The organism is Francisella sp. LA112445 (assembly GCF_012224145.1).
In the GTDB taxonomy this organism is placed as follows: Bacteria; Pseudomonadota; Gammaproteobacteria; order Francisellales; family Francisellaceae; genus Francisella.
In genome coordinates this window covers 1,268,089-1,383,431 of sequence record NZ_CP041030.1, presented here as the reverse complement: position 1 = coordinate 1,383,431, position 115,343 = coordinate 1,268,089, and the positions used below count along the sequence as shown (strand labels likewise).

Genomic DNA, 115,343 nt, shown 5'->3' with positions numbered 1-115,343 from the left:
ATTGTTGTGGGAGTAATTTTGCTTCGATAAAATATGCCTTTGAGAAATTAGGGCAACAAATAGTCCTAACACATGATGCTGAAGTAATCAAAAAATCAGCTTGCGTAATTTTACCTGGTGTGGGACATGCTAAATCAGCTATGGATAGTTTAAGAAAAAATAATTTAGATAAGCTTATTCCAAAGCTAACACAACCAGTATTAGGAATCTGCTTAGGAATGCAAATTATGTATAGTTTTTCTGAAGAGGGAAGTACAGCTTGTTTGGGTATTTTTCCTGAAAAAGTAAAAGCTTTTAAGAAAACTCAAGGCTTTAGTATTCCACACATGGGTTGGAATAGTTTACAAAATGTAAATAAAGATCATTTTTTGTTTAAAGATATTGCAGGAGATGATTATGTATATTTTGTGCATAGTTTTTATGCTGAGCTTAATCAATTTAGTATAACTACTAATGACTATATAAATGATTTCACTGCGATGGTAAATAAAGATAATTTTTATGGCATTCAATTTCATCCTGAGAAATCTGGTAGGGTTGGCATGAAGATTTTAGAGAATTTTATACAAGGAGTTTTATAAATGAATATATTTCCAGCGATAGATCTTATAAATGGCAAATGTGTTCGTTTAGAAAAAGGTGATTTTAATAAAACTACTACTTATGAGCTTGAACCAAAAGATGTTGCAAAGGCATATCAACAAGCTGGTGCAGAGTTTATCCATGTTGTAGATTTAGACGGTGCTAAAAAAGGCCAAACTTGTCAGTTTGAAACTATCCAGCAGATTAGAGAAAATTGTGATATGGCTCTACAAGTTGGTGGTGGTGTCAAAGATTTTGAAACTATTGAAAAGCTTCTGGAAATCGGAGTTGATAGAGTAGTTGTCGGTAGTTTAGCTGTCAAAGATATAGCATTAACAAAGAAGTTTTTTGAGAAATATGGTGCTGAGAAGATAGTTTTAGCTTTAGATGTATTTATCAAAGATGGTATTCCTTATATAGCAACGCATGGCTGGCAAGAGTCTAGTACAACAACTTTAGATGAAATACTACAGACTTATCTTGGTGATGGCCTTGAGTATGTTTTATGTACGGATATCTATCGAGATGGTATGTTACAAGGTCCAAATTTTGAGCTATATAGAATCTATTCATCTATATATCCAGATATTCAGTTTATGGCTTCTGGTGGGGTTGGAGCTTTAGAGGATTTACAAGTATTAAAAGAACAAAATACTTATGGTGTCATCATTGGTAAAGCATTATATGAAAATAAATTTACACTGCAAGAGGCTTTAGAATGTTAACAAAAAGAATAATTCCATGTCTTGATGTCAAAGATGGCGTAGTTGTCAAAGGTGTAAAATTTAGAAATCATAGAATAATTGGCGATATTATTGAGCTAGCACAGAAATACTCAGATGCAGGTGCTGATGAGCTGGTATTTTATGATATTGGCGCTAGTCCAGATAATAAGCTGCTTTCTATCAAGTGGATACAAGAAATAGCTAAAAAGATAAATATCCCATTTTGTGTAGCTGGTGGAATTAAATCCGTAGAGAATGCTCGAGCTATACTAAATGAAGGGGCTGATAAAATATCTGTCAACTCTGCAGCACTAGCAAGACCTGATTTGATAGATGAGCTAGTCTATGAGTTTGGTACTCAATGTGTAGTAGTTGGTGTAGATAGTAAATTTATCGATGGTGAATTTAAAGTTTGCCAATATACGGGTAGTGCTGATAAGACTGTACAGACATTATTAGATCCAGTTAGCTGGGCAAAAGAAGTAGAGTCTCGTGGTGCTGGTGAGATAGTTCTTAATTGTATGAATCATGATGGTGTTAAAGGTGGTTATGATCTAGAACATCTTAGAGAAGTTCAATCAAATGTCTCAATACCTGTTATTGCCTCTGGTGGAGCTGGTCAGATTCAGCATTTTATCGATGTATTTAAGTATACAGATATAGATGGTGCTTTGGCAGCAAGTGTATTTCACGATGACATTATTGCGATACCTGAGTTAAAACAAGAACTTTTTAAAAACAATATACCTACAAGAATAGTAAAATAGGATACAAAATGGATAACAAAATTATAGAGTCTATAGCTTGGCAAAAAATGGATAATTTAGTTCCAGCTATTATTCAATCAGCAATTGATAATAGTGTCTTAATGCTAGGCTATATGAGTAAGGAATCTTTAGAAAAAACTTTAGAAATCGGCAAAGTAACTTTCTATAGCCGTAGTAAAAAACGTCTATGGACTAAGGGAGAAGAAAGTAGTAATTTCCTTGAGTTAAAAGATATAGTAGTTGATTGTGATAATGATTCTATACTTATCAAAGCTATACCATACGGACCAACTTGTCATACTGGTAGTAAATCATGCTTTACTAAAAATGAAGAAAATAGCTCTCTGTATATAATTAATAAGTTAGAAAAATTAATAGCTGAAAGAAAAGACTATTTACCTGAGAATAGTTATTTGACTAGTTTATTTAAAGAAGGTTTACCAAGAATAGCTCAAAAAGTTGGCGAAGAGGGAGTAGAAGTTGTGATTGCTGCAATGAAGCAGGATTCAGATGATGAGTTGATTTCTGAGACAGCAGATTTATTATTCCATCTATTAGTTTTGCTTAGGGAGAAAGAAGTTTCATTAGAGCAAGTTTGTCAAAAGTTGGTTTATAGGAATACTACAAAGTGATTGTATAACTTGATTTTTCGTTATTTGATACCATATGTATTTATATTAGTGTTCTCTCTTTTATTATATGTCGATATCTTTAATTTTTAACCAAAAATATAAATCTATAAAGTCTCTCAATGATATTGGACTCCCTGATTTATCTATTATCACAGGTAAAAATGGTTGTGGTAAGTCACACTTATTAGAGGCGATTGAGAAAGGTAGTATTAAAGCTAACGACTATAGTGTAGGTGAGATTATTAGATATGACTATCTGAATTTTAATATCGGTAAACAAAATCAAATTTATAAGATAACTCTAGATGAATATCAAATAAAATTTATAGATCAAGTAAAAAGCTTAAGAGATAGACCAAACTTTAAATTAGTCAGAGGAGAATTTGATAATCCAACAGTAAACGTTTTCAAGGGATATCGTTTACTAGATCAAGATACTGATGCATTAAGCCTCTTCATCAGTAAGCTTAATCATAGAAATATCTTTGATCTAGATAATAGAGAGATTCAAGAGTTATTAGATTATTGTTTTAGTGTTGGAAATTTACTCAAAAATAATCTTAGTTCATTGTTTTTAGATTATGCGGAAAAGCTAAAAAAAGATAATCGATCATTGAGTGCAGGAGGCAAAGGAATATCTGAAAGTAAATTTAACAAGATATGGGATAATGATTCTCCATGGGCAATGCTTAATAAAATGTTTAATGAATATGGCTTAAAGCATAAAATAATTGCGCCATATAAAGATACTGATAACTATACATATCAAGCAGAGATAGAAGTTGATGGTGAAAAAATAAATTTTGATGACTTATCAAGTGGTGAAAAAATATTCTGTCAGCTTATTTTAATAACATATCGCGGGAATTTAAAACTTCCTAAGTTATTACTACTAGATGAAATCGATGCTTCGTTACATCCTAGCATGATACAAAAGATTTTTAATGTAATTAATGAAGTTTTTATAAAGAATGGTACAAAAGTAATATTAGTGACACACTCTCCAACAACAGTCGCCTTAGCTGATGAAAGTAGTTTATTTTGCTTAGCAAATAATGAGTTGAAAAGTATCTCACAAGAGGAAGCTATTGATATTTTGACTGAAGGATTCATGTCTTTTGATAAAGCTTTGAAAATAGTTAATAAATCAAGATCTAAAGATTTAGTGATTCTAACAGAGGGCAAAACAGATGTTATTCATTTTGAAAAAGCACTAAAGTATTTAAACTTATTTGATGATTTATCTTATGAAATTGTAAGCTGTGATTCAGCTGATAACTTAAAACAATTTTTAGTAGGTATACCTAAAGAGTTGACTCAAAATACAATTTTTATAGGCGTCTTTGATTATGATGATAAAGGTAATAAATGTTATGGACAGTTTGGTAAAGAAAAGATCATAAACAATTTTTCTTTCAGACAGCCTAAAGAAGGAGCAGGCAATAAGAAAGTTTATGCTGTACAAATAGAGCCACATATTGAGAATTGTAAGAAACAAAATTATTACCCAGTTGAATATATGTATTCAGAAAATATTTTAAAAGATCATGATGTATTAGAATTAAGAACACTTCAAGAGTTAACGGTAAATCTAAATGACGAAGATATTAAAACATATAGTTCTAGACATAATAGTGACAATATGGATGTAAGTTTTTATAAAGTAAAAAATGACATTAAAAAGTCTTTTGCTAATGGTGTTCAATTAGATAATGAAAGTAGAGAAAGGTTTAGATTATTGTTCCAAAGAGTCTTGGATGTTTATAGGTCGGAAAAAAATTAATTTTTAATATAATCTCTTTGTCAAAACTAATCATTTCCATTTAACCATAGCAGTTGAATTAGTCTATATATAATGTAAAACTAGTCTTTAAGAATTTAGAATAAGTAACGATAGATAAACCGAGTATTAAGGGATTTATATAAGTTATGGATATAAAGAAAATTTTAGAAGATACAAATATATCTAGTGCTTGTTTAAAACAGGCTAATATTAGTGAAAAAAAGTTATCAGAAATTATAAGTGATTACCTAAGTAGAATTGATGATTTTAAAAGTACTGCAAGTTATTTAGCAAATACCTTACAACAATGCGATAATGTTCACTCTGTTAGATGGCGTGTAAAAGACGCATCTCATCTCTTAAAAAAGATAGTAAGAAAGAAAAAAGAGGGAAATAAAAAGTATGCAGATATATCTGTAAAAAATTATCTAAAAATAATTACAGATTTAATAGGAATAAGAGCATTACACTTATTTAAAAATGAATGGGAAGATATTTATCACTATGTCAATCAAAAGTATGAAACTCATGAAAAGATTGTTTATATAAGAAAAGGTGATAATGAAGTAGCTGAACATAAAGATTGTGAGGTGAAGGAACATCCTATTGGGTATCGCTCAACTCATTATGTAATTAAAGCGAAACCTCTCAAAGAAGAAATATTCTGTGAAATACAAGTAAGAACAATATTTGAAGAGGGTTGGAGTGAGATCGATCATAGAGTAAGGTACCCTGATTTTTCAGATGATAAATCAATACTGCATTTCTTAACGGTATTTAACAGATTTGCTGGTAGTGCTGATGAGATGGCTAGCTTTCTAAATAACTTAGTAACGACCCTAAAGGAAGAGAGAGTTAAGCAAAAAGCTATAAACAATAGTAATGAAACTAAAATAAATAACTTAAATTATGAGATTGAACATCTAAAAATGCAGCTTGAAGAAATGAGCTCTGATAAGAAAACATCTTCAGGTAAAGAGGTTGCAAATCAAAACTTTGATAATTTATTTTCTAGAATTACAAATATCCAAAATTCTATAAAAACGTTAAATAGTAATGATGTATCAAAGACAATTAATGAGCTAGGTTTACCTGTTATAAATGCTGATATTTTGGCAAATGCATTAGAAGATACAGATGTTTTATATAATGCATCTAAAATCCTTGAAGAGTTATGTCCGGAGATAAATATGGATGAAGTAGTAAAGAGTATTGAGTCTAGTGATACAGATGATCAAAATGAAAATAAGAATTAATCTTTGGCTTATTAGTATTTTACTTCTAATAACTACATCAGTATATGCTATACCAGCTTCAGGTACTTTTACAGCGACATCATCTTGCCAAGCCTATATATCTAAAAATAAGCAAACCAATCCTGATAATACTCACGTAATAGTTGGACGGACTTATACGATTAGAGAAAAAAATAAATACACTGATGCAAATTGGTTTAGAATTTTTATCCCAAAAGCTGATAAAAATCAGTTACGCTGGGTTAGTAAAAACTGTGGCATAGTTAAGTTAAAAAATGATTTGAGTAGGCAGTGTATAAATAAACCAGGCTATGCAGATAGTTATGTGCTAGCTTTGAGCTGGGAGCCTGCTTTTTGTGAGACTTATGGCTATGGTACAAATAAACAAGAATGCAAAAATCTATCATTAAATAATACAGCAGCTAAGAGTTTTTCATTACATGGTTTTTGGCCCAATCAAAATGCCTGTGGTATTAATTATGGTTTTTGTAATACTAAAGAACAAATAAACTTTTGTAGCTATGCACCTTTAAAATTAAATGCTAAAACACAGAAGTTGTTACATAGTGTAATGCCTGGTTATAACTCCACTTCATGTTTACAAAGACATGAATGGTATAAGCATGGAACTTGTCAGCTTCAAGATAAAAATCAATATTTTACTCAAGCAGCTAACTTTGTAAAACAAATAAATAGTTCAAAACTTGAGCAGTTATTTAGTCAAAATGTTGGTAAAGATATCACTATTGGACAGTTTAATAATGCATTTAATAGCAGCTTTGGAGCAAATTCTAGTAAGAAAGTATATTTAAATTGTAAAGAGGGTATGTTAGTAGATATATACATATCTTTACCTAAGAGTGCTGATGATCCAACTCAGAGAGATTTGGCAGCCTTATTATCTAAAGCGCCTGATGCTAAACAGAGTACTTGTCCAAATATTTTTAGAATTTCTAATTTTTCTAGTAGTGTGAATTAGTTTTATGGACTACTAGCCGCTGATGTCCTGTAATTGTACATAGTTAATCAATTTGAAACTCGATCTTATGATAAATATTTATTTTATTGAGATCCTGAAACTAGCTCAGGGTGTATTATTATACGTAGCTAGCTATATTTGTAGGGTTAGATATATCTAATAAATCTCTATCCATCAAGTGACTAGGTAATACATTTGAAAGTGAATTTAGAATATTACTTGGTACTTTTGGATTCTCGTGAGCTAAATCTTGGATAAGCTTTTTAACTTTCTTTCTTTTAAGATTTTCTTGAGAGCCACATAAATTACATGGAATTATCGGAAAGCTTTCTTCTTTAGCAAATTCTATCAAGTCACGCTCTTGAACTAATACCATTGGACGGATTACAGTATTTTCACCATCTTTAGTAATAAACTTAGGTGGCATAGATTTGATTTGCCCTTGATATAGTATAGACATTAACAAAGATTCAATTAAATCATCACGATGATGACCTAGAATGATCTTGTCCATTTTATGTTCTTTTGCATATCTATAGATGTTGCCACGGCGAAGTCTTGAACATAAAGAACAATAAGTTTTACCCTCTGGAACTTTATCTATCACCACACCATAAGTATTTTTTGTCTCAATCTCATAAGATACACCTAAATCATCAAGATATTTTCTAAGTTTGCTATCATCCCAACCAGGCTGAGATTGATCTAACGTATATACATGAAGATCTATATCATAAGTTCCATCTTTGATAAGACCATGTAGAACTTTTAGAAGTCCAAAAGAGTCTTTGCCACCAGATAGGCAAAGCATAACTTTATCTCCTTTATTGAGAAGCTTATAATCAGCAATAGCTTTAGTGATATAGTGACGTAATTTTTTTTCAGTCTTGCTTACTTTTATATCAGTCATTTTATCTATGCGCCTTTTTAAAGATTCTATCTTTCTCGCGTGCCCAATCTTTATCTTTTTGAGCTTGGCGCTTATCATGTGTTTTTTTACCTTGAGCTAGAGCTATTTCAACTTTTACGCGAGGACCTTTCCAATACATGGCTAGTGGTACGCATGTTAGACCTTTTTGCTCAACTCTACCCATGATCTTATCTATCTCACGACGATTAAGTAGTAGCTTACGTGTAGCTGAAGCATCAGGTATTACATGAGTAGATGCAGATAGTAGCGGCGTAATTAGGCAGTTAAATAACCATGCCTCACCACGTTTGATATGCACATGACTATCTATCATCTGTACTTTACCAGCTCTGATACTTTTTACTTCCCATCCTTGTAGTACTATTCCAGCTTCAAACTTCTCTAAAATAGTATAATCATGGAAGGCTCTTTTATTTCTAGCAATGGTTGCTGGAGAAACCTTATGTTTACTCATAACTTTATTATTTTTTGTAAAAGATATACAATGTAGAGCTATATATTATCAGCAAAACACAAAAGATTAAATAAATGAATAAAGTTAAAAAATCTGCAATTGTAAATTATAGTGCTGCACAGATGTATAATCTTGTAAATGATATTAAAAGTTACCCTGAATTTTTACCAATGTGTTATGACATTGAGATTTTTGAGCATACAGAAACAGAAGCAAAAGCATCTTTAAAAATTAAGTCTGGCTTTGTGAAGCTAGACTTTGCTACACACAACACAATGGTGAAAAATGAGCATATCCATTTAAATCTTATGAATGGACCTTTTAAAAGCTTAATTGGTGACTGGAGATTTGAGCCTCAAGATGAAAGCTCGTGCAAAGTATCATTAGATATGGAATTTACTTTTGAGAATAAATTTGTAGAAATGGCTCTTGGACCAGTATTTCGTGGTTTAGCAGATAAGATGTTAGGAGCTTTTTGTAAACGTGCAGAAGAGGTTTATAAATAGTGAAAGTAGAAGTTATTTATGCTTTACCTAATGAACAGAAGTCTTTTTTTGTTGAGTCTGAAGGATCTATGACAGTTAGACAAGTTATTGAGCAATCAAAAATAGTCCATAAATATCCAGAGCTAGAAAATTTAGAAGAGCTAAAAGTCGGTATTTATAGTGAAGTTGTTGATTTAGATCATCCTGTAAAAGATAAAGATAGAGTTGAGATATATAGAAATCTAACTATCGATCCAAAGCAAGCTCGCATGCTAAGAGCTGAACAAAAGCGTAAAAGAGAAGGCATAAGAGGCTTTGGAGCATAAAAGAGCTTTTAAATGCAAAAATCATCGTCTAGAAAATTTTGATTATTCACAAAATGGCTATTACTATGTGACTATTTGCACCAAAGATAGAGTTAGTTATTTTGGTGAAATATCAGCTGATGGTAAGATGGCTTTAAATGATTTTGGAAAGATAGTTTATGATCAATGGATGTGGTTAAGTTATCAATACGAATATGTCTTTCTAGATGAATTTGTTGTAATGCCAAATCATTTTCATGGAATATTAATTATTAATAATCCAAATGTGTGCGTAGAGGCTGGTCGTGACCAGCCAAATAAAAGGACAAGTCACGACATGTCCCTACAAAAAAATAGAAAAATTAAATCTTTATCTCAATTAATTGGTGCATTTAAGACAACATCATCTAAACAAATCAGAAATAATCTTGGGTTATCAAGCTTTCAATGGCAGAGATCTTTTTATGATCATATAATAAGGGACGAGCAATCCTTATTAAAGATCAGAGAATATATAAATAATAATCCAGCCAAATGGCATTTAGACAAATATAACTGTGAGAATCAAAATGTGTACTAAGAAAGTGGCTATTATAGGAGCTGGGTTAGCAGGGTGTTCATTAGCTTATGAGCTAAGTAAATTAAATAATCTTGATATAACTATATTTGATAAAAATTCTGAGGTAGCTAGTGAAGCATCAGGTAATTTTGCAGGTATTTTAGAACCATATTTAACTTCAGATAATAATTTCTCAGATCAGTTTCATACTTTAGGCTACAGCTTATTATTAGATTTTATAAATCAATATAAAGATCAAGTAGAGGTTTGTAACCAAGGAGTGTTACAGATATTAAGTGACGAGAAAGATCTAAAAAGATATCAAAAGATATTTGCTAAAAGAGATATTGATCCTAATTTAGCTCAACTCTTATCAGGTCAAGAATTAGAAAAGTTTATTAATAAAGATATATCAAAACAAGCAATTTATTATCCTAATGCTTTATCTGTAGTGCCTAAAAGTATTTGCCAGCTATGGCTCAAATTATCAAATGCAAAGTTAGAGTTAGGAGTTGAGTTATTAGAGATTCAAAAAACTGAAGATAATCTTTGGGATCTTAGCTTTAAAGAGGCTAGTCAAGATAGTGAGATTTTAAATCATCAATTTGATATAGTGATTTTTGCAGGAGGATATCACTTATTTAAAGATATTTCTTATTTACAAAAAATACCTGTATATCCCTCGTATGGACAGCTTACAGTTATACAAAAATATTTTGATATAGATAAAACTATAGTTGATAAGGGTTATATTATTCCAGGCTATAAAAACAATCTTCAAGTTATTGGGGCAACATTTAGAGATAACGCAGATATTAGTGGTGAGCTTCGAGATGCTGATGATGAGTTTAATATCTCTCAAATAAGACAGATATCATTAAACAACTATAATACTAGCTTAAATATTGTTGACTCAAGAGTTGCTATGAGATGTGTAACGTCTGATCATCTACCTATCATTGGACAGTTAACTGATTACGAGAAGTTTGAACAAGATTTTTATAAACCTTTATCAAAAGGATATCCCAAATCCAAGATGCCAAAAGTTGACTATGAGACTGGACTATATGTATCATCTGGATTTGGCTCTAAAGGGATGTGCTCTTCTTTGATTGCTGCAAAAATTATTTCTTCAAAAATATTAGATCAAAAAAGTATCGTATCTGATAAGTTATTAGAAGCTTTATTGCCACAAAGATTTTGGGTTAGAAACTTTAAGAAAAGTTTAAAAATTTAGTTTGGTCTTTATATTTAGCAATAATCATCTATAATTGCTTACTTCAAAAGATTAGTACGGATAAGTTTATTTTATTATGAAAAGAAAAATAAGTTTAATGTTGTTGTGGGGTGTCTTAGCTACGACCCTTGCAAGCTGCTCTTTTAAATGGGAAGTTCCTATTAATAAAAGAGATCCTTATGAAAAATATAACAGAAAAATATATAAATTTAATGATAAGGTTTATAAATTTTTAACCCCAGCTGCTAAAGCTTATGCGTTTGTAGTGCCTAATTTTGTCCAAAATGGTATCTTTAATGTTTTTCAAAATCTTTTTGAGCCTAGTAGGGTAGCAAATGATATATTCCAAGATCAGTGGGGCTATGCCGGTGATGATAGTATGCGATTTGTAGCCAATACAACTCTTGGAGTAGCTGGGATATTTGATGTAGCTAATAGTTGGTTTGATTTGCCAATGAGATATCATCAGAATTTTGCGACAACATTACATAAATGGGGTGTATATAAGAAAGGTTATGCCTCACCATATATAGTTTGGCCTATTTTTGGTCCTGGAACAGTAGAGAGCTTATCTAACGGTGTCGATGCAGCATTTAACCCTCTTACATATATATTTCTTGTACCTGGTATTGATACTTTTACATCATATCTTATTAACTATAGTGTGTATGGAGTATATTATGTCAATAAAGGTGTGTCATATTTACCAGCATACACTAATCTTCAGCAATCGACGTTAGATCCATATGTGGCTCTAAGAAATGCATATATACAAAATTATGACTATAGTATGGCAAAAATATTGAAGCAAAAGCCACCTCAAGCAGAGTCAGCACAGCAAAATGACCAAGCAGTATTAAATATATTAGGAATCAATAGTGGAAGTACTAGTTCAGAAGTTGCTTCAAGTGGCGAAAGTTTTATAACAAACTCTCAGAATATACCTGTACTTAAGAGTAGCTTATCTACTGTGAATGATGCTGCTAAAGTTTAAAAGATTTTTTAAAGTAAAAAATATTCACAAGAGTTTCTTTAATCAAAAAGTTTTTGCTATAGTAAATATATCTATTAATTGAATTATGTGCTTTCAATGAAAAAATTATTCGTAGCTTTTATGTCTATGGTAATGCTATTACCAAGTTTATCAACTATTGCAGCTCCTGTATCTAGTGGGTATGATTTTATCCCTATTCAAGAGGAAATGCAAATTGCTCAACCAGTTGTACAAAAACACGGAATGGTTTCATCACAAGAAGCTCTAGCTAGTGTAGTAGGGTTACAAATACTCAAACAGGGTGGTAATGCTGTAGATGCGGCTGTAGCTGTTGGGTTTGCCTTAGCAGTTACCTTACCACGAGCAGGAAACCTTGGTGGTGGAGGCTTTATGCTAATATACCTAAAAGATAAGCATAAAACTATAGCTATAAACTATCGTGAAAAAGCTCCTTCTAAGGCTACTAAAGATATGTTCCTTAATAAAAAAGGAGAGGTTGATTATAGTAAAGTTTCTGGTTCTTATAGTGCTTCAGGAGTTCCTGGAACTGTAGCAGGCCTAATTGATGCACAGCAAAAGTACGGTAAATTAACACTTGCTCAGGTAATTGCTCCAGCTATCAAACTAGCAAAATATGGTATTCCAGTGAGCTATGATTTACACCAATCATTAGTAACTGCTAAACCATGGTTAAAAAAATCTCCTGATGCGATGAGGATTTTTTATAAAAAAGATGGCTCAGCATATAAGGTTGGAGAGACATTAAAGCAGCCAGAGCTTGCTAATAGCCTAGAGCTAATCGCAAAACATGGTAAAAAAGCTTTTTATGAAGGTGAAATAGCTCATAAGATAGCCCAAAGCATGGCTAAAAATGGTGGACTAATTACTTTAAATGATCTTAAGAATTATAATGTAGAAGAAATGAAGCCAGTTAAAGACACCTATAGAGGTTATACTATCTATTCTATGCCACCGCCAAGTTCTGGTGGGGTGGTTTTAATTGAGCTTCTAAATATTTTAGAAAACTTCCCATTAGCGGATTATGGTAATAATAGTGCCAAAACTATCAATCTTATGAGCAATGCTATGAGCTATGCTTATAATGATCGTAATGCAGATCTTGGTGACCCTGATTTTGTGAAGATGGATTTAGCTAAATTTTTATCTAAAAAATATGCTAAGCAGATAGCTAAGAAAATAGATACAGATAAACATATTCCTAGTAAAGATATTAGTACAGTTGATCCTGATGATCATGAAAAACTACAAACTACACAATTTAGCGTTATAGATAAAGATGGTAATATGGTCTCAAATACATATACCCTAAATTACTCTTATGGTAGTGGTATTATTGCACCAGGTACAGGGATATTTTTAAATAATGAAATGGATGATTTTGCTGCTAAAGTTGGTGTAGCTAACGTATTTGGATTAGTTCAAGGTGAGGCTAATACTGTAGCACCAAATAAGCGACCATTAAGCTCAATGACACCAACTATAGTGCTAGATAAAAAGGGCAATCCATTCTTAGCTACAGGTTCACCAGGTGGTAGTCGTATTATTACAACTACTCTACAAGTTATTTTGAATTTAATTGATTACAATATGAATTTACAATCAGCAGTTAATAATCCTCGTGTACATAGTCAATTGTGGCCAGAAGAGTTAGGTGTAGAGCAGGGAATATCTGTAGATACAATTAACTTACTTAAGAAAATGGGCAATAATGTCATACCATACGCAGCTATGGGGGCTGCAGAATCGGTAGGCTCTGATGGTGAGTATGTCTATGGTGCGGCAGACCCGCGTAGAGCTAGTGCTTTAGCAGTAGGGTATTAGATAATAATTATCTTTTGATGTAACACTTAAAGACTATTGGCCAAGTTATGGTATTAATAGTTGATGGTTCTCCCCAAGATTTTCTAAATTTATCATAAAATCCAAGCTCTATAAGAGGACATTTTCTATGGTTCTTAATATATTCGGCATAAGCAGATATTGATTTTAGATATTCGATAAAGTTATCAAAGTCCATTTGTTTTGTTTGTTCAAACTTAGGAGCATTTAACATAGGTAAGTTTAGATTAATACTTTGATAAATTTCAACAAGCCCGTTACCTTCTGGGAAAAATGAATCTATCGCATTTAAAAACTCTTGATAAATAACTTCTGTTTTACCATTTATTTGAATGTCTCGATAGTATGTCCAAATTGCTATGATGCCATTAGGTTTAAGTATACGTAAGCATTCTTTTTCAAATTTAGATATATCAAACCAATGAGCAGCTTGAGAAGCTGTTACCAAATCGACACTTTCATCATTAAACATACTACTAGTTTCATTAGACTCAAAGTATTTAATATTCTTATGTTTAAAAGCTTTAGATATCTGATCCTTACTAATATCCGTAGCATGAATTTTATCAATAAACTCTGCTAATTTAATAGCTGTTTGACCATTACCTGTACCACAGTCCCAAGCTTTTTTATAAGAAGGAATGTTATTCTTTAGATAATCAATAATTTCAGCAGGAGTAGAAGGCCTTGCTTTTTGATAAGATTCTGAGTTAAAGCTAGGTTTTTTATTTATCATATTAAGCTTTTAGAATAAATTTTTAATTTGATTATATATATTTCTTATAACTAGTAATTAAGTTTCTAGCATTAATTCTATGACTAGCTTTCATCATAGAATTAATGCTTAGTTTTATATTTGAAATTTAGATAGAAAGAAAGTTTAGAATTAAAGAGCCCCACGAGCTGCTTTTTTACGATCAGATTCTGTTAGATGTTTTTTTCTTAATCTAATAGATTCTGGTGTAATTTCAACTAACTCATCATCTTCGATAAACTCAAGAGCATACTCAAGAGTAAGCTTGATTGGAGTAACTAAAGTAAGAGCATCATCTTTACCAGAGGCACGAACGTTAGTTAGCTGTTTACCTTTACAAGGATTTACTGCTAAATCATTATCTCTACTATGAATTCCTATAATCATTCCTTCATAAACATCTGTACCATGAGAAATAAACATTTTACCTCTCTCTTGCAGGTTCCAAAGAGCAAAAGCTACTGCTTTACCCGCTAACATAGAAACTAAAGTACCATTTTGGCGAGTTTCAAGAGCTTGTTTTTTCATAGGTCCATAATGATCAAATACTTTATTTAAAATACCTGAGCCAGATGTGATAGTTAAAAACTCTGTATAAAAACCAATTAGACCACGAGATGGTATTATAAACTCAAGTTTTACACGACCTTTTCCATCTGGTTCCATATTTTTAAGCTCACCTTGACGCAAGCCCATTCTTTCCATTACAGTACCTTGATGCTCTTCTTCGATATCTATAATTGCTTGCTCATATGGCTCATGTTTCTCACCATCAACATCTTTAAAGATTACATGTGGACGAGATACTGCGATTTCATAACCTTCACGACGCATATTTTCTAATAAGATTGAAAGATGAAGTTCACCACGTCCAGAAACTTTAAACTTATCAGGATCATCAAGCTGTTCAACTCTTAAAGCTACATTTGTAAGTAGTTCTTTATCTAGACGATCTTTGATCTGACGAGAAGTTACAAACTTACCTTCTTTACCAGCAAAAGGAGAGTTATTAACTTGGAATGTCATGCTAATAGTTGGCTCATCTACAGAAAGTTCAGGTAATGCTTCTACTTTATCAGGGCTACATAATGTATCTGATATGTTCAAACCTTCCATGCCTGTTACACAAACAATATCACCAGCTTGTGCTTCAGGAACTTCTACTCTTTCAAGCCCCATATAACCTAATATTTGTAAGATTCTACCATTACGAGTTTTACCATCTTTGCCAATAATAGTTACAGGAGTATTTGTTTTAACTTTACCTCTTTGGATACGACCAATACCAATAGTTCCTGTGAAGTTTGAATAATCTAAGGAAGATATTTGCATTTGGAATGGACCATCCTCATCAACAGCAGGATGCTCAACATTTTCAACAATAGCTTTGAAAAGATCAGTCATATCTTCTTTCTGTTCGCCAAGCTCATTTGTAGCCCAACCATTAATAGCAGAAGCATAGATTATAGGGAAATCTAGTTGCTCATCTGTAGCACCAAGTCTATCAAAAAGGTCAAATACTTGATCAACAACCCAATCAGGTCTTGCACCATCTCTATCAATCTTGTTGATAACTACGATAGGTTTTAAACCTTTAGCAAAAGCTTTTTCTGTTACAAATCTTGTCTGAGGCATAGGGCCATCAACAGCATCAACTAGAAGTAATACTGAGTCAACCATAGATAGTACACGTTCAACTTCACCGCCGAAGTCAGCATGACCTGGAGTGTCTACGATATTAATTCTATAATTATTCCATTTTAGGGCAGTGTTTTTTGCAAGGATTGTAATCCCTCTTTCTTTTTCAATATCATTTGAGTCCATGACTCTTTCAACTTCTGGACCACGAGTATTTAGGGTACCAGATTGTTGTAATAACTTATCAACCAAAGTAGTTTTACCATGGTCAACGTGTGCGATAATCGCAATATTTCTTAAATTTTCAATCATTAAATTTTACCTATTTTTATAAAATCACCAACAATTATAGACTAATAATAACCAAAAGTACCTAAAAACTTGGCTACTTTGAATCTTTGAGTAGTTTTTTGTTTTTGTTATAACCGTAAAGAAAAGTAATAAAACATAAAATATTAAAAGTTGTTGTCATTATCAGGTAATATGCAGAGGGAAAAAATCCAAAACTAATACTAAAGTATAAATTTATACAAGCTATTTGAAGCGAACAAACAGCACTTATTAGAAGTCCTAAGATATAGCCAAAAGCTAACAAAACACTACCTATGAATGCTAAAAATCCAAAGAAATAAGTGATAACTATAATTATGCTATAAGACAGATGTGTATTTAGGTTTATATAGCTATAAAAGATCATAAATATCGTTGATAGTATTATTATAGCACTAGCTTGTAAGATATTGTTTTTTGTGATTCTTTGAGGAATTATCTTGGTTTTATAAGCTATAAGTATTGCTAGTAGAGGTAAACCTAAATCATTTAAAAATGGAGTTAGACTTTTAATAAAATAAGAAATACTAGATTCGCTAAAATTATAAAAGCTAATAAAGTTTACAAATGTTGCTAGAAAATAAAAATACCATGCATCTTTTTTGAAAGAGGAAATTCTAATAGCGAATATTAATGTAAATATTTGAACAGTCAATAAAAGAAAATATGTCTGCATAACTTCATCTTAAATTCACTTATTTTTATAAGATAATTATAGACCGGCAATTATCAAAAGTACCTATAATTTAGCCACTTTAATTTTTGATAGCTTTTCTATACTTGATGTAGGCGTATGTGAATATAAGTAGATTTAGTATATTAAAAGCATTACTTATAAGAAACATTGTAATACTTTGAGGATATATTATTTGGTAATATATGCTCATTACTATCATTTGCACACAATAGATAGAATTTATAAGCAAGCCTGCAATATATCCAAATATTAAAAGAGCAGAACCAACAAATACTATGATTCCAAATAAATCTGAAATGAACATACTAACACTAAAAAATGGTGACATAGGCAAGGTTAAGTGGTTAAATATAATCATAAATAGTGTTGTCAGTATAATAATAACAGTAGCAGGCACAATATTGTTTCTAGTTAATATTTGCGGTTTAAAGCTATATTTCTTGAGAATAATTATTGCTAATAGTGATAATCCTAAGTCATGGCTAAAAGGTGCTAAGCTTTTTATAAAGTCAAGAATACTAAATTCATTAAAATTATAAAAACTAATAAATCCAAGTAAAGTTCCAAAGAAGTAAAAATACCAAGCCTCTTTCTTAAAAGAAGCAATTTTGACTGCAAATAATACCCCAAATATTGACACTAGTATTTGCATAAAATAGAAACTAATACTCATAAGTACATTATATCTTTATATATCGTTGTTAATAAATATACTGTTAATAAAGTTATTTTTGAAGTATTTATACTATAAAGTTAGCTACTTTTTTAAATACATTTTTATTGATTAGAGATAATTTTGCTTGAAGCTTGTAAATCTTGTTTGTTAGAATAGTTATGAAAATACTGGTAAAATAGTGAGGCAATGATATATATATTTAGAAAACTAAAGGCAAAGTTAAAAAAAAGAAATTCATATAATAACTCGTATGCAAGTGAGTTAATATCATCAATTCATAGAGCTGATATTAAGGCTACTATACTTTCAATAATATGGGCAGCAGGTCCTGTAACAATTATAGCTATCACACTAGGTTATTACTTAAGTCATGGCTCTAGAGTGCCTCTAGTTACAGTTGCATATTTTTCTTTATATGTTTTTTTCGTTGGTTTAGTTGGTTTTGTTAGTAAAATAATCTTTGATTCGATAAAACATCGCGAACAAGAAAAAATGCAAGATAGATTTTTGAGCGTAATGGAGGAGTCATACCAAAATCTCTACTTATCAAAGAAAATGAGTTTAGCTAATCTAACTGATCAAGTTAGAGATAATCGAGTGGCTTATGAAATCCTTGCAAAATCACATCCTACAAGTAAAGAGATATTTTATATTTTTAATCTTCATTTTAGTAAAGAAATGGCAGAGTTTGCTGAGATTATATATTTACATCAGGAGAATGGTTTCCCTATTGATAATCATGATAATAAACGTAAGTTAAGAAAATTTTATAAACAAATATCTAATTGCCAAAAAATTCCAAATGATTTAAAACTGAAATTTTTAAAAGCACTAATAGGGGAGTACTCAGACTTAAAGCAGGGACTTGAGAGAAAAGCAGGTTTCTTAACAAAGATCTATAATAGTGCAGGTCAATATAATCTTTTTGATTTAGATGATGCAAGTAATGCTATTACTCTTTTTATAGAGCTACTTTCTGGTCGAAAGATCTACTACTTTAAAACGATCTCTAAATTTGAAGATGTTAAAAAAGATTATTTATTTACATCAATAGAAAACCTAAGAAGTAAAATAACTCAAAAATATAATCATATTTTAGGAATTTATAAGCAATGTTATCTAGTTATGTCTGAAGTAGCTCCAAATTTAGAACTTAGAGATATTATAAATATAACAGAAGATGTTGAGGATAATATTTCTCAGTTAGAAAGCTCAATAATTCAGCTTCATACAAAAAAGTTACCAAAAGATATTAAAAGGCAAATCCAGCAAAATAGAAATAGATTTAATCAAAATATTCGCATAATTAGAACTTTACTTAAGAGATTAACTGTCTTATTAAATCAATGGCGATCACTAGATTTTGATAAAGATGAAAAATTGAGTAAAAATGTTGAGCATGAGTTGGCATATGTATATCTTGAAGAGAAGATAAGAATGTCTATCGCTTATGAAATGTTTGAGTATATTAACCATGAGCATGATTTTGCTACAAAAACAGAACAAATAAAGGCATATGCAAGACAGATCGTTAAAGTTTTACAGGAGCCTCTATGTTTGGAAGAAGCACCTGTTTTAACAGCTATAGAAATGTCTAATAGAGCGAATTTGAGTAGTATAAAATTAACTAATTCAACTGCACAAAAGCTTAATACAACATATAATCTATGTAGATCTGTGAAGACAAATATAGTTGAAATAAGACGTAGAATAAATAGAGTCTTAGTAGCACAGTATTTATAACGATTTTTCTAAGAGCCTTTTATACCTGTTTATCATAGTGATATTTCCAGATGTGCCACCACAGTGAATATATATGATTGGCTTAGGTAAGTTATTATAATTTTTTAAAAGTACGCGCCAAGCTATTGGATCATAGAGCAGATCAAACTCTATAGAGGTTTGTTGTTTTAGTTCTTTGTGGATATTATAGTTTTTTATATCTAATTGTCCGAAGTTTGTTTGAAAATGAGGTTCTAGAATTTGAGGGTGTTTAAGATTTTTATCAATATAGTCAAATTGTCGTTTTAAATATTTTGAGTCTCCAACACAAGGAACTGTAAAAACTCTTTGATTTAAATATTTTTCTAAATATAAAGCTGTTGTTCCGGTTCCTGAAGCAACTACTACACTATAATCTTCGATTTTATTTTCATTACAGAAGTTTTTGATTTCTAATGCGCAACTAGCAATACCTTCTTCAGCAGAAGGATTTCTACCTCCTTGGTCAAAAAAGTAAAAATCTTTGGTATCTTCGTATTTAGCTTTTATATTTTCTAATTCTAATGATCCGCTAGTTTCAAAAAGTTGCATACCATTATCTAAAGCGAGTTTTAAGTTACCAGTTTTGTTTTGCTTAAGAAATTTTGGCAAGGGCTTTATCCAGTAATGAAAATTCCAACCTTTAATTTTAGCAAGTTGGGATAATGCCAGCATAAAATTAGACTGGTTGCCACCAAAAGAAACAATGGTTTTAATCTGTGTGTAGTTATCAGGATTGTCTAAGATATAAGCTAGTTTTCTAGCTTTATTACCTGAAAAGATAGGATGGTTAAGGTCATCTCTCATTACTATGAAATCTTTATTTTCAAAAGAGATCTTTTGAAATAGAGATGATGACATTTTGACTATTATTCTTCTAAAAGTTCAAATTCGTCTTTACCAACACCACAGTCAGGACATTCCCAATCTTCAGGAACATCTTCCCATTTTGTACCTGGTTCAATACCATCTTCTGGCCAGCCTTCAGCCTCATCATAAATTAATCCACAAACGATACAAATATATTTTCTATATTCCATAATCTTATAAAGAGTTAAGTATAAAAGTTGAGCTATTTTATCATTATAAAAGAGGGATATCTAGACTCGCTACACAGAGTTTTTGAAATACTATATTTTTGAGTCATCAACCCCAATTTTTCTTGATTTATTTGAAAAGTATACAATGTTTTGATCGATAAAATTATCGGCAATTTCTCTTGGAATATCTTTATCTAAATGCCTTCTTATTAGGCGATAAAAAGCATCTTTATTTGTTTCATTAAAGTGTTTCTTAAAGGATCTGTTAACTACACTGTCATAGCAAGCTAGAAATTTTTTGATGCGTATTTTAGGATCTGTATTACTTGTTCCAGTATCACATTGTGTTGGAGCTGTTGTAGCTATATTGAATCCTTTACGGGTATAGTAAGAGGCGATGCCTTTAAATATCCGATCATTACTATATATTGTAATACTAAGATAAGTACGAAAATCTCGATATCTTTCAACGTATTCTCCAACTTTTGCACAAATATAGCCATCCATGTTATCTTTGTTACCTTCACCATAAATTATTGGCACAAGTTCAAAGTTTTTATAGATCTCAGTTTTTTTGAAGTTTGACTCTAATTCTTGGCTATTAGTAAAGACTATAACTCTATCAAAGTTATTTTCAGAGATACGTGAAAAGTTATTATAGTTTTCTGAATCAACTATTGCTAATTTAAGATATTCCATGATTTTACCATTTATGTATCTTTATATTAATTTTACCCTAAAAGCTATGTAAATTGTGATATTTTGTTAAAATGATACTAAAATAGTAAAGTATTTATTAATATGCTAAATTTTAAATATACATACCCTAAGTTATCTGAGGAGTTTTATTCAGTACAACCTGTATATAAGTATCGAAATGCAAAGTTGTTACTTTTAAATGATAATCTAGCTAATGATTTAGGATTAGATTTTTCTAAATATTCTCAAGAGAAATTATTAAGCTTATTGTTAGGTTATAGCAGTGAAAAACCTATCGCCCAAGCTTATGCTGGTCATCAGTTTGGTAATTTTACAATGCTTGGTGATGGTAGGGCTATACTAATAGGAGAATATGAAAGTCCAAATGGAGATTTGTTTGATTTTCACCTTAAGGGAGCAGGTTTAACTAAATTCTCAAGAGGCGGTGATGGCAAAGCTGCTTTAGGACCTATGCTTAGAGAGTATATAGTTAGTGAAGCAATGTATAATTTGGGTATACCAACTAGTCGTATCTTAGCTGTGATAAGTACAGGTGAAAATATTCAAAGAAATAATCTTGAGCAAGGCGCAATTGCTGTAAGAGTTGCAAGTAGCCACATTAGGGTTGGAACATTTCAATATGCTGCAATGCTAGGGGAGACATATTCGCAAGAGTTGCTGAATTATACTATTGATAGGCATAAGATTCCTTATAATGATAATAAAGCTTTGAGCTTGCTTGATTACGTTATAGATAAACAAACTAGTTTAATTACCGAGTGGGAAAGAGTAGGTTTTATCCATGGTGTTATGAATACAGATAATATGACTATTTCAGGCGAGACTATTGATTATGGTCCTTGTGCTTTTATGGATATTTATGATCCTGAAACGGTCTTTAGCTCTATTGATAGAAATGGCCGTTACGCATTTGCAAATCAAGCATCTATAGCTGGGTGGAATATAGCAAGACTTGCAGAGAGTTTGTTAAAATTAATTTCCTCAAATGAGGAAGAAGCTATTAAACTAGCTCAAGAAAAACTACAAGATTATTCAGGAATCTATAAAACTAAATGGAAAAAAATGTTTCTTAATAAATTAGGCTTGGATAATCAGCCTGATAATTACGATGAAATTATTTCAAATTTACTTGTAAGTATGTTTAAAAATAATCTTGATTATACAAATACATTTTATGATTTAACGTATAGTAATGTTGAGAACTTAAAAGCAAAAGGATTAGGCTATTGGCTAGAGTCATTGAGAAACCTAAATTTAGATTCTTCAAAAATGCAAAAGTCTAATCCAGTTATTATCCCAAGAAATCACCAAGTTGAAAAAGCTATAAAATCAGTTGAAGGAGGTAGTTTTGGAAATGTTTATGGCTTATTAGATGCTACAAGAAGTCCGTATGAATTCAGTGAGATAAAGGCTAAATATATGGCTGAGCCAAGAGATGAGGAAAAAGTTAGATTTACTTTTTGTGGGACCTAATACACAAGGCTTTCATTAGCCTCCAATCGAATTTCTATTTCTAGTAGGTCCACTATCGCCAGAGCTACTATCACCAGAGCTACTGCTACCGCTATCTGTAGAACTGCTGTTACTGTTTATAGATCCACAAATGCTTGGAATTTGTGACTGTGTTAGAATAGATCCTGAAGCGTTACCACAAGTCCATATGATAGCACCACTAGTAATAGTAGGAGATATCATAAGTGCTGATTGTGATTGTTCCACAGCAGGTGTGCTTTCTGCAGAAATACCATTAAAAGTATCATTTCCAACATTTACTATAATACTTCCATTAGATTCTACTCCAACATTTAAAGGAGTTTCAGATGGGGGTGTAATGTCTGAGATAGTATCTCCAGAGTTTAAATTACTTAGTGATATCTGCTCAGCAATATCTGCTTTGACTCCACCAATTTTACTAACTTCAGATGCGATTTTTGCTCTAGTTGTATAGTTTGCATACATTGGTACAGCAACAGCACTTAATATGGCTATTATAGCTATCACGACCATTAACTCAACTAAGCTAAAACCTTTTTGGTTATATTGTTTTCTCATATATTTTGTAAAATGTAGTTTTTTATTTAGCTAAATTATAAATATTTTTTCTAAAGAATCTATAGCTTAGGAGTTGTTTTATCAACGATAATCGCTGTAGTCATAGTTCCATGAATATTTAGAGGTGTTCTAAAACTATCAATAATTGCATCAACCCCAATAATCAATGCGATCATCTGCCAAGGTAATCCAAAGTAAGAAAAGACTACTCCAGCAGCAACAAAAGCTGTGCCAGGAATCCCTGAAACTCCTAATGAGGCAAGCATACAAATAACAGAAATTAGTAGAACTGTTGAAAAAGTTATATCCATACCTGTAGCATTCATTGCCATAATAGCTAATACCGCAGGGAATACGCCAGCACAACCGTTCATTCCTAGTGTAGTTCCCATAGTAGGAGCAAATGTTGCAATACTACTAGAAGTACCATATTTATTTAGCCCATCAATAGATAATGGTAGTGTTCCCATACTTGATCTAGAAGTTGCTGCAACAACCATAGCTTTCCAAATACTTTTATAAAATCTAACTATATTTGTTCTAAATAAAACTAATAGGATAATATGCATTACTAGGACTATCGCTAAAGCTATATAGCAAGTTAAGATAAAATATAACACTGTTGAAATGCTGTTTTTATCAAGCTCAACAGTCATCTGAATCATTAAACCTAATACGCCATAAGGTGTGATAGCTATAATCATTCTTGCTAGTTTTTTAATCACAAAAAATGCTGAATCTATAAAGTTGATAAAAGGAGCTGCTAGCTTACTATCTTCACGATGGGCAATTAACATTGAAAACCCAAGTAATATAGCAAATATAACAACCGCCATAACATTATTATTATTCATTTGTTTGAAGATATTATCTGGTAAGAATCCTAAAATAGTCTGAGATATTGTTGATGTTTGCATATCTTTGTCGACATTACCTGTAATAGATGCAATATCTATACCTTGACCTAAATGCATTGTAATTGCTACGACAGCACCAATTGCAGCACTTATACCTGTTAGAATTAGTAATATAGCGATTGTTTTGTAGGCAAACTTTATTACATATGATCCTTCATAGTTCTTTAGATTTATTATTGAATGGACTATAGATGTTAGAACTATTGGTATAATTAACATTTTAAGTAAAGAAATATATCCATCACCTAGAATATCACTAAGTTGTATAAAACTGTTGCTATGTTGATTAATAACATTATAAAGTATCCCGATTATAATACCTGCGACAAGAGCTAGTATTGTTCGAAAGTTAAAGCTGAATTTCTTTACTTGAAGGAGTATTAAGACAAGTAAAGAAATTATAAGTATAAAAGCCATATAAACCTCTAAGCTGAGAGTTAATAAACCTAAAATATTAACATACTTTACTAATTTAGTATATTGTAAATATGGCGTCTTAATTAGAATTGCTCGAAATTAAAATGTATTTTTTAAAAAATGAATACTATAATGAAAATATTGAAATTTTTTATATATAAGAAATATGTCACAAACACTTATGTATCAAGAAACTAGTAGTAGTTTTGAGAAGGTCGAAAATCAGCTTAAATTAAATAAAACTATAGTCGAAGATATTGCTAAGAGATTAAAAGAAAAAGGGATTAAAAGAGTAATTACTGTAGCTAGAGGTAGTTCAGATTGTGTTGCTAATTTTGCAAAATATTTATTTGAAACTCAACTAGGCTTTAGTGTTTCTTCTTTACCACCATCTGTCACAACAATCTATGGTAAAAATATCGGTGATGAGAAGACATTAGCTATAGGTATTTCACAATCTGGAGGTTCTCCGGATCTTAGACTAGCTTTAGAGGGGTGCAAGAAGGCTGGATGTACAACTTTAGCTATTGTAAATAAAGAAGAGTCGCCTTTAGCAGAAAGTGCAGATTTAGTTTTGCCTGTTAGAGCAGATGCGGAAAATGCTGTAGCAGCAACTAAAAGCGTCATAACATCTTTAGTGGCTTTAGTAAGTATTGTTGCAGAGTATAATCAAGATTCATCTTTGATAGCAAGTTTACAAAAGCTACCTGAAGCTCTTAAAGAGAGTTTAAAGTCGGACTGGTCAGATGCAATACAAGAGTTAAAAACTAGTAAAAATATGTTTGTTATAGGTAGAGGTTTTGGATTTCCCATTGCTCAAGAGATGGCTTTAAAACTTAAGGAAACATGTGGTATACATGCCGAAGCATTTAGCTCAGCAGAAGTTTTACATGGACCTTTTGCATTAATGACTCGGACATTTACTACATTTACTATTTTACAAAGTGATGAAAGTGCAAAAGGCACTCATGAAATAATCAAAAGGATGACAGACCTTGATGTAAAAACAATATGTGCGACTACAGATCCAAAATCAGCAGCAAAATTTCATTTACATGTAGATGTTGAAATTCATCCAATACTTCAGACTATTGTTTTATTACAAGAGTTTTATCTTATGATTAACGAATTAGCAGTATCTTTAGGTCTTAATCCAGATAATCCGGTAAATCTAAAAAAAGTTACTGAAACAGTTTAATTTTTATAAATAAATTTTAAGGCAAGTTTATTATGAGTGGATCTATAAAATTAAAGCTTAAAATAATTACTATAATATTTTTCTCAGCAATGGGTGGAATGCTGTATGGCTATGATATAGGGGTAATTAATAGTGCTTTTCTATTTATAAAAGATGATATCCCAATGAGCGCCTTTGAGACTTCCTTACTGGGTGGATCTGTTTTATTTGGTGGTGCATTTGCTATACTAGTTGCAGGAATAGTAGCTGATATTATTGGTAGGCGAAATACCCTTAAGTTATCGGGCCTTGTTTTTATAATTTCCGTATGGATGATTTATGAATCTAGTAGTTATGAGTTTTTATTAACTTCTAGGTTGGTTCAAGGTATTTCTGTAGGTTTTATTACAGTTACTGTACCACTATATCTTACAGAGACAGTTCCTAGTAACATTAGGGGGGTCGCTGTTACATGTTTTCAACTCTTTTTGACAGCAGGAATTTTAATCTCAAATTATGTTGGGCTATTATTTGAAAGTACTCGAGACTGGAAAGCAATGTTCTTAACATCACTTATTCCTGCGTTAATATTCTTTTTTGGTTGTTTCTTTATCTTAAAATCTCCTAGATGGCTAATACTTAAAAACAAAGATTCAGAAGCAAAAACTGTTTTACAAAATTTCTTTAGTAAAAGTGAAGTAGAATCACAGGTTAAACAGGTTAAAGATACATTAAAAGATAGCGGTCAAAGTTTGCTTCATATTTTTACCAATAAGCATTATGTTGTACCAACTGTAATAGTTATTTCTGTAGCAATTCTAAATCAGTTAACAGGTATTAATAGTATATTGCAGTACTCATCTAGTTTGCTAAAAGAGGCAGGTTTAGGAGGTAATTATGTATCAATTGTTGGTGGGATAACTATTACAGCCATTAATTTTTTGACAACTTTATTAGCTGTTTTTATAGCTGAAAAAATAGAAAGGAAATTCATTGTCACATTTGGGACATTTATGGTAGCTATTACTTTAATATTAACAGGTATAGCATTAGTAGCTTTGCCTCAATCAAGTATTAAAGGGTGGGTTTTGCTTATTGGATTAATATGTTTTGTATTTTTCTTTGCAATAGGCTCTGGATCATATGTATGGGTGATATTATCAGAACTTCTTCCTAACAATATTAGAAGTAAAGCACTTGGTCTTGCTTTATTTTTAAATAGTATGGCTTCTGCAGTATTAGCATCAGTGTTTCTACCTATAACAGTTAGTTTAGGTGATAGTAGCATGTTTTTTATTTGCGGAGCATTTACATTGTTGTTTGGATTTATAGTATTAAAATTTGTACCAAAAACTACAGGACGTTCATTAGAAGATATCGAAAAAGAATTTATGAAATAACTATTTAATTTATTTTTCATTATGTTATAATGTTTACATGTATTTTGATAATTCTTTATCAAAACGTAAGCGTTAACGTTATCCAACGCATAGTTTTTTAATTAAAAGGTAGTCCTTCATGGGGTTGCTGTAACTATGCATAAAAGGATAACTGCAATGATTCAAAGAAAAAATATAATCTCACTTATAATAGCAATCGCCTTTTTTATGGAAATGCTTGACAGCACCATTGTTGTCACAGCTGTATCCAAAATGGCTGATTATTTCGGTATAAACTTTAGTTATATAAATTTGGCTATTACTGCTTATGCTACATCAATAGCTGTTTTTTTACTAATAGCACCATGGGTTAGCAATAGAGTAGGGGATAAAAATACATATGTTTTATCGATAGCTGTTTTTAGTTTTGGCTCTCTATTATGTGGCTTAAGTACTAATATACTAATGTTGGTATTTGCTGAGATTATTCAAGGGGTTGGGGGCGCGCTTATGGTACCTGTTGGTAGAACCATAATATTTAAGCAGACTCCTAAAGATCAATACCTTAAAGCAATTGCGTGGATGGTATGGCCAGCATTAATAGCACCAGTCATTGGTCCAGTTTTAGGCGCATATATCGTAAAATATTCAAGTTGGAGATATATGTTTTTTATAAATATTCCGATAGGTGTTGTGCTATCTGTATTATCTATTTTTCTACTAGATAATACAAAAACTTCAGTGATAGAGAAAAAATCATTTGATTTTAAAGGTTTTGTAATACTAGCAATATTAATTATGTCTGTAATTTTCCTTCTGGAGTCGTGTCTAAAAGATTCAATCTTTAGAAGCTATAGATCTATATTTATAGTTGGTTTGATTGTTACATCACTACTAAGTGTTATACATTATAAAAAATCAAAAAATCACATAGTAAATATTTCTGCTCTTAGAATACATAGTTTTAGAAGCTCTATTATAAACTCTACATTTTTTAGGATAACAACAGGAGCTATGCCTTTTGTGATACCTTTATATTTTCAACAAGCTTTAGGTTTTTCAGCTATAAAAGCTGGGAGTTTATTATTGATAATGTTTATCGGTAACTTAGGGGCTAAAGTATTTGTAAATCGTTTGATTAAAATTTTTGGTAGTGAGTTGGTAATATCTATAGGAAGTATTGTGCAGATGATAAGTGTTGCTATGATACTAACAATAACACAGGCATCTCCTTTATTTTATATTAGTATTATTTTGCTTGTAAATGGCGCTATAAGATCAGTTTTGTTTACAGCTTATATGTCTAGAGTATTCATAGATGTACCAAAACCTAATCTGAATGATGCAAATGCAATTAACAATATATTATTCCAACTAACTTTTGGGATGGCTGTTTCACTTTCTGCGATATTATTAAACTGGTTTTTTAACACTTTTAGTGTAAACACAGCTTTTGATATTACAATTATTATATTTGCTATTCTTGCTTTTATACCAACAATATTAGGTTTTTTATTTAAAAAGAAAATAATTAAGCAGGATTATCTATATCAATAAATTTAGTTTCTAAATTTAAGTTTTTTTCTAGTAATTTTGCTATTGCTTTTGCACCTTCTTTTTCAGTCGCATGGTGTCCAGCTGCTATATAGTTTATACCTAGTTCACGAGCTGTGTGAGTGGTTCTTTCTGAGATTTCACCAGAGATAAAAGTATCGGCTCCAGCATTATAAGCATATTCTATAAAATCTTGAGCACCACCTGTACAGATAGCAACTTTTTTATTTTGATTTTTAGCAGTGATAACAGTCGGCTGTCTATTTAGTTTTTCTTCAATAAGCTTATTAAAGCTATTTAAGTCTAGATCACAGTCTGCTATTACAGAAATATCAGGTTTAGATCCTGTTTCAAAGAATCTTATATTACGTAGATTTAGTTTCTTCGCTAAAAGGATATTGTTACCAATTTCTCTATGTCCATCTAGGGGTAAATGATAGCCAAAAAGGTGTATGCCATTTTTTATAAATTTTGCGATGCGTTCATACTTCATGCCAACTATAGGGTAACTTTCACCTTTCCAAAAATAACCGTGATGAACAACAATAGCATCAGCGTCTTCTTGTATAGCAGAATCAATGAGCTCCTGACAAGCGGTAACTCCAGTTATAACTTTTTTAATGTCTCTGTAACCTTGTATTTGCAGGCCATTAGGAGCATAGTCTTTGTAGTCATTTACTTCAAAATAATCATTTAAGTAATTTTCTAAATCTTTAAAGTACATAGGTCTGAAAAATCAACTTTATAATGGTATAATCTTACATTGTATATTTTCGTATGATTATTTGAAGTATAAATATATTTTTTTGGAATCTTTTATATGAATAAAACAAATGTTGTAAAAGTTGGTAATGTTTTAATTGGTGGAGATAATCCAGTTGTAGTCCAGTCAATGACTGACACATATACCGCAGATATTGAAAAAACAGTTAAGCAAATTTTAGCTCTGCATAAAGCAGGAAGTGAGATAGTTCGAATTACAGTTAATGATGAGCCAGCAGCAGCAGCAGTGCCTGTAATTGTCAAAGAGTTAGCAAAACATGATTGTCACGTACCAATAGTTGGTGATTTTCACTATAACGGCCATACACTTTTAAGCAAGTATCCAGAATGTGCAAAAGCTCTAGCAAAGTATCGTATAAACCCTGGTAATGTTGGTTTTGGTAAGAAAAAAGATACACAATTTGCTGAGATAGTAAAAATAGCTATAGAAAATGATAAACCTGTACGTATAGGTGTAAACTGGGGTAGCTTAGATCAAGCTCTTTTAGCTAGATTGATTGATGAAAATAATGCTCAAGAGCATCCATTGAGTTTACAGCAGATCATGCACAAAGCTTTGATAACATCAGCTCTAGAGAGTGCTAAATATGCTGAAGAACTTGGTCTATCTAAAGATAAAATTATAATTTCTTGTAAGGTTAGTGAAGTTCAAGATTTGGTAGCAGTGTATCAAAAGCTATCAAAACAATGTGACTATGCTTTACATTTAGGTCTTACAGAAGCTGGTATGGGTACTAAAGGTATCGTAGCAAGTGCTGTGAGTTTGGGTATATTATTACAGCAAGGCATAGGCAACACTATACGTGTATCTCTAACTCCAGCACCAAATGCACCTCGTACAGAAGAGGTTAGAGTTTGTCGAGAGATATTACAAAATCTAGGAATGAGAACATTTACACCAAGTGTAACATCATGTCCAGGTTGTGGTAGAACTACTAGTTCATTCTTTAGAGAGCTAACTAGCCAAGTAAAAGAACACTTAGATGAGAAAATGCACCAGTGGAAAGAACAGTACAAAGGTGTTGAGGGTATGAAAGTAGCTGTAATGGGCTGTGTTGTAAATGGACCTGGAGAATCTAAAAATGCTGATATAGGAATAAGTTTACCAGGTAGTGGTGAATCTCCAGTTGCACCAGTGTTTATTGATGGTAAAAAAGCCCATACATTACGTGGAGATAATATCTCTGGAGAATTTATTGAGATTGTTGAGAATTATGTCAAGAATCGTTATGGTTGTGAATAATCTAAAGTAGGTATTAAGAGCATGTCAGTAGTTTTTGTTAATACGCCTTTTACTAGACTTAAACTAGGTTATACCAATAATACACAAGGTTTTAGTAAAGAAAAATATGCTAAGTTAAATCTTTCAGATAATGTTGGAGATAAACATTTAGTAGTAGAAAAAAACCGTAATTTGTTTAAGTCTTATGTAAATGCTGATGTTAAGTGGTTAAGACAGAACCATACGAATATTGTCAAAAATTTTGATGAATATGATGGTGAGTTTTGTGATGCTATATTTACCAGTAGGCCAAAACAGGCATGTGTTGTTTTAACTGCTGATTGCTTACCAATAATTTTATTTGATAAACGCATGACAAAGGTTGCAGCAATACATGCTGGTTGGAAAGGCTTATCAAAAGGAATATTAGAAGAAACATTAAAGGAATTTGTTGGTCTTGATATAGTTGCATGGCTAGGCCCTTGTATTAGTGAGCCTTTTTATGAGATTGGCAAAGATGTCCATGATAAATTTATACAGCAGCATGAGAACTTTGGCCAAGCTTTTAGGCAAAAGAGTGAAGATAAATATCTATTTGATATGAAGTTTATTGCCAAACAAATATTAAATGATAATCATTGCTTTGACATAGTCGATTCTGGTTTGTGCACATATAGTAATAAAAGATTCTACTCATATCGTAAAGAAGGTGTGACAGGTAGACAAGCTACATTTGTATGGTTTGAGTAGTTATTTTAAAGTAAAGGTTTGTTTGAATGGTTATAGAAGAGCTTGAATTATCTAGAAAACAAGTACAAAAAGCTGGAGATATATTTAGGCATATTGACAGTGTAAGTCAAGAAGAATCTAATAGTGCTTTTGATATTTTATCGGAATGGAGAGCTCGACATATAGAACCATTAAATCTGGCTTATAAATTAGTAAAAAGATATACATTAAAATATGATAGTAAAGCTTTTTTTGGACAAAGGTTAAAAAGAGCAATATCTATTATTTATAAACTTGAAAGAATACCTAAGCTAAACTTAGCTAGAATGCAAGATATTGCAGGCTGTAGGGCTATTGTAAAAGATTACAAAACTTTGATTAAGATAGACTCTGGACTACTTAAAAGTAAAGCTATTGATAAGTCAAAAGGTAAAGATTATATTATAGAGCCAAAGCAAGATGGCTATAGAGGTATTCATAGGATATACAGGTATACGGGTAATAAAGTTTATTGTAAAAATTTAATGGTAGAAATTCAGCTAAGAACGGAGTTGCAACATGCTTGGGCAACAGCGGTTGAAATTATTGATACTTTTGAGAAAGAGAGTCTTAAAATAGGTCAGGGTTCTCAAAATTGGAAAGAATTTTTTTATTTAGTTTCTAATGAGTTTGCAAAACTTGAAGAGCTACCGAATATAGATGTTAGTGTTAGTAAGAATGACCTGGTGAACTTAGTAAAAGAATTAAATGTGCTTGATAAGTTACAGAGTTATAGTGTTGTTTCGAAGATTACAGATGATGCGAAAGAAAAAATAAAAGATTTTCTGCTTATCCGTTTAAATAAAAAAGAAAAGCGAGTTTCAGTATCTAGTTATTCAGATGATTCATTAGCAAAGGAAACATATAAAGCCATGGAAAAAGAATACACCAATAATGATGACTATGATGTTGTCTTGGTGCATACACAATCAATAAAGGAACTAAAGAAGTCGTATCCTAACTACTTTGCAGATTCAAGATTATTTATTGAGAAGCTAAAGCAAATACTATAAAAATAGCAAGAGAGGGAAAACATGTCTGAAAAATTACAAGTTTTAAAAGAAATAATGAAACAAAAGGGCTATGATTTTTATCTAGTGCCTTCTACTGATGACCATAATAATGAGTATCTGCCGAAATGTTGGCAGTATCGTGCTTGGATTAGTGAATTTGATGGCTCTGCTGGTGATGTTTTAATAACAATGGATAAGTCATTTTTATCGACTGATGGTAGATACTTTTCTCAAGCAGAAGCTCAATTAGATGATAAGTATTTTGCTTTATTAAAACAGACTGGTTATGAATCAAAAATTGAAGAGTGGTTAAAAGAGAATTTTAATGGTAAAACATTAGCAGTAGATCCTAAAAAAATAGGTATTACTGGCGCTGAAAAGCTACTATCTATAGCAAAAGCAAATGGTGGAAAAGTTGTTTTTGATAGTGAAAACTTAGTTGCGAAAGCTCAACAAAAGCTAAATCAAGAGACTCCTATTCCTGCTCAAGAAGTTTTTGTTCATGAAATCCAATATGCTGGACAATCTGTTGACTCAAAATTAAAAAATATTAGAAGTTATTTAAAGTCTATAAATGCAGAATGCTTGATTGAGACAAGTTTAGATTCAATTATGTGGGCATTAAATATAAGAGGAAGAGATATAAAAAATACGCCTTTAGCTATTTGCTATATGGCTGTCACTGTTGAAAATACTTTTCTATATATCAATAGTGTCAAGGTTACACAAGAAGTGAGAGATCATCTTGAGCAGAATAATGTCGTAATAATGAATTATGAGGAGTTTTTCAATGATTTGAAGAAATTTGCTGCAAAATTTGTGATTGATAATAATGTTGCTAGTTACGCTGTTAAGTTAGCTGTAAATGAAAATGAACATAGCCAGCTAATAGAAGGTAATAACCCTATTGTCATTAGTAAAGCGCTAAAAAATTCTATAGAAATAAATGGCGCTAAAGATGCTCATAAAAAAGATGCTGTAGCATTTATCAAATGGTGGCACTGGATGGAAAATAATTTCCAAGGTACTACTGAGTTAGATGCTATAGCTAAATTAGCAGAGTATCGTGCAGAACAGAAGAACTATTTAGAAGATAGTTTTGATTATATTGCTGGATATGCTGAGCATGGAGCATTACCACATTATAGTGCTATAGCGGAGTCAAACAAAGAAATTAAAGATGATGCACCATTTTTATGCGACTCTGGAGGACAGTATAAAGAAGGTACTACAGATGTTACAAGAGTCTTACATTTTGGTAGACCATCAAAAAAGCATAGAAGATATTACACATTAGTATTAAAAGGGCATTTAGGTCTTGGTAGAGCTGTTTTCCCTAAAGGAACAACAGGATCTCACCTTGATGTGTTAGCTCGTGAACATCTGTGGCATTTTTGTTCAGACTATAGTCATGGTACTGGTCATGGCGTTGGTAGCTTCCTAGGGGTGCATGAAGGCCCTCAAAGAATAAACTCATCATCAAAAGTAGAGCTGATGCCTGGTATGATTCTAAGTAATGAGCCAGGAGCATATTTCCCTGGTGAATTTGGTATTAGAATTGAGAACTTATGCTATGTAAAACAACGTAATCAGGAATCTCCTACAGGACATGGTCAATTTTACTGTTTTGAAGATTTAACTTTGATTCCTTATGAGTTTAAAATGATTGAAACTTGGATGTTGACATATACTGAAAAGAAAACAATCAATAATTATTACAGTAGAATTAGAAAAGAAGTTTTACCTTTGATTGAAGAGCAAGAGGTTAGAGATTTCTTACTGTTTAAAACAAGACATATTAAATAATACAATACATTAAACTCAAAGATACTATGATTTAATCACGGTGTAACACAAGTATTAGAAATGACAAAGAAAACAACAGATAAAAAAGATAGTTCTAAAGGTAGTAAGAGTTCAGCCTTTAGGATTATAAAAATACTTATCTTCCTAGGCTTAGCTATTGCTGGTGGTTTTTCAGGAACCTTTTTTGATAAATATGATCTAAAGCAGAAGTTTATTAGTTTTAGGCATAATATCTATAATTACTTCTCAAGTGAGCCTGTAAAAAGTAACTATACTGCAAAAGATAATGAAAATATTGTAGCTAAGTTTTTTTCACAAAGTGATGATGCTAAAAAACAACAAGCGAATCAATTCAATGATTTGAAGCAATATCCACCTCAAAGAACTTTACCTGCGGTAACTAATTATTGTCATGATTTCTTAACTTATGGTAATCCTAGTTTTAATGTAACAAGTGGTCTAGGACAGGTAAATCTTTATCTATGTAGAGATGGCTATGTAGTTGGTTATAACTATAAGACTAAAGAGGCAAGCTGGGTTGCATTTAAGCTAACAAAAGCAAAAGTAGCTAATAAGCTTAAAAGAGATGATAAGTTTAAAGAAGATGATGATGTACCTTTTGTTTATAGAGCAACTTTAGATGATTATTCGCATTCTGGTTATGATCGAGGGCATTTAGCATCTTATGCATCTATGGACTTTAGTAAGAAATCTGCCGAGGAATCATTTTTATTATCTAATATGTCACCACAAAAAGCTGGACTTAATAGACAAGGTTGGGAAAGGCTTGAAACAGATGAACGTATTTGGGCAAATATGTATGACAGTATATATGTTTATACTGGCCCAATATATAAAAAACAGAAAATCCATAAAACTATAGGAGATAATAAAATAGCAGTACCAGATTATTTCTTTAAGATAATCTATGTACCATCGAAAAATAAAGCCATAGCTTTTGTGATGCCAAATGCAAGAGTTGATAAAACAAAGATTGCTAACTACAGAACTTCTATAAAAGACATTGAACAACGTACAGGATTACATTTCTTAAGTAATATTCCAGATAGAAGCATGGTTGTTGATAATGTTTCATCGATGTGGCGGACTTCTTATTTTTAATTACAGGCTTTATGCTTTAAATTTTATATAGTACGATTAAGATAGTATATCTAAAGTTATAGCTGTTTAATGTCTCAAGAAATCATATCTGTAATTAAATATTTTTTTGAAAATATTTCTAACTTTTTATTTCTTATTTTAATCTTCATTTTCCTATATTTTATGACTAAAGATATCCTTAAATCATTCTTTTATTTTGTAAAAAGGTTAATATTTAAGTTAATAAAATGTTGCTGTAACCGAAGGTTAAATACTAGAAAAATACCTACAGGTGTTGATATTATACTAGGTGATTGGGGTAGTGGTAAAACTCATTATTTTGAAAATGTTTATAAACAAAAATATAACTCTTTTAGGTTAGAGAAGTTAAGTTGCTTCTCATATAGTAGAGAAGAGTTTATAAAACAGCTAATAACTATAAAGTTTTGGAATAGATGGCTATCACTAAATGGCTTATTAGCAGGATATATCTTACATAGTTGGCATAAAATGTTACCTAAAAATATGCTGATATTTATCGATGATTTAGAAAGGTTACCATGTAATAAATATATGGCTAATGATTTTATAGGGATTATTGAAGAGTTAAAAAAGGATAATCGAGTTGTCATAGCTTGTAGCCCACAAGATATAAAGCAGGATATTATAAGTAGATATTTAGAAAAATTAGTAGATTACCTTCCTCATCAGATTACTTTAGAAAAGCAGGTAAAAACCAAAGCCATTATTGGAACAATTAACTCAACCATTAAAGATATAGATAATAAGAAATCTTTAAAAGACGAACTGGAGAAACTTATTAACTTACTTTCAGATGAGCTAGAAAGTGGTTTATATAATTATCATAAAAATTTCACTCAGTTATTTTCTAAAAATTCATCTGATGCTATAAATTTAAGAAATATTAAAAAAGTTTTTAGTCAGATATATAAGCAAGGCAACGCCGATAAAATTATAAAAATTATAGTTGATATAGTTTCTCAAGATATATCCAAAGATATAACTTTTGATAATATAAAGAGTTATTATAGGTATCTAAAAATAAAAGAGAAAATAGAACTTTATTTAGTAGCTTATGAGTTATTATTTACTTATCCAAATTTTTCGACTCTAGTACAGAACTGTAAAGGTGATAATATAGATCATAAAAGAAAAATGGAAAGAGGATACTTTTCTAAGAAGCTTCAAAGTTCAGTTAAAGACTATAGTGAATCTAGCGCTTTAGAGGAATATGAAAAAGAATTAAAAGAAAAAATAAAATCAAAAGATATCTCAAAAGTAGTATTTTTATTTGAAAAAATGCAGATAAAGAAATTAGAGGAGTTAAGTTTTGCAGCTATAGGCGAGTTTTTAGAAGAAATTGATAGTCTATCTACTATAAACGATAATGATTTACTTAGAGATTTAGTGTTGGGTAATAGTATAGAAATAGAAAAGCATTTTACTTGTGAAGACTCAAGTAGTGAAGTTTATGATTTTTGCAAAAGGGTTTCTTTATATGTGATTGGGAAAGAAATCTTAGATAAAGAAATAAGTTTCCCATTTACTTTAGATCATTATTTATCATCAAAAATTAAGAATAGTTTTATATATCTACAGAGAATTAAAGATTTTTGGATAAAAATTGGAGATTACTTTATTAAAAAAGAAGACTCTTTTGAGCAAATGATAGAAGAGCTTTGTAATTTGGTGGATTGGGACAGTCATTCTTCAAGCAACTATAATGAGGTTTTATATAGTGTTTTAAGAATACTATCTTTAGTTGAGTTTTATTCAGAGTATTATGATAAATCGATATCTGAATTCTTGAAATGCAAAAGTTTAGATAAATGGAAAAATATTTTCGATCAAAATATAAAAGAAAGAAGTCAATTCAAAGAGTATTTTGAATATAGAGGTAGTGAAATTTATCTTTTTGAGCTTAATTCAGAATTTGATGATTTAATTAAAAAAAAGATAAACGAGTGTATACTTCCTAATATTGAGGAAGCATACAAGGATTTTTGCAATAGGGAGAATAAAAGTAAAAATCATGATTCGTGGGTAGATTTTGAACAAAGTGATAGTAGCTATACGAATTTAAGAGACAATCTTATTGAAGCTTTTGAGTCTCTCTTTCCTAAGGAGATAAAGAGTTATAAGAAGAGCTTTATCTATTTAAAGTCAGCGCCGTAAGGAGTATAGTTAAAATAAGATTTATGATTTTCTTGAGCAGTTTTAAGTTTAGAAAATGTATCACTATATGTAAGATGAGAGTTTCTTTTGTGGTATTTATCCCATAAATCTTTATTATGAAACTCATCTTCAGTAGATGCACAGCTTGATAATGTAGAGGCAATAAATAATATAAATATAATTCTTTTAAACATACTTTTATGTATAATGACTTATATAGTTTGAATATTTGTAATTATTTTATCAGATTAGAGAGATAATATAATTATTATCGATCTTTTATTTTTCTAATATATTTATTGTATAGATGTAAATCTACTTATCACTTTTTGAGTAGTGCTATCAATTTTCCCCATGTGTTTTAAAAAAGTATATTGCTATTCTAATAAGTCATTATTTAGCGTGGGGATATATAAACAATTATGGATACAAAAGAGGGTGTTTCTTTCGTTGAATTAATAACAATAATAGCAATATCTAGTATTTTAATTACTATAGCAGCACCTATGTATGCAAACCATAGAATAAGAAGTAGACTACTTTTAGAATTAGAAAAGTTAAAATCTATTTCGCAATATATATCAAATGAATCAGGGGTAATTAGCTACTCTTTTGAGAGCTTTGAGGAAATACCAAGAAACTTCCATATAAAGCCTAGTGGAGCTATTGCTCTAAATACAGATGATATAGTTACAGGTTCTTCAATATCTTTAGTACCAACATTAACATCTGGAGCTATCATTTGGAATTGTGTAAGTAAAGGTTTAACTAAATTTCAAATACCGTCTTGCAAAGGAAATGCAATATCTCAAAAAAAACTAGTTAAGTCACTATATGATCCTACAAAAGATTCAGATACTTTCACGATTATTCAGGATGGACAAAAAGGATTAACCGTTAATTGTACTATTTATAAATGTACCATCGCAGAAATTAGTGGTAAAAGATGGTTAGCTCAATATATCGACCAGCTTAATATCATCCAGCTGTATAAAGAAGATTCTGATTATTTAATAAACTTACATGAAGATAGTTTAAGCATAGACCCTTCTATAGTTAATTCAGAGCTATTACAGCAGTTTATTGATGAATCTATTAGGTTATTTAATAGTTAAATTAAGGTATTAAAGTTAGATGAGGTTAAGATGAAAAATAAAGGTTTTTCAATAGTAGAGTTAATGGTAGTTATAGCTATAATAGCAATTATAGCTGCGATAGCTATACCTATGTACTCAAACTATCAGGTTAGAGCAAAATTATCAAACGCAGATACTACCGCTCGAACTTATATTAATGAGATTGCTGATCATACACATCAAACAGGAGAGTTTCCCGCTGAAGATTCTGAGTTATGGAGTTGTGAGAATATAAATAGAAGTTATGTTGTACAAGTTTGTAAGGAACGAACTGATTCTCAAAATGCGGTTATCAAAGTTTATGTAGATCAAAACTTAGTGCCGAATGTTGAAGATCCTTATTATCAGTATGATTTGGCTTTAGTTGAGTAATAGGAGTATATTTAATGAGTGTTAAAAAATTAATAATTATTATTTGGAGTGTTTTTTTTAGTTTAGTATTTTTAAATGCAAAAACCCTTGTAATAAATAAATCAGCTGGGAATATGCCTAGTAGTTTAGTTCCTGGAGGATCAGAGTCAGGATCAGAGTCAGGATCAGAGTCAGGATCAGAGTCAGGATCAGAGTCAGGATCAGAGTCAGGATCAGAGTCAGGTACTAGTACAGGAGTAGGGGGCTCATATGCTACATCCACATATGTTTCTGATGGTGAAATGGGGCCACCTGAGTGCGCTGCCGATAGCGGAAATAGTTGTGTTTTATTAGAAAGTGATGATTTTAATGGTATATGGGCTCCAGATGAAGCATTTGACTATTTGAGTCTTTATGCTAATCCAGGAACAGATGATGAGTTAACGATTAGCGGGGGGTATACTGCTAATGCAGCAAATTTACCTGATACAATTGTAGCAATGGATCCTGAGGGAGGGCCTCCTACTGCTGTTATTCAAGACTATGATACTTACCAACTTTTGACTAATAGCGATCCTGTGCTTAAGAAGAGTGTTCAAACTTTTATACAAATGGCAACAGAAGATGGTGGATGTGATGGAGGTTCCCAAGTTTGGTATTGTACTAATATCGAAAACCTATAAAGTATATTTCTCTATTTGCTTTAGATACCATTTATCCATAGATATTATACAGTTACCATATTTAACTGACTCATAAGTCCCGCCTTTATAAGTAGAACTAATATCAGAGCATATCTTATTACGATATTCTTTAAAGTCTTTAATATCATGGTTTTGTACCTTATTTAACTTATTGTCATACTTTTGCATTTGTGATTTTAAACATTTATTTATTTGGTAAGTATTCCCATCGCATAAAGTATCCGCAAATATAAATATCGGAGAGGTTATAAAAGCAGTAAGCATCAGTTTTTTCATTATTCTGAGTTCCTATAATCTTTATATTTCTAAAATATGACTATCTAAATCAATAAAATCATCTATTTTGTTTTTCTCTGTAGTGGTGATAAAAACCTGAGATTTTAGCTTTTTTAGATAGTTAAATAGTGTTTGAGTATGAGTAGCATCTAATTCTGAGGTTATATCATCTATAAGATAAATACATTTATTTTCATTTTCAATGTTATGTATCTCACCTTGAGCTAATTTAATAGCACAGATAAGAAGCTTCTGTTGACCTCTTGAGAATATATCTTGAATAGGTTTGTTATTGACTGTCAGAACTATGTCTGCTTTATGAGGACCATGATTAGTAACCTTATATCTATTATCATAATCAAATGATTCTTCAAGTACTTGCGAGAGTTCTTTGTGCGAGTTCCAACCACGAGAGTATTCAATTTCTAGTTTTAAATCTGGATTAAATTGCGAAAGGATTTCATAAACTTTAGGCTTTAGCTTTGTAAAGTAATCTTGTCTTTTTGTATCTAATATATTGGCAAATTCACAGAGTTTCCTATCTATACTAGTTATATAAGCATAAGGATAGTTTTGCTTAAGAGCAGAGTTTCTTTGTTTTACTAGAAATTTAGTTTGTTGCCATATTTTTAAGAAAGTTTTATCAAGGTAAAAAGCTCCCCAATCGAGTACCTTACAGCGTTGTTGCGCTCCTGAGTTTATAATATTAAAACTTTCTGGATTCATTAGTTGTATTGGTAGAGTTCGGGTTATTTCAGCGTGATTTTTTTGGATTTCACTGTTTAGCTTTGAAATATTGTTACTATTTTTTTTACGTGATATAGAAATAGTTATCTCATCTGGATTATACGATTTTGTATAGATTATAAACTCATCAGCCTCGTGATTTATAATTCTATTTAGTTGAGAGCTACGAAATGATCTACTGTGAGATAAAAAGTAAATTGCTTCAAGAATTGAAGTTTTGCCAGAGCCATTTTTACCAACTATAAAATTTATATTATCTTTAAAATCAAAACTTTTAAAAGGTATATTCCTAAAATTTTGCAGACGTAAGTTGGATATATACATTTTAGATAAATTCTAAGCTGGTATTATAAATTTGTTGTTTTAGTATATCAGGATTTACAGCATAAATATTGCTTAAGAGTTCAAAAATTTTAGGTATATTTTCAGGAGTATTAATATTTTCATTACTGTTATAAAGTGGCATATCAGGAGAATCTGTTTCTAGAACAATATTTTTAGGGTCAATTTTACTTAGGGTATCTTTAAGTTTTGTTTTGGGATGTGAAAGTATGCCTCCAACACCTAGTTTAAAACCAAGATCTATATATTTTTTAGCAATATCATAGTTAGCATTAAATGCATGAACAATTCCACCATGCTTAAACTTAAGATCTTTAAGGATTTTAAGAACTTCATTGTGCGATTTAACCACGTGGATAATAATCTTTTTATTGAGATTATTTGCAATACTGACTTGCGCTGAAAATAATTCTAATTGCTTGTTAAAATTATTAAATCTTTTATCAAGACCAATCTCACCAATTAATTTTGTTGATGTTTTTTGTGTATATACTTCTAAATTATTTAAATCAGAGTCAGAGTGTTTATCTATAAAAATAGGATGTAATCCAAAGCATATATGTATATTACTAAATTCTTTATTTAAAGATATTAGATTATTCCATGAAGCTCTTTGAGTCGCTGGATTTATAAAGTGTTTGATCTCTAAATCACCACACCTATTTATTAAATCTTTACGATTTATATCAAAAACCTCAAAATCTAAGTGGCAATGAGTATCAATAAACATATATGATTATTAGTTAAATTCTTTAGGTTATTAAGTTATAATACACGAAGTTGCAACTTATCCAATAGACTAAAATGTCATGCTGAATTTATTTCAGCATCTCACAAATGCTACAAATTATATTGAGATCCTGAAACAAGTTCAGGATGACTTATTGGTTTTGTTGTTATTTTAGATATTAAAATAAACATTTATTTATAAGGTTTGTAAATGAGCAAAGTTACAAAAGATTTTTTATTTGAACTAGGTACAGAAGAGTTACCTCCAAAAGCACTTAAAAAGTTATCTCAATCATTATTAGCAAGTGTTGAAAGTCAACTTAAAGAAGCAAAAATAGATTTTGCTACAACAAAGTGGTTCGCATCACCAAGAAGGTTATCTTTTATAATTAAAGATTTAGCATCATCTCAAGATGACATAGTGGTTGAAAAGCAAGGGCCTTTAGTAAGCATCGCATATAAAGATGGTGAGCCAACTAAAGTTGGTTTAGGATTTGCTAAATCTTGTGGTGTAGAGTTAGATCAGTTAGATACAATAGAAACTCCAAAGGGCGATAAATTATTTTATAAAACGACTCAAACTGGTCAAGCTACAGTAAAATTACTTCAAGATATTATTACAAAAGCTTTAAAACAATTACCAATTCCAAAAATGATGCGTTGGGGTGACTCACCAGTTGAGTTTGTAAGACCTGTACATTGGGTTTTAGCTCTATATGGTAAAGATGTTGTTGATATGCAAATACTAGGACATAAAGCATCTAATGTAACTTATGGACATAGATTCCATCATCCAGAAGCTATAACTATTCAAAATATAGCTGATTATGCTGATTTATTAGCTAATGCTATGGTGTTGGTAGATTGGGATCAACGCAAGCAAAAATTAGTTGAGCAAGCAAAAGCTATTGCTAAGCAAAATAATTATCAAGTTGTCTTAGATGAAGACTTAGTTGAAGAGGTTTGCGCTATTATTGAATATCCGAATGCGATGTTATGTAGCTTTAATAAAGACTTTTTGAGAGTTCCACAAGAGGCTTTAATATCTTCGATGGAAGAGCATCAAAAATGTTTTGCTCTTTTAGATAGTAATGGAGACTTAGTTGCACACTTTATTACAATTTCAAATATCCAAAGTAAAAAACCAGAACTAGTAACAACAGGTAACCAAAAGGTTATGAATGCTAGATTAGCAGATGCTGCTTTTTTCTATGATACCGATCTAAAGCATTCATTAGATAGTCTATTGCCAAAGTTAGAGAATGTAACATTCCAAAATAAACTTGGTAATATGTATCAAAAAGCTCAAAGAATAGCTGATATATCACAAAACTTAGCCGAGTTAAGTAATGTTGATACACAACAGGCTTACAGAGCAGGTTTATTAGCTAAAGCAGATTTGATATCTGATATGGTTTTTGAGTTTACTGACCTTCAAGGAATCATTGGTAAATATTATGCAAAAGCACATGGTGAGTCTGAAGTTGTAGCAGATGCTATAGAGCAGCAATATTGGCCTAAATATTCAGGTGCGGAACTTCCAAGAACTGATGTGGCAGCATGTGTTGCTTTAGCCGAAAAATTAGATACTTTAGTCGGTATATTTGGTATTGGTCAAAAACCAACTGGTAATAAAGATCCATTTGCACTAAGAAGGTCAGCTATTGGTATATTACGTATACTAAGAGATACGAATATTGATATTTCTTTAGAAAAAGTTATTGATGTTGCTATAGCTAGCTATAAAAAGGTTAATAATTTAGAGTTTAACACTGATGTGAAAGCTGAGATTATATCTTTTTGTATAGATAGGTTGAAAAACTTATATAAAGATGAAGGTGTTTCTATAAATACTTTCGAAGCTATTTATAATACTAGCTATGATTCGATAAAAGATTTTGCAGCTAGAGTAAAAGCTGTTAGTAGTTTTAATAGTTTAGATAAAGCTCAAAGCCTTATAGCCTCTAATAAACGTGTAGCTAATATCTTAGCTAAGAATGCTCAAGAAGAAGCAGATGTTTATGATATAGAATTAGCAAAAGCTACGGGTAATGAGTATGAGCTAGCATTAGCTTATAGTATAGAGGAAATTACTCCAGATCTTGCAAAATATATAAATAATCGAGATTATAATTATGCTCTAGAATTATTAAGCAGCTTAGATAAAGTAGTTAGTGAATTCTTTGATAATGTTATGGTTATGGATGAGGATATCAAAGTTAGGCAAAATAGAATCACATTACTTGCTAACCTTCATAAGCTTTTTGCTGATGTTGCAGATATATCTAAACTTTAGTTTCTATTAAATAAAATCTTTATTTCATACCTTTCTTGTTCTATTATTGATTTATTACTATGTTTAGTGATGTATCAAGATGTCAATTCAAAAAAATGTTTTAGGAACTGACTTAAGACCTTGTTGCTTATCTCCAATAACAGGTTTTTATCGCGATGGATTTTGTCGTACTGATGAGTATGATCCAGCTCGGCATGTTGTATGTGCAATAATGACTAAAGAGTTTCTAGAATATACAGCATCTCGAGGTAATGATTTATCAACGCCAAATCTGTTATTTGATTTTCCAGGTCTTAAGCCTGGAGATAAGTGGTGCTTATGTGCTTTGCGATGGTTAGAGGCTTATCAAAATAATTGTGCTCCTGAAGTTGTTCTTGAATCAACTCATGAATCAGCACTTGAGATAATCAAAAGAGAATATCTATTAGAAAAGGCTCATTCAAATGTAAATGTTTAGTTTAAAACTATTGGTGCTTTTGACTTAGTCTATAAATTCCATATAAAAGTCCTATTGTTAGTATGCAAAATCCAAGTTGGGCATATGGTGATGCAATTACAAGATCTCTGCCATGGTAAAAGCTGACGATATAACTACCACTAGCAGCAATCATATTTTTTGTGAAGTTTATTATAGAGTTAGCTGTACCAAAACTATGGTCTATTTGATCTATGGCAAATGAGTATATCAAAGTAGAGCCGAAAGATACGCTTGTACATAAAACTAGCATTGTTAGAGTATATATTAGAGCATTATCTAAATTTAGGCTGTTAAATATTATTAGAATGATACAGCTTAGTGTAATTAGAGCGACACTATAATACAAAAATTTTAACTGTTGTACACTACTAGAGTTCTTTTTGATAATCATATTTGCAAAAATAGAGCCAACACAACATACCCCATAGTAAAAACAGTACCAAAACGATCCTGTTGCATAGTCACCAAGGTATATCAAAGCAGATGATGATATGTATATAAATAGTGCTGCAAAAATAGTTCCACTTGCAATCGTAGCCAACATGAATCTAATATTTACTAAGTGTTGAAAATAACCAGGGATTAATTTTATCAGGCTACTTTTTCTATCTTTAGGATCGAGTGTCTCTTCAATTATACAAGCACATATAAGCATAACTACACCATAAAAGGTAAGAAAATGAAAAGTACTTTGCCATGTGTGAGTTAAGTTTGTAAGTATAGTTCCAATAATTGGTGCTACTATAGGAGCTACAAGTAATATCATAATAATTGTAGCAATAAGGTTAGTAAGCTGAGCTCCTTTATAACAGTCTCTAGCTATTGAAAACGCTACAACAGCTCCCACAGAATCTGCTAATCCTTGAATTAATCGCATAGTTTCAAGCATCTGAAAATCATAGCTATATGAGCATGAAATAGTACTGATTATATAGATGATACTGCCTATGATAATGACATTTTTACGACCATATTTATCTGATATAGCACCCCAAAATAGCATACCAAAAGAGAAACCAACAAAATAGGTAGCAAATGTTGTAAGAACAGTGCTGTTACTAACGCCAAAATCATTAGCAATTAAGGGAATAGCAGGAGCATACGTATTTACAGCTAAAGGAGGTAGGGCTGCAAATAGAGCAAGTACTATTGGGAATAGTTTAGAGTTTCGAGTTATATAATTCATAGGAGAAAAGAAGAATATTTATTATTTTATTTAATGATCTCTAGTATATACTCTTTTAATTTTTTACCAACTACTTTGTATCTCCAGCCATTTAATAATTTACCTTTAGAATAATTATTATCAACTCCTAGATTATATGCTAAAGACTTTATATCTTTTCGTGAAGCAATTATGCTACTATCAAAGTTGAAATCTTTAGTCTGAGCGTCAAAGTATGCAACTATTTTATCATTGATCTCAGAAGATATCTTATTACCTATTTGTCTTTTCTCAATCAGATTCTCTTGTACATTATGGGCTGATTTAAGAACATCGATGATTGCTTTTTTTAACCAAGGTTTGAGTTTCTTTATCTCTTGATGTTTAAAGTCATCAATAGATGTTGGTTTTGCGTGGGCTATAAGATATAAGACTTTGTTATTGAACATAAATCTCACAGGAATATTTTTATCTTGAGCAACTTGTTCGCGCCATTGTGCGATTGCTATAGCATTCCTTTGAACTTCTTCATCAAATTTTTGGATATTACCTATTTTTGTATGAATAATCTCAACTGAGTTAAACTCTGTCTTTTGAATATCTATAAGCTCTTGTTCATAGAAATCTTTATAGTCACTGTTATTAAGCTTTGTATTAAGATCATCACGTATTTCTATAAGATGCTCAACATCTTTGATGGCATAATTTATTTGTTTCTCAGATAATGGTCTTTTACGCCAGTCAGAAAACTGAGACTCTTTTTCCATATCTATATCGAGGATCTCTTTCATTAGAGATTTTAGTGATAATTGTGTTTGAAAGCCAAGAAATGTTGCTGCAAGCTGAGTATCAAAGATATTATTAACTTCACAATTAAAAAATCTTTTGATTATAGGAATATCATTTGTTGCAGAATGAATAATCTTTTCGATATTATGATCTTCAAAAACATTTTTAAGAGGTGAAAAATCTATATCTACAAGTGTATCTATCAAAAAAACTTCTTTTTCAGTAGCTATTTGGATTAGACAAAGCTCTGGATAGTATGTACGCATCCAGTAAAACTCAGTATCAACAGCGATTTTATATGTATTTTCTAAAGCAGCTACTAGACTGCTTAATTGTTTATTTGTATTTATTATCATCTTTATAGTTTATTAAGAGGTTTTTTCCATGCTATAGTAGCAATCTGCTTAGCATTCTGTGTGATTAGGTCGCCATGAGCTAGGATAATTTTATCAAAGTCTCATTCTAATATTGTTTGTAAAGATTGGGCAGCTAACTTCTTATCCTTCCATCCAAGCTGGTATTCTGGCGCTGGTTTTGCTTTGTTCCACATTCTAAAAATAAACCACCATATTTTAATACCAAAACCTATATTTTGCGTTTTATTGCCAATATTCTCTATAATATCAACAACAATCAAAGTTTTTGTCTCTTTATGTAGCAATACAACCTCATTCATGATTTTAGAGCCAAGAATAGGTTGTTGTTTAAATTCATTTAGTAAAGCTTTTTCCGTAAGAATACCATCGTATTTTAGATTAGGTTGTTTTTTTTCAATGCCTTCACAGATATATGTTTTAGCATTTGGAAAAGCTTCTTGAGCTGAGCTAATGTATAAATGGTGGAAATTACCTGGTGCATATATATAACTAACTTCACCAAGTTTAAGTATTTCTTGTTTAAGCTTCTCATCAATTTTACAAGGTGAATGAATAAGAATTGAATTATCATCTAACTTTACTAATGTTGTGCGAGAGCTAAATTTAACACCTGAATATTTTATAGGGTATTCAATAATCCATATTTTATTTTCTATAAAAGAAATTATTTCGTACATGCAGTTTATTTTATGTTATGTGGGGTAAATTAAATTGTATATATGGTAACATTTTCACATATATATTAGTTAATAAAAATTAGATGATTTCTGATAATTCTAAAGATTTTGATTTAAAAAGCTTTTTGGCTAACCTAACGGCTCATTCAGGTGTTTATCGTATGATTGATAAACATGGTGAGATAATTTACGTAGGTAAAGCAAAGAATCTTAAAAATCGTGTTAATAGTTATTTTTCAAAAGGTGCTAAAGATAGCAAAACTTTAATGATGGCATCCCAAGTTGCTAGAATTGAAATAACTATCACACCAAGTGATTATGAAGCGTATTTATTAGAGAATAATTTAATTAAGCAACATAGGCCAAAGTATAATATCCTTTTTAAAGATGATAAAAGTTACCCATATCTAGTGATTTCACGTGATAAGTTTCCTAGAGTTTCTTTTTATCGTGGTAAATCAGCGTATAAAAAAGGCCAATGTTTTGGTCCCTATGTTTCAATATCTTCGGTCAAAAATACTTTAAATATTATCCAAAAAATATTTCCTATCCGACAATGTGAAAATTCATATTATAAATCTAGGATTAGACCATGTTTACAATATCAGATTAAGCGCTGCTTAGCTCCGTGTGTGGGATTAGTTTCTCAAGAGCAGTACGATGAGCAATTAGCTATATTAAAGAAGTTTTTGGCAGGTAAGTTTAGTAGCGTTCTAGAAGAAGTATCTGAGAAAATGTATCAAGCTTCGGAAAATATGGAGTATGAAAAAGCTCAGATTTATCGTGATCAGTTAGTAGTACTGCGTAAATTACAGCAGCAACAAATAGTAGATATACAAGCAGATAAAACTTTTGATGTTGTAGGCATATATATACAAGACAGTTATGCAAGTATTGCCTTATTACAAATTCAAAATGGCGATGTTGTTGCAGATAGACATTGGAGCATAGACGCAAAAGGTCAGGATAAGACATCTATAATGCATGCTTTTTTATCACACTTTTATTTAGGTGATGAGATTCGTAATATTTGGCCTAAAAATATAATCTTATCAAAAGTTGATTTTAGTGAGATACAAGATCTTATGACAAGTATTTCTCAGAAAATAGGTCAATCAATAAATTGGATATTAGCACCAGCTGCAGATAATCTTAAATGGTTAAAATTAGCAGAAGTAAATGCTCGCCAAAAGCTAAATATATACACAAGCTCAAAGTCACAATATCAAAAACGTTTAGATTCGCTAAAAGAGTTTCTTGAGCTTGATCAAGATATTAAGCGTATTGAATGTTTTGATATCTCGCATTTTCAAGGTGAGGCGACAGTTGCTTCATGCGTTGTTTACACAGATGAGGGAGAGGATCGTAAATCTCATCGTAGATATAATATCAAAGATGTCAAAGCAGGAGATGATTATGCCGCTATCCATCAAGCTGTATCACGCCGAGTAAGTTCAGGATTAGAAGCTGATAATCTTCCAGATGTGATGATAATAGATGGTGGTAAAGGCCAAATCCATCAAGCAGAAGCTGTTTTTAGAGAGTTTGGGATTCAAGATAAAGTTCAGCTTGTGAGTCTTGGTAAGGGTGTTGAGCGAATTAGTGGTAAAGAAAAAATCTATAAAGGTTTTGATGATACTGAGTATACCTTAGATGAGCATAATCCAGGGTTTTTACTTTTACGTCAAGTTAGAGATTCTGCGCATGATCATGCTATTAAAGGCCAAAGAAAGAAAGTTAGCTCAAATAGACAATCATCAATTATTGAAGAGATTGAAGGAGTAGGACCTAAGCGTCGTAAAGCATTGATAATGTATTTTGGCGGTTGGCAAGAGCTAAGTAGAGCATCCGTTGATGAAATCTCTAAGGTAAAAGGAATTAGTAAAAAACTAGCTCAAGAGATATGGGAGTGTTTTCATTAGGAGACTTCAGATAAAAAATGAGAAAGATACTATTAACAATTATCTTAGCAATCCCAATGATGGGATATTGTGGTTTTATAGATTGGATAACGGGATATCCAGAAGTTAAAGCAAAGATAGAGAAACGACTTGAGCAGAAATATCATGGTGATAAGTTTGAGGTATGGGATGTCACTTGGTCAGATAATTTAGGAGGTTATAACTTTAAATATAAACCAATAAATGCAGAATATGATTATACGTATAAAGGCTCTTATTTATCTAAGCGAGATATTCTTTCAGCAAATAATTATATGACAACTAAAGTTACTCATCAATGGATAGATGTATTTCAACCACTTGTAGACAAAGTAAGTAAAAATAATCTTATCTTTGGTAGTTTAGATCCTCAATCACCATATCAGTGGCGAAAGATGAAGAAAGATCCTATGGATAAAGCTTTGCATGATTTATATAGTAGCAATCCTGTAGATATAAAGAAATGGATAGCTGAAGATCACAATGCAATAGCAGGCTCAATCTCTATATTTATAGCAATGCCAAGAACAGCTGAGGGCGTATATAAAACTCTCAAATTAATTGAGCAAATAAACAATAAACTTCGTTCATATAGTTTCTATAGTTATAAATTAGAAGTAATTACTTATGATGTACCCAAAGGTTTTAATATAGAAAAATATTATTATGAGGTTTTTCCTAGCTTTAAAACCTCTCATGGTTGGTGGTTTGAAGAAGGTGTTCAAAAATATGCATGGGGATACTTACAGATTAAATCATGTATGAAAATATCAGAATTTGAAAAATCTTGTAATAACTATAGAGATAGATCAACAGGAGAGTTTGATTTAGACCTGATCAAAAAATATTCAACAGCAGATAGAATACATAATCTTAATGATATTGTTAATAATTTTTATATAGTAAATGATTTTGGTAAACCTGATAAATGTGATCCAATCCTTGGTTGTTATGGTAGATGGGATACTAGATCAAGATCTAATATTTTACTTAAAAATAGCAAATACTATCAACAATTAGAAAAATTGATAAATAATCAGAAGTAGTAGGAAAATATATGAGCACAGATAATTTTACACAGCAATTAGGGCATAGGCTAAATACAAAAGATAATAGTATAAGAAACCTTGTTTTATTTTTTATAATAGGAATAGTGCTTATAGTTTTTTGCTATTTTTTTGTAGATAGACAAATAGTATGGTTTTTATACGATCATCACTCTAGAAGCTATAAAATATTAGAAATTCTTGCTAATGATATAGTTCTTACTATAAGAAACATAATTCCAGTATTTTATATTTATTTCTTTATTAAACTTGTAGTAAAAAAAACTAATAATTTAGATTATAAAGTTTTACTAATAGCAAATGCTATAGTTATAGGGCAAGTTTTAAAAGACTTTTTGAAAGGAATTTTTGGTAGGTATTGGCCAGCAACTTTTATTAATAATAACCCTTCTTTGATTAAAGATCATATGTATGGTTTTAACTGGTTTCATTCAGGTAGTGCGTATGGTTCATTTCCATCGGGGCATGCAACTTTTATGCTTTCATTCTCAGTAGCTGCATGGATATTATTTCCTAAGTTACGTTGGCTTTGGGCTCTACTAGCAGTTTTAGTTGTAGCTAGTCAGCTACTTATGTATTTTCACTTTGCTAGTGATTTGATTGCTGGATCAATGCTTGGTACATTGGTCGGTTATTATACAGCTAGTTTTTATAGTAAAAAAGTATCAGCTTAGTTTCTTGGAATCATAGCATTTAACAAAAACTATAGTTATAAAATGCTGATATGTTAAAATTATTACAAATATTTAATATTTGAATTTTAAAACTACAAATAATATGGAAAATAAACAAAGAAAAGCAATATCACTAATATCTGGTGGTCTTGATTCAATGCTTGCGACAAAACTTATGTTAGAGCAAGGCATACATGTCGAAGGTATAAATTTTTTTACTGGTTTTTGTGTTGAAGGGCATACTCATGCTATCCGTAAACATGATAAAGAAAAACAAAAAAGAAACAATGCGCTATGGGTTGCTGAGCAATTAGGTATAAAACTACATATCATTGATGTTATAGAAGAATATAAAGATGTACTTCTAAATCCTAAATATGGCTATGGTGCAAATATGAACCCATGTCTTGATTGTAAAATCTTTATGGTGCGTAAAGCAAAAGAATGGGCTATAGAAAATGGTTTTGACTTTATAATTACTGGTGAAGTTATTGGTCAAAGACCAATGTCACAACGTAGAAGTACTATGCCAGTTGTTCAAAAACAATCAGGCATTGATGATCTTTTACTTAGACCTCTTAGTGCAAAAAATTTACCTGAAACAAAACCTGAAAGAGAAGGTTGGGTTGATAGATCTAAGCTAATGGGAATCACAGGTCGTGGTAGAAAAGAACAGATGAAGATGGCTCGTGATTGGGGTATAGAAGACTATGCTTCTCCTGCTGGGGGATGTTGTTTTCTTACAGATAAACAGTATTCTGATAAGCTAGTTGATCTATGGCAAGCACGTAACTCAAAGGAGTATGAATTTGATGATATTATGCTTTTAAAAGTTGGTAGGCATCTTCGTTTCAAACCAGAATATAAATTGATAATTGGTCGTGAAGAAGGTGAAAATAATTATTTAAATGGCTATAAGAATCAGTTTGCCCATGTATATTGCTCATCACATTCAGGACCATTAATTTTGATCGATGGTGATTTTGATAAGGCTGATGAAGAGTTTACAGCGAGTGTCTTAGGTAGATTTACTCAAGGTAAAAATGCTGAGAGTGTAACTATGGTGTTTAATTACACAGATGGAACAAGCAAAGAAGTAGTTGTAAAACCTATGCCAGCAGATGAGATCAAACAGGAGTGGTATATATAATGAAAGAATTAAGTCTTGAAAGATTATTATGCCCTATGCCTGTGATTAAGACACAAAATGCTTTAAGAGGTATGTGCTCAGGCGAACAACTAAAAGTAATATGTACAGATCCTGGAACTATGCATGATATACCAGCATGGTGTAAAGTTAATGATTATATACTTGTCAAAGCAGAGCAAGTAGAAGATAAATATGAATTTGTAATCGAGGTGAAATAGTGGATCATTCAGTTTTAAATGTATTGGTATGTCCAGCTTGTAGATCAAGCTTACATTATGATAAAGAGAATAAGTTATTAATTTGTAAGGCAGATAAGCTAGCTTATCCAATTAGAGAAAATATTCCAGTAATGTTAGTTGAAGAAGCAAAGAAATTAACTCTGGAAGAGGTTAAGAAATATGACTAATATTCATGTTGTAATTCCAGCACGACTTAAATCAACACGTTTACCTGGTAAGATGCTTGCTGATATTGCGGGTAAGCCTATGATTCAGAGAGTATATGAGCAGGTCTCTAAGTCGAAATTTAAAAGCATAATCATTGCTACAGATTCTCAAGAGATTAAAGATGTAGCGGAAAGTTTTGGTGCAAAAGTAATCTTAACAAGAGATGATCATGAGTCTGGTACAGATAGAATAGCTGAAGCTGTAACTAGCTTGGGGTTTGATGATGAAGATGTTGTAGTAAATGTCCAAGGTGATGAACCTTTAATACCAGTAGAAAATATTGAGCAAGCTGCACAGTTACTTATTGATAAGCCAGATGCTGTAGTTTCAACTCTTTGTGAGAGCATCTTAGATGCTGAAGATATCTACAATCCTAATAACGTTAAAGTAGTCTTTGATAAGAATAATTATGCATTGTACTTTAGCAGAGCTTCAATTCCATTTGAAAGGGGATATTCTGAAAATCTTCAAGTTAATGTTTCGGAATTTTTTAGACATATTGGTATTTATACGTATAGAGTTGGCTTTTTAAAACATTACGCAGAACTAACTGTATCACCTATAGAAAAATATGAGGCTCTTGAGCAACTTAGGGTTCTATATAATGGCTATAAGATAGCTGTTGCTCAAGCACTTAAGCCAACTCTTGCAGGTGTTGATACTCAGCAAGATTTAGACAAAATAAGGGGGCTTTTTAATGTTTAAATTAGATTCTCGTTTAGAGGCTGATACTTTTGAAGTTTGTGAATATTTAGACTGTAAAATTCTAGTAATGAATAACTCTACAGTACCATGGTTTATAGTAGTACCTTTTACAGATAGAACAGAGTGGTATCAACTTGATGATTCCGTTCAGTACAATGTAAATAAAATAATAAATAAACTCTCAGAGTTTCTTATTAAAGAATATAAAGTTGATAAGCTGAACGTAGCAACTTTAGGCAATGTAGTTAGTCAAATGCATCTACACGTAGTCGGGCGTTATGAAAATGATCTAGCTTGGCCAGCTCCAGTGTGGGGGAATATTGAATCTAAGCCTTATACAGAACAAGAAAAAAGTAGCTTAGTAGAGAAAGTTAGAGAAATATTTAATTAATAGCGGAATGATTAATGAGTGTCTCTTTATATAGTTGAGAAAAGTAAGTATCTCATGTAGAAAAGTCTATACAAATAGTAATATTTAGAGTTGTTTGAGTTCGTTATAACTAAGTAGTAAAATCATACTTAACATAATACAAATGATATAGTATGAATAATTTTGATCAATCTTATATAAAGCATATTGTTCGTGCAATTGAGAATGATTCTTTTACAGTATTTGTAGGGGCAGGATTCTCTAAGGCAGTTTGTCCTTCAATGCCTAGTTGGGCCGAGTTGATAAATATATTTAAAGAAAGACTAGGTGACTTAATATCTAAAGAAGAAAGTGACTACCTTTTAAAATAGCCCAGTTGTATTATTTAAAATTTGGAGAATATAATTATTATAAAGATATCAAAGAACTGATACTACAGAACTATTCTGTAGAGAACATAGATATTCTTGATTGCTTATTTAAACTTCGACCTAGTAGAATAATTACAACTAATTGGGATAATCTTTTAGAGAAATATATTGAAAATAATGCAGAATCATATGACATAATTTCATCTGATGAAGATTTGTTAAGATCAGATTTATCAAATAAAGTTATCAAAATGCATGGAGATTTTGATAAAAATAATATTGTCTTCAAAGAAGATGATTATTCTTTATATGAAAAAAACTTTCCTATAATCACAAATTACATAAAGAATATATTAACATCTCATACTGTTTTATTTTTAGGTTATAGCTATAGCGACTTTAATGTAAGAAATATTTTTAGTTGGTTACAAGATTTTTCGAAAAATAGACCGCCAATATATATGTTCATGAAAGAGGATAAAGGTTTATATTCTAAGTACTATGATAACTTAGGGGTTAAGCTTATTAATAGCAAGAGATATGCTGATTTGTTCAAGTTCATATCTAAGATTTTGGAACAAAAAAATAATAGAAATGAGTCTATATTTGAAAAGATAAAAAACTCGCTAAAGTTTGAAAGAGCATTAAGTATTAATGAGATTGAGAGTATCACTAAAGGTTACTTTTCAGGGTTTGAAGAAATAACTATATATTCTGATGAGAATATTTATTCAGAATATCAAGATCTTTATAATAAATATATAAAAAATGATTCAAGAGGTCATTACCATCCTGATAAAAAATATATAGATAAATTTTTATTTCAAAATTATATTAAAAGAATAAATGCAGTAAGAACAGTTAAAGACTCTAATAATCAATTTTCAAGAGAAAATATTACCTTAATTGAAAGCAAAGAGAAAAATAAACTTTCTGAAAAACTAAATAGTAATATTTATTTTGAAATAGATAGTAAAAGCTATATAGGGTTATATGAGTCAGGAAAATATGATGAGTTACTAGAGATTTTAGAGAAAGACTATATTTTTTACAAAAAAGAAAAAAACTATTTTATGTTCTTGATAGTTGCATATAACCTTGAGCTTTTTCAAATGATATATAATCAGAGTAAAGAGTTTACTTCTAATAATACTCTTTCTAAGTTTGATAATTGTCTTGATAATTCGTATATATCTCTACCTAAAGCATCACAAATAAAGGCTCATCAAGACTACTTATTTTTAAAAAGTTATTTTGATAAAGAAAAGTCAAAAGTTTATGACTTTTATAAAGTGATTGAAAAAGATGTTAAAAATATAAGCTTAGGAGGAATGGTTTTTAAAAATAACTTATCTAAGGAGCGTATAGAGCATTTTTATTTTTTAAAATTTTTATATGAAAATAATTCTTTGATACCATGTTTTAATGAGTTTTATACAATAAATCAAGAATACCTGGGTATTACTCTTTATAGACAAATTAATCAATCAAGTTTTGAATTTTCTATCTTAGAAGTTTTTGCTTTCATTAACCAAAGAAATAATATGAGGGATAAGTTTGCAGAGTACTTTTTAAAGAAAGAAGGTGATCAAGAATATAGAAATATTGTACTTGGAGAAGTGAAAGTTGAGCAAATTATGACTATTGGAGATAATTTACTTTCACAGTATATAAAACAGTATAATAATAAAGATAATCTATTTGAGATGAGATTAACTAACTATTTTAATCTTATTTCGTATATAGATATAGGAGATGATTATTTTAGTAAGACAATCGAACTTTTTAATAAGTGTTTAGATCTGTCACCTAAGATATTTTCACAACTTTTTACTGCTTTTAATAATTATATTGCTGAGCAATATAATAGATTTAGTAGAGAAATTGATAGTGAAAAATTGGGAACGTTGATGAATAAATACATTGAAAATCATTTTCTTTTAGCTTTGAATACATATTCAACATTAACTAATCTAATTCATGTATGTTTAGAAAGTAAGTTTAAATATGATAAGTATTTCAAAATAGAAGAATGTTTATATACTTTGAAAAGTGAAAATGATGCATGTTTCATCCAGGGAATGCTTCAAATTCTAAATATTTATAATTTACTAGATGAAACATGCCAAGATAGAGTTAAAGATGCTTTAGATACTTTTAATTTCACAAATGAAGAAATTGAAATATATGATAAACCTAGAGTCAGAAAGAATTTTGAGATATTTTTTGAATTATTTTTATATGTTTCTTTTTATAATATTAAAATAGAAAATAAATCTTTCCCTTCAGATATTGCTAAGAAATTTTTAACTTATTTAGAAAGATCAAAACACTGTAGTTCTAGTTATTTAAATTTGTTAGAAAATCTTAAAAATGTTAGGGAAAAGAATCAATCTTTTATTGAAGATGAAGTTTTTAATGAGTTAATAGAACAACTAGAAGTAAAACAAAATAATTATAAAAAGTTCAAAGATGACGGTAAATCTTACCCTATATGATAAAGTTTAAAAAAAATATTCTAGATCTTATGCGTTCCTTGGCAAGCTTTTGAGATATAAAAGTTTGGTCTTATATTGAATTTTGCATAGTAATTTTTCTCAAGGTAATTGCTATACTCTCTAACAATTTTACTTGGTAAAAGATGTATTGTAGAGCCACCAAAACCACCACCAGTCATTCTAGCACCATAAACACCATCAAAATCTTTTGATAAGTCGACTAGGTAGTCTAGCTCATCACAACTAACTTTATAGTCATTTTTTAATGAATTATGTGATTGGTACATTAGTTTACCTAGGCTCTGCCAGTCTTTAGATTGCATTGCCTTAGTAGCATCAATTACTCTTTGATTTTCTGTGAAGACATGTAGCGCTAACTTATAATCTTCTTCAGAGAAATTAGCTTTAGTATGCTCAAGTTTTTGACTATCTAGTTCTCTTAGTGATTTTATATTGTTAAATTTCGCAATATTTTCACAAACCTGTCTACGTTTATTATAGGCAGAGTCTGCTAAATTATGTTTAATATTTGTATCTGCGATCAAAACAGATAGTTCATTAAGCTCAAAAGGAATATTATTATGTTTGTCACTATCACAATCAATCATAGTAGCTGAATTTTCTTGTGAAAATATGCAAGCCATTTGATCCATCAAGCCACATTTAGTACCTATATAGTCATGTTCAACTTTTTGAGCAATTTTTGCAAGGTTAAGCTTAGAGATATTCAACTTGTAGACTTCATTATAAGCATACGCTATTGCTGTGTTTAACGAAGCTGATGAAGATAGTCCCGCACCGAAAGGTAAGTCACTGAATATATAAATATCAGCTCCTTTAATATTTGCTGAGAAATCTTCTTTGATCATGTTGATAGTGCCTTTTATATAGTTTTGCCAAGTGTTAGATATTTCTTGTTTAATTTTTGCTAAATCAAAGGAAGTTGAATCATCTAAGTTTTCACTATATACATTAACTATATTGTCATCTCTTTTTGTAATAGCTATAAATGTCCCTTTATTTATAGCAAATGGCATTACAAAACCATTATTATAGTCAGTATGCTCACCAATTAAGTTAACTCTACCAGGAGAGAAAAACATCTCAGGAGTAGAATTATATAGATTTTTAAAACGACTAACTAAATTATCTTTGATACAATCCATAATTATAACTCTCTTAATACTTGTGCTGCTAATTCAGGTGTAATATCTCTTTGAGATTCACCAAGCATTTCAAAACCTACCATAAACTTTTTAACAGTAGCAGAGCGTAATAATGGTGGGTAAAAATGTGCGTGAAGTTGCCAATAATCAGATTCTTTAGCACCTATTGAACCATGCCATCCCATAGAATATGGGAATGAAGTATCAAAAAGTTTATCGTATTTGACTAATAATGTTTTAAGAGCATTAGCGAGTGATTTCTTTTGTTCTGCAGTTAAAAAGTTTAAATGTGAGCATTTAAATTTTGGTAAAAGTAATGTTTCATAAGGCCATGTTGCCCAAAATGGTACAACAACTAGCCAATCATCATTTTGATAAACTATTCTTTCTTTCTCGCTAATTTCACGATTTACATAGTCTAAAAGCATATTCGATTTATTTTTCTCAAAATATTCTTTTTGAGATGATTGTTCTTTTTGAGCCTCTGTTGGTAAGAAGTCACAAGCCCATATTTGTCCATGAGGATGAGGGTTTGAGCATCCCATAATGGATCCTTTGTTCTCAAAAACTTGAACCCATTGATACTTTTTGCTTAAAGCAGCTACTTCATCTGACCATAAATCAACAACCTTAGTTATGTCACTTTCTTGCATAGATGCCATAGTTAAGTTATGTTTTGCTGAGAAGCAGACAACTTTAGCAACACCTGTTGCACCACTTACTTGGAATAAATCATCATTGATCTCTAGATCTTTTGCTATTTTTTCTTTTGAAAGAGCCGAAAAATCATTTTCAAATATAAATGTCTCTTTAAAGTCAGGGTTTGTCTCGCCATTTGCTCTAGTATTTGTAGGGCATAGGTAGCAGCTTTCATCATACTCTGGACGTGTATCTTTTGTATTTTCTTCAGATTGACCTTGCCATGGTCTATTTAGCCTATGCGGAGATACTAAAATCCACTCATTAGTTAATATGTTTTTTCGACGATGAGAGAGTTTTATTTGAGAAATTTTTTGTGAAATATTCATGTCCATTTCTGTAAAAATAGTTGTTTTGTATTTTATGTATAGTATATCATCAATATTATAAGTGTTAATTAAATTTAATATTCGAAACAGTATAGGAAGACGTAGTATGCAAAATGCAAGTAAAATAAATTTTGTAGTCATTCGCGTGGCTATAATAGCAGCATTAGCTGGGTTATTATTTGGTATGGATATAGGTTATGTAAATGGCTCTCTTAACTTTATATCAAAAACTTTTGGTTTAAGTGTTGCTGAAAGCGGTCATGTTTCTAGTGTATTATTACTTGGAGCAGCTTGTGGAGCTTTAGTTAGTGGGTTTCTATCAAAGCATTATGGTCGTAGAAAAGTATTATTAATTGCAGCAGCTATATTTTCTATATTTACTATTGTGGGAATTTTGGCTCCTAATTATCAAATATTTATTGGTTCAAGGTTTATATTAGGTATAGCAGTAGGTATAGCATCATTTATTGCTCCTTTGTACTTATCTGAAATTGCTCCAAAAGAGTTTAGAGGCGCATTAATTGCTCTTTATCAGCTAATGATAACAATAGGCTTATTCTTAGTTTTCTTAACGAACTCTGCTTTAGAAAGTACTGGTTCTTGGAGAATTATGTTATCAGTATTAGCAATTCCTTCAATAATAATGTTTTTTGGCTGTCTAACTCTTCCGAGAAGCCCAAGATGGTTAGTTTTAAAAGGTAATGATGAAGAAGCGGCTTTAGTTCTTAAAAAAATTAGATCATGTGAAATTGAAGCCTTAGAAGAGCATAAAGAAATCAAACAAACTACGCATAGAGGTGTAAGTGTTTTATCTTTACTTAAGAAGAAGTTTTTTATAAAAGTTGTACTTTTAGGTATTGCTCTTCAAGCATTTCAACAATTTACAGGTATGAATGCTTTTATGTACTATTCAACAGATATATTTAAGCTGGCTGGTTTTACTAATCCATCAACATCTACAATCGTAATTGGTCTGTTAAATATGTTAACAACATTCTTAGCTATTAAATATGTTGATAAATTTGGACGTAAGCCAATTTTATATTTTGGTTTAAGTTTACTTATAATCTCTTGTGTCGTTGTTGGATTTATATTCAAGACACATTTTGTGTATGGTCAGGCTATGGTCTTATCTCAAACTTTACAGTGGACTGCTTTAATATTCTGTTTATTATTTATCTTTGGTTTTGCTATATCTATGGGGCCTGTGATTTGGATTTTATGTTCAGAGATTCAACCTATAGAAGGTAGAGATTTTGGTGTTACAGCATCGACTATGAGCAACTGGATATGTAATGCTATTATAGGCAACTTTGCTCTTACATGGTTAACATTCCATCCAGATAATACTTTCTTTGGTTTTGCAATCTCTTGTATAGTTTGTGTACTATTTGTTAAGTTCTTTGTACCAGAGACAAAAGATGTGTCTTTAGAAGAAATTGAAAATAATTTAAGAGCTGGTAAATCTTTAGCAAAAATTGGGCGTTAATAAATTTTAAAAAAAATAATGGTGGAAGATATATGGAAGCACAAAAGGAATATAAAAGAATAGTATTTTTAATTGCTATAATAGCAGCTTTAGGAGGCTTACTCTTTGGTTTAGATCAAGGCTTTATTGCAAATGCAGGCAAGACACTCGATCATATTTATGATATGGCTCCAGGTAGTATTGCTGAAGGTAAATTTAACGCGATATTAGCTTATGGTGGTATATTAGGAACTATTTGTAGTGGTTTTTTTACTAGATACTTTGGTAGAAAAAATACATTATTAATAGCGGGCTTTTCATTTCTTATAGGAGCTTTAGTATCTTCACTATTACCCCCTTTAAATATACTTACAGCTTGTAGATTTATTTTAGGTTTTGGTGTTGGTCTAGCATCTTTTGCAACGCCTTTATATTTAGCAGAAACAGCTCCTAAAGAAATAAGAGGGGCAATGTCATCATTATTTCAGCTAATGATAACATTTGGTATATTTTTGATATGTTTAGTAAATGTTGTGATTGTTGAGGTATCTGGTCATACTAAAATATCACTAACTTTGATGTTTAGTGTTATTACATTATTTGCTTTTTTAATGTTTGTAGGTTGTTTTTTCTTACCTAAGAGTCCTAGATGGCTTATGATGAAAGATAAAGAAAAAGAAGCTAGAGATGTATTAGCAAGACTTAGAAATAAAGATGAAATTGATAAAGAAATTTTAGAGATGAGTCAAAATGATAAGCAGGAATCTCATTCAGTTAAGCAAGTTTTAAGTAAAGGTTTCTTTTGGAAAATATTAATCGTTGGTGTTGTAATACAAATGTTCCAACAACTAGTTGGTATCAACGCGATGATATATTATGCTCCGAGTTTTTTACAAGGCGCTGGGCTAAATATAATTCTAGCAGGTCTAGCTGTATTTCTTGTTAACTTCCTTTCAACGTTTCCAGCTATTCGTTGGGTTGAAAAATGGGGTAGAAAAAAATTATTAACAGTAGGAGCTTTAACAATGGCTTCTGCTCTTGTAGTTGTTGCTATATGCTTTTATGCTATTGATATTGCAGGTGTTAATTCAGCTTTCCCTAAATATATATTATTGATTGCATGTTTGGTGTATATCTTTGGTTTTGCTTGTTCATGGGGACCTGTTGCCTGGATTATTTGTTCAGAAATATTCCCGCAGAACGTTCGTGAGTTTGGTATGACTATTACAACTATTGTTAACTGGACTTTTGTTTGGATAGTTGTGGCATATTCAAATGTGATAATGGATGCTGGGGTTTGGGGTAAACCAATGATATTTATTAGTTATGCGATATTCTGTGTTATAGCAGTGGTTTTCTTAAAACTATTTGTACCTGAAACTAAAGGTGTAAGTTTAGAGAAAATAGAAGATAACCTAATCTCAGGTAAGAAACTTCGTGATCTTGGTCAATAGGTTAGCTTTTAATTAAGTTGTATATTTGTCTTAAATAATGTATTCTTTCGGTTGTAATTACTAATAGTTAAATCAAAAAATAAGGAACTATAATTATGAAAGCTTCAGCTAGACATTTGCTAGTACAATCAGAATCTGAATGTCAACAAATCAAGAAAGACATAACTGAAGGTAAAATTACATTTGAAGAAGCGGCTAAAAAGCATTCTCTATGCCCATCTGGAGCTAGAGGCGGTGATTTAGGTACTTTTTCTCAAGGACAAATGGTTCCTGAATTTGATAAAGTAGTATTTAATGATGAACTACACAAAGTTCATGGTCCAGTACAAACTCAATTTGGTTACCATCTATTAGAAATTACATCACGCGGATAATTTAAATTTCTCATAATTTTCAAATTATTAATAAGATTTCTCATAATAAAAATTTACGGATAAAAATGAATTCTGAAACTAAAAAAGATTTTAGTCAGCTTGGACTAAGTCAAGATATCGTAGACACTGTTATTAAATTAGGATATGAAAACCCTACACCAATTCAACAGTATGCTATTCCATATATCTTATCGGGTAGAGATGTGCTTGGTCAAGCACAAACGGGTACAGGTAAAACTGCAGCATTTGCATTACCTTTAATAAACAACATGGATCTAGACTCTAGAGATAGAGCTCCTCAAGTTTTAGTACTAGCTCCTACTAGAGAGCTAGCTATACAAGTTGCTGAGCAGTTTGAAGCTTTTGCAAAAAACATACCAAATTTAGATGTTGCTTGTATATATGGTGGTCAAGAGTATGGCTCTCAGATTAGAGCTCTTAAAAAAGGTGTTAAAGTTGTAGTAGGTACTACTGGTCGTGTAATGGATCATATTGAAAAAGGTACATTACAGCTTGATAACTTAAGAGCATTAGTATTAGATGAAGCTGATGAAATGCTTAGAATGGGCTTTATAGACGATGTAAGATTTGTATTAAGCCATGTATCAGATGAGTGTCAAAGATTACTTTTCTCGGCAACGATTCCTACAGATATTGCTGATATTATACAAGAATACTTAAGAAACCCTTGTAAAATACAAGTAAAAGCAAAAACAAAAACAGCTAATACTGTAACTCAAAAATTTATAGTAATTAAAGGTTTTAGAAAGATAGATGCTCTAGATAGACTACTTGAAGTAGAAGAAACTGATGGTGTGATTATCTTTGTTAAAACTAAGACTAGTACAATTGAAGTTGCTGATAATTTAAAAGCTCTTGGTTATAAGGTTGCGGCGATAAATGGTGACATGCAGCAGTCACAAAGAGAATACATTGTTGATCAGTTTAGAAGTTCTAAGTCAGATATATTGGTTGCTACTGATGTAGTTGCTAGAGGTATCGATCTTGAGAGAATTTCTCATGTCATTAACTATGATATGCCTGGCGATACAGATACTTATGTACACAGAATTGGGCGTACAGGTAGAGCTGGACGTGAAGGTACTTCTATTTCTTTAGTTCCTCTAAAAGAAATGAGATTCTTACGTATTCTAGAAAGATTTACAGGATCTCCAATGCAAGAAGTCTTTATGCCAAGTGCAAAAGATTTAGCAGATAGTAGAATAGAGAACTTTAAAGCTAGAATAACTTCAGCGATAGATAAGAATAAATCTTTAGATAAATATAAAGATGTAATTACAAGTATTCGTGATGAGTTAGAGCTTGATTCAGATGAGCTTTTAGCTGTATTGACATTACTTGCTCAAGGTAAGAAATCTTTCTTCCCTAGAGAAATACAAGCTAGAGATGATAAGCCTCGCAGAGATAGAAACCCTCGTGATAATCGTAGAGATAACAGTAGATTTGAGCGTAGAGGTGATCGTGGTGATAGAAATGCTCGCTTTGATAGGCCTGAAAGAAAACCTCGTAGAAGTGTAAATATTGATTTGACTACATATAAGCTAGAAGTTGGACGTGATAATGATGTTCAGCCAAGAAATATAGTAGGTGCTATAGCAAATGAAGGAAATATTGATAGTAAGCATATCTGTAATATTTCTATTCAAAAAGATCATACTTTGGTAGATCTGCCTTCAAATTTACCTCCTAAGGTTGTGAATCATCTTAAAAAAGTATGGGTTGCTGGTAAAAAACTAAATATTACAGCTCAATAATTTTCTAATATTTTCTACTTTCTATAGTCCCTATAAACATTAGTTTTCTTGTATCTTAAAATAAGATTTATAGAGTTTTTCTAGGAACAAATATATAAATTTAGCTATGTTTGTTCTATTTGATTAATGAAACCTGTATAATTCATCGAACTATCTATTCAATTATAATTTTTACAAATGAGTAACTATATTTTTATAGTTTCTGCACCATCAGGTGCTGGTAAAAGTTCTTTATTAAAAGCTTTTTTAGAAACACAAATAGGCAGAGATAACTTTGCGGTAGCTACATCTCATACCACTAGGGATCCTCGAGTTGGAGAGACAGATGGTAAGGAATATCATTTTGTTTCCATTGAGAAGTTTGAGCAGATGCTTAAAGAGGATGGTTTTATCGAGTATGCTAAGGTTTTCAAGAACTATTATGGCACATCAAAGGCTGAGATAGACAGACTACTAGCTGAAGGTAAAAATATAATACTTGAGATTGATTGGCAGGGTGCTCAGCAGACTCGGCTAATATACGGTCCAAAAGCTAAGAGCGTATTTATATTGCCTCCTTCAATGGATGAGTTAAGGAAACGCTTAGAAACAAGAAATACTGATTCAAAAGAAACTATTGATTACAGAATGGATCAAGCTGAGGCAGAGATTTCTCATGCTGATGAGTTTGATTATCAGCTAGTTAATGATGATTTTAGTCAATCATTAGAACAATTGTGTAAATATTTCGAAGAAAATATCCAAGGTTAAAAAAGGAGCATTTGGATGTTAAATCAAGAGTTAATAAAAGATAAAATATCACAAGCTAGACAAAAGTTACCAAGCTTAAAAATTAAAGATATAGAGAAGCAAAAATATATTGATGAAATAAAAGTATTATTAAAACAAAACAATGCTTGTTTAGTAGCTCATTATTATGTAGATGCAGAAATCCAAGAGCTTGCAGAGCAAACAGGAGGATTTGTTGGAGATTCTCTTGCTATGGCTAAATTTGGTTTAGAAAGTGAGTGTGAGACGTTAGTTGTTGCAGGAGTAAGATTTATGGGAGATTCTGCTAAAATCTTAAGCCCTGAGAAAAAAGTTCTAATGCCAACTCTAGAAGCAGAATGCTCATTAGATTTAAGTTGTAATAATGGTGAGTTTAAGAAGTTTATAGAAGAGCATCCTGATAGAGAGGTTGTTGTTTATGTAAATACATCAGCTGAAATAAAGGCTTTAGCTGATTGGACAGTTACTTCTTCAAATGCACTAGAAATCTGTTCTCATTTACATAAACAAGGTAAAAAACTCCTATGGGGTCCAGATAGATTCTTAGGTGATTGGATTGCAAAACAGACAGGTGCCGACATGCTATTATATGATGGTAGTTGTATTGTACATGAAGAGTTTAAGGCACAAGCATTAGATGATTTAATGTTAGAGTATCCAGATGCTGCTGTTTTAGTTCATCCAGAATCTCCAGCAGAGATTGTAAAAAGAGCGGATGCTGTTGGTTCTACCTCACAGTTAATAGCGGCAAGTAAAGAAATGGATAATGATAGATTTATAGTAGCTACTGATACAGGTGTTTTCTATAAAATGAAGCAACTATCTCCACATAAAGAGTTTATTCCAGCTCCTACAGCTGGTCGAGGAGCTACTTGTCAATCATGTGCTAAATGCCCGTGGATGAAGCTAAATCAGTTAAAGAATCTAAGAGATTGTCTAGTTTCACAAGATAATCAAATTTTTGTAGATGAGGATGTACGTAAAAAAGCTCTTATCCCTTTAAATAGAATGATAAATTTTTAGGAAATACTTATGTCTAAAGTAATGCTAAATAATAATCAAATATCTGATGTTCCTAAGCATATTGTTAAAAAACTAGTAAAAGAATCTTTAGCTGAAGATGTTGCAGATGGTGATATCACAGCGCAATTAGCTCAGGATATTAATACTACAGCTTTTTGTATCACACGTGAAGATATGATTCTTTGTGGTCAAAAGTTCGCTAATGAAGTAGTTAACCAAGTTGATGATAGTATTCAAATAACATGGTTTTATAATGACGCTCAAAAGGTATCAGCAGGTCAGAAAATTTTTGAACTAAAAGGAAATGCTCGAAGTATTCTCACCGCTGAAAGAACGATGTTGAATTTTATTCAAATGCTTTCAGCTACAGCTACAGCTACAAATAATCTAGTTAGACTGATATCTGACTATAACACTAAACTGCTTGATACTCGTAAGACTATTCCAGGTTTTCGTTTAGCTCAGAAATACGCAGTTAAGTGTGGTGGTGGGTTTAACCATCGCATAGGTTTATTTGATGGTTATTTGATTAAAGAAAATCATATTCGGTCTGCTGGAGGTATATCTCAAGCTGTAGCAAAAGCTAAAAATTTAGATAGTAATAAGGTTGTAGAGGTTGAAGTCACAAGTTTGGATGAGCTAAGCCAAGCGATAAATGCTGGGGTAGGTATTACTATGCTTGATAACTTCTCAATTGAAGATATTTATAAAGCAGTTGAGCTTGCTAAAGATAAAGTTGCACTAGAGGTCTCTGGTAATATTGATAGTGATACTATCGTAGAAATGGCAAAAACAGGTGTTGATTTTATATCTGTTGGGGCCATTACAAAACATATTAATGCGATAGATTTATCTATGCAGGTTCAAATATAAAATGAACGTTAAAAAATATGATGTAGTCATAGTAGGTGGTGGCTTAGCAGGAGTTACTGCTGCTATAGATTTAGCTGAACATGATTTAAATGTCGCAATTATCTGTGATAAAGCAGTAAATTATTGTGCTAGCTCATATGCTCAAGGTGGAATAGCTGCGATAATATCAAAAGAAGATACTATAAGCTCACATGTGACAGATACATATATCGCAAGTGGAAATATTGCAGATTTAGAAAGTGTAAATCAAGTTGTAAGTAACTCAAATTCTTCAATAAAGTGGCTCGAAAAGCATGGGGTTGAGTTTGATAGAAATAAAGATGGAAACTATAATCTACATTTAGAAGGTGGCCACTCATTAGCAAGAATTCTTCACATCAAAGATTATACCGGAAGAGCAGTTATTTCAAAGCTATATGAGAGACTTCATCATTTTAAAAATATCTCATTATACTCGGAACATAAAGCATTTAGATTAATCAAAGAAGATGAAAAATGCATAGGCTTATATACTTACAATAACAAGTATCAAGTCATCAAGTTTTTTGCTGAAAAGGTGATATTAGCCTCAGGAGGAGCTTCTGGTCTATATAAATATGTAACTAATGCTACTGCTGGTGATGGTAGCACTATGATTATGGCACATGATATAGGTTGTCAGTTAGAAAACTTAGAGTTTACACAGTTTCATCCAACTTGTTTTTTAGGTAAAGCTGGTGAGCCTACTTTAATATCAGAAGCTATTCGTGGTAGTGGTGCTGTATTAGAGACAGAGAAAGGCATAAGAATCATGAAATCTATTCATGAGAGAAGAGATCTTGCTCCTAGAGATATTGTAGCGAGACAAATTTATATAAATATGCAAGCTGGACGAGATATTTATTTAAATGCAACTCATCTAAGTGCGAGTCAGTGGCAAAATGAGTTTCCTTATATCTATGAAAAATTATTAGAAAATGACATAGATCCAACCATAGATAGGATACCTATATCACCAGCAGCTCATTATAGCTGTGGAGGAGTGAAGGTTGATAAGAGCGCTAAAACAAGTATAAAAAACCTATATGCTGTTGGTGAAGTTTCTTGTACTGGCTTGCATGGAGCAAATAGGTTAGCGAGTAACTCGTTATTAGAGTGTATAGTATATGCTTTAGAGGCGAGTAAAGATATACTAAGTAACTTCACAAAAGATACATATCACGATAATGAAAATCTAAAGCTAATTGATTCAAAAAAAGATTATTCACAACAAATAATTCAAATAAGACAGCTAATGTGGGATAAGGTTGGCTTAGTCAGAAAACAATCTGAGTTAGAAGAGGCTTATCAGCAAGTTAGTTTGCTTGAAAGTGCTATAGATAATGATATCGCTTTAGATAGCTTTGATATTAATATAGAAAATTATAGAAAAATCCTAAAAATGTCTAAGCTTACTATACAAAGTGCTATAGCAAGAAAAGAGAGCATAGGAAGTCATTATTTAAGAAGTTAATAAATACAAGGGTATAGTTTAAACTATGAGAGATAAGATATTTTCAATTCCTAAAGTTGTGCTTCATGACCATCTTGACGGTGGGTTAAGAGCTAGTACTATAGTGGATTTAGCTAAGCAATATAATATAGATTTACCTAAAACTTCAGACAAAGAACTGTCGGAGTGGTTTTATGAGCAGTTCTCATCTAAAGATTTTAATAAATGTTTTGATGCATTTAATATAGCATGTGCTGTTATGCAAACACAAGAAGGTATTGAAAGAGTTGCTTTTGAGTTTGCTCAAGATCATGCTTTAGATAATGTAATCTATGCAGAGGCAAGGTTTTGTCCTTATTTTCATACAGAAAAAGGCTTAACATATGATCAGATCATCAAAAGTGTAGCTAGAGGCTTTGATAGAGCGAAACATGAGTATGGTATAGATGCAGGTATTTTAGTATGCGGAATGTATCATCTTGATGATGATACTAATTTAGAGATAGCTAAATTGTGCATTAAACATGATGAGGTTGTTGGCTATGACTTTGCTGGTATGGACATTGATGGAAGTTTATCTCAAACACTACCTAAAACGGTGGCATTTTTACAAGAAAATAATATTGATTTCACTGTACATAGTGGCGAATTCTCAAATATTGAAAATATTAAAGATAGTATTCTAAGTGGGGCAAAGAGAATTGGTCATGCATGTAACCTTTATAAAACTACAGATACTGATACTTTAAGAGAAACTATAGCACTACTTATTGACAGGAGTATACACGTTGAGTCAAATGTAAGTAGTAATCTGGCATTAGGACTAGTAGACAGTTTTGAAAATCATCCATATCAAAGAATGTTTGGTGATGATATTAGTATAGCTTTAAATACTGATGATAGGCTAATGTTGCTAGGTATAACTCTTACTGATGAATATACTTTAGCACATCAGAAAAATAATTTGTCTTTTGCAAATATGGTTATCATGAATCTAAATGCTGCAAAAGCTGCTTTTGCTAAAGATGAAGTTAAAAATAAGATAGTCAAAAAATTAAAGAGTTTTGCTGAAGCAAATATATTGTAATAGCACTTTGAAGATTAATTTTCTATAAAATTTTACCTATAAAATATATGCAAGTTATTTTGTTTATGTTTTTACTTGCTTCAGACTTTTAAATTTTTTTATAAAACATTATAGTATTAAGATCATCTTGAATTTATTAATTTAGTATATGAAAAAATATGCAGTATTTGTTTTAAGCTTCATTTGTTTTTGTTCATCTTTTGCTATGGCACATAATAATGTTGGCAAGCCATCAGTAGAAAGTTATAAAACTAAAATTTTAAATGCAGATCAGCAGATTATTGAACTGATTGCAGAACGTAAAGGTTGGCGAAAGAAGATGCTGAAACTTGAGAAAAAGCAAGGTTTACCAAGCTATGATCCATTTAAGGATAAATCATTGGATAAAACACGAACATCTTTCGCAATACAATATGATGTCTCTCCTAGACTAGTGGATGAGATTTTTAATATATTAAATACGCAGGATTTAAAAACTGCAGATCAAAGTTTTTAATAAAATATATGAGGTAATAAAATAACATGTCTATTTACGATTTTAAGCTTACAGCAGGTGATGGATCAGAATTCTATTTACCAAAAAATAAGGTTTTACTAATAGTGAATGTCGCAAGTAAGTGTGGATTTACAAAACAATACAAAGGTTTGCAACACCTACATGAGATATATCCAGACTTAGAAATAGTAGCATTCCCTTGTAACTCATTTGGCGGACAAGAGCCTGGTAGTGATCAAGAGATAAAAGAGTTTTGTAAGACTAACTTTGGTATTACATTTCCAATTATGAAAAAAACTAAAGTTAATGGTAAAGATTCAGAACCTCTATTTGAGTATTTAAAAGAGCAAGCAAAAGGAATCTTAGGTACTGAAAGAATAAAATGGAATTTTACTAAATTTTTAGTATCAAAAGATGGTCAAACTGTTGTAAGATATGCACCAAAGACAATTCCTGAAGATTTGATTGCTGATATCGATAATTTCTTAAAAGATTAATCTTTCTTAAACCTTTTTTATCAATATTTAAAAAGATCTTATAGATACTTTACTTCTCACAAGAGTTATTTCAATTAAGCTAAGAGCTATAGAAATATTGGCTTTACAGATTGGTTTGAGTAGAATCATAAAGGTTATATGTACACGTGTAACTAACACTTAAGCTTAAAAGGCTTTTTAATTTAATAATAAAACCAGGAGTTAAAAGTGATTTCAACATCTCTTTCTTATATATCATCGCTACTATTAATATGTAGTGTAATAGTACTTATTTCTAGTAAGTCTAAATCAAAAATATTTGAATATTTTCCAGCTATTGTAATCATATATTTTTTGATAGTTATATTATCAATACTTGGTTTGTGGAATACTCATTCTGTAGAAATTAAGCAGACAAAGTCACAACTTGAAGGTTTAATCTTACCTGTGATGTTATTTTTAATGTTGATTCGTTGTGATATTAGACTTGTGATTAAACTTGGACGAAAGCTTTTGATAGCTTTTTTTGGTGCAAGTATTAGTATAATGATAGCTTTCATAATTATGTATCTAACTATTGGTCGATATATATCACCAGATGCTTGGAAAGGCTTCTCTGCACTATCGGCTAGCTGGATGGGTGGTACTGGTAATATGATCGCAGTTAAGCAAGCTTTAAATACTCCAGATAATCAAATGGGATATATACTTCTTACAGATTCGATAAGTTATACGATTTGGTTTGCTCTTTTATTTGCGCTTATTTCTCGTGCTAAAGTTTTTGACAAGTGGACAAAAGCTGGATCACTAGAGGAGCATATTAGCAAGGTTAATATCCAAGATCCATATAATTTAAAAGGAGATATTAATTTTGTAGGCATATTTTTATTAATTGCTATAGCATTTACTGCTACTGATATCGCAGGTATAGTAGCATCATATTTACCTCAAACAGCACTAATTAGCACAAAGACTTGGACTATCCTAATAGTAACATTTCTTGGGTTTATAGGAGCAATGACTCCGATAGCTAAAATAAGAAGTGATAGTATCATTGCTAGTATATTTTTATATTTTCTAGTTGCTTTGATAGCTTCAGGTTCTTCATTTAAAGGATTTTCTGAGGCTCCAATATATATAGCATGTGGCATAATGATTTTAGTTATTCATGCTATAATAATGACAATTATAGCTAAGATATTTAGACTAAATCTTGCAATGTGTTCTATCGCATCATTAGCTAATATTGGTGGTATTGCAGGAGCTCCTATTTTAGCTAGTGCTTATAGTAGAAGTTTAGTTTCTATAGCTGTAGTTATGGCGTTACTTGGATTTTTAGTAGGGACTCAGGGCGGTTTAATTGTAGCTAAAATACTTTCAGGATTTGCTGTATGAGTAAAATAGTTGATATAAAAACATCTATAGTAAAAATAGCTCTTAAAAGAACATTTGTAACAGCTGTACGAAGTACAGATCATATTGATGCTTTAGTAGTTGAGCTAGTTTTAGATAATGGACTAAAAGGCTATGGTGTAGCTCCAGCAACAACAGCTGTCACAGGTGATACTCTTCAAGGAATGAAGTTTATTATAAATGAAATCTTTACACCTGTTATTAAAGGTGCGTATTTGAGTGACTATGAAGAGATTTTACACCAGGCTTTTAATAGAGTTATGTTTAATTCAGCAGCAAAAATGGCTATTGATTTAGCATTTCATGATTTATTAGCTAAACAAAAACATATCTCCGTAGCTAATCTTCTTGGAGCAAAGAATAATACTATTGAAACTGATGTATCTATAAGTTGTGGTACGGTTTCAGAGACTATACAAAATATCCAAAATGGTGTTGAGGCCAATTTTACAGCAATCAAAGTCAAAACGGGTGCTGATTTTAAAAGAGATATAGAACTACTTAAAGCTTTGGATAGTGAGTTTGATAAGAGTACTAAATTTAGATTTGATGCTAATCAAGGCTGGAGTATAACTCAAACAAAACAGTTTATTGAAGAGTTAAATAAATATAGCTTAAACGTTGAGATAATCGAGCAACCAGTTAAGTATTATGATATATCAGCTATGCATGAAATAACTCAGTTTAGTAATATCCCAATAGTTGCAGATGAGTCAGTATTTAACTCTAGTGATGCTAAGCGAGTTATAGATGAGAGAGCTTGTAATATGATAAATATCAAGCTTGCAAAAACAGGTGGTATTTTAGAAGCTAAAAAAATAAAGAAACTAGCTGATGATGCAGGTATACCATGTATGGTAGGTTGTATGATGGAATCACCAGCTGGGATCTTAGCTACAGCAAGTTTTGCACTAGCTGAAAATATTACTATAGCAGATCTTGATCCGCTAGATTGGGTTACAAAAGATATTTATAGTGATTATATAACTTTCAATGAACCAAATATTATTTTAAAAGATAATTTAATCGGATTTGGATATAATCTATAAAAATAAATAAGTGTTTGTTGGTAAATGAAAACAGACAAAAGTTTAATACTCGTTCATGGCTTTATCAAAAATAGTAAAGACATGCGTAGCTTAGAGGGTTTCTTTAGGCAATACTATGATGACATTATATCTATAGATCTGCCTACTACTTTTGTTGGTATTGATGTTGCAGTTGCTAAGTTGTGTCAAGTTATACAAAATATTCCTAAGACAAAATCTATCACATTTTTAGCTCATAGTATGGGTGGTATAATAGTTTGTAAAACTATAGATAAATTGCAACTTGAAAATGTAGATAAATGTGTATTTATAGCTACACCATTTAAAGGATCTAAGATTGCAGATTTTGGTGATAAAATTCCTTTTTATTCTAGAATATTAAAACCCAATAAAGAACTAATGGTGACGGATAAATATTTAGATGTTTGCAATAAGGTCGCCTCAAAGTTTCCAGTTGGTTTAATTGCAGGTAATAAGCATTCTAAACTTAACCTTTTAGCTAAGTTATGTCTTAATAAAGATCATGATGGTTTAGTAGAAGTAGACTCAGCATTTGCTATTAATAGTAGTGATAGAGTTATTCTAAATAAGAACCATAGTGAGATTCATCATGATATTGAAACACTTAATAAAGTAGATCACTTCTTAAAAGAGGGCAAATTTTAAGGTTCTTAAAGTATAATAAAAGAGGTTATTACTAAATAGTGGAAGATATACTATTAATAGTCTAGGTTTAATTTTGCTACAGGAAATGAGTTCTTTGATATTTCATGTGCAAAAGAAGAGTATCCAAAGCTAGTAGAAGATAAAATAATTAATACTGTAATTGAGAGAGATAGGTTTTTCATTTTGATTACCTTTAATAAAGTTTTATGATGACTTATATTAATCCGAATATCTTTTGAAACCATTTCGTCATCCTCTTCGGTCACTGGGCGGAGTCGAAGTGTGACCATAGGATCTACTCATTATGAGTCTTAAATTAGATTCTACGATCAAGTCGTAGAATGACATGTTTCTTTTGGACTAACTATAATTTTTGCGTGTATTATCACACCAATTTAGTTATATGTAAAACTAGTCTTTTTAATATATTATGTAAGCTTAGCTTACTAAATGAGGTATTTAGACTTTTCTTTTAAAAATTCGTCAACAAAGCTTTAATAATAATGTTTTGATATCTATTTTTCTAAAGTATAACATCATGGTTTTTCTTATTTCTCTTTCAAGAATAGTTATAAGAAAAGTATTTATTGTTAGGATATTAGCATGAGAGTTTTTCTTGAGTTATAGATGGACATACTATTTTTAATAAGCCTTATTAAAAATAAATGAATACTAATAATACATTATTAAGGTACAATCTATTTGAATTAAAATTAAATGGAAATAAAAATGAGTGCAAAAAAAGTACTATGTATAGGTTGGGAACCAAATTCTGTAGACTATGCTAAATATCCTGGAATGAATTCAGAAAAACTTCGAAGTGTTCTTGAAGGAGATTTACAAAAGTTAAATGATATTGGTTATGATGCTCATATGGGCTATATCACTAGTGAAGCAACAGCTGTTAAAGAGGTTTGTGATATCCTTTCTAACAACACTTTTGATATTATTTTGATAGGTGCTGGCGTGCGTAAGGATGATAGTTGTTTTATTCTATTTGAAAAGTTAGTAAACGTCGTTCATGAGCATGCAAATTCTGCAAAAATATGTTTTAATACTGGACCAACAGATAGTGTTGAAGCTGTTCAACGTTGGGATATCTAATCAAATAATATTTAATCTACAAAGTTATCTTATATTTATAAAAATATTAAATTATTTTTGCTTTAAGGAAAGATTAGGTGTAAATTATAGCCTATAAACATAAACTACCTTGAGCTTGTTTATGATAGGTCACAAAAGTTTAAGTCTAAAGTTATTTAGTTTAGCAATATTTAGTATTCCATTTGAAGGTATAGCTCATGAACATGATGCTTTTGCTCACCATCAATCAAACCGATATGGATATATGATAAAAGATAAAAATGGTTTAGACATTACAGATGTGGTTTTATCTGAGAGATCGCCGTATTGTAGTAGTTATGTAGGTAACTATTTTGCATCTGCAGATGACTATAACTTAAATCAGAAAAACTCATCATATATGACAATAAAGACTAATACTAAAGATTGTATTATTATTAGTAATGGAATTCCAAATCATACTTATGATGATGCCGAGATGGGAGCTTTTCCAAATAAAGTAGTGCCACAATATCAGATATATGTAGTTTCAAAAAGTCCTAAGCGCTTAGCTAAGCCAATTCCCTTATCTCTAAGAATGGATAATGCAATTATGCTTAATGGAGTTAAAGTTGATCTATTGGCTGCTGGGTGTTATGGAGTTGGCGATGGTAGGATTGGTTGTTTTGATCCTAATGCAAAATGGCGCTATAATCCAGCATATGAGGAGTCTGAGTTTATAATGGATACTCACCATGCCCATTCTCAGCCTGATGGAACTTATCACTATCATGCTTCACCAAATGCACTGTTTAAAGATAACTCATCTGTTGAGTCACCTGTGATAGGTTTTGCAGCGGATGGCTATCCTATTTATGGTAGTTATATTGAAAATAATGGTGAGATTTTTGAAGTTAAGTCTAGTTATCAACTAAAAAAAGGTAATCGTCCAAATACACCAGATAGTCCAGGAGGTAAGTATACTGGTGAGTTTGTTGATGATTTTCAATATGTACCAGGAAGTGGTGACTTAGATGAGTGTAATGGTATGGAGTATGATGGTAGCTATGGGTATTATGTTACTAAAGAGTTTCCTTATATTATTAACTGTTTTAAAGCTGAGCCAAATAAATCTTTTATGAAAAAACCACCAATTCGTAGATCCTAAAAAATATCATATAAAAGTTTATATCTTTAGCTTATTATATTTATATATAGAATAGCTTTTAGGTCTATAGATATGACTTTTCTTACTGAAAAACAAAATCGTGAAATTGAAGAGTATGCTATTTCTCAAGGTTTAAACCTGATTGAGAATGCCTCTGATGAGATAGTTAAGCTAATTTGTGCAAAATTTGATAAACAAAATAAAATTTTAGTAGTCGTTGGTGCTGGTAATAATGGTAGTGATGGTATTGCAGCTGCAATCAAGCTTTTAAATAAAGGTTATAATATTGATGTTTATCGAGTTTTTTCAAAAGGAAATCTAGATAATCAAAGTTATTATCAAGAGTTTTCAAAGTTAAAAAATCCTATCAGCTCCTTAAAACAAAACAAAAATGTCATTCCGGACCCCGATCCGGAATCTCCTAAAAAAAATCAAGTAGCTCTAATATGCGATTATGATGTAGTAATCGATGGAATATTTGGCATAGGGCTAGATAGAGATCTACAAGGAGATGTTTTAGAGCTCACTAAATCCATAAATCAAGATGCAAAATATACCTTAGCAATAGATGTACCAAGTGGTTTAGGTGCTTTTAATGCCAAAGTGTATGGTGAGGCAATCCAAGCTAATGAAACAATTACATTTTTAGCAGATAAACAAGGTTTACATACTGGAGATGGTTTAGATTATGCTGGTAAAGTAACTGTTAAAGAGCTAATTAATTGTGAAAATATCAAAATTAGTAAATCAGAATATCAAATCTATAAAAATCATATCCAAGATATAAATCTCGATAATATCCTTAGGAAAAAGAAAAATACCAACAAAGGCACTTATGGCAATCTAGCTATAGTTGGTGGTAATGTTGGTATGAATGGAGCTTTGCAGTTAGCTGGTAAAAGTTCGCTATATAGTGGCTGTGGCAAGGTATCGATGATATCTTTGGATAAAGATTTTCGTGCAGACATATCTATGCCTGAGCTAATGACAAAATCTTTGCAGAACATCCCTAAAGATCTAAATACTTTCTCAGCTTTAGCAGTTGGAGTTGGCTTTGATATAACTGATGACTCTGAAAAGGTTTTAGAGCTAATAATTGATAATTTAACTCAACCAACAATTTTTGATGCAGATGCTTTAAATATAATCGCAACAAATCAGCAAATTAGAGAAAAATTTATTAAATTAGAAAATAAAATAATAACTCCACATCCAGCAGAAGCAGCAAGATTACTTGGCTGTACAACAAAAGAAATTCAAGAAGATAGATTTGCTGTAGTTAGAGCTTTAGCTAAAAAATATAACTCTACAGTCGTACTAAAAGGAGCTGGAAGCCTAATTTGTAAAGATGATAAGATCTATATAAATGCTACAGGTAATCAAGGTATGGCAGTGGCAGGGCAAGGAGATGTGTTATCTGGGATTATTGGAGCATTTTTATCACAAGGTTTAGATACTCTATCAGCAAGTAGACTAGCCGTGTATATTCATGGTTTAGCTGGTGATAATCTAGCTAAAAAACTAGGTGGCTATATTGGGATATTTCCTAGTAGAGTGGCTGATGAGGTTTGTGAGGTTTTGAACTTTTTAAATTGATTTTGATTTAGAGTGTTGATTTAATGATAGAAGAGTCACTAAGAAAATAATAAAAACTGTCTGTTTTAACGAGGATATTTCATGAATAGCAAAATATTACCAATATCTATAGATCTAGGTGCAAAAAACACAGGGGTTTTCAGTGCATTTTATGAGAAAGGTACAAGGCTTGAAAATCTAAGCAATAAATCAGGTAAAGTTTATGAATTATCAAAAGATTCTTATACTTTGTTAATGAATAGCAGAACAGCTAAAAGACATCAAAGAAGAGGTATAGATAGAAAGCAATTAGTCAAAAGACTTTTTAAATTGATTTGGACTGAAAAGCTGAATTTAGAATGGGATAAAGATACTCAACAAGCTATTAGTTTTTTGCTTAATCGTAGAGGATTTAGTTTTCTAGAGGAAAAGCATGATGCTAGTTACTTTGAGAAGTTTCCTGCTGAAGCTATTGAATTATTACCTAAACAACTAAGATTAGATATAGATTCTAACCAAAGCTATGATCTAAACAGTAAAATTATTGAAACTCTCGAAAATGATACTTTCAAAGATGTGTTTGATGAAATTGAGAATAACATAAAACAAGTAAAAAAGAGTATTGTTAAAGCTAACATTATAAATATAATAAAATCAGCTATTGATGATAGAGTTTCAAAGGGAGGAATTAAGTCAACTAAGCAAAATAAGTTTGATGACTTAAAGAAAGTATCTCTATGGATTATAGAAGATATCTTTGATTCAGAAACATTTACTTATATAGAGAATGTTGATAATTATTCAAAAAATATATTTGACTATTTAAACTCGTTATCAAATGATCAACTAGAGAATCTAAGAAAAAATTTACCTACTATAGATCTTAATGAGTATAAAAATAGTGTTTGGAATTTTAATATTTCTAATTTTAATTTAGATAATGAGAAATTAATTGATAAATTAGAAGCAGGTGATGTTTCAGTTCATTTACATCATTTAGGATATGCTCTTCAGAATATCAAAAAAGAACTTGATGAAGGCTCTAGACACCGTAGTAAATACTTTGAAGAGATTGCAAGTGTACTACTAGAGCAGAACCATAAAGAAGGATATCTCAGAAGCTTTTGTCAAAATCTACACGGTAATAAATATCAAAATCTGAATGTCAAAAAACTAGTCAATCTAATAGGTAATCTAAGTAACTTAGAGTTAAAGCCACTAAGAAAGTATTTCAATGATAAAAATCATATAAAAGGCGACTACTGGGATGAAAAAAGATTTGCTGAAACCTATTGCCGTTGGATACTAGGGGAGTGGCGAGTTGGTAGCAAAGACAAAGATAAAAAAGATGGTGCTAAATATAGCTATAAAGATTTATGTGATGATCTAAAAAATAAAGTTGGCACAACTCAAGATATTAAGAGTAGTATAATAGAATTTTTAGCAGAGCTAGATCCATGTAGAACTATACCACCATATCAAGATAACAATAATCGTAAGCCACCAAAATGCCAAAGTTTGATTTTAAACCCTAAGTTCTTAGATGATAAATATCCAGAGTGGCAATTATGGCTAGGTGAGTTAAGAAGTATAGAAAGTGTCCAAAGATATTTAGAAAATTTTGAAGATGATTTAAAAAAATTAAAAACAAGTAAAGATCAACCATATTTTGTAGAAACTAAAAGCTCAAATAAACAGATTGCAAGTGGTCAAAGAGACAACAAAGATTTAGATGCTAGAGTATTACAGTTTATATTTGATAGAGTAAAAGCTAGCGATGACTTACTACTAAACGAAATTTATTCTCAAGCAAAAAAAGTGAAGCAAAATGCTAGTTCAGAAAAAGATAAACAAAAAGCATTTAATAATCTAAAAGTAGCATTGCTAGATAGTCATTTATCAAATGAGTTAAAGCCTGAAGGACACTTCGACAAGCTTAGTGATCTTGATAGTGATATATTTGAGCAGGGTACTTTTTTACATTTAGTTTGTAAATACTATAAACAAAGACAACGAGCAAAAGACTATAGGCTCTATATCATGCCTGAGTATCGTTATGATAAAAAACTAGATAAGTATAGTAATACTAGCAGATTTGATGATGATAATCAGCTACTAACATATTGCAATCATAAACCAAGACAGAAGAGATATCAGCTTTTAAATGATTTAGCGGGAGTTTTACAAATATCTCCAAATCTTTTGAAAGATAAAATTGGCTCTGATAATGAATTACAAACCATAGAGTGGTTAAAAAATTTCAAAATAGCTAGCTATTGTAAATCTGCAGTTGAAATACAAAAACAACATCGTGGTACTCTAAAAAATACTGTCCAGACAGCTATATTTAAACAAAGATTAGAAGCTATAAGGAAAAATAAAAAAGCAAGTGATGATGAAAAAGCACTTCTAGAAAAATATAAAAATGCAAAAGCACTTACAGCTGATGAGAAAAAAATAGTAAAGCTAGTTGATAACATATATAAAGCAACTCTAAAAATCGGCGAAAATCTGGGATTGGATGATAAGCAAATAGCTAAATTCAACTCAATTTATAGTTTTGCTCAAATTCAGCAAATAGCTTTTACCGAGAGAAAAGGTAATGCTAATACTTGTGCTGTGTGTAGTGCCGATAATGCTCATAGAATGCAAATTATAAGCGCATTGAGCCAGTCGAAATGCGATACTCAAACTAGTAATATTGAGGCTTCGACAAGCTTAGCCATCTTAGATAAAACAAACATATCACATAATAAGGTCACTGAGCTTGTCGAAGTGAAACCAAATAATGCTCTAAATGATTTCGACAAAGCTCAATCATCTTTGGGAGCCAAAGCTCAAAGGCTACCAGCTATACCAACTAGAATAGTTGATGGAGCAGTTAAGAAAATAGCTACAATACTAGCTAGAAATATAGTTGATGATAATTGGGATAATATTAAACAGGCTTTAGAGAATAAACAAAAGCTTCATATACCTATTATCACAGAGTCAAATGCCTTTGAGTTTGAGCCAAGTCTGGCAGAGATAAAAGGCACTAAAAAGAAAGATAGAATATCATCACAAGAGCTATTTGCCAAAAAAGAAAATAGAATCAAAAACTTTTCCAAAGGGATATCAGCATATAGTGATACTATTTTAGCGGATGGTGATTATGACGGCTCAAAAGAAGAGCTTGACCATATAATTCCTCGCTCACATAAAAAATACGGGACTTTAAATGATGAAGCAAATTTAATTTGTGTAACTCGTGATGATAACCAAAAAAGAGGTAATAAAGCTGTATATTTGAGTGATCTAAAACCAAACTATAAGTCCAAGCAATTTTGTACTACTGATAATTCACAAATTGAAAAATATATAGCTGAAAAAATTTGGGATGCTGAAAAGCAAGGTTTCAAATTTGGTAACTATCGTAGCTTTATTAATCTAACACCAGAAGAGCAGATAGCTTTTAGGCATGCACTATTTTTAGCAGATGAAAATCCTATCAAGCAAGCAGTTATCAAGTCGATAGATAATCGCAATCGTACATTTGTAAATGGTACACAACGATATTTTGCTGAAGTACTAGCTAATAATATCTACCTAAGAGCGAAAAAAGAAAATTTAGCTACAGATAAATTATCATTTGACTATTTTGGTGTGCCAACTACAGATAGTAGTGGGCGAGGTATTGCAGATATTCGTAAGCTATATGAGAAAGTCGATGATGATATATCATTCTTTGCAAAAAATAAGGATAAACAACAGGAATCTTATTCACACTTGATAGATGCAATGCTAGCTTTTTGTGTTGCTGCAGATGAGCATAAAAATGATGGTAGTATTGGTTTAGAAATCGATAACCAAAATGGACTATTCCCAACCCCTGATAAGTATGATGAAAATACTGGAGAAATTCTAAGCTGGCAAGATGATGATATATTTAGTCAAATAAAAGTAACTGATAGTGAGTTTAGTGAGAGTAAGTTGGCTAGAAGAAAGGCTACGGATGGGTTTAATACACATAGGCAGATGACTAGAGATGGTATATATGCTGAGAGCTATTTACCAATATTGATTCATAAAGAATTAGATGAAGTTAGAAAAGGCTTTACATGGAAAAATAGTGAAGAATTAAAGATTCATAAAGGTAAAAAATATGACACACAACAGTTAAACAATCTTTTATACTCTTTAAAGTTTATATCTAAACCTATTGTTTTAGATATGCAAATTAATTCATTAGATGAGTTAAGAGAAATTTTAAAAGTAAATAAGGCTCAGTCAACAGCAGAATACTACTGCTTAAATTTAAAAACTCAAAAATTACATGAGTACTACATTAGCAACTATAATACTGCTTTAGGCTATAAAAAATATAGTAATGAAATGAAGTTCTTGAGAGAACTTACATATCGCACAGAGAGAGTAAAAATTAAATCTCTTGATGATGTAAATACTATTCTTGGCAAAGATAGTAATTTTAAAGCGGGGAAAATAGATTTACCTTTTAAAAACGAGTGGCATAAGCTTCAGCGAGCATGGCAAAATACGGCTATTGAAGATGATTATGAATTTTTAAAAACTTATTTTGATGTTAGATCTAATACAAAGCAACATCAAAAAGTAAGAAAAGATTTTTCTTTACCAATAAAAAGTATTCAGGGTAATTATTTATTTAGGAGAAAAGCTTGGGATAACTCATATACTTATCAAATATTAAATAATTCAGACCCTAGAAAAGATGATGTTCAATCTTTCATACCTGTGTATGATATTTCTAGTAGACAACGCAAGAAAGGTATTATTGACGCTTTTGTATCTAAAAATGTATTTATGCTATCTGATGATGAGTTTGTTAAGTCTGATATACCTAATATTATGATCCTTAATAGAACAAATTGGTATACGATTGATATCACAGATGAGTTAAGACAACTTGGAGTTACAGACTTATGCTATAGAGTTGATGATAACAGTAGACCAAGTATTAAAATATCATATAGAGAGATATTACAAGATAATATTAGTCGATTGTGTAGTAATCCCCTTATTAAACCTAATGTACCAAAAGATCTTGCAGATCAGCTAAAGCTAAAATCCAATTGCAAAGATTATATATATAAGGGAGCTAGTTTTTCTAATACTTCAAATATAGCACTAAATACAGCGTTAGCTAGATATTATGAAACATCTAATAATTAGTGAATACGGAATATATTTAGGTTTAGAGGCAGGTAGATTAGTTGTTAAAAACAAAGAAGATAGAAAATATTTTCCATTAAATCGACTAGCTACAGTAGCTATTGCTAAAAGAGGTATTAGTTTCTCTAGTGATTTGATAGAGCAATTTTCTCTAAGAGGGATCAAGCTTTTCTTTTTGGATTTTAGAGGTGTTGCTCATTCTATGCTAGTTGGTGCAAATCAACATGCTGTAGTTCAAGCGCGTATTAATCAATATAGATATATAGAAACAAATGCTTTAGATATATCTATCAGACTAATTTCAGCTAAAATTAAAAATCAACGAGCAACACTTAGTTACTTTAATAAGCATCATAAATCTGCAAATCTACTAAAGGCTATAGAGGAGCTTAAACGAAGTACTCAGATTATCAAAAATGCTAAAACTCTAAATGATGTTTTAGGTTACGAGGGGTATGCTGCAAATATTTACTTCTCTGCTCTAGCACAGGATAAATTCTTATCAGAAAGCTTTGCAAATCGAGAAGGAAGAGGCTCTCAAGAGATAGCAAATAGCATGCTAAATTTTGGTTATGCGATATTATCTAGCTATATTCTAAATGCTATTACAAATGCAGGGCTTGAACCATATTTAGGATTCTTACATCAGAAAAGACCAGGTAAGATGTCTTTAGTATTAGATCTCATGGAAGAATATCGTGCTTGGGTTGTAGATAGAGTTGTTATTAAACTACGAGAGCAATACAAGAATAAAAAACATATGGATACCAAATTGAAGTCTGCTCTTATATCACAAATACAGGCTACTATTGCTAAAAAGTATATCTATAAAGGTAAGAAGTTGAGACTAGAACATATAATCCAAAGACAAGTTTATAGGCTATCAGGAGAGTTTGCAGGCGAGCATAATTATAAACCATATGTTTTTAAGTGGTAGAATATATGTGCATTAAGTCGGTCAAAATTAACAATATGTATATGCTTAGTAATGAATTAACAAATAAGGTGACCGAGTTTGTCGAGGTACTGATAGGGAATATGAACTATGAAAAAAGGATATGTTTATATTTTAAAATGCAGAGATGGTACATTTTATACAGGAAGTACAAATAATATAGATGCTAGAGTATATCAACATAATATTGGTAAAGGGTCTAATTACACCAAGAAAAGGTTGCCAGTTACTTTAGTTTACTTAGAAGAGTTTGAAAGGGTTGATGAAGCATTTTATAGGGAAAAACAAATACAGGGGTGGAGTCATAAAAAGAAACAAGCTCTTATTGATAGTGACTTTGATAGATTAATATCCTTGTGTAAGGGTAATGTCTTCGACAAGATTTAGTCATCTTTATAAGTTCATTGAGCTGGTCGAAATGAACTTATAACAGAGATATTTAACTGTAAAGGTTGATGACTTCGACAGGCTCAGTCATCTTAAGATATAACTATGCAACTAAGAAAAGAATATTTAATAGCCTACGATATAGAAGATAATAAAATTAGAACCACTATATATAAACAACTCCTAGCATATGGTCTAAAAGCTGTACAAAAATCAGTATTTTGGGGTTGTGTAAGTATTGCAGAATTAAATGCTATCAAAAGATTATTTGATAATTCTTTAGATACTTTTGATAAAGTATTTATAGCAAGAGTGAATATGCAAGAGCAAAAGCTAGATTATAGTTTTGGCTATGATGAAAAAGTTTTTAAAGATTGGGACGAATATGGACATATTTGATACTGATTTATCTATACCTATTAATATAATTCGTGAGTGGTGTTTTTGTCCGAGAGTTGTTTATTATAGAGAGCTTTTGAATATAAAAACGCATAAGCCTTTATGGGTAGCACAAGGTGAAGACTTTCACAAAAAAGTTGAACATCTAGAAAAAAGGCGAAGTTTTAAAAGGTATGGTTTAGATAGTGCTACTAGGCATTTTAATGTTAGTTTGAAAAGTAGTAAATATCATATACACGGAGTAGTTGACTGGATTTTAGAAACAGATGAGTTTATATATATCGTTGAATACAAAACTAATCCAAACCCTAATAGCTTGGGACATAAATTACAAATAGTGGCTTATGCTTTACTAGCTCAAGAATCATACCAAAAGACTTGTAGAGTAGCATTTTTAACGTCTAGTAAAAAATCTTATGAAATACAAATAACTGACTATTTAATACAAAAATTACAAGAAATAATTAAAAATATATCTGATACTTTAGATAGTGGTAACAAACCTGACTCTTCAGCCTCTGATCATCAGTGTATACAGTGTCAATACCTTAACTTTTGTAATGACCGCTAGAGATATAAGTCAATTGTACTAGTCGATATGCCCGATGCTGTAAAGTATGATGACTTCGACAGGCTCAGCGATCTTGTTAAAGTTTATTGAACTCAATCGAAATGAATAGAGTTATCCGCAATACCCAACTTGATTGGGTATCTCAAATCGATATTTACACAAACAAAAAAAGCCACTTATGCGGCAAATTTTTTGCTCTAAATTAATCAGACGTGTCTAACAGAGGTCCGTTCAAAATACTTTTAAATGATTACAGAGCATTAAATATTTGGTACATTTGATATTTTAGATACTTTTTCGCAAAATGTCTACTATTTTTGACAAGTAGAGTATTTTCGAAAAAATACCTTTAAGTAATTCTCTTAAAGCCTTATAAACACTAGGTTTGTTTTGGCTCCAACAGTAGTATACCAAATATTCTAGCTACTGAAACATACGCTCATTTGTTATTTTATTTGAATCAATATTACCAACAGTAGTATACCAAATATTCTAGCTACTGAAACTATAAGTAGTCTGTTATTCCAAAACCTCTAATAGCCAACAGTAGTATACCAAATATTCTAGCTACTGAAACTTAGCATCAGGGCTTAGATATGTACTTCCATCGTTCCAACAGTAGTATACCAAATATTCTAGCTACTGAAACAAAAATGAGTTAATGAGAGCCAAGATTATGGAACTACCAACAGTAGTATACCAAATATTCTAGCTACTGAAACATCCTATTTTAATAGATGGTGATAATAATGTTATTGCCAACAGTAGTATACCAAATATTCTAGCTACTGAAACAATCCATTGAATCACAAAATCTTTCAAATTCTTGTCCAACAGTAGTATACCAAATATTCTAGCTACTGAAACGAATCTGCTGACAAAACATTTCAGCTTATGCAAGCACCAACAGTAGTATACCAAATATTCTAGCTACTGAAACGTTTAAGTGGAATATTTGTATAAATAGGTGTACCCCAACAGTAGTATACCAAATATTCTAGCTACTGAAACATGGCGTATTTGTTTGACCAGTAACAGCTATTTGCACCAACAGTAGTATACCAAATATTCTAGCTACTGAAACCAGATGGTATATTTTCATTCGTTGTGCTTGTAGAAGCCAACAGTAGTATACCAAATATTCTAGCTACTGAAACAGAAAAACATCATCTTTGATGTTAAGACTTGTAGAGCCAACAGTAGTATACCAAATATTCTAGCTACTGAAACACATGGGTAATAATTCTACTTCTTGGTTTGATGCTTCCAACAGTAGTATACCAAATATTCTAGCTACTGAAACCCGCAATCTGGGGATTAACTCAGGCAGAGCTTGTCCAACAGTAGTATACCAAATATTCTAGCTACTGAAACAATTAGATGCCTTAGGTGCTAGTAACACTTTTAGGCCAACAGTAGTATACCAAATATTCTAGCTACTGAAACCAATGGTTACATTCATGATTCTCATGATTAGTGTTACCAACAGTAGTATACCAAATATTCTAGCTACTGAAACTCATATCAAACAATATACCGTTAGATAGTTAATACCCAACAGTAGTATACCAAATATTCTAGCTACTGAAACCGCCACTTATATTTATTAGCTAAATGATATAAACACCAACAGTAGTATACCAAATATTCTAGCTACTGAAACTAAAAGCTGGGTTATCTTTCTGACTTCTAATATAACCAACAGTAGTATACCAAATATTCTAGCTACTGAAACAAAAACGTAAAAGCCTGCGAGTAATCAAGATTATTAACCAACAGTAGTATACCAAATATTCTAGCTACTGAAACATAATGCCGTTTCTGCCTTTTGGGCTGACCAAGCTACCCAACAGTAGTATACCAAATATTCTAGCTACTGAAACATATTGCTTTCATGTAATTGTAGTTTTTGTTAGCGCCAACAGTAGTATACCAAATATTCTAGCTACTGAAACATATTTGCACAGAAGTTATTGATTACCTCAATCAACCAACAGTAGTATACCAAATATTCTAGCTACTGAAACTCTTGTGATTGGGCTGGAGTTGTTAAGCCGAGCGCCAACAGTAGTATACCAAATATTCTAGCTACTGAAACGTACAGGTGGCTCAACTGGTGGAGCTAGTACAGGTCCAACAGTAGTATACCAAATATTCTAGCTACTGAAACTTTATTGTCTTGCCATCTCGCAGGTATTACTAGGTATCCAACAGTAGTATACCAAATATTCTAGCTACTGAAACAAGCTGAAATTCAGGAAATGATGAATGAAGAGACTCCAACAGTAGTATACCAAATATTCTAGCTACTGAAACGTAAGAGTCGGCCATAGTATCAAAAGAATTGGAACCAACAGTAGTATACCAAATATTCTAGCTACTGAAACTCTGACCCTTGTAAGATCCGCTAACACCATCCTGAACCAACAGTAGTATACCAAATATTCTAGCTACTGAAACACGTATATTGTTCTACGACCTCACCGTTACAATTACCAACAGTAGTATACCAAATATTCTAGCTACTGAAACATATCACATATTGGATTATACGAAACTCCTAAACCCAACAGTAGTATACCAAATATTCTAGCTACTGAAACCAAATTGCGACCACGTGTATTATTTAAGTTTAAAACCAACAGTAGTATACCAAATATTCTAGCTACTGAAACTCCTCTAACTAAATGGCTACACTTAGTTTAAATTAACCAACAGTAGTATACCAAATATTCTAGCTACTGAAACTCACAATTAACTATTTTCATAACATCTTTAGCATACCCAACAGTAGTATACCAAATATTCTAGCTACTGAAACTAAGTTTCAATCAGTGCCAGGCAAAACTAAAAACCCAACAGTAGTATACCAAATATTCTAGCTACTGAAACTTGTCTATCTTTTAAATCAAGCCCTTTAGTAATTTACCAACAGTAGTATACCAAATATTCTAGCTACTGAAACTACTCACCATCATACGCCTTGTTGATATGAGTCTTCCAACAGTAGTATACCAAATATTCTAGCTACTGAAACATAAAACTTGCATTACTGTGATTTAACGAACTTAATTGCCAACAGTAGTATACCAAATATTCTAGCTACTGAAACTTTATGAGTCGATCAGTCCTGGTAAAGCTTTTAACTCCAACAGTAGTATACCAAATATTCTAGCTACTGAAACAATGTAACACTGGTGACCCGAATGCAGATCTTCCACCAACAGTAGTATACCAAATATTCTAGCTACTGAAACTACTATCTAATGATAATTACATGAATAAGTTGAGATCCAACAGTAGTATACCAAATATTCTAGCTACTGAAACATTTGATTATATGATGAATAGTTTTACAAGAGTGCCAGATTGGCAAGAAGTCAAAAAGAAGTTGGATTTAGTTAATAATTGCTAAGGCGTAACATCATCAACCACATCACCGACAATCTGAAATGGTAGTTTTAATATACAGCTATTTAAACTAATACAACAAACAGCTAATGCAACTACTAAAAATATTTTCTTTAATTTCATTTCTAATAAGATTAGTATTTAAAACTTGTTTATATAATACCTAAGAGGTTTAAGTATTTGTAGATTTTATTTTAGTAATACTCGTTTAAGAGTATATTTGCTATAATTAATATTAATAAATTTAGATTATCTATTTAGGCAAATACTGTGAAACACCAACTTAAATGGATGGCATGGGAAACAACTAGACGTTGTAATCTCAAGTGTGTCCATTGTCGTTCATCTTCAGAATGTGAGGTGCTAGGGCATCCAGATTTCTCTACCGAGGAAGGCTTTAGGATCATTGATAATATAGTCGAGTTTGCAAACCCTGTATTAGTCCTTTCTGGAGGCGAACCACTTTTAAGAGCAGATATCTTTGAGCTAGCAGAATATGGAGCTAGTAAAGGTTTACGTATGGCTTTAGCTACCAATGGTTCATTAGTTACAGATGAGATTTGTGAGAAAATCAAAAACTCAAGCATAAGCATAGTATCTCTAAGTATAGATGGAGCTACAGCTAAAACACATGATGATTTTCGTAGCCAAAAGGGGGCATTTGAAGCAACTGTAAATGCTGCAAAATTATTTAAAAAACATGGTATACCATTTTTGATAAACTCATCATTTACCAAACGTAATCAACATGAGATCAAAGATGTTTATAAGCTTGCAAAATCTCTTGAAGCTACAGCATGGTATCTTTTTATGATAGTACCAACAGGGCGTGGCGAAGAGCTTATGCAAGAGTTGATAGATGTTAATGATTATCAAGATATTCTAAATTGGCATTATGATATGGAGGCTGATGAGCAAGATATGCTTGTGCGTCCAACTTGTGCACCACATTATTATCGTATTCGTTTTGAGCGTAATAAAGAAGATAATGCAAAAGTTCGCTCACGCGCTCTTAGTTTTGGTACTGGTGGAGGTAAAGGTTGCATAGCTGGACAAAGTATATGTCTACTAGATGTTGATGGTAATGTCTATCCATGTAGTTATCTACCTGTTAGTGCGGGTAATGTTAAAGAAAAATCATTTGCAGATATTTGGCAAAATAGTGATGTAATGCAGGATATGCGTGATTTTAGTGCTTATGAAGGCAAATGTGGCTCATGTGAATTTATCAAAATCTGTGGTGGCTGTAGAGCTAGAGCCTATAATATCCATGGTAGTTATCTAGCAGAAGAGCCATTTTGTAATCATATGCCAATTAGGATGCAATAATAACTGAGAATAATTTTATTATAGATATTACTGTCTTTCTAAACCAACTACATCACTCATATTAACAATTTCAATAATTTTTTCTTTTGGGGTAGGCTTAATTATATGCTTGTTTGCTTCTAGAGGCACATCAGTAAAATTCATAGCCTTTAGATCATAACTGATATATCCTTCGTTAATACCTGCTGCATAAACTCCAATAGGGCTATTACCTTGATATGCTGCAATATCTTTATATGAGACTATTAGGTTTTTTAGATCTTTAATAGTAGTCCATAAAGTCATAGAAACCTCATATGGTGGTACAGATACATTATTAATAATTGATGAAGCATGGAAACAAGCTTCTCTATTTGATTGAGGCTCAGGAACTAGTTGTGAGAGAATATAAGCTCTTACAAATCTAGATACACCACTGAAGTCTCCAGGCATACCTATCAATTGAGCAACCTCAGGACGAGAGCTTGAAATAGTATCTTTATAGTTTATTGTTTTATCAGAAAATTGACTATTGCTATCCTCAAATGGTTCTAATAAAGATTTATATTCTTTGATATTCTCTAAATGCCAATCATAAGTAGGTGCGTTAGTTAAAATGTTACCTTTGTTTTCGTATACTTTAACTTCACCATCAACAAACTCTACAACTGTAGTATTACCTTTTGAGTCCCTTAAACTAAAGTGTATAGGGATATTTTTCACAAAAGTTCCAGGCTTGAGTTCTAATGCCCCACCAACTAACTGGTGTTCAGCTATAAGTTTTAAAGCCTCTGGAACATCTTTTGCCATAGATAGCAAAAAATTACCTATATAATAGACAGATAAAACCTTTCTTTTATCTTCTGGGTTAAAAGTAGGATGCTTTGTAACATCTAAATATAAGAAACTAAATGATAAGCCTTGGGTATTTAATCCATCTGTAAGACATTTATCAAAGGCTAATCTACCAAAAAAACCGTAGCGAGTCTTCCAACTAGTTAACTGAGAATCAGGTATTTTATCAGCATCAATAACTATGTCCATAGTATTATCAATACCTACATAACTTATACAATTTTGAAAAGCTATGTTCATTGGGAAATCCATAGATCTAGCTTCTATTTTATACTCATTTTTATTTATAAAAACATTTGTACACACGGCTATCTCCTTTCTTATCTCATTACTAATGCTATACTTATACTATCAATATTACATTATTTTGGAGTGTATAAGAATGACGCAATATTTTAATAAAATAATTTTATACCGCATGGTAACACCTGAGAAAACTTGTCCGTATGGTCTAAAAGCAAAAGCTCTTTTTGAAGAAAAGGGTTGGCAGTTTGAAGATCATATTCTAAAAACTAGAGCAGAAACAGATACTTTTAAACAAAAGTATAACCTAGAAACCACGCCCTTGATCTTTATTGATGGTAAGCAAATAGGTGGTTATAGTGACCTAGTTGAGTTTTTAGGTGAGAAATGAAAGATCAATTAAAGTATTTTGTCTATGAAACAAAAGTTTTACCAGAGCATATAGATCCTAATAATCATCTAAACAATATTGTATATCTACAATGGATGCAAGATATTGCAATTGCCCATGTGAAGGCTAATGGAGTATTTGATATTACAGAGACTAATGGTCTAACATGGTTTGCTAAAAAGCATACTATAGAATATTTAGCTCAAGGGTTCTTAGGTGATGATATTATAGTTGTCACATGGGTGGAGAGTATCACAAAGATCTCAACATTTAGGAAATATCATATTTATAGAAAGTCAGATAAAGCTTTGTTATGTAAAGCTGATACTCTTTGGGTTATGGTAAATGCTCAAAAAGGTAGGCCTGCAAAAATTCCTACAGAGCTAGTTGAAATCTTTGATAAATATAATGGTTTTGAGACTGACGATATCAAAAATCTTTTTTAAATTTTTTCTTAAAATAGAGAATTCGATATAGATTATTGTTACTATAGTCATATAAGCGCGCTGATATATTTAATTGAGTAGAGTTTAGTTTTGTTAAATTTTTCAGAAAAAGAATTAAAGTATTTATTAGAAAACACCCCTGATGGAATTCATATTTTAGATCAAAAGGGTAATCTTATATTTTATAGTGAATCTTTTATGAATAACCTTGGTTATAGTCATGATGAGATGTTAGGTCTAAATGTGGCTGACTGGGATCCTTTTGCTCTTCATGCTCAGCTTAGTTATATAATCAGAGAATTGATCGATAAACCAGAAATATTTATTTCAAAACATTTGAAAAAAGATGGCTCATTAATAGATGTTGAGATAAATGCTAAAGGTGTTGTTATCGATAATAAAAGATATCTTTTTGCATCTCAAAGAACTATTCATACAAGAAATACAACACAAGTAGATTTAGCCAATAAGCTATTAGTTAGGGAAAAAGCCAAATATAAAACCATTTTAGAGTTAGCTTCTGATGGAGTTTTTATTATGGATTTTGAGGGTAGACTTCTTGAATACAGTAAAAAGGCTCAAGAACTTTTAGGATACTCTGATAGTGAGATGGAAGATCTAAGTGTTTATGACTGGGATAAGAATATTACTCAAGAAGAGTACTCACAGATTATTTTAGCACTGATGAAAGGGCCTATTGAAATAGAGAGGATACATACTAGAAAAGACGGCTCTAAATATATAGCTTTCATAACAGCAAATATTATAAATATCAAAGATCAAGAGCTACTTTATGCTTCAGCTCGAGATATAACTGAACAAAAAGAGAACCAGAGAATAATTATCGAACAGAATGAGCAATTAGAAGCTATATTTCAAACTGCTTTAGGTGGAATTAGTCTATTGAGTTTAGAGGGTAAGTATGAGTTTGTTAATAATAAATATTGTGAGATGCTAGAATATTCTAGTAAAGAAATATTAGATAAAAGTACATTTGATTTTACAGATAAAGAATCTCTTGATGAATATAAGGCTATATTTGAAGAGGTAGCCCAAAAATCTATATATGAAGATTTTGAAAGAGTTTGTGTAACCAAATCAGGTAAGTTGAAAAGGTTAAGATCATCTATTGCTCTAATGCCAAATAATAGACAGCTTCTAATGACAACAGTTGATAATACAGATCTTTTTAATGCTATGAATATTATCACAAAACAGACATATACAGATGATTTAACAAAGCTAGATAATAAAAGGTCATACAATAATCATATTAAAGAAAATCTAAGGTTATATGATAAATATGAAATGCCATTTTCTATGATTATTTTTGATATAGATTTTTTTAAAAGAGTAAATGATAACTATGGGCACTTAGTAGGTGATAAAGTACTTAAAGAGCTTGGTAGTTTAGTTATATCTAATATTCGTGGAGTTGATACAGCGTTTAGGATAGGTGGAGAAGAGTTTGCATTAATTTTAAAAAATACTTCATTAAATAATGCAGTCATTGTAGCAGATAAACTTAGAAAAGTAGTTGAGCAAGAGCTCAAGACTATCAAAGATCAAACTATTACTATAAGTTTAGGTGTTACACAAGTTATAAATGGTGATACTACTGATAGTATTTATACAAGAGCTGATACTTGTCTGTATACTGCAAAAAGAAAAGGTAGAAATTGTGTTGTAGCATCTGGTTAGAACTTTATAGTTGATATTAGGGTTTCTCTATAGTGATAACACTATATTCCCTTATATAAATATATAATCTTATAAAGCTTAATTGAGTCTAAATAATAGTTTACATTTAACTACAAAAAATATAACTTTAAGTTATAGTATTCTTATGTTTGAAGAAGTTTGTATGAGCTTAAATATTGCGATACTTGAAAACTCAAACTCAGAATTAAGAGAAAAACTAAATGAGTTTACTCTTAGAGAGTTTTCAAAATCAGATGATGTTTCTAGAGATTTTGAAGAGATTAATGCATTTGTAATTGACTATGATAATAAATCTACTAATTTGAGTACTTTTGATATTATTGAGATTGTAAAAAAAATTAGGTCAAGTGCATATAGCTATCTTACACCAGTGTTTTGTAATAGTGATGAGCTTACAAACTATACAGTAGAAAAATTTACAGATGCAAAAGGGTTGATTGAATCTGTTGAAACTATCAACCAAGAAATAGCCAATATAGAAAAAGTTATTAAAAATATTAATAATGTAGCAAATGATTGGCAAGCACGATTTTTAGTATATCTATGTACGCGAAAATCAGCTAGAGATCTGACTCCATACAAAAACGCTTCAAAAGAAACATGCTATAGTTATCCAGTTTTAGATGTGTTTGTTCAGGATGATGATTTTGATTATAATGAGTGGATAAATGAGCTTAAAAACTTAGGTATTATTAAATACAAAAAGTTAAAAAAATCATTTCTATATTGTTCTAATTGTTCATCATCTCACTTACTATTCTCCAAAAGATGTCCAGAATGTCAGAGTGAAGATATAATCGTTGGTGCTGATACTAAATATCCGGATAGTTACACGTGTAGAATGTGTGAAAGTATATTTGTGAAACCAGATTTTGTTTCTGAATGTACAGAGTGTGGCACAATAGTATCTGTAGAGCAAATGCGTAAGCAGAATATTATTGAATATACACTTACTAGTAATGCTGAACATCATATCAAAATGAACTTGCTAAATTACTCAGTACCCGTATATGATGAAATAAATTATATTATCCCAGAGTTCTTTTATAGTTTTGTTGATTGGGCATATACTATGCAAAATAGAGATCCTTCATATGAATTCTCACTGATACATATTAATATATTTGACTATATAGGAGCTAATGATATTGAAGCTATATCTAAGGCTCTAAGAAATATATTACGAAAAACAGATATGCTGACTAGAATGTCTCAGCATGATATATGGCTATGGCTACCAGGAACATCTCTTGAGGGTGCTGAAGTAGTTGTGAAGATGATTAAAGATGCTCATTTATCAGAAAGGGATAAAATTGAAGATCTAATTGATATAGCAGTTTTTCATTCTAAATCTCTAGAGGATTTCTCTACAGCAGAAAAATTCTTGCAAGGATTATCAGTAAAAGAATAACTATAAGTCATAGTTGAAAAAAATTTAACCTATGTTTAGTAAAAAATATATTGTTTGTTTTATATCTCAAAATTATAATCAAAATAGTTACACTTAAAATCTATCTCAGATAATTTTAAAATTTTCTACAAATATTCTTTTTATAATGTATATGCAAATATACAGGTAGGCTAAATTCTAAATAAGTAGAGCTTAGCTGTAGTGATTTAACCAACATAGAGAGGGTTGTTATGAGTAAATCAATAGTCACAGAGGGAAAGGCAAATATAATAAGCATAGACCTAAAGAAATCAATGAGCAATCTTAAATATAAGCTGGCTACTTTTAAACTTGATAATAGGATTCTTAAAGACTTCTCTGATAAGCTTCTAAAAAAACCAAAGCCACATTTTGATGTTGATGATTTTAAGGACTATTTATCAATTAATGGTATATTATTTGATGATTTATCTAGTGAAGATGTGACTAAATTGATTATTAGCTATCAACAAGAAAATGCTAAAAGCTAATAGTTTGTTCTAGACAGAGAAATTATTTTTTATTTTTTACTACCTCAACAGGACCATGGTCATCACAGTGATCGCCATGTGGATGGTGTAGTCTACCATCTACAATATAATCGACATGATCTCCATGAGGTACAGCTTCATGTCCACAGTCAGGTCCATGAACATGATCACAACATTCATCTTTGATAGGTTTACAACCATCAGGATTTTTTTCTGAAACTTCTAGAGTATGCTCATCATAGTGACCTTCATGCTTGTGATGTAAGTGTCCATCATGCAAATAATCATAATGATCACCATGCTTTATCTTTGTATGGCCGCAGCCATCTTTATGCTCATGATCATGATTTTTATGTGTTTTACATTTGCTCATGATATATCTCCTTTTGTTTATTAAATCATATCTTTACATGTTTATTTTAACAGTTTTTGCCTTAAACCTTCAAATAAATAGATAGTCGCCGCTTGGGCAACATTTAGAGATTCAATATCGCTAAGAGTAGGGATCATAGTTTTTTCACCAACTGAAAAGTCTTGGATACCATTAGCTTCTTCACCTAAAACTAATACACTATCTGTTAACTTAAAGTTTTTATCATAGCAAGATATACCTTCATGAGGAGTAGTTAGCCAAATTTGATGATTCTTAAGCTTTGAAATATTTTTTAGCTCTTTAAGATCATCAATATAATCGAATCTTAAACTAAACTGTGCACCCATACCTGCACGTATTGCTTTAGGATTAAATGGATCCACAGAGCCATTGACAAGAACTATTTCTGTTAGGCCAACAGCTATTGCTGTACGGAGTATTGTACCAATATTTCCAGGATCTTGGATCCTATCTAATACTAGTATAAAATCATCATCAAATTTAAGCTCATTAAAACTTTTTTTATAAGCTAATATTAAAATCCCTTGTGAATTTTGAGTTTGTGAGAGCTCATTAATATCTTTTTCAGAAACCGTGTATTTTTTGTCTATAGGATATAAGTCACTATCTGACTTTTCGGTTACTATTATTGTATGTATATCTGAAGCTGGAAGTCTTTGAATAGCTTCTTGACAGCATCTTAGCCCCTCTATCACATAATAAGGAGATTTTTTTCTACCTTGAGATGTCTGGAGTTTTTTTATTTCTTTATGTAACTTTTGTGTAAGATTTCTCATTAAAATCACTTAATATAAACTATTGTCTATATTCTATGTTTTTTATAATGATCTTTAAATAAGAAAAATATCTATTTTTGATATACGGAAAAAGACATGTTATGTTAAATAGTTACTAGTAATCAGAAAAGTAATATTTTATGCAAAGAGAAAAAGGGGCGTATGCTCCAGTATTTTATCCAGCAATTATTTTAGCTTCCATACTAGCTCTGTTAGGTATTATCTTTCCGAAAGATTTTGCGAACTATATGTCTATTGTTCAAAACTTAATTTTAGAAAAATTTGGCTGGGCATATATCTTAGCGATGAGTGTTTTTGTTTGTCTATGCTTAATCTTAATGCTCAGTAGATTTGGAGATATTAAGCTTGGTCAAGAACATGACTTACCTGAGTATAGCAATATATCTTGGTTTGCGATGCTTTTTGCAGCAGGTATGGGTATTGGTTTGATGTTTTATGGTGTTGCAGAACCTCTAAAACATTTTTTATCACCACCGAATATTTCTAATGATAAATTAGAAGTAGTCAAGCAGGCGATGAATACTACATTTTTTCATTGGGGTATAGAAGCATGGTCTGTATATGTGATAGTTGGTCTATCTTTGGCATATTTTGCCTACAGACATGATTTGCCACTACTACCTCGATCAGTACTTTATCCTATATTAGGTGATAAAATATATGGTACTTTAGGGCATGCTATAGATGTATTTGCAATCTTAGGAACATTGTTTGGAGTTGCTACTTCACTTGGTTTTGGTGCTATGCAAGTAAGCTCAGGGATTAGATTTTTAACAGGTTTTCCTGATACTATAAATATGCAAGTGATATATATTATATTTATTGTTGCTCTAGCAACCTTATCTGTAGCATTAGGACTAGATAAAGGTATTAAATTTCTAAGTAACTTTAATATAGTGCTAGCAGTTTTGCTATTAGCTTTTATATTATTACTTGGTAATACAACAGGGCTAATACAAGATTATGTTCAAAATATAGGATACTATCTAAGTACTTTAGTAAATCAAACTTTTAATCTTTATGCCTATAATAAAGAGAGTCAAGAGTGGTTAAGAAGTTGGACTTTATTTTATTGGGGATGGTGGATAGCATGGTCTCCTTTTGTGGGAATGTTTATAGCAAAAGTTTCTAAAGGAAGGACTATTCGACAGTTTACTATAGGCGTTTTATTTATTCCTACAGGATTTACATTTTTATGGATGACTGTTTTTGGTAATTCAGCTATTAGTCTAGTTATGAATTCTAATGCTCAAAATCTTATAAATGCTGCTAGCACTAATATTCCAGTTGCTCTTTTTGAGTTTTTTCAATACTTTCCTTTTTCTACAGTGCTTTCAATTATAGCTGTATTTTTGATAGTTACATTCTTTGTGACATCTGCAGATAGTGGCGCGTTAGTCATAGATATATTAGCAACTGGAAACGCAAAAAAATCAATAACTATGCATCGTATTGCCTGGTCAGTATTATGTGGACTTTTGGCTATTTCACTTATTTATGCTGGAGGGTTACAGGCTCTACAATCAGCTACGATAATTAGTGCGTTCCCTTTATTATTTATTCTATTTCTAATGTGTATTTCATTAGTTAAATCTTTACGATTAGACTATCTTAGGGTCAAAAGTATCGAAACACATTCAACTGTTGTACAGTATGTAAAAGCAAATACATCTTGGCAAAAAAGACTAGAAGCTATAGCATATAAACCATCAAAAGATCAAGCTATTAGTTTTTTACAAAAAGATGTTACAAATGCTATTATAGAAGTTGCTGATGAAATGGAAAAAAATGGTATAGACACTGAGATTTTAAGAGATCATGATCATGTACAGCTAACAATTTCTATAGAGGATAGTGAAGATTTTGTTTATAGTGTTATGCTAAGAACTTATCAATCTAAAGTAGGAACATATAATAGAGTAGAGGTCCTATTAAGCCATGGTGGACAATATTATGACATTATGGGATATTCAAAGGATCAAGTAATTGCCGATATTGTTAATCAGTATGACAAGCATTTACATTATTTACATCTGACTGTGGCAGATAAGGATATTGTTAATTAATAGCTGCATAACTAAGGTTTAGTATCCAAGCAAAGCTTATCCAGACAAGATAAGGCATAAGTAAATATCCAGCCGTTTTACTAATATTGCTAAATATTTTTATATTCCAAGCTAGAAAAATCCACAATATAGTCATTTCTAGTAATGCTAAATCTAGCTGATGCCAGCAGAAAAAGACAAAACTCCATAAGAAGTTAAGTCCTAACTGGATAGCATAAACAATAAAAACCTTTTCTTTGAGTTGTCCTTTCAAAAATACTAACCATCCTGAGATAGCGATCATAATATATAAAATGCTCCATACTGGCGCAAATACCCAATTAGGTGGAGCAAAAGAAGGACTATTTAGATGAACAAACCAGGTTGGTATATTATGAGCTGTTAGGGCCCCAACTAGCATGCCAACTCCTAGAATTACAATTATAAATATAGCCAATGATATGTAATCTTTTAGCTTTATATTATTGTTCATTTTTTACTCCTATATTTGCTACAAAATATCTACTAATATCATCTAAATATTGTAGATTAGAATATACTTTTTCAAAAGTTTATATAATAATTATTAACAATATTTAATACATAGAGGTGTTAGAGTGTTTAAGACAAAAAGTTTAACTCCAAAAGAGTACGCAATTATAATAAATAAAGATACAGAGCAACCATTTACAGGTAGATATAATGATTTAGATCAAAAGGGTGTATACATCTGCAGAAATTGTGCCACTCCTTTATTTAAAGCTGATAGTAAGTTTATATCAACTTGTGGTTGGCCTAGTTATGATATTCATATAGATAATAATGTCAAAGAGCTTCCTGATGCAGATGGTAGAAGGACAGAAATATTGTGTAATACTTGTGATGGACATTTAGGGCATATTTTCCATGGTGAAGGCTATACAAAGCTAAATACGCGTTATTGTGTAAATTCAGCTTCTGTTGATTTTATAGCGAGTGAAAATTTTGGTGAAACTGAAGAAATAATAGTTGCAGCAGGATGCTTTTGGGGTGTTGAGTACTATATGAAAAAACTTGATGGAGTTTTATTTGCTGAATCAGGTTATTGTGGTGGAGATCAACCGTATCCAAACTATAAACAAGTATGTAATGGTGATACAGGTTATCTAGAAGTTGTTAGGATAATTTTTGATAAGTCAAAACTTACTCTAGACTCTTTATTAAAATATTTCTTTGAAATTCATGATTTTGAGCAAGCTGATGGTCAAGGTCCAGATATCGGTGAGCAATATAAATCAGCAATATTCTATTATGATAATAAGCAAAAACAAATTGCAGAAAATATCAAGGACACTCTAATCCAAAAAGGATATAAAGTGGCTACAGAGGTTAGACAGATGAAGCCTTATTATGTAGCAGAAGATTATCATTTAGATTACTATATGAAGCAAGGGACATTGCCTTACTGTCATACACATAAAAAAATATTTTAATTAAGCCTTTACTGGAAATAATCTATTTTTAATCATCATAAAGATAAGTATAGATAAAATTATAAAGCCTAGTTGTTGTGCAGGAATGTCTACCATCAAATCTGATATTGATAAAAAGCTTAGAAGAAATCCTGCAACTCCTCCTGCAATAAATCTTGTAAGTCTAATAATAGCATTTCCAGCCCCAAAACCTTCTTTTAATATATCGATAGCTTTTGTTGATGTGATTAGGTTTATTAGAGAAATACTAGCTGTTGCAAGAGTATTTAAAATAATAAATAAGTAGATGTTTTCAAAAAACTCTGAAGCTAAAATATTTACAGTTATAATCACAACTGCAGATATATAACTAGCAAATATGAAATATCTTTGATTAGAAGAAGTTACTTTTCTTCTTATATAATAACTAGCGAATAAGATCCCAAGAATATTTAAGGCAAAAAGTATACAATACTGAGTATACCCAAGCTTAAAGTACTCTATGATTAAGTTTGATGATGAGCTAATAAAACTAAAAAATGCTCCAAAACAAAGTCCACCGACTAAACATGCTGCCATAAATGGAATATTTAGTAAGTGTTTAAAATAGACACTAAAGCTAGATAGTATATTTTTAGATCTATTATATGATATAAGTGTCTCAGGGATTATCAAGGTTATTAAAAGTAGTATAATTCCATAAATTGTTAGAAAGTGGAAAATATCTTGCCACCTTCCAGTTGTGAAAATAATTAAACTACCAACAATAGGAGCAACTATTGGAGCGATCATAAATATCATAGCCATTGTAGCCATCATTTTTATAAGTTTTTGCCCTCGGTAACAGTCTTTTAATATTGCTGATGCTGCAACAGCTGCAGGAGAATCTCCTAAACCTTGCAGAAATCTCATAAATACTAGTGTATTAAAATCATGGGTAAATGAGCATAGTATAGTACTTAAAACATATATGAGCATGCCAATGATAAGAATGTTTTTTCGGCCGAATCTATCTGATAGAGCTCCCCAGAAAACCATGCCGACACCAAAGCCAATAAGATAAGTTGAGATTGTAATAGATAGAATACTTACGTTTACTTGAAAGAAGTTGCTAATACTTCCAAATGCAGGAATATAAGTATCAATAGCAAAAGGAGGTAATGCAACAAAGATTACCACAAAGAAAACAAGGTATTTACTACCTTTTCTTAATTGAAACATTTTAGAAATTAAGATTATTAATGAGAGATCATATTATAACAAATAAATTTGCTTTATAGTTCTAATTTATGCTCTTAGAAAATTAAATATTAGATAGTTTTAGAATTATTTAGATTGCGCTGAAGTAGTAGCTTTAGGCGCTGCTATTGCAGGGGCTTTATCGCTAGCTTTAGCTTTGTTTACTGCTTGTTGGATATTAGCAGCGCTTGTATAACCACCTATTACAGTAGTGTTATCAGCATTAGCACCTTTAAGTGGAGCAACTACTAAGAAAGGAGTCCCTTGAATATTAAGGTCTTTAAAGCCCATTTCTAAAGTGGATTTTACATGAGCTGCTATCTTATCATCTTTAATAGCTTTCTTAACAGCATCAATCTTAGCACCAGCTTGTGTAGCTACTTTATTTACAGTTGAATCAGTTAGTTTACCTTCATCTTCACCTGTAGCAAATATACCATTATGATACTTAACATAAGCATCAGCACCATATAATTTGTATATAGCTGTTCCAACTTCTGCAGCATATTCTGATGCAGGAGCTCTTTGACCAAAGATAGGGAACTCACCAAAGACAACTTGAACATCTTTATTATCTTTCATGATTTTCTCAATCTCAGGAGCAACTTTTGAGCAGTACATACACTGATAGTCAAAGAATTCATATATCACAACATTAGGATTCTTAACATCTGATTTAGGTGTTAAGTCTGAGTTATACATAGTATCTTTAACTTTAAGGAAGCTAGCTACTCTTTTTTGGCTCATCTCCGTCATCATTGTTTGACGAAGTGAATCCATATTGTCTTTTATCTCTTGCTCAGAGATTTCGGGCTTCTTAGAGTTCATCGCATCTTCAAATCCAGCAACTACTCTATCTTTGTATATGCCATAGCTTTTTAGATTTGGATCTTGAGCAATACTAGAACCCATACCATAACCAATAGTATAGCTAGCGTTAGATTTAACATTATCACTAGTTGTATCAGTTGTCTTTTGAGTTGCAGCTACTGTAGAACCTGAGTTTGTGCTAGCACTAGTAGTTGAAGAACTATCATCACTACCACTATTAGAACAAGCAACTAAGCTAGTTGTAATAGCTGCTACAGCTAATGCTTTTAAAAGTTTTTTCTTAGTCATTTTTTACTCCTTTAGCTTCAGTCACTTACTTTGAGTTTTTTTGTGCAGCCATAGCTTGTTTTTGAAAATCCATCATGGCAGTTTGCATTTGTTCAGGAGTAAGTTTAGGTTTTTTAGCATTAATACCATCTTTTAGGCCATCAACAACTTGTTGGCTATCAGCAGTTACATTGTTTTGTTGCATTTGAGCTTGTAAAGTTTTACCCATAGTATATCCAACTGAGTAACTTATGTTAGATTTTGTATCTGTTGCTGCAAAACTAGAACTAATTAAAGCTCCAGCTACTAATGGAGCTACAAGTAGAGTCTTAGTTAATTTCATTATTCAAATTCTCCTTTGTTTTTATAAAAGTATTCTCTAGCAATTCTAACAAACAATACATAAATCACAATCATTTATGTTCTTTTTGAGCTAATCTTTGTTGTTTGTTTATCGCCCAGCTAATATGCTCTAATAATAGAGGGTTGTTTCTAAAATCATCTTTTTTAGCTATCAAAGCTTGAATATTTCTCTCATTATATGGTGAATTTCCTATTGCTATGGCTATATTTCTCATCCAAGCATCATAGCCTATCCTACGAATGGCAGATCCTTGAGTATATTTATCAAAATCATCTTTTGTCCATGCAAATAGCTCTAGTAAAGGTTTGTTCACTAAAAAATCTCTTTGTTGAAAATCTTTTTCAGTTGTTGTCGGCGCATCATCATTAAATGGGCAAACTAGTTGACAATCATCACAGCCATATATTCTAGTTCCTATTTTATCTCTAAGCTCTAATGGTATAGCATTTTTATTTTCAATTGTTAAATAGGATACACATTTTCGAGAATCAATCATTTTTCCTGGTTGTATAGCACCTGTAGGGCAAAGCTTGATACATGCTTGGCACTTTCCACATGAGTCAACGTGTTTAGCTTGGTTAGGAAGTTTAGATAGATCTAAATTGCTATATATAACACCAATAAAAAAGAATGATCCTTGAGTTTTGTTCATTAACATCGAGCTTTTACCTTGCCAACCAAGTCCAGCTTTTTCAGCTAGAGGTCTTTCTAATACAGGGGCACTATCTGTAAATACTCTAAATTGATGTCCACCGGTTAGATCATCAATATATTGCCCTAATCTTTGTAACTTCTTCTTCATTACTTTATGATAGTCTCGACCATGAGCATATATTGAAATATCAGCAATATCATCTGTTGTTCTTAGTTTTTTGACTTCAGATTTTATTGATACTGGTCGATTAAGATAGTTTAACGTAGCAACAATAACACTGTTTGTGCCAGGAACTAGTTCATCAGGGATATATCTTTTTGAACCATGCTTAACCATGTAATCAAGATCTGCATGGTATCCCTTTTCTATCCATTGATTATAGTATGGTATATATTCAGAAAGATCACAGTCAGCTCTTGAGATTGATGATAAGTTTAGCTCGTTAAGGGCGTAGTCTTTAACTTTCTGCCACTGTTGTAAAGAAAGCTTAAGCTTCATAATTAGCTGTCAGTACGTTTGATGTCCCAAAGTTTTTCTAATGCATATAGATTTCTAGTTTCTTCAAGCATTATATGAGCTACAATGTCTCCAGTATCCACTAAGATCCAGTCAGATTTATTATCACCTTCGATACCTAAGATAGAGACTTTGTTTTTCTTAAGTTCTTGTTCAAGATTTTTTGATAGAGCCTTAGCATGAGTAGTTGATGAAGCTGTACAAATTACAACTTTGTCCATCATATCTGTTAGATGTTCTACATCGATAGTTTGGATGTCTAATCCTTTTAGATCATCTAGTGCTTCTGTCACAATATGTAATCTTTGGTCTGTAGTCATATTATTTAAATTAGTTTTAAGTTCTATAATTTTGATCTAAGATTATAACACAAGTTATAATAAAATAATGGTATCATTATCTCAACTTAAGATTTTAGGAGTAATGACTATGAAGAAGAAAAGTTTATTTTTATTTTTATTACTAGTAATTTTGACAGCTATTGGAATAGTTTTGTTTTACAGGTTTGCTCAATGGTATGAACAACTACTTGGGTCGATTTTCTCTTATATTGTTATGATTAGTTTAGCTTTATTTATATTTACACCATTTAGATTCATTAAGGATAAAAGGGCAAGTATAAATATATTTAGCTATATTAAATATCTAGGCGTTACAGTATTAGTATTGGTGAAATTTGTTGCTAATGTCCTAAAAGAGATTGTTTTAACGTTTAGTTATATAGTTGCAAGAATCTTTACAAACAAAAGTTTTTCTCAGCCTAAAAAAGAATCTTCCGAAAAAATAGATCAAGAGTTACCGCAAGAATAAATGCAATATACATCTGAACAACAAAAAATTATCAATCATGATATCAATAAGCATGCGTTAGTCTCAGCTGTTGCTGGTAGTGGGAAAACTCAAACTCTTATTGCTAGAATTGAGTACTTAATATCTAAAGGAGTTGCGCCAAATAAAATACTGGTATTGATGTATAATAAATCAGCCCAACTTGACTTTGCCAATAGGCTTAAGAGAGTTCTTAGACCTGAAATATCTAGATTAATCAATGTTCGAACAATGCATTCGTTAGGTAATAGCTTTTTACAAGCTTTTGCAAAAGCAGGCTATCTTAAGATTGAAAAGATTCTTAAAGAGTATGAAGTAGACAGCATTATTCAAAAATTGTTAAAGCTATATCAAAAAGAGTTTAAAATAACCAAAGATATTGATAATGAAAGGGTAGAGAGTTTTAAAGAGTATATTTCACTACTTAAGTCTGACCTTACTTTGAGTAACCAAAGGATAAAAGAGCTAAGTGCAAAAGAGAAAAAACTCCTAGATAAGGTCTTTGTTGAGTTTAATAAAGAATGTGAAAAGCAAAAAGCAATTACATACGATGATATGATATATTTGCCAGCAAAGCTATTTGAAAAAGATAGCTCAAGTGTTGCTCGAGCAAATAACTTATATTCATATATAATTATTGATGAGTATCAAGATATAAATCAAGCACAACAATTTTTTCTAAAATGTTTAGTTGGTGATAATACCTATGTAATGGCTGTTGGAGATGTGGATCAAACTATCTATCAGTGGCTTGGTTCAACACCATACTATATGTTAGAAGGATTTAAAAAAGATTTTAAAAATGTAACACAATATCAATTATCTTATACATTTCGTTATGGGGATTTGGTCTCTCTTATGGCAAACAATATTATTACTAATAATAAGAAGCGCCATAATAATTTATGCATAACATATCCAAAGTTAGAAGATAAAACTACAGATATTAGTATCTTAGATAACAGTGATAAGGTTGTTTTAAAATTAAAGGCTTTGATTGATAGTGGTGTAAAAGCAGATCAGATTGCGATACTAGTCCGTAAGTATAATTCAACCACAGTTTTTGAGCTAAGTTGTTTGTATAATGATTTAGCTTATAATGTTGTTGCTGACAAAAATATTTTCAGTGAGAATCTTTTTAAAGCAATATATGGCTACTTGATGTTGTTTAATAAAGGTTATGGTTTTGAAAAACATACCGAAGAACAGCGTGTTGAGTTTATAAAGTCAATGCTAGATTATCCATCACTATATTTAAAAAAAGATATTAAGCAAAAATTAGCACAAGAAATAGCTAAAGATGTTTCCCAAGCTATGACTTTAATAGCAAATCTCACAGAAACAGTAGATAAGCCTTTTAAAGAAAAAAATATATTAGCAGTTTCAAGTAGTTGGAGAGCTATTTTCAACAATACTAGAATAAAAAAATCTGAGCGTGCGATAAACTTTATTTTAGAAAATTTAGACTTAGAAAAACAAATTTCTAAAGTATCAGGCGAGACTCATTCAAGTAAATCAAAGCTTCAGATCATAGATGGCATAGCTAGTTTTGCAAAGAGTAAAAAAAGTTCACTAGTTGAGTTTATTGAGCTATTGCATAATCTTTACCTTAAATCTAATCAGCAAGACAGTAATGATCCAGATCAAATTCAGATAATGTCAATGCATAGGGCTAAAGGTCTTGAATGGGATTATGTGGTTGTCCATGATGTTACTGAAGGTGGTTTTTTTGGTGATAAGAATACCAAGATTTCTGATGAAGTTATTGAGGAAGAAAGAAGGCTATTTTATGTTGCTATTACTCGGGTGAAAAAACATCTGTTTATAGTTTCAGCTGATGATATAAGTAGATTATCAGCATGGTATCAAATCAAAAAGAATTCCTATCCAAAAGACTTAAAGTGCAAAAATAGTCTAAGATTCCTTTATGAAGGGAACCTGGTAGAAAGTGAAAGTTACTTAGAAAACTTTAGTTCCCTAGAGAATACGGAAATAAAAAATAAGATTATAAAAAAATATCACCAAAAGGTTTCAAATATTTAATTAATTTGAAGGTTGTAGGTTCGCCTCGTAATCATTTGTCGGATCTTCTTGGGGAGGCGATTCAGTCTTTGGCTGTTTAGCATTTGGATCAAAAGGTTGCTCTGATATCTGTAAAGATGGTTTAGATATTAGTTTTCCATCTTTCATTTTACCTATCCAACTACCATCTTTAGCAGTCTCTGGTTGAAAATCTTTAATAATTTCAAGATATTTTTTCCAACATTCAGCTTGGTAAGTGACTTTTTGCCCATTGTCTATAACTTTTTTAGTCCATGTTTTACCATTATCTGTAGATATTTCATATGTCATTAGACAATAGCTTGATGGTTTAGGCATAGCTGCAAGCTCAGTCGCTTTTTTTGCTTCTTCTTGTTTTTTAAGCACTGATTTATGGTAAAAATAATATCCAGTTGAGGTAAATATCAATACTAGTGCAATTAAAGTCACTAAAATAACTACAACCTTATTTTTTTTATTTTTCTTCATCTTAAAATCTTAAAATAACGATATAAACAAGATTATATATGTAATTATAGTTAAATGCGATCAGTAGAGTTTATTTTATTTAGTAAAATAGTTTATAATATTGACTGTTTTATTTGTTTAAATTAAGAAATCTGTAGCAATATCTACTTGAAAGGTAAATCATGATTACTACTAAAGAGTTACGTAATAAATTTATAAATTATTTTAAGTCGAAAGACCATTCACATCAGCTAAGTTCTTCACTGATTCCATTTGGAGATGAAACATTACTTTTTACAAATGCTGGAATGGTTCAATTTAAAGATGTTTTTCTGGGAGCTGAGAAAAAAGATTTTTCCCGTGCTGTGACTGTACAAAAATGTTTAAGAGCAGGTGGTAAACACAACGATTTAGATAATGTTGGCTACACTGCAAGACATCATACATTTTTTGAGATGTTAGGCAATTTTAGCTTTGGAGATTATTTTAAGAAAGAAGCTATTGAGTTTGCTTGGGAGTTTTTGACTAAAGAAATTAAGCTTCCTGTTGATAGATTGTGGGTGACTATATACGCTACCGATGATGAGGCTTTTGATGTTTGGCATAATAATATTGGTTTACCGCAAGAGAGAATTATTCGCATAGATACAGCTGATAATTTTTGGTCAATGGGGGACACTGGTCCATGTGGTCCATGTACTGAGATTTTTTATGATCATGGTGAGGATGTATCTGGGGGGTTGCCAGGAACTCCTGATGAAGATGGTGATAGGTACATTGAGATATGGAATATTGTATTTATGCAATATAATCGTCATGCTGATGGTAGCACTACAGATTTGCCAAGACCTTCAGTAGATACAGGAATGGGGTTAGAGAGAATAGCTGCTGTTTTACAAGATGTGCATAGTAACTACGAGATAGATCTTTTCCAAGCTTTGATTAAAAAGGCTCAGCAAATTACAAATGCTACGGATAATAACTCAGCATCCTTAAAAGTGATTGCAGATCATATTCGTTCTTGTGCATTTTTAATCGCAGATGGTGTTTTACCATCTAATGAAGGTAGAGGATATGTTTTACGTAGAATTATCCGTCGCGCAATTCGTCACGGTAATAAACTAGGTGCAAATGAGGTATTTTTTTATAAGCTTGTTGAAGAGCTAATTAATCAAATGGGACAAGCATATCCTCAACTAGTTGAAAAAAGAGAGCTTATAGAAAAAACTTTAATAAAAGAAGAAGAGCTTTTCTTAAAAACTATTGAAAATGGTATAAAAATATTTGAAGCAGAGATAGAAAACTTAAAAGATAATACAATCTCTGGAGATGTCGCCTTCAAACTATATGATACTTATGGTTTTCCGCTAGATTTGACAGCAGATATGGCAAGAGAAAAAGGTTTGAAAGTTGATGAGACTACTTTTCAGAAGCTAATGCAAGAGCAAAAACAAAGATCAAAAGATGCAGGTAAATTTAATATTGACTATAACAATATGATTAGCTCTGAGGTTAAATCTGAATTTAAAGGATATTCAACCTTAATAGAGGATGCAAAGGTTCTTGAAATTTATCAAGCTGGAGATGCTGTAGATAGTTTAACAGAGCAAGTAGAAGCCGTTATTATTTTAGATAAGACTCCTTTTTATGCTGAATCTGGAGGTCAGGTTGGTGATAAGGGTATTCTTCAAGGAGTAGGTGTAGAGTTTATCGTTGAAGATGTACAAAAGTCAGGTAATGCTATCTTACATATAGGTAAATTATCGAAAGGGACTCTTCGAATAAATGATGAAGTAACTGCAAGAGTAAATGATCAAAAAAGATTAGCTATAGCTGCAAATCATAGTGCTACACATTTATTACATAAAGCCTTAAAGATTGTACTAGGAGATCATGCAGAGCAAAAGGGATCATTAGTTGATGAAAGAAAACTAAGATTTGACTTTACTCATGATAAGGCTATTTCTAGAGAGCAAATCCAACAGGTTGAAACTCTAGTAAATCAACAGATCAGAATAAACTACCCTGTTAATACGATAGAAACTTCTCAAGAAAAAGCCAAAAACATGGGTGCAGAGGCTCTTTTTGGTGAGAAATATGGTGATATTGTTAGAGTAATATCGATGGGTGATTTTTCAATAGAGTTTTGTGGTGGTACTCATGTAAGTCGTACAGGAGATATCGGTTTATTTAAGATAGTCTCAGAAGGAGGTATTGCTTCTGGTATTAGAAGAATTGAGGCTATAACTACACAACAGGCTATTGATTATACTTTTGAAATGGAGAATAAAGTTGTTACTATCAAAGAGTCTTTAAAGGCAAATGATAGTAATATCTTTGATAAATTAAAATCTTTATTAGAGCAAGTAAAAAGCCAAGAAAAACAGATTGCTAAATTAAAGAAAGATTTATTATCTGGATCAAGTAGTGATATCAAAGAACAAAAGTATGGTGATAAAACTGTAGTTGTTGCTAATATAGAAGGTGTAGATGTTAAGACCTTACGTGAAAAGATAGATGATTATAAATCTAAGAATGATAAGATAATCGTTGTTCTAAGCACGGTAAACTCTGACAAAGTTCAGTTTGTAATTGGTGTAAGTAAAACATTAACTTCACTAGTAAAAGCAGGCGATATTGCTAAAGAGTTGAGTTCTCACATAGATGGTAAAGGTGGAGGTCGTCCTGATATGGCTCAGGGTGGAGGTAATAACTCGGCAAATATAGATACTGCTTTGACTGAGGTTGAAAAATTTATTTGTAAAAGTATAAAAGAGTAATATTTTGAAGATAACACGTAGATATTTATCAATATTTTTAGGCATATCTTTTTGTAGTCTTGGCTATGCTAAAGGTATTGTGTCTGATTATACTACGACAATTAAACAGGCCGTAAAAAATTCACCACAATATAAATATATTGGTTATCAATTAGATTCACAGCAAATGAATCCTGCTATTCAGCTAGGCAAGTTATTACCAAGGATAGATCTTGGTGGGCAACTAACAGCAGGTAATATATTACAAGGTCAGAAAAGAGCTGATGGTGATAAAGGTACTGGAAGATTTAATACAATACAGGGGCTAGTGACATTAACTCAACCATTATATGATTATGGTGCTTATAAAGATTTACAGTCAGCAGAAGAAACTGCTCAATTTGCACAACAGGATTATAGAACAAATTATCAGCAGTTTTTATATGATGTTAGTTATGCTTATTTTAATTTAGCAAAAGCTATAAAGAATGTTCAGTATAACTCTTATAACTTAAAATCAAACAAACAAAGTTATAATGAGTTACAAAATAAATATGATTCAGGTGTTGCTGACATTGCTGATTATGAAACAGCAAAAGCTAACTATTATATAGCTCAAGCTGATTATGCAGCAGCAAAGAGAGAGCAAAAAGTAGCTAGGGCTCAATTACAAAAGTTCACAAACAATACTGACGATATAGTTTTATACAGTAATAAATTTAAAATAAAAAATCCATCGCCTAATACAGAAGAGGGATGGGAAGAGCTTGCAATGAGGAGTAACCCTTCGTATCTTGGTTCTATGCATACTAAAGAAAGTAAGTATTATGATTATCAGTCTGTGACGGGTACTTTTATGCCTAAGGTTAACTTTGAAGTTAAATACTCTCCTGGGTTTAACGCTGTAAGTTCATTAGGTAACCCTGTTTATGATGAGTTTTTACCAGCACAAGGTACAGTAAATGCTTTTTATTTTGGGCTTAATCTAACTTGGAATATATTTGCTGGGGGAACTAACTATGCTCAACTTAAAAAGGCTGCGTATGACTATCAATCTTCAGAGTTTGATATGATTCAAACAGGTAGGGTTGCTGAAAATGATGCGATGTATGCATTTAGGTTTGTACAGCTAAAAAGAAAAGAGGTTATGAACCTACGTAAAGGTGTTGTAGCAGCTAAAATAGCTTATGAGAAGTATAAGCAGAGATATGAGCAAGGTACAACAACGATTACACAGTATTTCATACTATTAAATGATTATTATAAAAGATTGATTCAGCTAAATAATGCTGAGTTTGATTATGTTATGGGATTCTTAAGTCTTTATAAGACTGCAGGTATATTAACACCAAGTACAGTACAAGACTTTAATAATTGGTTAATCTTAGATCAAGATGTGGAGTTATAAAAATGCATATATCAACAAAATTAACTTGTTTTACACAAGATAAGAGTGCAAATTCTTTACCTGTTTTTTTAGTTAAAAAAGAGAACTTTGCTAATTGGTTAAAGGAACAAAGTAGCTTTTTACAAAACTTTGTAAAGCAGTTTGATAATAATAAAACAGTTTTAGTGATTCCTAACTTAGAAGGTAATGTCGACAAAGTTATTTGTTTGGTTTCAAAATCTATGTTTAGTATGGCTGAACTTCCTGCACAGCTATCATCTGGACACTATCATATAGAATATTCAGATATTAAAGATTTAAGCTTATATTATATTGCATTTGCACTAGCAAGCTATAAATTTGAAAGATATAAGTCAAAGACATCTGAGACAGAGGTAAAACTGTTTTTACCTCAAGAGTATCAGCATATTCTGATAAGTACAGAGGCAAACTATATTGTCAGAGATATGATAACAACCCCAGCTGAGGATATGGGTCCAGCTGACATTTCGGCAGTTATAAAACAATTAGCTACTCAGTTTAATGCTAAATTCGGTGAGATAGTTGGTGAAGATCTTGCTAATCAAGGATACATGGGAATATATACCGTAGGTAAAGGAAGCCACCGTCCTCCTCGTCTAGTTAGATTGAATTGGGGGAATGAAGAGCATCCTAAGATATCAATTGTTGGAAAGGGTGTAGCTTTCGATACTGGTGGAGTAGATATTAAGCCTGCAGCAGGAATGCTTCTGATGCATAAAGATATGGGTGGATCTGCAAATGCTATAGGTCTGGCATATATGATAATGAAATATAACTTGCCAGTAAATTTAAGCTTAGTAATTCCAACAGTTGAAAATGCGATTGATGCTAAATCATATCGACCTAGCGATATAATTAAGATGAAAAATGGTACTACAGTACAAGTAACTAATACTGATGCAGAAGGTAGACTTATATTAGTAGAGCCTTTACATGAAGAAGCTCAAAAAAAGCCTGATTACTTGATAGATTTTTCAACTTTAACTGGAGCGGCTAGAGTCGCAGTTGGTACTGAGATTTCAGCATTTTTTTGTAATAATGATGAAGTTGCGAATGAAGTTTATAAATACGGGGAATCTATGCAGGATTATGTCTGGAGGCTACCGTTAGCAGATTGTTATAGAAAAAGCCTAAAAACTGAGTTTGCAGATATTTCTCATTGTGATTTATCGCCATTTGCAGGAGCAGTAAAAGCAGCTTTATTTATGGAGCATTTTGTTGGTGAAGATGATGATGCACCTAACTGGATACACTTTGATATGATGGCATGGAATCCTTCTAGTACGCCTGGAAAACCTAAAGGTGGTGAGATGATGGCTGCTAGGGCTATGTTTGAACTACTTAAAAATAAGTATAAGACTAACATCTAAGTAGCATTTGACTTATAAATTTTCTTTGTATTTATCTTAAAAAATAGTGATTATTTATTTACTTAAATATATTTCAAGCGGTATACTTTAATAATTATGACATAAATTTTATTAGAATATGCAACAGTCAGTATTAGAACAGCTCAAGAAAGTTACTATGGTAGTAGCTGATACAGGCGATTTTGAATTAATAAAAAAGTACAAACCAGTTGATGCAACTACAAATCCTAGTCTAATTTTGAAAGCTGTAAAAGATAAAAAATACTCTGATTTGGCTAAACAAACTATCCAAAGCGTTAAAGAAAAAAATCCAAATCTAAATACCAATGAACTAGTTAAAGAGATATTGATAGAAATATTGGTTACATTTGGTATTAAGATACTTGAAGTTATTGATGGTAAAGTATCAAGTGAAGTAGATGCTAGAGTATCTTTTAATGCAGCAGAGACTATTGATTATGCTAGAAAAATCATAGCTAAATATGAAGATAAAGGCATTAGCAAAGATCGAGTATTGATAAAAATAGCCGCTACTTGGGAAGGTATAAAAGCAGCCAAAATTTTACAAAAAGAAGGTATAAATTGTAATTTGACACTAATTTTTGATAAGGCTCAGGCTCAAGCATGTGCAGAGGCTGGGGTTTACTTGATATCTCCATTTGTAGGCAGAATTACTGACTGGCAAATAAAAGAAAATAATCTAGAAGGGTTCCCAGATATCAAAGATGATGATGGTGTTAATTCTGTTAAAACTATCTATAAGTTTTTTAAAACACATGGCTTTAAGACTATTGTTATGGGAGCAAGTTTTAGAAATGCTGAGCAAGTTATAGCTTTAGCAGGTTGTGATGCTTTAACAATTTCCCCAGCGTTACTAGAAGAATTAGAGCAAAGAAAAGAGCCTCTTGAAACTGCATTAACTGATGACTTAGATGTTTCAACACAAGATCCAGAGCTTACAGAGTCAAAATTCCGTTGGTTGCTTAATGAAAGTGCTATGGCAACTTATAAGCTAGCTGAAGGTATTAGACAGTTTGCAAAAGATACGATCGAGCTAGAAAGTATTATTAAAGAAAACTTGTAATAAGGAATTTAGCATGAGAAAAATTTTATTATCATCAATATTGACATCAATTCTTGTTATACCAGCATTTAGTGCAAATCCAATAAACGATTCTAATAATGATGGTCAAATTGATGAAGCAGAACTAGCTCAGACTTCTAGTTTGAAAACAGATTCAAGAAATGATGATACTGAATCACAACGACATATTAACGTAGAGGTAGCAGAGAAGGAAGATCAAGATTTACAAACTCATGCAATGGGAATGCATAGAAAGTACCATAGCAACCATGCAAAAGTAGAAGATCATTCTTATTCAAAATTTGGTAAAGTTAATGATAGCGAAGCCCATCATATAAAAGCTGAAAAAGAAGACTCTGAAGATGACAATCCAAATTTAGCAAACCTTACAACTCCAGAGCAAAATATTAAAGATAATTTATCAGCAAGTGGTGAAGATGCTGCTTTAAGTAGACAAATGATGCTTGATGGTCCTCAAGGAGGTATTCAAAATAATCAACCTCCTGGAATCGGTGGGAATTAGCATTAACTTAGTTGTTAGTCTATCTAAAACATTCTTTGCATAGTTTCTTTAAATATACTAAAATCTACTAGTTAAAATATTCTACTATAGTCAGGTTTTGTTATGATTTTTCAATATGATAATTTTCAAATATTAGAGGTTAAAGGTGTAGATACTAAAAAGTTTCTACAAGGGTTGACTACTGCTGATTTAAATATTCTTTCTGATAAGAATAGTATTTTATTAACAGCTTTTGCAAATTTAAAAGGACGTATTATCTCGCTTTGCTTTGTTAAATATATTGCTGAGGATAGATTATTACTTTCAGTTGAAGAAGGAGTTGCTGAAGGTTTACTGGTATGGTTAAAGAAATATGGCATGTTCTCTAAAGTTACTTTTTCTATAAATGACAATTATTCATTATTTTTTACAAAAGATGGTTTTTTAAACCATGATATTTTAGAAAAAGATAGCCTAGTATCTAATAGTAGTTTTGAGCAAGTGCAGAGAGAAAATATTTTTAATAAACTAGCTGCTATCAATGCTCAAAATTTTGAGCAGTTTTTGCCTGCTGAATTAGAGTTAGATAATGTTGAGAATGTCGTTTGTTATACAAAAGGCTGTTATATGGGACAAGAAGTAATCGCTAGAATGCACTATAAGGCTAAACTTAAAAAAGAGCTTGCTATAGTAAAATCTCAATCTGATATTGTTGAAACTGATTTAAAAGATGAAAACAATAAACCTTTAGCAAATGTTGTAAATAAGGTGTTTATTGATAATGAATGTTATATGCTTGTGGTTTTTCATAAAGAAGCAACAGAACAAGAATATAAGCTAAATAATGATCAAACTATAATTAAATGCTAGACTATCTAAATCCACAGCAACAAGAAGCTGTTAGATATACAAGTACACCATTATTAGTATTAGCAGGTGCTGGTAGTGGTAAGACAAGTGTTATTATTGAGAAAATTTCCTATCTTATTGAAGAGTTATTATATCCTGCAAAAAGTATTTTGGCTGTTACATTTACAAATAAAGCAGCTAAGGAAATGCAAGAAAGAGTTAAATCCCGCTTAGATAAGGAGAAATCAAAAGGTCTTGTTATCTCAACATTTCACTCCCTTGGACTATCTATTTTAAAAAGACATTTTTCAGAGCTTGGATATAAGAAGAATTTTACACTTTTTGATAGCCATGATTCAGCGACATTAATATATGATATTGCGTATGATCAATATCAATTACCTAAACAAAATACAGGTTTTATTCA

At 31.2% G+C, this 115,343-nt stretch carries 109 protein-coding genes, 2 pseudogenes and 1 CRISPR repeat array (2 of these 112 only partly in view); of the genes and pseudogenes, 78 read left to right on the top strand and 33 right to left on the bottom strand.

Annotated elements, in window-relative coordinates; genetic code table 11:
* From hisH to FIP56_RS06715, 7 genes are all read left to right on the top strand, one after another.
* Positions 1-581, top strand: partial view of an imidazole glycerol phosphate synthase subunit HisH gene (hisH, locus tag FIP56_RS06745; RefSeq protein WP_192578178.1) — the 3' portion only. 16 nt of this gene lie to the left of the window's left edge; only the last 581 of its 597 coding nucleotides appear in the window; its start codon lies beyond the left edge, outside the window; its stop codon occupies positions 579-581.
* On the top strand, positions 582-1,307 hold the full coding sequence (gene hisA, locus FIP56_RS06740) for a 1-(5-phosphoribosyl)-5-[(5-phosphoribosylamino)methylideneamino]imidazole-4-carboxamide isomerase (protein WP_192578177.1): 726 nt from the start codon (positions 582-584) through the stop codon (positions 1,305-1,307). It begins immediately after the preceding gene.
* Positions 1,301-2,074 carry an imidazole glycerol phosphate synthase subunit HisF gene (hisF, locus tag FIP56_RS06735; RefSeq protein ID WP_192578176.1) on the top strand — a complete coding sequence of 258 codons (774 nt, stop codon included), beginning with the start codon at positions 1,301-1,303 and terminating at the stop codon, positions 2,072-2,074. The genes hisA and hisF overlap by 7 nt, the downstream gene beginning before the upstream one ends.
* A gap of 8 nt (positions 2,075-2,082) precedes the next feature.
* Positions 2,083-2,706, top strand: a complete 624-nt coding sequence (gene hisIE / locus FIP56_RS06730) for a bifunctional phosphoribosyl-AMP cyclohydrolase/phosphoribosyl-ATP diphosphatase HisIE (protein WP_192578175.1) — start codon at positions 2,083-2,085, stop codon at positions 2,704-2,706.
* Between the two features lie 67 nt (positions 2,707-2,773).
* Positions 2,774-4,489 (top strand): AAA family ATPase, encoded by a 1,716-nt coding sequence (locus tag FIP56_RS06725; protein ID WP_192578174.1) that lies wholly within the window; start codon positions 2,774-2,776, stop codon positions 4,487-4,489.
* A gap of 146 nt (positions 4,490-4,635) precedes the next feature.
* Positions 4,636-5,745 (top strand): RelA/SpoT domain-containing protein, encoded by a 1,110-nt coding sequence (locus FIP56_RS06720; protein ID WP_192578173.1) that lies wholly within the window; start codon positions 4,636-4,638, stop codon positions 5,743-5,745.
* Positions 5,729-6,724 (top strand): ribonuclease I, encoded by a 996-nt coding sequence (locus FIP56_RS06715; protein ID WP_192578172.1) that lies wholly within the window; start codon positions 5,729-5,731, stop codon positions 6,722-6,724. Before FIP56_RS06720 ends, FIP56_RS06715 begins: the two co-directional genes overlap by 17 nt.
* Before the next feature lie 118 nt (positions 6,725-6,842).
* Here the strand turns inward: FIP56_RS06715 and ttcA are convergent, their stop codons facing one another.
* A complete protein-coding gene (ttcA, locus tag FIP56_RS06710; protein ID WP_192578171.1) occupies positions 6,843-7,634 on the bottom strand; it encodes a tRNA 2-thiocytidine(32) synthetase TtcA in 792 nt (263 codons plus the stop codon).
* 1 nt (position 7,635) lies between these two features.
* The gene (smpB, locus tag FIP56_RS06705) at positions 7,636-8,109 is read right to left on the bottom strand and encodes an SsrA-binding protein SmpB (protein ID WP_192578170.1); all 474 of its coding nucleotides are present in this window, start codon (positions 8,107-8,109) and stop codon (positions 7,636-7,638) included.
* A 74-nt stretch (positions 8,110-8,183) separates the two neighbouring features.
* Between smpB and FIP56_RS06700 the strand changes: the two genes are divergently transcribed.
* From FIP56_RS06700 to ggt, 6 genes are all read left to right on the top strand, one after another.
* Positions 8,184-8,615 (top strand): type II toxin-antitoxin system RatA family toxin, encoded by a 432-nt coding sequence (locus tag FIP56_RS06700; protein ID WP_192578169.1) that lies wholly within the window; start codon positions 8,184-8,186, stop codon positions 8,613-8,615.
* On the top strand, positions 8,615-8,920 hold the full coding sequence (locus FIP56_RS06695; RefSeq protein ID WP_192578168.1) for an RnfH family protein: 306 nt from the start codon (positions 8,615-8,617) through the stop codon (positions 8,918-8,920). Before FIP56_RS06700 ends, FIP56_RS06695 begins: the two co-directional genes overlap by 1 nt.
* A complete protein-coding gene (locus tag FIP56_RS06690; RefSeq protein WP_192578167.1) occupies positions 8,910-9,479 on the top strand; it encodes a transposase in 570 nt (189 codons plus the stop codon). The genes FIP56_RS06695 and FIP56_RS06690 overlap by 11 nt, the downstream gene beginning before the upstream one ends.
* Positions 9,469-10,695, top strand: coding sequence for an FAD-dependent 5-carboxymethylaminomethyl-2-thiouridine(34) oxidoreductase MnmC (gene mnmC, locus FIP56_RS06685; RefSeq protein WP_192578166.1), 1,227 nt, complete (start codon positions 9,469-9,471; stop codon positions 10,693-10,695). The genes FIP56_RS06690 and mnmC overlap by 11 nt, the downstream gene beginning before the upstream one ends.
* A 76-nt stretch (positions 10,696-10,771) precedes the next feature.
* A complete protein-coding gene (locus FIP56_RS06680) occupies positions 10,772-11,689 on the top strand; it encodes a VacJ family lipoprotein (RefSeq protein ID WP_192578165.1) in 918 nt (305 codons plus the stop codon).
* A gap of 96 nt (positions 11,690-11,785) precedes the next feature.
* Positions 11,786-13,531, top strand: coding sequence for a gamma-glutamyltransferase (ggt, locus tag FIP56_RS06675; protein WP_192578164.1), 1,746 nt, complete (start codon positions 11,786-11,788; stop codon positions 13,529-13,531).
* Between the two features lie 7 nt (positions 13,532-13,538).
* On the opposite strand, the gene FIP56_RS06670 is transcribed toward ggt, so the two are convergent.
* From FIP56_RS06670 to FIP56_RS06655, 4 genes are all read right to left on the bottom strand, one after another.
* Entirely contained in the window at positions 13,539-14,285 is a 747-nt protein-coding gene (locus FIP56_RS06670; protein ID WP_192578163.1) for a class I SAM-dependent methyltransferase, read from the bottom strand.
* A 150-nt stretch (positions 14,286-14,435) separates the two neighbouring features.
* On the bottom strand, positions 14,436-16,253 hold the full coding sequence (gene typA / locus FIP56_RS06665) for a translational GTPase TypA (protein ID WP_192578162.1): 1,818 nt from the start codon (positions 16,251-16,253) through the stop codon (positions 14,436-14,438).
* Between the two features lie 73 nt (positions 16,254-16,326).
* Positions 16,327-16,947 carry a hypothetical protein gene (locus FIP56_RS06660; RefSeq protein ID WP_192578161.1) on the bottom strand — a complete coding sequence of 207 codons (621 nt, stop codon included), beginning with the start codon at positions 16,945-16,947 and terminating at the stop codon, positions 16,327-16,329.
* A 79-nt stretch (positions 16,948-17,026) separates the two neighbouring features.
* Positions 17,027-17,620: a hypothetical protein gene (locus FIP56_RS06655; RefSeq protein ID WP_192578160.1), complete on the bottom strand. Its 594-nt coding sequence runs from the start codon at positions 17,618-17,620 to the stop codon at positions 17,027-17,029.
* 210 nt (positions 17,621-17,830) lie between these two features.
* On the opposite strand from FIP56_RS06655, the gene FIP56_RS06650 reads away from it, so the two are divergent.
* Positions 17,831-19,387, top strand: coding sequence for a hypothetical protein (locus FIP56_RS06650; RefSeq protein ID WP_192578159.1), 1,557 nt, complete (start codon positions 17,831-17,833; stop codon positions 19,385-19,387).
* Here the strand turns inward: FIP56_RS06650 and FIP56_RS06645 are convergent.
* The 3 genes from FIP56_RS06645 to FIP56_RS06635 all read right to left on the bottom strand — a co-directional run bounded on the left by FIP56_RS06645 (position 19,382) and on the right by FIP56_RS06635 (position 21,144).
* Positions 19,382-20,266, bottom strand: coding sequence for a 1-aminocyclopropane-1-carboxylate deaminase (locus FIP56_RS06645; RefSeq protein WP_192578158.1), 885 nt, complete (start codon positions 20,264-20,266; stop codon positions 19,382-19,384). The genes FIP56_RS06650 and FIP56_RS06645 overlap by 6 nt on opposite strands.
* 8 nt (positions 20,267-20,274) lie before the next feature.
* Positions 20,275-20,445, bottom strand: a complete 171-nt coding sequence (locus FIP56_RS06640) for a rubredoxin (protein WP_013922958.1) — start codon at positions 20,443-20,445, stop codon at positions 20,275-20,277.
* A 90-nt stretch (positions 20,446-20,535) separates the two neighbouring features.
* Entirely contained in the window at positions 20,536-21,144 is a 609-nt protein-coding gene (locus tag FIP56_RS06635; RefSeq protein WP_192578157.1) for a hypothetical protein, read from the bottom strand.
* 102 nt (positions 21,145-21,246) lie between these two features.
* Between FIP56_RS06635 and FIP56_RS06630 the strand changes: the two genes are divergently transcribed.
* Positions 21,247-22,638: a protein adenylyltransferase SelO family protein gene (locus FIP56_RS06630; protein ID WP_192578156.1), complete on the top strand. Its 1,392-nt coding sequence runs from the start codon at positions 21,247-21,249 to the stop codon at positions 22,636-22,638.
* Between the two features lie 117 nt (positions 22,639-22,755).
* Here the strand turns inward: FIP56_RS06630 and FIP56_RS06625 are convergent.
* Positions 22,756-23,217 (bottom strand): annotated as a pseudogene (locus FIP56_RS06625) (pilin); the annotation flags it as partial.
* A 59-nt stretch (positions 23,218-23,276) separates the two neighbouring features.
* Positions 23,277-24,551 (bottom strand): dicarboxylate/amino acid:cation symporter, encoded by a 1,275-nt coding sequence (locus FIP56_RS06620; RefSeq protein ID WP_192578154.1) that lies wholly within the window; start codon positions 24,549-24,551, stop codon positions 23,277-23,279.
* A gap of 166 nt (positions 24,552-24,717) precedes the next feature.
* Here FIP56_RS06620 and FIP56_RS06615 point away from each other — a divergent pair, with 166 nt between their 5' ends.
* From FIP56_RS06615 to FIP56_RS06605, 3 genes are all read left to right on the top strand, one after another.
* Positions 24,718-25,749 (top strand): SIS domain-containing protein, encoded by a 1,032-nt coding sequence (locus tag FIP56_RS06615; RefSeq protein ID WP_192578153.1) that lies wholly within the window; start codon positions 24,718-24,720, stop codon positions 25,747-25,749.
* A 32-nt stretch (positions 25,750-25,781) separates the two neighbouring features.
* Positions 25,782-27,128, top strand: a complete 1,347-nt coding sequence (locus FIP56_RS06610) for a sugar porter family MFS transporter (RefSeq protein ID WP_192578152.1) — start codon at positions 25,782-25,784, stop codon at positions 27,126-27,128.
* 156 nt (positions 27,129-27,284) lie between these two features.
* Complete coding sequence (locus FIP56_RS06605) at positions 27,285-28,664, top strand: MFS transporter (protein ID WP_192578151.1); 1,380 nt, start codon at positions 27,285-27,287, stop codon at positions 28,662-28,664.
* On the opposite strand, the gene FIP56_RS06600 is transcribed toward FIP56_RS06605, so the two are convergent.
* Positions 28,639-29,385 (bottom strand): Nif3-like dinuclear metal center hexameric protein, encoded by a 747-nt coding sequence (locus FIP56_RS06600; RefSeq protein ID WP_192578150.1) that lies wholly within the window; start codon positions 29,383-29,385, stop codon positions 28,639-28,641. The genes FIP56_RS06605 and FIP56_RS06600 overlap by 26 nt on opposite strands.
* 96 nt (positions 29,386-29,481) lie before the next feature.
* On the opposite strand from FIP56_RS06600, the gene ispG reads away from it, so the two are divergent.
* The 6 genes from ispG (at position 29,482) to FIP56_RS06570 (ending at position 37,550) form a co-directional block, all read left to right on the top strand.
* Positions 29,482-30,687, top strand: coding sequence for a flavodoxin-dependent (E)-4-hydroxy-3-methylbut-2-enyl-diphosphate synthase (ispG, locus tag FIP56_RS06595; RefSeq protein WP_192578149.1), 1,206 nt, complete (start codon positions 29,482-29,484; stop codon positions 30,685-30,687).
* A gap of 21 nt (positions 30,688-30,708) precedes the next feature.
* Entirely contained in the window at positions 30,709-31,416 is a 708-nt protein-coding gene (gene pgeF, locus FIP56_RS06590) for a peptidoglycan editing factor PgeF (RefSeq protein WP_192578148.1), read from the top strand.
* Positions 31,417-31,442: 26 nt separating this feature from the next.
* Entirely contained in the window at positions 31,443-32,447 is a 1,005-nt protein-coding gene (locus FIP56_RS06585) for a RelA/SpoT domain-containing protein (RefSeq protein ID WP_192578147.1), read from the top strand.
* Positions 32,448-32,468: 21 nt separating this feature from the next.
* On the top strand, positions 32,469-34,253 hold the full coding sequence (locus FIP56_RS06580; protein WP_192578146.1) for an aminopeptidase P family protein: 1,785 nt from the start codon (positions 32,469-32,471) through the stop codon (positions 34,251-34,253).
* 60 nt (positions 34,254-34,313) lie between these two features.
* Complete coding sequence (locus FIP56_RS06575) at positions 34,314-35,375, top strand: DNA/RNA non-specific endonuclease (RefSeq protein WP_192578145.1); 1,062 nt, start codon at positions 34,314-34,316, stop codon at positions 35,373-35,375.
* A 69-nt stretch (positions 35,376-35,444) separates the two neighbouring features.
* Positions 35,445-37,550 (top strand): hypothetical protein, encoded by a 2,106-nt coding sequence (locus tag FIP56_RS06570; RefSeq protein ID WP_192578144.1) that lies wholly within the window; start codon positions 35,445-35,447, stop codon positions 37,548-37,550.
* Here FIP56_RS06570 and FIP56_RS06565 read toward each other — a convergent pair.
* The gene (locus FIP56_RS06565) at positions 37,529-37,744 is read right to left on the bottom strand and encodes a hypothetical protein (protein ID WP_192578143.1); all 216 of its coding nucleotides are present in this window, start codon (positions 37,742-37,744) and stop codon (positions 37,529-37,531) included. The two genes, FIP56_RS06570 and FIP56_RS06565, sit on opposite strands and share 22 nt — an antisense overlap.
* A 228-nt stretch (positions 37,745-37,972) precedes the next feature.
* Here FIP56_RS06565 and FIP56_RS06560 point away from each other — a divergent pair, with 228 nt between their 5' ends.
* Genes FIP56_RS06560 through FIP56_RS06550 form a run of 3 tightly spaced genes read left to right on the top strand, consistent with a single transcriptional unit; the run spans position 37,973 to position 39,720 of the window.
* The gene (locus FIP56_RS06560; RefSeq protein ID WP_192578142.1) at positions 37,973-38,665 is read left to right on the top strand and encodes a hypothetical protein; all 693 of its coding nucleotides are present in this window, start codon (positions 37,973-37,975) and stop codon (positions 38,663-38,665) included.
* Between the two features lie 30 nt (positions 38,666-38,695).
* Positions 38,696-39,058: a prepilin-type N-terminal cleavage/methylation domain-containing protein gene (locus FIP56_RS06555; RefSeq protein ID WP_192578141.1), complete on the top strand. Its 363-nt coding sequence runs from the start codon at positions 38,696-38,698 to the stop codon at positions 39,056-39,058.
* Positions 39,059-39,072: 14 nt separating this feature from the next.
* Positions 39,073-39,720 carry a hypothetical protein gene (locus FIP56_RS06550; protein WP_192578140.1) on the top strand — a complete coding sequence of 216 codons (648 nt, stop codon included), beginning with the start codon at positions 39,073-39,075 and terminating at the stop codon, positions 39,718-39,720.
* On the opposite strand, the gene FIP56_RS06545 is transcribed toward FIP56_RS06550, so the two are convergent.
* From FIP56_RS06545 to FIP56_RS06535, 3 genes are read right to left on the bottom strand one after another with little or no spacing between them, the layout of a single operon-like run.
* Positions 39,715-40,017: a DUF1311 domain-containing protein gene (locus FIP56_RS06545; RefSeq protein ID WP_192578139.1), complete on the bottom strand. Its 303-nt coding sequence runs from the start codon at positions 40,015-40,017 to the stop codon at positions 39,715-39,717. The genes FIP56_RS06550 and FIP56_RS06545 overlap by 6 nt on opposite strands.
* A gap of 21 nt (positions 40,018-40,038) precedes the next feature.
* Positions 40,039-41,088 carry a DNA replication/repair protein RecF gene (gene recF, locus FIP56_RS06540; protein ID WP_192578138.1) on the bottom strand — a complete coding sequence of 350 codons (1,050 nt, stop codon included), beginning with the start codon at positions 41,086-41,088 and terminating at the stop codon, positions 40,039-40,041.
* 1 nt (position 41,089) lies between these two features.
* A complete protein-coding gene (locus tag FIP56_RS06535) occupies positions 41,090-41,836 on the bottom strand; it encodes a TatD family hydrolase (protein WP_192578137.1) in 747 nt (248 codons plus the stop codon).
* Between the two features lie 210 nt (positions 41,837-42,046).
* On the opposite strand from FIP56_RS06535, the gene glyS reads away from it, so the two are divergent.
* Together glyS and FIP56_RS06525 are read left to right on the top strand one after the other, a co-directional pair.
* Positions 42,047-44,131 (top strand): glycine--tRNA ligase subunit beta, encoded by a 2,085-nt coding sequence (gene glyS, locus FIP56_RS06530; RefSeq protein ID WP_192578136.1) that lies wholly within the window; start codon positions 42,047-42,049, stop codon positions 44,129-44,131.
* 79 nt (positions 44,132-44,210) lie between these two features.
* Entirely contained in the window at positions 44,211-44,588 is a 378-nt protein-coding gene (locus tag FIP56_RS06525) for a DUF2237 domain-containing protein (protein ID WP_192578135.1), read from the top strand.
* 7 nt (positions 44,589-44,595) lie between these two features.
* Here the strand turns inward: FIP56_RS06525 and FIP56_RS06520 are convergent, their stop codons facing one another.
* The 3 genes from FIP56_RS06520 to FIP56_RS06510 form a co-directional block, all read right to left on the bottom strand.
* Positions 44,596-45,795, bottom strand: coding sequence for a Bcr/CflA family efflux MFS transporter (locus FIP56_RS06520; RefSeq protein WP_192578134.1), 1,200 nt, complete (start codon positions 45,793-45,795; stop codon positions 44,596-44,598).
* Positions 45,796-45,821: 26 nt separating this feature from the next.
* Positions 45,822-46,919 carry a ribonuclease D gene (locus FIP56_RS06515; protein ID WP_192578133.1) on the bottom strand — a complete coding sequence of 366 codons (1,098 nt, stop codon included), beginning with the start codon at positions 46,917-46,919 and terminating at the stop codon, positions 45,822-45,824.
* A 101-nt stretch (positions 46,920-47,020) separates the two neighbouring features.
* On the bottom strand, positions 47,021-47,617 hold the full coding sequence (locus FIP56_RS06510) for a DUF4336 domain-containing protein (RefSeq protein ID WP_192578132.1): 597 nt from the start codon (positions 47,615-47,617) through the stop codon (positions 47,021-47,023).
* An 83-nt stretch (positions 47,618-47,700) separates the two neighbouring features.
* Here FIP56_RS06510 and uvrC point away from each other — a divergent pair, with 83 nt between their 5' ends.
* From uvrC to FIP56_RS06460, 10 genes are all read left to right on the top strand, one after another.
* On the top strand, positions 47,701-49,539 hold the full coding sequence (gene uvrC / locus FIP56_RS06505; protein WP_192578131.1) for an excinuclease ABC subunit UvrC: 1,839 nt from the start codon (positions 47,701-47,703) through the stop codon (positions 49,537-49,539).
* 17 nt (positions 49,540-49,556) lie between these two features.
* Positions 49,557-50,603 (top strand): hypothetical protein, encoded by a 1,047-nt coding sequence (locus tag FIP56_RS06500; protein ID WP_192578130.1) that lies wholly within the window; start codon positions 49,557-49,559, stop codon positions 50,601-50,603.
* Positions 50,604-50,614: 11 nt separating this feature from the next.
* Positions 50,615-51,298: a phosphatase PAP2 family protein gene (locus FIP56_RS06495; protein WP_192578129.1), complete on the top strand. Its 684-nt coding sequence runs from the start codon at positions 50,615-50,617 to the stop codon at positions 51,296-51,298.
* Between the two features lie 103 nt (positions 51,299-51,401).
* A complete protein-coding gene (locus tag FIP56_RS06490; protein ID WP_192578128.1) occupies positions 51,402-52,448 on the top strand; it encodes a tRNA (5-methylaminomethyl-2-thiouridylate)-methyltransferase in 1,047 nt (348 codons plus the stop codon).
* Positions 52,448-52,666 carry a sulfurtransferase TusA family protein gene (locus FIP56_RS06485; protein ID WP_192578127.1) on the top strand — a complete coding sequence of 73 codons (219 nt, stop codon included), beginning with the start codon at positions 52,448-52,450 and terminating at the stop codon, positions 52,664-52,666. Before FIP56_RS06490 ends, FIP56_RS06485 begins: the two co-directional genes overlap by 1 nt.
* Positions 52,666-52,854, top strand: coding sequence for a Trm112 family protein (locus FIP56_RS06480; RefSeq protein ID WP_192578126.1), 189 nt, complete (start codon positions 52,666-52,668; stop codon positions 52,852-52,854). Before FIP56_RS06485 ends, FIP56_RS06480 begins: the two co-directional genes overlap by 1 nt.
* Positions 52,847-53,599: a 3-deoxy-manno-octulosonate cytidylyltransferase gene (gene kdsB, locus FIP56_RS06475; RefSeq protein WP_192578125.1), complete on the top strand. Its 753-nt coding sequence runs from the start codon at positions 52,847-52,849 to the stop codon at positions 53,597-53,599. The genes FIP56_RS06480 and kdsB overlap by 8 nt, the downstream gene beginning before the upstream one ends.
* Positions 53,592-53,990 (top strand): HIT family protein, encoded by a 399-nt coding sequence (locus tag FIP56_RS06470; protein WP_192578124.1) that lies wholly within the window; start codon positions 53,592-53,594, stop codon positions 53,988-53,990. The genes kdsB and FIP56_RS06470 overlap by 8 nt, the downstream gene beginning before the upstream one ends.
* A gap of 152 nt (positions 53,991-54,142) precedes the next feature.
* A complete protein-coding gene (locus FIP56_RS06465) occupies positions 54,143-54,340 on the top strand; it encodes a hypothetical protein (protein WP_192578123.1) in 198 nt (65 codons plus the stop codon).
* A gap of 5 nt (positions 54,341-54,345) precedes the next feature.
* Positions 54,346-56,838, top strand: coding sequence for an SIR2 family protein (locus tag FIP56_RS06460; RefSeq protein ID WP_192578122.1), 2,493 nt, complete (start codon positions 54,346-54,348; stop codon positions 56,836-56,838).
* Between the two features lie 20 nt (positions 56,839-56,858).
* On the opposite strand, the gene FIP56_RS06455 is transcribed toward FIP56_RS06460, so the two are convergent.
* Positions 56,859-58,007, bottom strand: coding sequence for a galactokinase (locus FIP56_RS06455; RefSeq protein ID WP_192578863.1), 1,149 nt, complete (start codon positions 58,005-58,007; stop codon positions 56,859-56,861).
* On the bottom strand, positions 58,007-59,032 hold the full coding sequence (locus FIP56_RS06450) for a UDP-glucose--hexose-1-phosphate uridylyltransferase (protein WP_192578862.1): 1,026 nt from the start codon (positions 59,030-59,032) through the stop codon (positions 58,007-58,009). The genes FIP56_RS06455 and FIP56_RS06450 overlap by 1 nt, the downstream gene beginning before the upstream one ends.
* 106 nt (positions 59,033-59,138) lie before the next feature.
* On the opposite strand from FIP56_RS06450, the gene FIP56_RS06445 reads away from it, so the two are divergent.
* From FIP56_RS06445 to FIP56_RS06380, 14 genes are all read left to right on the top strand, one after another.
* Entirely contained in the window at positions 59,139-60,521 is a 1,383-nt protein-coding gene (locus FIP56_RS06445; RefSeq protein WP_192578121.1) for a sugar porter family MFS transporter, read from the top strand.
* Between the two features lie 32 nt (positions 60,522-60,553).
* Positions 60,554-61,954, top strand: coding sequence for a sugar porter family MFS transporter (locus FIP56_RS06440; RefSeq protein ID WP_192578120.1), 1,401 nt, complete (start codon positions 60,554-60,556; stop codon positions 61,952-61,954).
* A 95-nt stretch (positions 61,955-62,049) separates the two neighbouring features.
* The gene (locus FIP56_RS06435; protein WP_192578119.1) at positions 62,050-62,328 is read left to right on the top strand and encodes a peptidylprolyl isomerase; all 279 of its coding nucleotides are present in this window, start codon (positions 62,050-62,052) and stop codon (positions 62,326-62,328) included.
* A 65-nt stretch (positions 62,329-62,393) separates the two neighbouring features.
* Positions 62,394-64,103: a DEAD/DEAH box helicase gene (locus FIP56_RS06430; protein ID WP_192578118.1), complete on the top strand. Its 1,710-nt coding sequence runs from the start codon at positions 62,394-62,396 to the stop codon at positions 64,101-64,103.
* 177 nt (positions 64,104-64,280) lie between these two features.
* Positions 64,281-64,853 carry a guanylate kinase gene (gmk, locus tag FIP56_RS06425; protein WP_192578117.1) on the top strand — a complete coding sequence of 191 codons (573 nt, stop codon included), beginning with the start codon at positions 64,281-64,283 and terminating at the stop codon, positions 64,851-64,853.
* Between the two features lie 15 nt (positions 64,854-64,868).
* Complete coding sequence (nadA, locus tag FIP56_RS06420; RefSeq protein WP_192578116.1) at positions 64,869-65,894, top strand: quinolinate synthase NadA; 1,026 nt, start codon at positions 64,869-64,871, stop codon at positions 65,892-65,894.
* Between the two features lie 9 nt (positions 65,895-65,903).
* Complete coding sequence (gene nadC, locus FIP56_RS06415) at positions 65,904-66,767, top strand: carboxylating nicotinate-nucleotide diphosphorylase (RefSeq protein ID WP_192578115.1); 864 nt, start codon at positions 65,904-65,906, stop codon at positions 66,765-66,767.
* A gap of 1 nt (position 66,768) precedes the next feature.
* Positions 66,769-68,259 carry an L-aspartate oxidase gene (nadB, locus tag FIP56_RS06410; protein ID WP_192578114.1) on the top strand — a complete coding sequence of 497 codons (1,491 nt, stop codon included), beginning with the start codon at positions 66,769-66,771 and terminating at the stop codon, positions 68,257-68,259.
* A 25-nt stretch (positions 68,260-68,284) separates the two neighbouring features.
* On the top strand, positions 68,285-69,325 hold the full coding sequence (locus FIP56_RS06405; RefSeq protein WP_192578113.1) for an alkaline phosphatase: 1,041 nt from the start codon (positions 68,285-68,287) through the stop codon (positions 69,323-69,325).
* A gap of 205 nt (positions 69,326-69,530) precedes the next feature.
* Positions 69,531-69,821: a chorismate mutase gene (locus FIP56_RS06400; protein WP_209451877.1), complete on the top strand. Its 291-nt coding sequence runs from the start codon at positions 69,531-69,533 to the stop codon at positions 69,819-69,821.
* Between the two features lie 26 nt (positions 69,822-69,847).
* Positions 69,848-70,318, top strand: coding sequence for a glutathione peroxidase (locus FIP56_RS06395; RefSeq protein WP_192578111.1), 471 nt, complete (start codon positions 69,848-69,850; stop codon positions 70,316-70,318).
* Between the two features lie 207 nt (positions 70,319-70,525).
* Positions 70,526-71,692 (top strand): DUF819 family protein, encoded by a 1,167-nt coding sequence (locus FIP56_RS06390; RefSeq protein WP_192578110.1) that lies wholly within the window; start codon positions 70,526-70,528, stop codon positions 71,690-71,692.
* On the top strand, positions 71,689-72,759 hold the full coding sequence (locus tag FIP56_RS06385; protein WP_192578109.1) for a dipeptide epimerase: 1,071 nt from the start codon (positions 71,689-71,691) through the stop codon (positions 72,757-72,759). Before FIP56_RS06390 ends, FIP56_RS06385 begins: the two co-directional genes overlap by 4 nt.
* Before the next feature lie 24 nt (positions 72,760-72,783).
* Positions 72,784-73,425, top strand: a complete 642-nt coding sequence (locus FIP56_RS06380) for an alpha/beta hydrolase (RefSeq protein ID WP_192578108.1) — start codon at positions 72,784-72,786, stop codon at positions 73,423-73,425.
* Between the two features lie 53 nt (positions 73,426-73,478).
* Here FIP56_RS06380 and FIP56_RS10410 read toward each other — a convergent pair whose 3' ends face one another.
* A complete protein-coding gene (locus FIP56_RS10410; protein WP_281062956.1) occupies positions 73,479-73,607 on the bottom strand; it encodes a hypothetical protein in 129 nt (42 codons plus the stop codon).
* A 547-nt stretch (positions 73,608-74,154) separates the two neighbouring features.
* On the opposite strand from FIP56_RS10410, the gene FIP56_RS06375 reads away from it, so the two are divergent.
* The 8 genes from FIP56_RS06375 to cas4 all read left to right on the top strand — a co-directional run bounded on the left by FIP56_RS06375 (position 74,155) and on the right by cas4 (position 84,732).
* Entirely contained in the window at positions 74,155-74,529 is a 375-nt protein-coding gene (locus FIP56_RS06375) for a hypothetical protein (RefSeq protein ID WP_192578107.1), read from the top strand.
* A 121-nt stretch (positions 74,530-74,650) separates the two neighbouring features.
* On the top strand, positions 74,651-75,655 hold the full coding sequence (locus tag FIP56_RS06370) for a YHYH protein (RefSeq protein WP_192578106.1): 1,005 nt from the start codon (positions 74,651-74,653) through the stop codon (positions 75,653-75,655).
* A 72-nt stretch (positions 75,656-75,727) separates the two neighbouring features.
* A complete protein-coding gene (locus tag FIP56_RS06365) occupies positions 75,728-77,251 on the top strand; it encodes an NAD(P)H-hydrate dehydratase (protein ID WP_192578105.1) in 1,524 nt (507 codons plus the stop codon).
* Between the two features lie 81 nt (positions 77,252-77,332).
* Positions 77,333-82,420 carry a type II-B CRISPR-associated RNA-guided endonuclease Cas9/Csx12 gene (gene cas9 / locus FIP56_RS06360; RefSeq protein ID WP_192578104.1) on the top strand — a complete coding sequence of 1,696 codons (5,088 nt, stop codon included), beginning with the start codon at positions 77,333-77,335 and terminating at the stop codon, positions 82,418-82,420.
* Complete coding sequence (cas1, locus tag FIP56_RS06355; protein WP_192578103.1) at positions 82,401-83,357, top strand: type II CRISPR-associated endonuclease Cas1; 957 nt, start codon at positions 82,401-82,403, stop codon at positions 83,355-83,357. Before cas9 ends, cas1 begins: the two co-directional genes overlap by 20 nt.
* 108 nt (positions 83,358-83,465) lie before the next feature.
* Positions 83,466-83,762: a GIY-YIG nuclease family protein gene (locus FIP56_RS06350; RefSeq protein WP_192578102.1), complete on the top strand. Its 297-nt coding sequence runs from the start codon at positions 83,466-83,468 to the stop codon at positions 83,760-83,762.
* Positions 83,763-83,867: 105 nt separating this feature from the next.
* A complete protein-coding gene (gene cas2, locus FIP56_RS06345) occupies positions 83,868-84,161 on the top strand; it encodes a CRISPR-associated endonuclease Cas2 (RefSeq protein WP_192578101.1) in 294 nt (97 codons plus the stop codon).
* On the top strand, positions 84,148-84,732 hold the full coding sequence (gene cas4, locus FIP56_RS06340; RefSeq protein WP_192578100.1) for a CRISPR-associated protein Cas4: 585 nt from the start codon (positions 84,148-84,150) through the stop codon (positions 84,730-84,732). Before cas2 ends, cas4 begins: the two co-directional genes overlap by 14 nt.
* 396 nt (positions 84,733-85,128) lie before the next feature.
* Positions 85,129-88,062: a CRISPR direct-repeat array (repeat unit 37 nt; unit sequence CCAACAGTAGTATACCAAATATTCTAGCTACTGAAAC).
* An 81-nt stretch (positions 88,063-88,143) separates the two neighbouring features.
* Here the strand turns inward: cas4 and FIP56_RS10405 are convergent.
* A complete protein-coding gene (locus FIP56_RS10405) occupies positions 88,144-88,266 on the bottom strand; it encodes a hypothetical protein (protein WP_281062955.1) in 123 nt (40 codons plus the stop codon).
* A gap of 147 nt (positions 88,267-88,413) precedes the next feature.
* Between FIP56_RS10405 and FIP56_RS06335 the strand changes: the two genes are divergently transcribed.
* Positions 88,414-89,472 (top strand): radical SAM protein, encoded by a 1,059-nt coding sequence (locus tag FIP56_RS06335; protein WP_192578099.1) that lies wholly within the window; start codon positions 88,414-88,416, stop codon positions 89,470-89,472.
* A gap of 27 nt (positions 89,473-89,499) precedes the next feature.
* Here the strand turns inward: FIP56_RS06335 and FIP56_RS06330 are convergent, their stop codons facing one another.
* A complete protein-coding gene (locus FIP56_RS06330; protein ID WP_192578098.1) occupies positions 89,500-90,612 on the bottom strand; it encodes a linear amide C-N hydrolase in 1,113 nt (370 codons plus the stop codon).
* 76 nt (positions 90,613-90,688) lie between these two features.
* Here FIP56_RS06330 and FIP56_RS06325 point away from each other — a divergent pair, with 76 nt between their 5' ends.
* From FIP56_RS06325 to FIP56_RS06305, 5 genes are all read left to right on the top strand, one after another.
* Positions 90,689-90,940 (top strand): glutaredoxin domain-containing protein, encoded by a 252-nt coding sequence (locus FIP56_RS06325; RefSeq protein ID WP_192578097.1) that lies wholly within the window; start codon positions 90,689-90,691, stop codon positions 90,938-90,940.
* Positions 90,937-91,386: a thioesterase family protein gene (locus FIP56_RS06320; RefSeq protein ID WP_192578096.1), complete on the top strand. Its 450-nt coding sequence runs from the start codon at positions 90,937-90,939 to the stop codon at positions 91,384-91,386. The genes FIP56_RS06325 and FIP56_RS06320 overlap by 4 nt, the downstream gene beginning before the upstream one ends.
* Before the next feature lie 90 nt (positions 91,387-91,476).
* Positions 91,477-93,087, top strand: coding sequence for a sensor domain-containing diguanylate cyclase (locus tag FIP56_RS06315; protein WP_192578095.1), 1,611 nt, complete (start codon positions 91,477-91,479; stop codon positions 93,085-93,087).
* A 145-nt stretch (positions 93,088-93,232) separates the two neighbouring features.
* Positions 93,233-94,519 carry a hypothetical protein gene (locus tag FIP56_RS06310; protein WP_192578094.1) on the top strand — a complete coding sequence of 429 codons (1,287 nt, stop codon included), beginning with the start codon at positions 93,233-93,235 and terminating at the stop codon, positions 94,517-94,519.
* Between the two features lie 230 nt (positions 94,520-94,749).
* Positions 94,750-95,028, top strand: coding sequence for a hypothetical protein (locus FIP56_RS06305; protein WP_192578093.1), 279 nt, complete (start codon positions 94,750-94,752; stop codon positions 95,026-95,028).
* 22 nt (positions 95,029-95,050) lie between these two features.
* Here the strand turns inward: FIP56_RS06305 and FIP56_RS06300 are convergent, their stop codons facing one another.
* The gene (locus tag FIP56_RS06300; protein ID WP_192578092.1) at positions 95,051-95,401 is read right to left on the bottom strand and encodes a hypothetical protein; all 351 of its coding nucleotides are present in this window, start codon (positions 95,399-95,401) and stop codon (positions 95,051-95,053) included.
* 41 nt (positions 95,402-95,442) lie between these two features.
* Positions 95,443-96,198, bottom strand: a complete 756-nt coding sequence (locus FIP56_RS06295) for an RNA methyltransferase (RefSeq protein ID WP_192578091.1) — start codon at positions 96,196-96,198, stop codon at positions 95,443-95,445.
* Positions 96,199-96,338: 140 nt separating this feature from the next.
* Here FIP56_RS06295 and FIP56_RS06290 point away from each other — a divergent pair, with 140 nt between their 5' ends.
* Positions 96,339-98,285: a BCCT family transporter gene (locus tag FIP56_RS06290; RefSeq protein WP_192578090.1), complete on the top strand. Its 1,947-nt coding sequence runs from the start codon at positions 96,339-96,341 to the stop codon at positions 98,283-98,285.
* Here the strand turns inward: FIP56_RS06290 and FIP56_RS06285 are convergent.
* Positions 98,278-98,757 (bottom strand): TspO/MBR family protein, encoded by a 480-nt coding sequence (locus FIP56_RS06285; protein WP_192578089.1) that lies wholly within the window; start codon positions 98,755-98,757, stop codon positions 98,278-98,280. The two genes, FIP56_RS06290 and FIP56_RS06285, sit on opposite strands and share 8 nt — an antisense overlap.
* A gap of 124 nt (positions 98,758-98,881) precedes the next feature.
* Between FIP56_RS06285 and FIP56_RS06280 the strand changes: the two genes are divergently transcribed.
* Positions 98,882-99,736, top strand: coding sequence for a bifunctional methionine sulfoxide reductase B/A protein (locus FIP56_RS06280; RefSeq protein WP_192578088.1), 855 nt, complete (start codon positions 98,882-98,884; stop codon positions 99,734-99,736).
* Here FIP56_RS06280 and FIP56_RS06275 read toward each other — a convergent pair whose 3' ends face one another.
* From FIP56_RS06275 to rsfS, 5 genes and pseudogenes are all read right to left on the bottom strand, one after another.
* Positions 99,737-100,936 carry a Bcr/CflA family efflux MFS transporter gene (locus tag FIP56_RS06275; RefSeq protein ID WP_192578087.1) on the bottom strand — a complete coding sequence of 400 codons (1,200 nt, stop codon included), beginning with the start codon at positions 100,934-100,936 and terminating at the stop codon, positions 99,737-99,739.
* Between the two features lie 162 nt (positions 100,937-101,098).
* A pseudogene (locus tag FIP56_RS06270) lies at positions 101,099-102,073 on the bottom strand (thioredoxin domain-containing protein); the annotation flags it as partial.
* Between the two features lie 25 nt (positions 102,074-102,098).
* Positions 102,099-102,395 (bottom strand): FKBP-type peptidyl-prolyl cis-trans isomerase N-terminal domain-containing protein, encoded by a 297-nt coding sequence (locus FIP56_RS06265; RefSeq protein ID WP_192578085.1) that lies wholly within the window; start codon positions 102,393-102,395, stop codon positions 102,099-102,101.
* Between the two features lie 70 nt (positions 102,396-102,465).
* Positions 102,466-103,569, bottom strand: a complete 1,104-nt coding sequence (queG, locus tag FIP56_RS06260; RefSeq protein ID WP_192578084.1) for a tRNA epoxyqueuosine(34) reductase QueG — start codon at positions 103,567-103,569, stop codon at positions 102,466-102,468.
* A 2-nt stretch (positions 103,570-103,571) separates the two neighbouring features.
* Positions 103,572-103,907: a ribosome silencing factor gene (gene rsfS / locus FIP56_RS06255; protein ID WP_150468296.1), complete on the bottom strand. Its 336-nt coding sequence runs from the start codon at positions 103,905-103,907 to the stop codon at positions 103,572-103,574.
* 109 nt (positions 103,908-104,016) lie between these two features.
* On the opposite strand from rsfS, the gene FIP56_RS06250 reads away from it, so the two are divergent.
* Positions 104,017-104,397: a hypothetical protein gene (locus tag FIP56_RS06250; protein WP_245323058.1), complete on the top strand. Its 381-nt coding sequence runs from the start codon at positions 104,017-104,019 to the stop codon at positions 104,395-104,397.
* Positions 104,398-106,458, top strand: coding sequence for an ATP-dependent helicase (locus tag FIP56_RS06245; protein WP_192578083.1), 2,061 nt, complete (start codon positions 104,398-104,400; stop codon positions 106,456-106,458).
* On the opposite strand, the gene FIP56_RS06240 is transcribed toward FIP56_RS06245, so the two are convergent.
* Positions 106,459-106,944: a hypothetical protein gene (locus FIP56_RS06240; RefSeq protein WP_192578082.1), complete on the bottom strand. Its 486-nt coding sequence runs from the start codon at positions 106,942-106,944 to the stop codon at positions 106,459-106,461. It lies immediately after the preceding gene.
* 161 nt (positions 106,945-107,105) lie between these two features.
* Here FIP56_RS06240 and alaS point away from each other — a divergent pair, with 161 nt between their 5' ends.
* From alaS to FIP56_RS06205, 7 genes are all read left to right on the top strand, one after another.
* Positions 107,106-109,703, top strand: coding sequence for an alanine--tRNA ligase (gene alaS / locus FIP56_RS06235; protein ID WP_192578081.1), 2,598 nt, complete (start codon positions 107,106-107,108; stop codon positions 109,701-109,703).
* A 4-nt stretch (positions 109,704-109,707) separates the two neighbouring features.
* Positions 109,708-111,090 carry a TolC family protein gene (locus FIP56_RS06230; RefSeq protein WP_192578080.1) on the top strand — a complete coding sequence of 461 codons (1,383 nt, stop codon included), beginning with the start codon at positions 109,708-109,710 and terminating at the stop codon, positions 111,088-111,090.
* Positions 111,091-111,092: 2 nt separating this feature from the next.
* Positions 111,093-112,481, top strand: coding sequence for a leucyl aminopeptidase family protein (locus FIP56_RS06225; protein WP_192578079.1), 1,389 nt, complete (start codon positions 111,093-111,095; stop codon positions 112,479-112,481).
* 118 nt (positions 112,482-112,599) lie between these two features.
* Positions 112,600-113,565, top strand: coding sequence for a transaldolase (gene tal / locus FIP56_RS06220; protein ID WP_192578078.1), 966 nt, complete (start codon positions 112,600-112,602; stop codon positions 113,563-113,565).
* Between the two features lie 13 nt (positions 113,566-113,578).
* Positions 113,579-114,088, top strand: coding sequence for a hypothetical protein (locus FIP56_RS06215; protein WP_192576960.1), 510 nt, complete (start codon positions 113,579-113,581; stop codon positions 114,086-114,088).
* 102 nt (positions 114,089-114,190) lie between these two features.
* Positions 114,191-114,937 (top strand): amino acid transporter, encoded by a 747-nt coding sequence (locus FIP56_RS06210; protein ID WP_192578077.1) that lies wholly within the window; start codon positions 114,191-114,193, stop codon positions 114,935-114,937.
* Positions 114,931-115,343 carry the beginning of a UvrD-helicase domain-containing protein gene (locus tag FIP56_RS06205; protein WP_192578076.1) on the top strand. 1,600 nt of this gene lie beyond the right edge of the window, so the window shows 413 of its 2,013 coding nt (coding positions 1-413); its start codon is at positions 114,931-114,933; its stop codon lies beyond the right edge, outside the window. The genes FIP56_RS06210 and FIP56_RS06205 overlap by 7 nt, the downstream gene beginning before the upstream one ends.

Bases quoted from the DNA above. Each gene is read 5' to 3' on its own strand.
- hisA (WP_192578177.1), top strand. From the start codon at position 582: ATGAATATATTTCCAGCGATAGATCTTATAAATGGCAAATGTGTTCGT.
- hisF (WP_192578176.1), top strand. From the start codon at position 1,301: ATGTTAACAAAAAGAATAATTCCATGTCTTGATGTCAAAGATGGCGTA.
- hisIE (WP_192578175.1), top strand. From the start codon at position 2,083: ATGGATAACAAAATTATAGAGTCTATAGCTTGGCAAAAAATGGATAAT.
- FIP56_RS06725 (WP_192578174.1), top strand. From the start codon at position 2,774: ATGTCGATATCTTTAATTTTTAACCAAAAATATAAATCTATAAAGTCT.
- FIP56_RS06720 (WP_192578173.1), top strand. From the start codon at position 4,636: ATGGATATAAAGAAAATTTTAGAAGATACAAATATATCTAGTGCTTGT.
- FIP56_RS06715 (WP_192578172.1), top strand. From the start codon at position 5,729: ATGAAAATAAGAATTAATCTTTGGCTTATTAGTATTTTACTTCTAATA.
- ttcA (WP_192578171.1), bottom strand. From the start codon at position 7,634: ATGACTGATATAAAAGTAAGCAAGACTGAAAAAAAATTACGTCACTAT.
- smpB (WP_192578170.1), bottom strand. From the start codon at position 8,109: ATGAGTAAACATAAGGTTTCTCCAGCAACCATTGCTAGAAATAAAAGA.
- FIP56_RS06700 (WP_192578169.1), top strand. From the start codon at position 8,184: ATGAATAAAGTTAAAAAATCTGCAATTGTAAATTATAGTGCTGCACAG.
- mnmC (WP_192578166.1), top strand. From the start codon at position 9,469: ATGTGTACTAAGAAAGTGGCTATTATAGGAGCTGGGTTAGCAGGGTGT.
- FIP56_RS06680 (WP_192578165.1), top strand. From the start codon at position 10,772: ATGAAAAGAAAAATAAGTTTAATGTTGTTGTGGGGTGTCTTAGCTACG.
- ggt (WP_192578164.1), top strand. From the start codon at position 11,786: ATGAAAAAATTATTCGTAGCTTTTATGTCTATGGTAATGCTATTACCA.
- FIP56_RS06670 (WP_192578163.1), bottom strand. From the start codon at position 14,285: ATGATAAATAAAAAACCTAGCTTTAACTCAGAATCTTATCAAAAAGCA.
- typA (WP_192578162.1), bottom strand. From the start codon at position 16,253: ATGATTGAAAATTTAAGAAATATTGCGATTATCGCACACGTTGACCAT.
- FIP56_RS06660 (WP_192578161.1), bottom strand. From the start codon at position 16,947: ATGCAGACATATTTTCTTTTATTGACTGTTCAAATATTTACATTAATA.
- FIP56_RS06655 (WP_192578160.1), bottom strand. From the start codon at position 17,620: ATGCAAATACTAGTGTCAATATTTGGGGTATTATTTGCAGTCAAAATT.
- FIP56_RS06650 (WP_192578159.1), top strand. From the start codon at position 17,831: ATGATATATATATTTAGAAAACTAAAGGCAAAGTTAAAAAAAAGAAAT.
- FIP56_RS06645 (WP_192578158.1), bottom strand. From the start codon at position 20,266: ATGTCATCATCTCTATTTCAAAAGATCTCTTTTGAAAATAAAGATTTC.
- FIP56_RS06640 (WP_013922958.1), bottom strand. From the start codon at position 20,445: ATGGAATATAGAAAATATATTTGTATCGTTTGTGGATTAATTTATGAT.
- FIP56_RS06635 (WP_192578157.1), bottom strand. From the start codon at position 21,144: ATGGAATATCTTAAATTAGCAATAGTTGATTCAGAAAACTATAATAAC.
- FIP56_RS06630 (WP_192578156.1), top strand. From the start codon at position 21,247: ATGCTAAATTTTAAATATACATACCCTAAGTTATCTGAGGAGTTTTAT.
- FIP56_RS06620 (WP_192578154.1), bottom strand. From the start codon at position 24,551: ATGGCTTTTATACTTATAATTTCTTTACTTGTCTTAATACTCCTTCAA.
- FIP56_RS06615 (WP_192578153.1), top strand. From the start codon at position 24,718: ATGTCACAAACACTTATGTATCAAGAAACTAGTAGTAGTTTTGAGAAG.
- FIP56_RS06610 (WP_192578152.1), top strand. From the start codon at position 25,782: ATGAGTGGATCTATAAAATTAAAGCTTAAAATAATTACTATAATATTT.
- FIP56_RS06605 (WP_192578151.1), top strand. From the start codon at position 27,285: ATGATTCAAAGAAAAAATATAATCTCACTTATAATAGCAATCGCCTTT.
- FIP56_RS06600 (WP_192578150.1), bottom strand. From the start codon at position 29,385: ATGTACTTTAAAGATTTAGAAAATTACTTAAATGATTATTTTGAAGTA.
- ispG (WP_192578149.1), top strand. From the start codon at position 29,482: ATGAATAAAACAAATGTTGTAAAAGTTGGTAATGTTTTAATTGGTGGA.
- pgeF (WP_192578148.1), top strand. From the start codon at position 30,709: ATGTCAGTAGTTTTTGTTAATACGCCTTTTACTAGACTTAAACTAGGT.
- FIP56_RS06585 (WP_192578147.1), top strand. From the start codon at position 31,443: ATGGTTATAGAAGAGCTTGAATTATCTAGAAAACAAGTACAAAAAGCT.
- FIP56_RS06580 (WP_192578146.1), top strand. From the start codon at position 32,469: ATGTCTGAAAAATTACAAGTTTTAAAAGAAATAATGAAACAAAAGGGC.
- FIP56_RS06575 (WP_192578145.1), top strand. From the start codon at position 34,314: ATGACAAAGAAAACAACAGATAAAAAAGATAGTTCTAAAGGTAGTAAG.
- FIP56_RS06570 (WP_192578144.1), top strand. From the start codon at position 35,445: ATGTCTCAAGAAATCATATCTGTAATTAAATATTTTTTTGAAAATATT.
- FIP56_RS06565 (WP_192578143.1), bottom strand. From the start codon at position 37,744: ATGTTTAAAAGAATTATATTTATATTATTTATTGCCTCTACATTATCA.
- FIP56_RS06560 (WP_192578142.1), top strand. From the start codon at position 37,973: ATGGATACAAAAGAGGGTGTTTCTTTCGTTGAATTAATAACAATAATA.
- FIP56_RS06555 (WP_192578141.1), top strand. From the start codon at position 38,696: ATGAAAAATAAAGGTTTTTCAATAGTAGAGTTAATGGTAGTTATAGCT.
- FIP56_RS06550 (WP_192578140.1), top strand. From the start codon at position 39,073: ATGAGTGTTAAAAAATTAATAATTATTATTTGGAGTGTTTTTTTTAGT.
- FIP56_RS06545 (WP_192578139.1), bottom strand. From the start codon at position 40,017: ATGAAAAAACTGATGCTTACTGCTTTTATAACCTCTCCGATATTTATA.
- recF (WP_192578138.1), bottom strand. From the start codon at position 41,088: ATGTATATATCCAACTTACGTCTGCAAAATTTTAGGAATATACCTTTT.
- FIP56_RS06535 (WP_192578137.1), bottom strand. From the start codon at position 41,836: ATGTTTATTGATACTCATTGCCACTTAGATTTTGAGGTTTTTGATATA.
- glyS (WP_192578136.1), top strand. From the start codon at position 42,047: ATGAGCAAAGTTACAAAAGATTTTTTATTTGAACTAGGTACAGAAGAG.
- FIP56_RS06525 (WP_192578135.1), top strand. From the start codon at position 44,211: ATGTCAATTCAAAAAAATGTTTTAGGAACTGACTTAAGACCTTGTTGC.
- FIP56_RS06520 (WP_192578134.1), bottom strand. From the start codon at position 45,795: ATGAATTATATAACTCGAAACTCTAAACTATTCCCAATAGTACTTGCT.
- FIP56_RS06515 (WP_192578133.1), bottom strand. From the start codon at position 46,919: ATGATAATAAATACAAATAAACAATTAAGCAGTCTAGTAGCTGCTTTA.
- FIP56_RS06510 (WP_192578132.1), bottom strand. From the start codon at position 47,617: ATGTACGAAATAATTTCTTTTATAGAAAATAAAATATGGATTATTGAA.
- uvrC (WP_192578131.1), top strand. From the start codon at position 47,701: ATGATTTCTGATAATTCTAAAGATTTTGATTTAAAAAGCTTTTTGGCT.
- FIP56_RS06500 (WP_192578130.1), top strand. From the start codon at position 49,557: ATGAGAAAGATACTATTAACAATTATCTTAGCAATCCCAATGATGGGA.
- FIP56_RS06495 (WP_192578129.1), top strand. From the start codon at position 50,615: ATGAGCACAGATAATTTTACACAGCAATTAGGGCATAGGCTAAATACA.
- FIP56_RS06490 (WP_192578128.1), top strand. From the start codon at position 51,402: ATGGAAAATAAACAAAGAAAAGCAATATCACTAATATCTGGTGGTCTT.
- FIP56_RS06485 (WP_192578127.1), top strand. From the start codon at position 52,448: ATGAAAGAATTAAGTCTTGAAAGATTATTATGCCCTATGCCTGTGATT.
- kdsB (WP_192578125.1), top strand. From the start codon at position 52,847: ATGACTAATATTCATGTTGTAATTCCAGCACGACTTAAATCAACACGT.
- FIP56_RS06470 (WP_192578124.1), top strand. From the start codon at position 53,592: ATGTTTAAATTAGATTCTCGTTTAGAGGCTGATACTTTTGAAGTTTGT.
- FIP56_RS06465 (WP_192578123.1), top strand. From the start codon at position 54,143: ATGAATAATTTTGATCAATCTTATATAAAGCATATTGTTCGTGCAATT.
- FIP56_RS06450 (WP_192578862.1), bottom strand. From the start codon at position 59,032: ATGAATATTTCACAAAAAATTTCTCAAATAAAACTCTCTCATCGTCGA.
- FIP56_RS06445 (WP_192578121.1), top strand. From the start codon at position 59,139: ATGCAAAATGCAAGTAAAATAAATTTTGTAGTCATTCGCGTGGCTATA.
- FIP56_RS06440 (WP_192578120.1), top strand. From the start codon at position 60,554: ATGGAAGCACAAAAGGAATATAAAAGAATAGTATTTTTAATTGCTATA.
- FIP56_RS06435 (WP_192578119.1), top strand. From the start codon at position 62,050: ATGAAAGCTTCAGCTAGACATTTGCTAGTACAATCAGAATCTGAATGT.
- FIP56_RS06430 (WP_192578118.1), top strand. From the start codon at position 62,394: ATGAATTCTGAAACTAAAAAAGATTTTAGTCAGCTTGGACTAAGTCAA.
- gmk (WP_192578117.1), top strand. From the start codon at position 64,281: ATGAGTAACTATATTTTTATAGTTTCTGCACCATCAGGTGCTGGTAAA.
- nadA (WP_192578116.1), top strand. From the start codon at position 64,869: ATGTTAAATCAAGAGTTAATAAAAGATAAAATATCACAAGCTAGACAA.
- nadC (WP_192578115.1), top strand. From the start codon at position 65,904: ATGTCTAAAGTAATGCTAAATAATAATCAAATATCTGATGTTCCTAAG.
- nadB (WP_192578114.1), top strand. From the start codon at position 66,769: ATGAACGTTAAAAAATATGATGTAGTCATAGTAGGTGGTGGCTTAGCA.
- FIP56_RS06405 (WP_192578113.1), top strand. From the start codon at position 68,285: ATGAGAGATAAGATATTTTCAATTCCTAAAGTTGTGCTTCATGACCAT.
- FIP56_RS06400 (WP_209451877.1), top strand. From the start codon at position 69,531: ATGGCACATAATAATGTTGGCAAGCCATCAGTAGAAAGTTATAAAACT.
- FIP56_RS06395 (WP_192578111.1), top strand. From the start codon at position 69,848: ATGTCTATTTACGATTTTAAGCTTACAGCAGGTGATGGATCAGAATTC.
- FIP56_RS06385 (WP_192578109.1), top strand. From the start codon at position 71,689: ATGAGTAAAATAGTTGATATAAAAACATCTATAGTAAAAATAGCTCTT.
- FIP56_RS06380 (WP_192578108.1), top strand. From the start codon at position 72,784: ATGAAAACAGACAAAAGTTTAATACTCGTTCATGGCTTTATCAAAAAT.
- FIP56_RS10410 (WP_281062956.1), bottom strand. From the start codon at position 73,607: ATGAAAAACCTATCTCTCTCAATTACAGTATTAATTATTTTATCTTCT.
- FIP56_RS06375 (WP_192578107.1), top strand. From the start codon at position 74,155: ATGAGTGCAAAAAAAGTACTATGTATAGGTTGGGAACCAAATTCTGTA.
- FIP56_RS06370 (WP_192578106.1), top strand. From the start codon at position 74,651: ATGATAGGTCACAAAAGTTTAAGTCTAAAGTTATTTAGTTTAGCAATA.
- FIP56_RS06365 (WP_192578105.1), top strand. From the start codon at position 75,728: ATGACTTTTCTTACTGAAAAACAAAATCGTGAAATTGAAGAGTATGCT.
- cas9 (WP_192578104.1), top strand. From the start codon at position 77,333: ATGAATAGCAAAATATTACCAATATCTATAGATCTAGGTGCAAAAAAC.
- cas1 (WP_192578103.1), top strand. From the start codon at position 82,401: ATGAAACATCTAATAATTAGTGAATACGGAATATATTTAGGTTTAGAG.
- FIP56_RS06350 (WP_192578102.1), top strand. From the start codon at position 83,466: ATGAAAAAAGGATATGTTTATATTTTAAAATGCAGAGATGGTACATTT.
- cas2 (WP_192578101.1), top strand. From the start codon at position 83,868: ATGCAACTAAGAAAAGAATATTTAATAGCCTACGATATAGAAGATAAT.
- cas4 (WP_192578100.1), top strand. From the start codon at position 84,148: ATGGACATATTTGATACTGATTTATCTATACCTATTAATATAATTCGT.
- FIP56_RS10405 (WP_281062955.1), bottom strand. From the start codon at position 88,266: ATGAAATTAAAGAAAATATTTTTAGTAGTTGCATTAGCTGTTTGTTGT.
- FIP56_RS06325 (WP_192578097.1), top strand. From the start codon at position 90,689: ATGACGCAATATTTTAATAAAATAATTTTATACCGCATGGTAACACCT.
- FIP56_RS06320 (WP_192578096.1), top strand. From the start codon at position 90,937: ATGAAAGATCAATTAAAGTATTTTGTCTATGAAACAAAAGTTTTACCA.
- FIP56_RS06310 (WP_192578094.1), top strand. From the start codon at position 93,233: ATGTTTGAAGAAGTTTGTATGAGCTTAAATATTGCGATACTTGAAAAC.
- FIP56_RS06305 (WP_192578093.1), top strand. From the start codon at position 94,750: ATGAGTAAATCAATAGTCACAGAGGGAAAGGCAAATATAATAAGCATA.
- FIP56_RS06300 (WP_192578092.1), bottom strand. From the start codon at position 95,401: ATGAGCAAATGTAAAACACATAAAAATCATGATCATGAGCATAAAGAT.
- FIP56_RS06295 (WP_192578091.1), bottom strand. From the start codon at position 96,198: ATGAGAAATCTTACACAAAAGTTACATAAAGAAATAAAAAAACTCCAG.
- FIP56_RS06290 (WP_192578090.1), top strand. From the start codon at position 96,339: ATGCAAAGAGAAAAAGGGGCGTATGCTCCAGTATTTTATCCAGCAATT.
- FIP56_RS06285 (WP_192578089.1), bottom strand. From the start codon at position 98,757: ATGAACAATAATATAAAGCTAAAAGATTACATATCATTGGCTATATTT.
- FIP56_RS06275 (WP_192578087.1), bottom strand. From the start codon at position 100,936: ATGTTTCAATTAAGAAAAGGTAGTAAATACCTTGTTTTCTTTGTGGTA.
- FIP56_RS06265 (WP_192578085.1), bottom strand. From the start codon at position 102,395: ATGAAATTAACTAAGACTCTACTTGTAGCTCCATTAGTAGCTGGAGCT.
- queG (WP_192578084.1), bottom strand. From the start codon at position 103,569: ATGAAGCTTAAGCTTTCTTTACAACAGTGGCAGAAAGTTAAAGACTAC.
- rsfS (WP_150468296.1), bottom strand. From the start codon at position 103,907: ATGACTACAGACCAAAGATTACATATTGTGACAGAAGCACTAGATGAT.
- FIP56_RS06250 (WP_245323058.1), top strand. From the start codon at position 104,017: ATGAAGAAGAAAAGTTTATTTTTATTTTTATTACTAGTAATTTTGACA.
- FIP56_RS06245 (WP_192578083.1), top strand. From the start codon at position 104,398: ATGCAATATACATCTGAACAACAAAAAATTATCAATCATGATATCAAT.
- FIP56_RS06240 (WP_192578082.1), bottom strand. From the start codon at position 106,944: ATGAAGAAAAATAAAAAAAATAAGGTTGTAGTTATTTTAGTGACTTTA.
- alaS (WP_192578081.1), top strand. From the start codon at position 107,106: ATGATTACTACTAAAGAGTTACGTAATAAATTTATAAATTATTTTAAG.
- FIP56_RS06225 (WP_192578079.1), top strand. From the start codon at position 111,093: ATGCATATATCAACAAAATTAACTTGTTTTACACAAGATAAGAGTGCA.
- tal (WP_192578078.1), top strand. From the start codon at position 112,600: ATGCAACAGTCAGTATTAGAACAGCTCAAGAAAGTTACTATGGTAGTA.
- FIP56_RS06215 (WP_192576960.1), top strand. From the start codon at position 113,579: ATGAGAAAAATTTTATTATCATCAATATTGACATCAATTCTTGTTATA.
- FIP56_RS06210 (WP_192578077.1), top strand. From the start codon at position 114,191: ATGATTTTTCAATATGATAATTTTCAAATATTAGAGGTTAAAGGTGTA.